The 114627-nt window shown below is 55.6% G+C and carries 111 protein-coding genes, 2 tRNA genes, 1 other RNA gene and 1 riboswitch (2 of these 115 only partly in view); of the genes, 42 read left to right on the top strand and 72 right to left on the bottom strand.

Annotated elements, in window-relative coordinates:
• From ACQY4Z_RS15400 to fliI, 3 genes are all read right to left on the bottom strand, one after another.
• Positions 1-400: the 5' portion of a paraquat-inducible protein A gene (locus ACQY4Z_RS15400; protein ID WP_428522634.1), read on the bottom strand. The gene continues 44 nt to the left of window position 1, outside the view; the window shows 400 of its 444 coding nt (coding positions 1-400); the start codon lies at positions 398-400; its stop codon lies beyond the left edge, outside the window.
• Between the two features lie 170 nt (positions 401-570).
• The gene (fliJ, locus tag ACQY4Z_RS15395; RefSeq protein WP_428522632.1) at positions 571-981 is read right to left on the bottom strand and encodes a flagellar export protein FliJ; all 411 of its coding nucleotides are present in this window, start codon (positions 979-981) and stop codon (positions 571-573) included.
• Positions 982-1009: 28 nt separating this feature from the next.
• Positions 1010-2335 carry a flagellar protein export ATPase FliI gene (gene fliI, locus ACQY4Z_RS15390; protein ID WP_428522630.1) on the bottom strand — a complete coding sequence of 442 codons (1326 nt, stop codon included), beginning with the start codon at positions 2333-2335 and terminating at the stop codon, positions 1010-1012.
• Positions 2336-2708: 373 nt separating this feature from the next.
• On the opposite strand from fliI, the gene ctrA reads away from it, so the two are divergent.
• Complete coding sequence (ctrA, locus tag ACQY4Z_RS15385; RefSeq protein WP_008194123.1) at positions 2709-3401, top strand: response regulator transcription factor CtrA; 693 nt, start codon at positions 2709-2711, stop codon at positions 3399-3401.
• Between the two features lie 129 nt (positions 3402-3530).
• Here ctrA and ACQY4Z_RS15380 read toward each other — a convergent pair whose 3' ends face one another.
• Complete coding sequence (locus ACQY4Z_RS15380; RefSeq protein ID WP_428522627.1) at positions 3531-4502, bottom strand: MBL fold metallo-hydrolase; 972 nt, start codon at positions 4500-4502, stop codon at positions 3531-3533.
• A gap of 255 nt (positions 4503-4757) precedes the next feature.
• Between ACQY4Z_RS15380 and ACQY4Z_RS15375 the strand changes: the two genes are divergently transcribed.
• Positions 4758-5654: a LytTR family DNA-binding domain-containing protein gene (locus ACQY4Z_RS15375; protein ID WP_428522625.1), complete on the top strand. Its 897-nt coding sequence runs from the start codon at positions 4758-4760 to the stop codon at positions 5652-5654.
• 127 nt (positions 5655-5781) lie between these two features.
• On the opposite strand, the gene ACQY4Z_RS15370 is transcribed toward ACQY4Z_RS15375, so the two are convergent.
• The 7 genes from ACQY4Z_RS15370 to ACQY4Z_RS15340 form a co-directional block, all read right to left on the bottom strand.
• Positions 5782-6669, bottom strand: coding sequence for a CheR family methyltransferase (locus ACQY4Z_RS15370; protein WP_133951493.1), 888 nt, complete (start codon positions 6667-6669; stop codon positions 5782-5784).
• Positions 6666-7895 carry a protein-glutamate methylesterase/protein-glutamine glutaminase gene (locus ACQY4Z_RS15365; RefSeq protein WP_428529574.1) on the bottom strand — a complete coding sequence of 410 codons (1230 nt, stop codon included), beginning with the start codon at positions 7893-7895 and terminating at the stop codon, positions 6666-6668. Before ACQY4Z_RS15365 ends, ACQY4Z_RS15370 begins: the two co-directional genes overlap by 4 nt.
• Positions 7896-7910: 15 nt before the next feature.
• Positions 7911-8276: a response regulator gene (locus tag ACQY4Z_RS15360; protein WP_428522623.1), complete on the bottom strand. Its 366-nt coding sequence runs from the start codon at positions 8274-8276 to the stop codon at positions 7911-7913.
• A gap of 38 nt (positions 8277-8314) precedes the next feature.
• Complete coding sequence (locus tag ACQY4Z_RS15355) at positions 8315-8806, bottom strand: chemotaxis protein CheW (protein ID WP_133951487.1); 492 nt, start codon at positions 8804-8806, stop codon at positions 8315-8317.
• The gene (locus ACQY4Z_RS15350) at positions 8803-11607 is read right to left on the bottom strand and encodes a chemotaxis protein CheW (protein ID WP_428522620.1); all 2805 of its coding nucleotides are present in this window, start codon (positions 11605-11607) and stop codon (positions 8803-8805) included. Before ACQY4Z_RS15350 ends, ACQY4Z_RS15355 begins: the two co-directional genes overlap by 4 nt.
• A gap of 132 nt (positions 11608-11739) precedes the next feature.
• Entirely contained in the window at positions 11740-12384 is a 645-nt protein-coding gene (chpT, locus tag ACQY4Z_RS15345; RefSeq protein WP_428522618.1) for a histidine phosphotransferase ChpT, read from the bottom strand.
• A 199-nt stretch (positions 12385-12583) separates the two neighbouring features.
• Entirely contained in the window at positions 12584-13066 is a 483-nt protein-coding gene (locus tag ACQY4Z_RS15340; protein ID WP_428522616.1) for a YHS domain-containing (seleno)protein, read from the bottom strand.
• A 126-nt stretch (positions 13067-13192) separates the two neighbouring features.
• Between ACQY4Z_RS15340 and ACQY4Z_RS15335 the strand changes: the two genes are divergently transcribed.
• The 3 genes from ACQY4Z_RS15335 to ACQY4Z_RS15325 all read left to right on the top strand — a co-directional run bounded on the left by ACQY4Z_RS15335 (position 13193) and on the right by ACQY4Z_RS15325 (position 16080).
• Entirely contained in the window at positions 13193-13798 is a 606-nt protein-coding gene (locus ACQY4Z_RS15335) for a DUF1134 domain-containing protein (RefSeq protein ID WP_428522614.1), read from the top strand.
• A 119-nt stretch (positions 13799-13917) separates the two neighbouring features.
• The gene (locus ACQY4Z_RS15330) at positions 13918-15225 is read left to right on the top strand and encodes a hypothetical protein (RefSeq protein WP_428522612.1); all 1308 of its coding nucleotides are present in this window, start codon (positions 13918-13920) and stop codon (positions 15223-15225) included.
• An 81-nt stretch (positions 15226-15306) separates the two neighbouring features.
• Complete coding sequence (locus tag ACQY4Z_RS15325; RefSeq protein ID WP_428522610.1) at positions 15307-16080, top strand: DeoR/GlpR family DNA-binding transcription regulator; 774 nt, start codon at positions 15307-15309, stop codon at positions 16078-16080.
• Between the two features lie 80 nt (positions 16081-16160).
• Here ACQY4Z_RS15325 and ACQY4Z_RS15320 read toward each other — a convergent pair.
• Both ACQY4Z_RS15320 and ACQY4Z_RS15315 read right to left on the bottom strand, forming a co-directional pair.
• A tRNA-Glu gene (locus ACQY4Z_RS15320) sits at positions 16161-16236 on the bottom strand.
• A gap of 110 nt (positions 16237-16346) precedes the next feature.
• Positions 16347-16703 carry a hypothetical protein gene (locus tag ACQY4Z_RS15315; RefSeq protein WP_428522608.1) on the bottom strand — a complete coding sequence of 119 codons (357 nt, stop codon included), beginning with the start codon at positions 16701-16703 and terminating at the stop codon, positions 16347-16349.
• Between ACQY4Z_RS15315 and ACQY4Z_RS15310 the strand changes: the two genes are divergently transcribed.
• From ACQY4Z_RS15310 to ACQY4Z_RS15300, 3 genes are all read left to right on the top strand, one after another.
• Positions 16702-17727 (top strand): RluA family pseudouridine synthase, encoded by a 1026-nt coding sequence (locus ACQY4Z_RS15310; protein ID WP_428522606.1) that lies wholly within the window; start codon positions 16702-16704, stop codon positions 17725-17727. The two genes, ACQY4Z_RS15315 and ACQY4Z_RS15310, sit on opposite strands and share 2 nt — an antisense overlap.
• Positions 17728-17894: 167 nt before the next feature.
• Complete coding sequence (gene rpoH, locus ACQY4Z_RS15305; RefSeq protein WP_040451015.1) at positions 17895-18782, top strand: RNA polymerase sigma factor RpoH; 888 nt, start codon at positions 17895-17897, stop codon at positions 18780-18782.
• A gap of 142 nt (positions 18783-18924) precedes the next feature.
• Positions 18925-21144 carry a CHASE2 domain-containing protein gene (locus ACQY4Z_RS15300; protein WP_428522604.1) on the top strand — a complete coding sequence of 740 codons (2220 nt, stop codon included), beginning with the start codon at positions 18925-18927 and terminating at the stop codon, positions 21142-21144.
• A 37-nt stretch (positions 21145-21181) separates the two neighbouring features.
• On the opposite strand, the gene ACQY4Z_RS15295 is transcribed toward ACQY4Z_RS15300, so the two are convergent.
• The 4 genes from ACQY4Z_RS15295 to ACQY4Z_RS15280 form a co-directional block, all read right to left on the bottom strand.
• Positions 21182-22123 carry an ABC transporter substrate-binding protein gene (locus ACQY4Z_RS15295; protein WP_428522602.1) on the bottom strand — a complete coding sequence of 314 codons (942 nt, stop codon included), beginning with the start codon at positions 22121-22123 and terminating at the stop codon, positions 21182-21184.
• 23 nt (positions 22124-22146) lie between these two features.
• Positions 22147-22899 carry an ABC transporter permease gene (locus ACQY4Z_RS15290; protein WP_409694327.1) on the bottom strand — a complete coding sequence of 251 codons (753 nt, stop codon included), beginning with the start codon at positions 22897-22899 and terminating at the stop codon, positions 22147-22149.
• 154 nt (positions 22900-23053) lie between these two features.
• A riboswitch (TPP riboswitch) is annotated at positions 23054-23160 on the bottom strand.
• Between the two features lie 78 nt (positions 23161-23238).
• A complete protein-coding gene (locus ACQY4Z_RS15285; protein ID WP_428522600.1) occupies positions 23239-24981 on the bottom strand; it encodes a hypothetical protein in 1743 nt (580 codons plus the stop codon).
• Positions 24982-25220: 239 nt separating this feature from the next.
• The gene (locus tag ACQY4Z_RS15280; protein ID WP_133951466.1) at positions 25221-26513 is read right to left on the bottom strand and encodes an adenylosuccinate synthase; all 1293 of its coding nucleotides are present in this window, start codon (positions 26511-26513) and stop codon (positions 25221-25223) included.
• Positions 26514-26815: 302 nt separating this feature from the next.
• Between ACQY4Z_RS15280 and ACQY4Z_RS15275 the strand changes: the two genes are divergently transcribed.
• Entirely contained in the window at positions 26816-27721 is a 906-nt protein-coding gene (locus ACQY4Z_RS15275; RefSeq protein WP_428522598.1) for a DMT family transporter, read from the top strand.
• 39 nt (positions 27722-27760) lie between these two features.
• Here the strand turns inward: ACQY4Z_RS15275 and serA are convergent, their stop codons facing one another.
• From serA to ruvC, 18 genes are all read right to left on the bottom strand, one after another.
• Positions 27761-29347 (bottom strand): phosphoglycerate dehydrogenase, encoded by a 1587-nt coding sequence (gene serA / locus ACQY4Z_RS15270; protein ID WP_133951462.1) that lies wholly within the window; start codon positions 29345-29347, stop codon positions 27761-27763.
• Positions 29348-29425: 78 nt separating this feature from the next.
• A complete protein-coding gene (locus ACQY4Z_RS15265) occupies positions 29426-30604 on the bottom strand; it encodes a phosphoserine transaminase (RefSeq protein ID WP_428522596.1) in 1179 nt (392 codons plus the stop codon).
• A 158-nt stretch (positions 30605-30762) separates the two neighbouring features.
• The gene (locus ACQY4Z_RS15260) at positions 30763-31578 is read right to left on the bottom strand and encodes an outer membrane protein (RefSeq protein WP_428522594.1); all 816 of its coding nucleotides are present in this window, start codon (positions 31576-31578) and stop codon (positions 30763-30765) included.
• Between the two features lie 232 nt (positions 31579-31810).
• Positions 31811-33154, bottom strand: coding sequence for a phosphoglucosamine mutase (gene glmM, locus ACQY4Z_RS15255; RefSeq protein WP_428522592.1), 1344 nt, complete (start codon positions 33152-33154; stop codon positions 31811-31813).
• Between the two features lie 172 nt (positions 33155-33326).
• On the bottom strand, positions 33327-35243 hold the full coding sequence (gene ftsH / locus ACQY4Z_RS15250) for an ATP-dependent zinc metalloprotease FtsH (protein ID WP_133951456.1): 1917 nt from the start codon (positions 35241-35243) through the stop codon (positions 33327-33329).
• A 181-nt stretch (positions 35244-35424) separates the two neighbouring features.
• The gene (gene tilS, locus ACQY4Z_RS15245) at positions 35425-36804 is read right to left on the bottom strand and encodes a tRNA lysidine(34) synthetase TilS (RefSeq protein WP_428522589.1); all 1380 of its coding nucleotides are present in this window, start codon (positions 36802-36804) and stop codon (positions 35425-35427) included.
• Complete coding sequence (ybgF, locus tag ACQY4Z_RS15240; protein ID WP_428522587.1) at positions 36776-37711, bottom strand: tol-pal system protein YbgF; 936 nt, start codon at positions 37709-37711, stop codon at positions 36776-36778. The genes tilS and ybgF overlap by 29 nt, the downstream gene beginning before the upstream one ends.
• A 232-nt stretch (positions 37712-37943) precedes the next feature.
• Positions 37944-38429 carry a peptidoglycan-associated lipoprotein Pal gene (gene pal / locus ACQY4Z_RS15235; protein WP_209174799.1) on the bottom strand — a complete coding sequence of 162 codons (486 nt, stop codon included), beginning with the start codon at positions 38427-38429 and terminating at the stop codon, positions 37944-37946.
• Between the two features lie 130 nt (positions 38430-38559).
• On the bottom strand, positions 38560-39909 hold the full coding sequence (gene tolB, locus ACQY4Z_RS15230) for a Tol-Pal system beta propeller repeat protein TolB (protein WP_209174800.1): 1350 nt from the start codon (positions 39907-39909) through the stop codon (positions 38560-38562).
• Between the two features lie 46 nt (positions 39910-39955).
• A complete protein-coding gene (locus ACQY4Z_RS15225; protein ID WP_428522584.1) occupies positions 39956-40897 on the bottom strand; it encodes a cell envelope biogenesis protein TolA in 942 nt (313 codons plus the stop codon).
• A 6-nt stretch (positions 40898-40903) separates the two neighbouring features.
• Positions 40904-41356 carry an ExbD/TolR family protein gene (locus ACQY4Z_RS15220; RefSeq protein WP_040451020.1) on the bottom strand — a complete coding sequence of 151 codons (453 nt, stop codon included), beginning with the start codon at positions 41354-41356 and terminating at the stop codon, positions 40904-40906.
• Positions 41357-41359: 3 nt separating this feature from the next.
• Positions 41360-42067, bottom strand: coding sequence for a protein TolQ (gene tolQ / locus ACQY4Z_RS15215; protein ID WP_133952038.1), 708 nt, complete (start codon positions 42065-42067; stop codon positions 41360-41362).
• A 270-nt stretch (positions 42068-42337) separates the two neighbouring features.
• Positions 42338-42799 (bottom strand): tol-pal system-associated acyl-CoA thioesterase, encoded by a 462-nt coding sequence (gene ybgC, locus ACQY4Z_RS15210; protein ID WP_428522582.1) that lies wholly within the window; start codon positions 42797-42799, stop codon positions 42338-42340.
• 81 nt (positions 42800-42880) lie between these two features.
• Complete coding sequence (locus tag ACQY4Z_RS15205) at positions 42881-44992, bottom strand: methyl-accepting chemotaxis protein (RefSeq protein WP_306147787.1); 2112 nt, start codon at positions 44990-44992, stop codon at positions 42881-42883.
• 154 nt (positions 44993-45146) lie between these two features.
• On the bottom strand, positions 45147-46190 hold the full coding sequence (gene ruvB / locus ACQY4Z_RS15200) for a Holliday junction branch migration DNA helicase RuvB (protein WP_428522580.1): 1044 nt from the start codon (positions 46188-46190) through the stop codon (positions 45147-45149).
• Positions 46180-46425: an endonuclease gene (locus ACQY4Z_RS15195; RefSeq protein WP_428522578.1), complete on the bottom strand. Its 246-nt coding sequence runs from the start codon at positions 46423-46425 to the stop codon at positions 46180-46182. Before ACQY4Z_RS15195 ends, ruvB begins: the two co-directional genes overlap by 11 nt.
• Positions 46422-47039, bottom strand: coding sequence for a Holliday junction branch migration protein RuvA (ruvA, locus tag ACQY4Z_RS15190; RefSeq protein ID WP_409694348.1), 618 nt, complete (start codon positions 47037-47039; stop codon positions 46422-46424). Before ruvA ends, ACQY4Z_RS15195 begins: the two co-directional genes overlap by 4 nt.
• On the bottom strand, positions 47036-47551 hold the full coding sequence (gene ruvC / locus ACQY4Z_RS15185; protein ID WP_133951439.1) for a crossover junction endodeoxyribonuclease RuvC: 516 nt from the start codon (positions 47549-47551) through the stop codon (positions 47036-47038). Before ruvC ends, ruvA begins: the two co-directional genes overlap by 4 nt.
• A gap of 95 nt (positions 47552-47646) precedes the next feature.
• On the opposite strand from ruvC, the gene ACQY4Z_RS15180 reads away from it, so the two are divergent.
• Positions 47647-48408, top strand: coding sequence for a sulfite exporter TauE/SafE family protein (locus ACQY4Z_RS15180; RefSeq protein WP_428522575.1), 762 nt, complete (start codon positions 47647-47649; stop codon positions 48406-48408).
• On the opposite strand, the gene ACQY4Z_RS15175 is transcribed toward ACQY4Z_RS15180, so the two are convergent.
• The 7 genes from ACQY4Z_RS15175 to ACQY4Z_RS15145 all read right to left on the bottom strand — a co-directional run bounded on the left by ACQY4Z_RS15175 (position 48397) and on the right by ACQY4Z_RS15145 (position 52025).
• On the bottom strand, positions 48397-48693 hold the full coding sequence (locus ACQY4Z_RS15175; protein WP_428522573.1) for a MazG-like family protein: 297 nt from the start codon (positions 48691-48693) through the stop codon (positions 48397-48399). The genes ACQY4Z_RS15180 and ACQY4Z_RS15175 overlap by 12 nt on opposite strands.
• A 79-nt stretch (positions 48694-48772) precedes the next feature.
• On the bottom strand, positions 48773-49519 hold the full coding sequence (locus tag ACQY4Z_RS15170; protein WP_409694354.1) for a YebC/PmpR family DNA-binding transcriptional regulator: 747 nt from the start codon (positions 49517-49519) through the stop codon (positions 48773-48775).
• A gap of 96 nt (positions 49520-49615) precedes the next feature.
• A complete protein-coding gene (locus tag ACQY4Z_RS15165; RefSeq protein ID WP_428522571.1) occupies positions 49616-50443 on the bottom strand; it encodes a TIGR00282 family metallophosphoesterase in 828 nt (275 codons plus the stop codon).
• 40 nt (positions 50444-50483) lie between these two features.
• Positions 50484-51062, bottom strand: a complete 579-nt coding sequence (locus ACQY4Z_RS15160) for a 5-formyltetrahydrofolate cyclo-ligase (RefSeq protein ID WP_428522569.1) — start codon at positions 51060-51062, stop codon at positions 50484-50486.
• 56 nt (positions 51063-51118) lie between these two features.
• A non-coding RNA gene (gene ssrS, locus ACQY4Z_RS15155) (6S RNA) lies at positions 51119-51273 on the bottom strand.
• A gap of 89 nt (positions 51274-51362) precedes the next feature.
• Entirely contained in the window at positions 51363-51740 is a 378-nt protein-coding gene (locus tag ACQY4Z_RS15150) for a cell division protein ZapA (protein WP_409694358.1), read from the bottom strand.
• A 6-nt stretch (positions 51741-51746) separates the two neighbouring features.
• The gene (locus ACQY4Z_RS15145; RefSeq protein WP_209174937.1) at positions 51747-52025 is read right to left on the bottom strand and encodes a DUF4164 domain-containing protein; all 279 of its coding nucleotides are present in this window, start codon (positions 52023-52025) and stop codon (positions 51747-51749) included.
• 443 nt (positions 52026-52468) lie between these two features.
• Here ACQY4Z_RS15145 and tkt point away from each other — a divergent pair, with 443 nt between their 5' ends.
• From tkt to ACQY4Z_RS15080, 13 genes are all read left to right on the top strand, one after another.
• Positions 52469-54457, top strand: a complete 1989-nt coding sequence (gene tkt, locus ACQY4Z_RS15140) for a transketolase (RefSeq protein WP_428522567.1) — start codon at positions 52469-52471, stop codon at positions 54455-54457.
• A gap of 142 nt (positions 54458-54599) precedes the next feature.
• The gene (gene gap / locus ACQY4Z_RS15135; protein WP_428522565.1) at positions 54600-55610 is read left to right on the top strand and encodes a type I glyceraldehyde-3-phosphate dehydrogenase; all 1011 of its coding nucleotides are present in this window, start codon (positions 54600-54602) and stop codon (positions 55608-55610) included.
• 103 nt (positions 55611-55713) lie between these two features.
• Positions 55714-56337 (top strand): LysE family translocator, encoded by a 624-nt coding sequence (locus ACQY4Z_RS15130; protein ID WP_428522563.1) that lies wholly within the window; start codon positions 55714-55716, stop codon positions 56335-56337.
• A 16-nt stretch (positions 56338-56353) separates the two neighbouring features.
• Complete coding sequence (locus ACQY4Z_RS15125; protein WP_428522561.1) at positions 56354-57547, top strand: phosphoglycerate kinase; 1194 nt, start codon at positions 56354-56356, stop codon at positions 57545-57547.
• Positions 57548-57571: 24 nt separating this feature from the next.
• Positions 57572-57952, top strand: coding sequence for a VOC family protein (locus ACQY4Z_RS15120; protein ID WP_428522559.1), 381 nt, complete (start codon positions 57572-57574; stop codon positions 57950-57952).
• 216 nt (positions 57953-58168) lie between these two features.
• Entirely contained in the window at positions 58169-59236 is a 1068-nt protein-coding gene (fba, locus tag ACQY4Z_RS15115; protein ID WP_428522557.1) for a class II fructose-bisphosphate aldolase, read from the top strand.
• 136 nt (positions 59237-59372) lie between these two features.
• Positions 59373-60011 (top strand): thiamine phosphate synthase, encoded by a 639-nt coding sequence (locus ACQY4Z_RS15110; RefSeq protein ID WP_428522555.1) that lies wholly within the window; start codon positions 59373-59375, stop codon positions 60009-60011.
• Positions 60012-60018: 7 nt separating this feature from the next.
• Positions 60019-61152, top strand: coding sequence for a tetratricopeptide repeat protein (locus tag ACQY4Z_RS15105; RefSeq protein WP_428522553.1), 1134 nt, complete (start codon positions 60019-60021; stop codon positions 61150-61152).
• A gap of 157 nt (positions 61153-61309) precedes the next feature.
• A complete protein-coding gene (efp, locus tag ACQY4Z_RS15100; protein WP_008196321.1) occupies positions 61310-61873 on the top strand; it encodes an elongation factor P in 564 nt (187 codons plus the stop codon).
• Between the two features lie 66 nt (positions 61874-61939).
• Positions 61940-62746, top strand: a complete 807-nt coding sequence (locus tag ACQY4Z_RS15095) for an inositol monophosphatase family protein (RefSeq protein WP_008191746.1) — start codon at positions 61940-61942, stop codon at positions 62744-62746.
• A gap of 168 nt (positions 62747-62914) precedes the next feature.
• Positions 62915-63904: a flagellar motor protein MotA gene (locus tag ACQY4Z_RS15090; RefSeq protein WP_040451027.1), complete on the top strand. Its 990-nt coding sequence runs from the start codon at positions 62915-62917 to the stop codon at positions 63902-63904.
• A 6-nt stretch (positions 63905-63910) separates the two neighbouring features.
• The gene (locus ACQY4Z_RS15085; RefSeq protein WP_428522550.1) at positions 63911-64945 is read left to right on the top strand and encodes a peptidoglycan -binding protein; all 1035 of its coding nucleotides are present in this window, start codon (positions 63911-63913) and stop codon (positions 64943-64945) included.
• A 61-nt stretch (positions 64946-65006) separates the two neighbouring features.
• On the top strand, positions 65007-65390 hold the full coding sequence (locus ACQY4Z_RS15080; protein WP_428522548.1) for a GFA family protein: 384 nt from the start codon (positions 65007-65009) through the stop codon (positions 65388-65390).
• A 139-nt stretch (positions 65391-65529) separates the two neighbouring features.
• On the opposite strand, the gene ACQY4Z_RS15075 is transcribed toward ACQY4Z_RS15080, so the two are convergent.
• Entirely contained in the window at positions 65530-66276 is a 747-nt protein-coding gene (locus ACQY4Z_RS15075; protein ID WP_420339723.1) for a DUF1013 domain-containing protein, read from the bottom strand.
• A gap of 154 nt (positions 66277-66430) precedes the next feature.
• Entirely contained in the window at positions 66431-67435 is a 1005-nt protein-coding gene (locus ACQY4Z_RS15070; protein WP_428522546.1) for an NAD(P)H-quinone oxidoreductase, read from the bottom strand.
• 139 nt (positions 67436-67574) lie between these two features.
• Here ACQY4Z_RS15070 and ACQY4Z_RS15065 point away from each other — a divergent pair, with 139 nt between their 5' ends.
• Positions 67575-67772, top strand: a complete 198-nt coding sequence (locus ACQY4Z_RS15065) for a DUF1192 domain-containing protein (RefSeq protein ID WP_428522544.1) — start codon at positions 67575-67577, stop codon at positions 67770-67772.
• Positions 67773-68175: 403 nt separating this feature from the next.
• Positions 68176-68718: a DUF1465 family protein gene (locus ACQY4Z_RS15060; protein ID WP_428522542.1), complete on the top strand. Its 543-nt coding sequence runs from the start codon at positions 68176-68178 to the stop codon at positions 68716-68718.
• A 128-nt stretch (positions 68719-68846) separates the two neighbouring features.
• Here the strand turns inward: ACQY4Z_RS15060 and rpmE are convergent, their stop codons facing one another.
• Complete coding sequence (gene rpmE / locus ACQY4Z_RS15055; protein ID WP_008196026.1) at positions 68847-69071, bottom strand: 50S ribosomal protein L31; 225 nt, start codon at positions 69069-69071, stop codon at positions 68847-68849.
• 319 nt (positions 69072-69390) lie between these two features.
• On the opposite strand from rpmE, the gene ACQY4Z_RS15050 reads away from it, so the two are divergent.
• Complete coding sequence (locus tag ACQY4Z_RS15050) at positions 69391-71178, top strand: ABC transporter transmembrane domain-containing protein (protein ID WP_428522540.1); 1788 nt, start codon at positions 69391-69393, stop codon at positions 71176-71178.
• A gap of 41 nt (positions 71179-71219) precedes the next feature.
• On the opposite strand, the gene ACQY4Z_RS15045 is transcribed toward ACQY4Z_RS15050, so the two are convergent.
• Both ACQY4Z_RS15045 and ACQY4Z_RS15040 read right to left on the bottom strand, forming a co-directional pair.
• Positions 71220-72011 carry an SDR family NAD(P)-dependent oxidoreductase gene (locus tag ACQY4Z_RS15045; RefSeq protein ID WP_428522538.1) on the bottom strand — a complete coding sequence of 264 codons (792 nt, stop codon included), beginning with the start codon at positions 72009-72011 and terminating at the stop codon, positions 71220-71222.
• A 134-nt stretch (positions 72012-72145) separates the two neighbouring features.
• On the bottom strand, positions 72146-74053 hold the full coding sequence (locus ACQY4Z_RS15040) for a propionyl-CoA synthetase (protein WP_306147809.1): 1908 nt from the start codon (positions 74051-74053) through the stop codon (positions 72146-72148).
• Between the two features lie 167 nt (positions 74054-74220).
• Between ACQY4Z_RS15040 and ACQY4Z_RS15035 the strand changes: the two genes are divergently transcribed.
• Together ACQY4Z_RS15035 and ACQY4Z_RS15030 are read left to right on the top strand one after the other, a co-directional pair.
• Positions 74221-74985: a sulfite exporter TauE/SafE family protein gene (locus ACQY4Z_RS15035; protein ID WP_428522536.1), complete on the top strand. Its 765-nt coding sequence runs from the start codon at positions 74221-74223 to the stop codon at positions 74983-74985.
• Between the two features lie 87 nt (positions 74986-75072).
• A complete protein-coding gene (locus ACQY4Z_RS15030) occupies positions 75073-76704 on the top strand; it encodes an acyl-CoA synthetase (RefSeq protein ID WP_428522534.1) in 1632 nt (543 codons plus the stop codon).
• A gap of 70 nt (positions 76705-76774) precedes the next feature.
• On the opposite strand, the gene ACQY4Z_RS15025 is transcribed toward ACQY4Z_RS15030, so the two are convergent.
• A complete protein-coding gene (locus ACQY4Z_RS15025; RefSeq protein ID WP_133951387.1) occupies positions 76775-76954 on the bottom strand; it encodes a YdcH family protein in 180 nt (59 codons plus the stop codon).
• 348 nt (positions 76955-77302) lie between these two features.
• Here ACQY4Z_RS15025 and ACQY4Z_RS15020 point away from each other — a divergent pair, with 348 nt between their 5' ends.
• From ACQY4Z_RS15020 to ACQY4Z_RS15010, 3 genes are all read left to right on the top strand, one after another.
• A complete protein-coding gene (locus tag ACQY4Z_RS15020; protein WP_428522531.1) occupies positions 77303-77500 on the top strand; it encodes a YdcH family protein in 198 nt (65 codons plus the stop codon).
• Between the two features lie 135 nt (positions 77501-77635).
• A complete protein-coding gene (gene purE / locus ACQY4Z_RS15015) occupies positions 77636-78130 on the top strand; it encodes a 5-(carboxyamino)imidazole ribonucleotide mutase (protein WP_209179864.1) in 495 nt (164 codons plus the stop codon).
• 24 nt (positions 78131-78154) lie between these two features.
• A complete protein-coding gene (locus ACQY4Z_RS15010; RefSeq protein WP_428522529.1) occupies positions 78155-79249 on the top strand; it encodes a 5-(carboxyamino)imidazole ribonucleotide synthase in 1095 nt (364 codons plus the stop codon).
• On the opposite strand, the gene ACQY4Z_RS15005 is transcribed toward ACQY4Z_RS15010, so the two are convergent.
• Positions 79250-80650 carry an MATE family efflux transporter gene (locus ACQY4Z_RS15005; RefSeq protein WP_428522527.1) on the bottom strand — a complete coding sequence of 467 codons (1401 nt, stop codon included), beginning with the start codon at positions 80648-80650 and terminating at the stop codon, positions 79250-79252. It lies immediately after the preceding gene.
• A gap of 353 nt (positions 80651-81003) precedes the next feature.
• Here ACQY4Z_RS15005 and rpsU point away from each other — a divergent pair, with 353 nt between their 5' ends.
• From rpsU to ACQY4Z_RS14990, 3 genes are all read left to right on the top strand, one after another.
• The gene (gene rpsU / locus ACQY4Z_RS15000) at positions 81004-81231 is read left to right on the top strand and encodes a 30S ribosomal protein S21 (RefSeq protein WP_008188883.1); all 228 of its coding nucleotides are present in this window, start codon (positions 81004-81006) and stop codon (positions 81229-81231) included.
• Positions 81232-81401: 170 nt separating this feature from the next.
• Positions 81402-82256: a tetratricopeptide repeat protein gene (locus ACQY4Z_RS14995; RefSeq protein ID WP_409694397.1), complete on the top strand. Its 855-nt coding sequence runs from the start codon at positions 81402-81404 to the stop codon at positions 82254-82256.
• 102 nt (positions 82257-82358) lie between these two features.
• Entirely contained in the window at positions 82359-82952 is a 594-nt protein-coding gene (locus tag ACQY4Z_RS14990) for an NAD(P)H-dependent oxidoreductase (protein ID WP_428522524.1), read from the top strand.
• Positions 82953-82965: 13 nt separating this feature from the next.
• On the opposite strand, the gene ACQY4Z_RS14985 is transcribed toward ACQY4Z_RS14990, so the two are convergent.
• From ACQY4Z_RS14985 to ACQY4Z_RS14950, 8 genes are all read right to left on the bottom strand, one after another.
• The gene (locus ACQY4Z_RS14985) at positions 82966-83637 is read right to left on the bottom strand and encodes an RluA family pseudouridine synthase (protein ID WP_420339712.1); all 672 of its coding nucleotides are present in this window, start codon (positions 83635-83637) and stop codon (positions 82966-82968) included.
• A gap of 82 nt (positions 83638-83719) precedes the next feature.
• Positions 83720-85114 carry an NAD(P)(+) transhydrogenase (Re/Si-specific) subunit beta gene (locus ACQY4Z_RS14980; protein WP_133951373.1) on the bottom strand — a complete coding sequence of 465 codons (1395 nt, stop codon included), beginning with the start codon at positions 85112-85114 and terminating at the stop codon, positions 83720-83722.
• 12 nt (positions 85115-85126) lie between these two features.
• The gene (locus ACQY4Z_RS14975; RefSeq protein ID WP_008188999.1) at positions 85127-85597 is read right to left on the bottom strand and encodes a proton-translocating transhydrogenase family protein; all 471 of its coding nucleotides are present in this window, start codon (positions 85595-85597) and stop codon (positions 85127-85129) included.
• An 11-nt stretch (positions 85598-85608) separates the two neighbouring features.
• On the bottom strand, positions 85609-86748 hold the full coding sequence (locus ACQY4Z_RS14970; protein ID WP_428522521.1) for a Re/Si-specific NAD(P)(+) transhydrogenase subunit alpha: 1140 nt from the start codon (positions 86746-86748) through the stop codon (positions 85609-85611).
• 61 nt (positions 86749-86809) lie between these two features.
• Positions 86810-87091 (bottom strand): aa3-type cytochrome c oxidase subunit IV, encoded by a 282-nt coding sequence (locus tag ACQY4Z_RS14965; protein WP_008190938.1) that lies wholly within the window; start codon positions 87089-87091, stop codon positions 86810-86812.
• Positions 87092-87268: 177 nt separating this feature from the next.
• The gene (locus tag ACQY4Z_RS14960; RefSeq protein ID WP_428522519.1) at positions 87269-88648 is read right to left on the bottom strand and encodes an ABC1 kinase family protein; all 1380 of its coding nucleotides are present in this window, start codon (positions 88646-88648) and stop codon (positions 87269-87271) included.
• Positions 88649-88747: 99 nt separating this feature from the next.
• Complete coding sequence (locus ACQY4Z_RS14955) at positions 88748-89662, bottom strand: heme-dependent oxidative N-demethylase family protein (protein ID WP_306147882.1); 915 nt, start codon at positions 89660-89662, stop codon at positions 88748-88750.
• A 16-nt stretch (positions 89663-89678) separates the two neighbouring features.
• Positions 89679-91505, bottom strand: a complete 1827-nt coding sequence (locus ACQY4Z_RS14950; RefSeq protein WP_428522516.1) for a M3 family oligoendopeptidase — start codon at positions 91503-91505, stop codon at positions 89679-89681.
• Between the two features lie 189 nt (positions 91506-91694).
• On the opposite strand from ACQY4Z_RS14950, the gene ACQY4Z_RS14945 reads away from it, so the two are divergent.
• Together ACQY4Z_RS14945 and ACQY4Z_RS14940 are read left to right on the top strand one after the other, a co-directional pair.
• A complete protein-coding gene (locus ACQY4Z_RS14945) occupies positions 91695-93257 on the top strand; it encodes a sigma-54-dependent transcriptional regulator (RefSeq protein WP_428522514.1) in 1563 nt (520 codons plus the stop codon).
• A 331-nt stretch (positions 93258-93588) separates the two neighbouring features.
• Positions 93589-95301, top strand: a complete 1713-nt coding sequence (locus tag ACQY4Z_RS14940) for a DUF882 domain-containing protein (RefSeq protein ID WP_428529572.1) — start codon at positions 93589-93591, stop codon at positions 95299-95301.
• Positions 95302-95376: 75 nt separating this feature from the next.
• On the opposite strand, the gene ACQY4Z_RS14935 is transcribed toward ACQY4Z_RS14940, so the two are convergent.
• From ACQY4Z_RS14935 to ACQY4Z_RS14925, 3 genes are all read right to left on the bottom strand, one after another.
• Positions 95377-95643: a DUF2312 domain-containing protein gene (locus ACQY4Z_RS14935; RefSeq protein ID WP_133951361.1), complete on the bottom strand. Its 267-nt coding sequence runs from the start codon at positions 95641-95643 to the stop codon at positions 95377-95379.
• 139 nt (positions 95644-95782) lie between these two features.
• Complete coding sequence (locus ACQY4Z_RS14930; RefSeq protein ID WP_409694411.1) at positions 95783-96079, bottom strand: DUF1244 domain-containing protein; 297 nt, start codon at positions 96077-96079, stop codon at positions 95783-95785.
• A 39-nt stretch (positions 96080-96118) separates the two neighbouring features.
• Entirely contained in the window at positions 96119-96928 is an 810-nt protein-coding gene (locus ACQY4Z_RS14925) for an N-formylglutamate amidohydrolase (protein WP_428522512.1), read from the bottom strand.
• A 464-nt stretch (positions 96929-97392) separates the two neighbouring features.
• Between ACQY4Z_RS14925 and ACQY4Z_RS14920 the strand changes: the two genes are divergently transcribed.
• Together ACQY4Z_RS14920 and pyk are read left to right on the top strand one after the other, a co-directional pair.
• Positions 97393-97836, top strand: coding sequence for a DUF1036 domain-containing protein (locus ACQY4Z_RS14920; RefSeq protein ID WP_428522510.1), 444 nt, complete (start codon positions 97393-97395; stop codon positions 97834-97836).
• Positions 97833-99269 (top strand): pyruvate kinase, encoded by a 1437-nt coding sequence (gene pyk, locus ACQY4Z_RS14915; protein WP_428522508.1) that lies wholly within the window; start codon positions 97833-97835, stop codon positions 99267-99269. Before ACQY4Z_RS14920 ends, pyk begins: the two co-directional genes overlap by 4 nt.
• A gap of 49 nt (positions 99270-99318) precedes the next feature.
• On the opposite strand, the gene ACQY4Z_RS14910 is transcribed toward pyk, so the two are convergent.
• From ACQY4Z_RS14910 to cpdR, 5 genes are all read right to left on the bottom strand, one after another.
• Positions 99319-100302, bottom strand: coding sequence for an alpha/beta fold hydrolase (locus tag ACQY4Z_RS14910; protein WP_428522506.1), 984 nt, complete (start codon positions 100300-100302; stop codon positions 99319-99321).
• Positions 100303-100376: 74 nt separating this feature from the next.
• A complete protein-coding gene (locus ACQY4Z_RS14905) occupies positions 100377-101027 on the bottom strand; it encodes a tetratricopeptide repeat protein (protein WP_428522504.1) in 651 nt (216 codons plus the stop codon).
• 166 nt (positions 101028-101193) lie between these two features.
• The gene (gene ykgO, locus ACQY4Z_RS14900; protein ID WP_008196524.1) at positions 101194-101319 is read right to left on the bottom strand and encodes a type B 50S ribosomal protein L36; all 126 of its coding nucleotides are present in this window, start codon (positions 101317-101319) and stop codon (positions 101194-101196) included.
• 152 nt (positions 101320-101471) lie between these two features.
• A tRNA-Val gene (locus ACQY4Z_RS14895) sits at positions 101472-101546 on the bottom strand.
• Between the two features lie 134 nt (positions 101547-101680).
• Complete coding sequence (gene cpdR, locus ACQY4Z_RS14890) at positions 101681-102040, bottom strand: cell cycle two-component system response regulator CpdR (RefSeq protein WP_008196017.1); 360 nt, start codon at positions 102038-102040, stop codon at positions 101681-101683.
• 247 nt (positions 102041-102287) lie between these two features.
• Here cpdR and ACQY4Z_RS14885 point away from each other — a divergent pair, with 247 nt between their 5' ends.
• Together ACQY4Z_RS14885 and hisN are read left to right on the top strand one after the other, a co-directional pair.
• On the top strand, positions 102288-103136 hold the full coding sequence (locus ACQY4Z_RS14885; RefSeq protein ID WP_428529570.1) for an N-formylglutamate amidohydrolase: 849 nt from the start codon (positions 102288-102290) through the stop codon (positions 103134-103136).
• 280 nt (positions 103137-103416) lie between these two features.
• Positions 103417-104223: a histidinol-phosphatase gene (gene hisN / locus ACQY4Z_RS14880; protein ID WP_428522501.1), complete on the top strand. Its 807-nt coding sequence runs from the start codon at positions 103417-103419 to the stop codon at positions 104221-104223.
• A 41-nt stretch (positions 104224-104264) separates the two neighbouring features.
• On the opposite strand, the gene ACQY4Z_RS14875 is transcribed toward hisN, so the two are convergent.
• Positions 104265-105344, bottom strand: a complete 1080-nt coding sequence (locus tag ACQY4Z_RS14875) for an alpha/beta fold hydrolase (RefSeq protein WP_428522499.1) — start codon at positions 105342-105344, stop codon at positions 104265-104267.
• Between the two features lie 106 nt (positions 105345-105450).
• Complete coding sequence (locus ACQY4Z_RS14870) at positions 105451-105876, bottom strand: hypothetical protein (RefSeq protein WP_420339701.1); 426 nt, start codon at positions 105874-105876, stop codon at positions 105451-105453.
• Between the two features lie 270 nt (positions 105877-106146).
• Here ACQY4Z_RS14870 and ACQY4Z_RS14865 point away from each other — a divergent pair, with 270 nt between their 5' ends.
• On the top strand, positions 106147-106593 hold the full coding sequence (locus ACQY4Z_RS14865; protein WP_133951341.1) for an Hsp20 family protein: 447 nt from the start codon (positions 106147-106149) through the stop codon (positions 106591-106593).
• A 78-nt stretch (positions 106594-106671) separates the two neighbouring features.
• Here the strand turns inward: ACQY4Z_RS14865 and ACQY4Z_RS14860 are convergent, their stop codons facing one another.
• The 5 genes from ACQY4Z_RS14860 to ACQY4Z_RS14840 all read right to left on the bottom strand — a co-directional run bounded on the left by ACQY4Z_RS14860 (position 106672) and on the right by ACQY4Z_RS14840 (position 110493).
• Positions 106672-107730, bottom strand: coding sequence for a threonine aldolase family protein (locus ACQY4Z_RS14860; RefSeq protein WP_428522496.1), 1059 nt, complete (start codon positions 107728-107730; stop codon positions 106672-106674).
• A 45-nt stretch (positions 107731-107775) separates the two neighbouring features.
• Positions 107776-108354: a DoxX family protein gene (locus ACQY4Z_RS14855; RefSeq protein WP_133951337.1), complete on the bottom strand. Its 579-nt coding sequence runs from the start codon at positions 108352-108354 to the stop codon at positions 107776-107778.
• A 42-nt stretch (positions 108355-108396) separates the two neighbouring features.
• Positions 108397-109188, bottom strand: a complete 792-nt coding sequence (locus ACQY4Z_RS14850; protein WP_428522494.1) for a DNA-binding domain-containing protein — start codon at positions 109186-109188, stop codon at positions 108397-108399.
• 1 nt (position 109189) lies between these two features.
• On the bottom strand, positions 109190-110086 hold the full coding sequence (locus tag ACQY4Z_RS14845) for a DUF692 domain-containing protein (RefSeq protein ID WP_428522492.1): 897 nt from the start codon (positions 110084-110086) through the stop codon (positions 109190-109192).
• Between the two features lie 101 nt (positions 110087-110187).
• A complete protein-coding gene (locus ACQY4Z_RS14840; RefSeq protein WP_133951331.1) occupies positions 110188-110493 on the bottom strand; it encodes a BufA1 family periplasmic bufferin-type metallophore in 306 nt (101 codons plus the stop codon).
• Positions 110494-111093: 600 nt separating this feature from the next.
• Here ACQY4Z_RS14840 and gltB point away from each other — a divergent pair.
• Positions 111094-114627 carry the 5' portion of a glutamate synthase large subunit gene (gltB, locus tag ACQY4Z_RS14835; RefSeq protein ID WP_428522490.1) on the top strand. It continues 1200 nt past the right edge of the window, so only the first 3534 of its 4734 coding nucleotides appear in the window; its start codon is at positions 111094-111096; its stop codon lies off the right edge, out of view.

Here is a 114627-nt window from a genome sequence, read left to right as displayed (position 1 = left end):
TCGCAAGAGTAGCGCTGGCATAAAACCATAGCCCCGGCAGGATCGAGGCGGCCGCCAAACCACTGGTTTTCGCCGCAAAGAGGACCAGCGCGACAAGCATCACATCCAGCATGGACCACTTACTGAGCGTCGACAGCAACGCCAGCGATCTCAGCCGTGCACCTGTTATCACGGCGACATGTACAACGATGATCTTTGCCGCAGGAAAGACGACGGAAAACAACGCGATGATTGCCGCCAGCGCACCGTCTCCCTCCAGCCACAATCCATGTATGACCTCAAGCAAGGAGGGACGCTCCTCCAGAAAATAGAGTTTTTCAAGCCGCATCAGCGGGAGGGTAATGCCGAGTGTGAACGAAAAAGTTGCGATTGGCAGGAGTAGTGCAATCATCAACCGCATACTGGTTGCTCCTGCAGAAGGTTTATTCAATTTCAAACGACGACTTCGTCCCGCAATTTATGTCGCAAGAATAGTATTCCAAATACATCTTATAAAGGCGAGTTGGTCACACAATATGCACGCCGTGGCCAAAATCGCCGCGGCGCCTGTTTCACAAACCGTTCTTGATCTCAGTACCTGGACCGTCCACGCGCAGCAACTTCATCGAGTTGATCCTGCTCGGCGGCTTCCTGAGCGGTGCGTTCGCGCTGCTGGTCCCGCTCTTCCAGCTGTTCGAACTTCTTAAGATCTTCAATAGCCTCGCTAAGCTCGTCCTGAGCGCGCTGCAACTGATCATCCAGTTCATGGGCCGAATTGCGCAAATTGTCTCTACGATCGGCAGCGGCCTTTGCGAATGTCGGGTAGGCGAAATGACTGACGTCGGTAATCCCTGTCCGCTCCTGCTCGGTGCGAATCTGATCATCGAGCTCGTCCGCCATCCGGTTGAACTCGGATATCATGCTCTCGATCTGGGCGAGCTGCCGCCGTTTTTCGTCAACCTGAAACCGCTTCAAACGGATCAAACTGTCTCGGGTTTTCATTACTCAATACTCCCCTTACACGGGTAGTCTATCCCTGAGTCATTTCCAAAAGGTTGGCAAGCTGCGCATAACCTTCAAAAATTGTTGTAGACTCGTCCTTGCCCTGATTCAGGAAATCATCAATTGGCCCGAAACGATAGATTGCCTCATCGACAGTCGGGTCCGATCCCCGTCTGTAGGCACCAAGCCGAATAAGTTCTTCCATATCTGTATAGGTGGAGAGAAGTTGCTTCGCCTTTCTCAAGACAGGTTGCTGCTCTGGAGGGACACAACGCGGCATGGTCCGCGACACCGATTTCAAGACATTGATTGCCGGGTACCGTCCCCGTTCCGCGATCCCGCGCTCCATCACAACGTGCCCGTCCAGGATACCGCGCACAGCATCAGCAACAGGTTCGTTGTGATTGTCGCCTTCCACAAGAACAGTAAAGAGCCCCGTAATCGAGCCTGATCCAGTTTTTCCGGGGCCAGCCCGCTCCAGAAGGCGCGGCAATTCGGTAAAGACCGTCGGTGTATATCCTTTTGATGTCGGCGGTTCCCCGATGGAAAGGCCGATTTCGCGTTGCGCCATGGCGAATCGGGTTACCGAATCCATCATGCACAGGACTTTGTCGCCCTCGTCCCGAAAATGTTCTGCGACCGTCATGGCAAGATAAGCTGCCTGCCGCCGCATCAACACACTCTCGTCGGAAGTCGCGACCACAACCACCGACCGGGCCAAACCTTCTTCGCCAAGATCGTCTTCAATGAACTCTTGTACTTCCCGGCCACGTTCACCGATCAACCCGATCACAGCCGTGTCGCACTGGGTGTTTCGGGCCAGCATCGACATAAGCACAGATTTACCAACGCCAGAACCGGCGAAGATACCCATACGCTGACCTTCACAGCACGTAACGAAGGTATTGAGTGCCCGAACACCTAGATCCAGCGGCGGCCCCACTCGGGCCCGTTCAGAGGCCGGCGGAGGTGCGCTTCGCAATTTGCGAGGCAGACCGCCATTTGGAAGAGGTCCTTTACCATCAATCGGTTCACCAAGAGCATTAATCACTCGGCCAAGCCAGGCATTACTCGGATGAACAACGCTCTCCCGGGAGGTGATTACGGCCTTGCATCCCATCCGCACTCCTTCAAGACCGGAGAACGGCATACACAGCGCGTGCCCTTCCCGGAAACCTACAACTTCTGCAGGAACCTGCGGGTTATCCTCACCACTGTCGATCAACAAACGGGATCCGACACTCATTTCGTGAATGGGTCCGGCAATCTCGACAAGCAGCCCCTGAACGGCGGCTACACGGCCATAAATTTCCGTAGCCATAAGCGAATCAATTTCCGCAAAAAGCGCCTTCACCTAAGAATCCTCTAACCATTAATGGTTTTGGTAACCGATCGTTTACGAGTCTGGTTAATCTTAACCTTTGAAAGGCAGACGAGCGAGGGTCATTTCTAAGTTAATCTGGCTTTGTTGAAAGGAATCTGAACGGAATCGGTTACGCCGATTTCTTAACGCACCACTTTAAGAAAGATGAATCGGGATTCTTTCCGGGGATTCAATTAGTTGGGTGTTGTTCACAGAAACGTTCCAACGAGCCTTGCCGCTATGAAAGAGAATTTGTTAACCATTAACCGATAACAAATGAGTCGGGGTTAACAGCAGTCCTTCGTAGCAGGCGCCGACACAGCCGTTGCGACTTGCCCAGGAAAGGCAGAATAAGGGGTTTGGCATGCGTGTATTGTTGATTGAGGATGATAACGCGACAGCGCAAAGCATCGAATTGATGCTGAAGTCCGAGAACTTCAACGTCTACACGACAGATCTTGGCGAGGAAGGTATCGACCTCGGCAAGCTGTACGATTACGACATCATTATGTTGGATCTGAACCTGCCGGACATGTCCGGGTACGAGGTTCTCCGCACACTTCGGGTCTCTAAAGTTAAGACACCGATCTTGATCCTGTCCGGTAACGCTGGCATCGAGGACAAGGTTCGTGGCTTGGGCTTCGGCGCCGACGACTACATGACCAAGCCGTTCCACAAGGACGAGCTTGTGGCCCGCATCCACGCGATCGTGCGCCGCTCGAAAGGTCATGCACAGTCCGTCATCGTCACTGGCGATCTAAAGGTCAATCTGGACACCAAGACCGTTGAGGTCGGGGGACAGCGTGTGCATCTGACCGGCAAAGAATATCAGATGCTTGAACTTCTCTCTCTTCGGAAGGGCACGACCCTGACCAAGGAGATGTTCCTGAACCACCTTTATGGCGGCATGGACGAGCCCGAGCTGAAGATCATCGACGTCTTTATTTGTAAGCTGCGCAAGAAATTGGCCGCTGCGACGTCTGGAAAGAACTACATCGAAACAGTTTGGGGCCGTGGATATGTTCTCCGCGAACCGGATGTTGAGGCCGCCGCATAAACCCGCGTTTCAATAAGATCGAGAAAAACCCGGCTGAAATAGCCGGGTTTTTTATTGCTCAAAATAGAAGCGGCTGGATCGAGCTCCAGCCGCTTCCGCCTCTCTAGTTTCAGGGATGGGGCCTGTGCACTAGAGGCTAAACTGATAGGACGCTGGTACGTAACGGAAGCCGTCACCGTCCGTTGCTACATATCCGACTGCTGGGAATGGCATATGGTAGCCGACAAATGGGATGCGATCGGATGCGAGCATGCCTAGGACAGATTTCCGGGTTGCTGCCGCAGCTTCCTTGTCCATATCAAACCGAACTTCCCAGTCAGGGCGCGCCAATGACCAGACATAGTGGTTTGCCAGGTCAGCAGCGAGAAGAAGCTGCTGACCGCCATCTTCCAGCATATAAAGTGTATGACCCGGTGTATGACCGTAGGCAGCCATTGCGGTGATCCCACCCGCAACGCTGCCACCTTCATCCAGGAAAGTCATCTTGTCCGCGAGCGGCTTGACGTTTTTGGTCATCAGTTTGGTGACACCGTTCGCTTCCGGATCCATTCCCGCCCAGAAATCATATTCTTTTTGAGCGATCACGTAACGCGCGTTCGGGAAAGCTGGCGCACCGCCCTCCATCAGGCCACCGATGTGGTCAGGATGCATATGGGTGATGACCACGACGTCGACCTGTTCCGGAGTGTAGCCTGCGCTTTCAAGGGCAGCACGCATGTTGCCCCGCGCTGGGCGTCCACCTTCGCCAACGCCGGTGTCAAAGAGAACCAACTCAGAGCCTGTGTTGACCAGAGTGGGTGTGAAGAACGCTTTGAAAGTATCCGCAGGGATAAAGGATTCTGACGATTTTGCCGCAAATGTGTCTGCATCGACGTTCATACCGAAGGTCTTTTGTGGCTCACCAACGGTCACGGCACCATCCAGCAACGTGTTGACCTCAAAAGAGCCGACATTGTACCGCGCGACGGGTGCAGCCATAGGGCCTTGCTTCTCGGCAGCAGCATGCACTGCTCCAGAAGACACCACTCCAGCTCCTACTACAGCAGCCCCTGCCCCGAGAAGCGCAGCGCGCCGCGTCAGTTGGACTTGGATATCACTCATGTGTATTTCCCCTGATTGATCAAACTGGGTCCAAGGCTCTTTTTAACTCGCCATACAACGAAGCCGTGAACGAACACATTCGGATAACTGGGACACAATAGCTGACGGGAAACCGCCTTGGACCAATTGAGCCCTCATTAATTCGTGAGTTCTTAAGCGAAAAAATAACTTCAATCTTTTCAGATGCTTGCTAAGGTTTTCCATTCATGCATCATCAATGGTATGCTGAAATCCGTCCGATGGAAGGAATTTTGAATGACGCGGCACGGGTCGCTAACACTGCTTGGGCTGACCCTTGCCGCAGCGGGATTGCTGGCTGCGAACCAACAGGCGCGACCGGAGGGATGGCCGGTCATCGGCGTCTATGGCTATTGGTTGGTCCGGATCGGAATTGAAGCCACACTCTTTATAGCCTTTTTGCAGCTGCTCAGCTTGTTGCCCAGGATTGCCAAGCATACCCTTTGGGCAATCTGCCTCGCCGCACTCGCAAGCTACTTTCCCTTTGTCCTTTCTGTAACCGCACTGGACATTGTTCTCGGACTCCCTGAGCTCGACGCGCCCGCATTGGGCGAAACCGGATCCGCAATTCGGCTTGGGGCATTTCTGCATGAGCTTGTCTATCTCTTGGACAACCATATCATTTTGTGCGCGTTGCTGAGCATTCCCATGGTCCTCCAGGCGTGTTGGATACCGGCACAGCTTCAACCACTGAGCGGCGCAAACTCTGGCTCAACGGAAATGCCAGCCGCCGAACCATCCGGCCCGGCAATAAAAGAACCAGAGAACACCTCGACAAAAACATCTTTTCTGGAGAGCTTGTCACCGCCGTTTACCGACCGCATTCTGCGTGCAGAAGCCCAAGAGCACTATGTGAAGTTGGTCGGCCCGAATGACACACAAATGGTGCTCTACAGGTTCAGCGATATACTCCGGGAGCTTCCGGAAAACACTGGCATGCAGGTTCACCGGAGCCATTGGATCGCCCACGAGGCCATTCAGCAGGTCCAGAAAGAGGGCAACAATACGCGGCTCGTGTTGAACGACGGAACTCAAATCCCGGTTAGCCGACGCTATGTCAGCACGGTAAGAGCTTGGGCAGAGCAAAATCTGCGACAACCGTCAGCTGATGGTGGATTTCAAATCGATAAATAGAACCTTAGGCCGTCAGGACAAACTGGAGCGGACCTCCGCCTGCACTTGTATCGTTCCGGATCAAAAGAAAAAGCCCGCTGAGTTTTCGGGAAAACCAGCGGGCTTTTCAGAAATTTGGAGCGACACCTTAACGGAGCGTTGTTGCACCAACTGCCAGCCGTGATGTTGCCCCCGCCAAAGCAGGACGTGTCGCCGTCTGAGCAGCCTGCTTTTTCTGAAAAAGGCCGCGTTTCCCAGGAACCGGTTTGAAGGCATCAGTCAAGCCAACCACCGTTTCAGCTGCGCCCAGAACTAGGAAACCATCATCTGGGAGAGCCTTGGCGATCCGCTCTAGGATCTCGGTCTTCGTCGGTTGATCAAAGTAGATCAAGACGTTCCGGCAGAAGACGATATCGAACTCCCCGATATGAGAGAACTGCTCCAGAAGATTCAGTTTCTTCCATTCGATCATGGCCCGCAATCCGGCATTAATCTGCCACATGTCGCCCTTTTGATCGAAGTATTTCAACAGAAGCTGGATCGGCAGTCCGCGTTGAACCTCGAACTGGCTATAAAGTCCAGTTTTCGCCTTTTCCAGCACTTCCTGCGAGAGGTCTGTGCCAAGGATACGAATGCGCCAACCGCCGACTTTTGCGGCCGCCTCTTTCAGGCAAATTGCGAGCGAATACGGTTCTTGGCCAGTCGATGCCGCCGCGCACCAGATTTTAATCTGCTTACGAGTTGCACGGTTTTGCAACATTGCCGGAAGCATCGTCTCTTTGAAATGCTCAAACGGGGTCTTGTCGCGGAAGAAGAACGACTCATTTGTCGTCATCGCTTCGACAACTTCCGTTTCCAAAGCCCGGTTGCCACCTTTTTGCAGTGACTGAATCAGCGCACTCAAGGTTTCCAACTTGGAACTGCGGGCGATCGGCAACAGCCGGCTTTCCACCAGATATTGCTTGTCGTTTGACAGAACGAGACCGGAGCGCGTTTTCAAGAATGTCTTGAGAAAATCAAATTCCATAGGGGTCATCGTGTGCTCCCCTTCAAGACACGGGACACTTTCGGGCCGATTGCCTTCAACGGCAGAACTTCAGAGCACATGCCGGTGCTGGCGGCTGCGCCTGGCATCCCCCAAACAACACTTGTTTCTTCATCCTGAGTGATAACGCTACCGCCTCCTGCGGCAATTGTCCGGACACCATTGGCCCCATCGGAGCCCATACCGGTCAAAATCAAACCAAGGGAGGCTGATCCATAGGCTTTCGACACACTGTCAAAAAGCGGATCAACAGCTGGCTTGCAGAAGTTGACAGGCGGTCCGTCGTTAAGCCGTATTTTTACGGCTCCCCCCTCTTTTTCCACTGTCATGTGCTTGCCACCCGGAGCGACATAGATGTTTCCGGGTTTCAATATCTCGCCGTCCTCGCCTTCCTTTGAAGGGCGCAATGCAGCCTTGCCCATATGCTCGGCCAGGATGGCAGTAAAGGTCGGCGGCATGTGCTGCGTGATAACCACAGGCACATCATTCATTGCCGTGCCGATTTCCTTCATGACCTCCTGCAAAGCCTGAGGTCCGCCAGTCGACGACCCGATTGCCAGGATCCGTGGACGCGCTGAGGAATACGGACGGAGTTTGAACTTCGGCGCTGCGGCTGCCCCTTGTGGACCAGCTCCGCGAAAGCTTGCACGCGTATCAACAGCTGGGCGAGCAGCCGGAGACGTTGGTGCAGAGGGCCGGGATGTCTGGCCAGCACGCGTCTCCGCGCGCATTGTCCGAACCGGGGTACGCATCCGGATAGCTCGAGCACCAAGCGCCTTGACCTTGTCGATAAGCTCCCGGCGGAAGTCGACGGATGTCGTAACTTCGGAGGTGGATTCCGGCTTTGGCACGTAGTCTGCGGCCCCCAGAGACAAAGCCTTAAGGCTGACTTCCGCATTCCGTCGCGTCAATGTCGATGCCATGATGACGACCAGATCGCGTTTCTTTGCCAACATCAGCGGCAAAGCAGTCATCCCATCCATTTCCGGCATTTCAATATCGAGGACCACAACGTCTGGGTTGCTTTTCTCGATATCTTCCACGGCCAACCTGCCGTTCCGGTGGGAGCTGACAACTTTGAGTGCCTTGTCTTCACCAAGCCACCTGGTCAAAAGCCCACGGATCACGACGGCGTCATCGACCACCATGACCTTAATCGGGTCAGCACCCGGCGTGACTCCTGCCGTCACATTTCGTTGAGCAAATGCCATATTGATCGACCAACTCTGTACTTAGATAAGCCCAACTTCTTGAAACTTGGCTTCCACGATCTCACGATCAAACGGCTTCATGATGTATTCGTTCGCACCCGCACGGATTGCCCGGGCGATATGCGCGACATCATTTTCCGTCGTACAAAATACGACCACAGGACTTTCGCCACCTTCCTCTGCACGGAGACTGGTCAGGAACTCCAGACCGTCCATCACTGGCATGTTCCAGTCCAGAAGGATGGCATCCGGCATTGTCTTCCGGCATTCATCAAGCGCCTGCTGACCGTCTTCTGCCTCGACAATCTCGAAGTTCATATCTTCAAGGATCCGGCGTGCGACCTTTCGAATGACGCTAGAGTCATCGACGACAAGGCACTGTTTCATCGGGCGTAACTCCACTTTCGACCTTCTTGCAGGCCTTTTTATGCTGCTGCCATGGGTTCGGTGAACATTGCGCCAAGCAAGCGGTCCACGTCCAAGATTACCATCAATTGGCCGTCAAGCCGATGCACGCCGCCGGCAATCTCCGCCCAACGGCGGTCCAGGTTGGACGGGTTCGGCTCTGCTGAACTGGATGGCAGTGTCAAGACTTCGCCAACCGTATCGATGACCAATCCATAGCTCTCATGCTTGTATTCAATGCCGACAGCCATCATTTGCTCGTCCTGTAGGGGCGGCAAATGCAAGCGGCGGCGCATGTTGATCGCGGTGACGATACGACCGCGCAGGTTTAAAACGCCCTGCACTTCCGGAGCGGACATCGGGACCCGTGTTACGCTTTCAGGGACAAACACGTCGTGAACCTGAGAGATCGGCAATCCAAACAGCTGACCGCCAATCACAACGGTCACATATTGGATCATGTCGTTGCCCGCGTTTTTGTCACCGGCAACCTTGTTCTCCAACATACTCATGCGGCAGCTCCATACTCACCGGCAAAGATATCTTTCAATGCAGCAATCAGACCCGGGCGGTCGAATTTCGCAACGTAGTCATCAAACCCAGCCTGGCGACCACGTTCTATCGACGCCGGTGTTACAAGCGATGACAGGGCCAGAATTGGCATCTGACGGAAGCGCGGATCACGCCGGATCGCTTCGCAGAACTCGAAACCGTTGATCTCCGGCATTTCGATGTCGCTTACGATCGCGTGGAACTTATCGCCATTCTCCAGCAGCTCGAAGGCTTGCGAGGCGCCCACACAAGTGGTCACGTCATAACCAGCGGCTTTCAATACCGGTGTCAGCATGTTGCGGAAGAAGGATGAGTCATCGACAAAGAGAACCTTCTTCGTCAGTGCTTCAATGTCCATTTCCTTGCGCATGAACCAGTCTTCAAAGGCCTGCGGCAGGTAGAAGCCAAGATCGATGATCTCGGTCGCACGTTCCTTGATAATCGCAGAACCAAGAACACCTGGTCGTTCGGAGCCCACTTCGATGTTCATGCGGTCCTCGACAATGTCGACGATCTCGTCGACCACAAGGCCCATAGAACGGCCCGCATCGGAGAACACAAGCATCGGCTGCGTGCCCTCGGTCTTGTGACTGTCGCCATCGTTGACATAAACCAGTGGCATGAGCGCGCCGCGGTATTGCACAAGGTCGCGGCCATTCGAACGCTCGATCTTGGAGATGTCGAATTCTTCCAGTCGCGTGACCAGTGAGAGCGGAACCGCCTTTGGTTCTGGAGCACCGGCGCGGAACAGAAGAAGCGAAATTGCGTTCTGTCCGGTCATGGCCTTTTGCTGCAAGTCCTCTTGTTCGTCCTCACCATGCTCAGCAACAGCGCTGGATGCATGGCTGGCCATGGCACCCGCGATGCCATTCGGGTCGATGATCATGATCACCGAACCATCGCCGAGGATGGTGTTGCCGGAGAACATATCCAAGTTCCGCAGCATGGTGGACATCGGTTTGACCACGATTTCTTCCGTGTGGAAGACACCGTCTACGACAACACCAAATGTTTGGCTGCCGACCTGCATGACAACGATGAAGCCGTTGTCTGCATCAATCGCCTCGTCTGCATTTTCACCTTCATAAATGCCCAAGAGCTGGGACAGGTGAACCAGTGGCAACAGCTTGTTGCGCAAACGCAGAACCGGGGTGTCCTTGATGCGTTCAATACGATGCTCGGAGTTCGTCTGAACACGAACCAATTCCACGACCGACAACTGCGGGATCGCAAACCGGTCACCGCCGGCCTCAACGATCAGCGTAGACACGATCGCAAGGGTTAGCGGGATCTTGATGATGAAGCTCGATCCCTTACCCGACACGGACCGTAGATCGACGGTACCACCGATCAATTCGATGTTGTTGCGGACAACGTCCATTCCAACACCGCGGCCAGAGACGCTGGTCACTGCGGCTGCAGTTGAGAAGCCTGCGTGGAAAATGAACTTCTGCACCTGGGCATCGGTCATCTTCTCGACTTCGGCCTCGGTCGCCAGACCACGCTCGATGATCTTGGCCTTCACCTTCTCGACGTCGATCCCCTTACCATCATCCCGTACTTCGATGATGATGTGGCCGCCTTCATGGTAAGCCGCGAGAGTGATGATGCCCTTTTCGGGCTTACCGGCCGCACGGCGGTCTTCAGGTCGCTCCAAACCATGGTCGGCGGAGTTCCGGACCATGTGCGTCAGCGGATCCTTTATCATTTCAAGGACCTGGCGATCCAGTTCGGTATCAGCACCGATCATTTCCAAGTCGATCGGTTTTTCCAGTTCCTGGCTCAGATCGCGAACGATCCGAGGCAGCTTCTGCCACGCATTGCCAATCGGCTGCATCCGGGTCGCCATCACGCCTTCTTGCAGCTCGGCTGTCACGTTCGACAGGCGCTGAAGCGGAACCTTGAATTCACTGTCTTCATGACGGCGGACAATTTCCAGAAGCTGGTTCCGGGTCAACACCAGCTCAGACACCATCGTCATAAGGTGTTCAAGCGTATCCACCGCAACACGGATGCTCTGATTTGAGACACCACCGCCGGCGGCTTTTTTCTCGCCACCTTCTGCAGCAGGCTTGGCCGTTGCTGCCGGCTTCGCCTCAGCAGGCTTTTCTGGAGTCTTTGCTACCGCTGGGGCCGGGACTTCAACTTCTTCCGGCTGCTCGTCCTGCGCTTCATCTTCAGCGCTTTCGGCAACCTCGACTTCAATCTCGGTTTCGCGGAAGGCACGCTCAAGCTCATCGAGCGACACTTCACCCGGCCGCAACGGCCGTTCAATGGTCTGCTCGGGAAGCGTAAAGTCGTCGCTGTCGGTTGCAGCTTCAGCTTCCGGCTCAGCATCTGCCGCCGGTTCATCGGCTGCGCCGCCGCCGGCCATCGCGGCATCAGCCGCTGCAGACATCTCTTCCAGCTTCCCGATGAGCTCGCTGTCATCGCCTTGCGGTTCTTCGCCTTCAGCAGCTTCCAGCTCACCCAGAATGTCCTTGATCTGATCAATGGAGATCAGGATCAAAGAGACCGCGTCTTGGGTCACTGGTGCCCCGTCGCGGAATTTGCCCATAAGGGTTTCGGCCGCGTGTGCAATTCCTTCAAGCCGGGGAAGGCCCAAGAACCCACAGGTACCCTTAATCGTATGTACCAGACGGAATATGTTGTCTAGAATTGTAGCGTTGTTCGGTTCTTGCTCGAATTTTACGAGCTCCACGTCTACAACGTCGAGACTCTCATTGGTCTCGGTAATAAATTCCCTGAGGAGGTCGTCCATGGCCTGCTCTCACCCGACTTGTTACTGGTTCCGCACCCTGAAGAGGATGTCTGGACCGGGAAGTCCATGAGAGTAGGTTGGCGTCAAAGCGTTAAGATACGCTGAAGCAAAGGGATTCTTTTCGGGCCTAAGTTATTCGACCGGAAGAGCTGTTATTTTTACGCAGTCTTCTTCTTTATCTATTGTTAACTCCATGCCGCATTCACGCGCTAGGAGCAGCGAATAAATTGGCTGAACAGAATGGGCATCGACCCGCTCGGGCTCTTCTCCGCCCAAGGTTTCCTTCATTCCGAGCGGAATGCGCGGATTGAGGCCGACGGCATTCAACTCAAAGGAAGGAGCTTGAGGTGTCCCGGACATCTCGACCTTGATTTCACCACCGCGCGGGACACATTGGTTTGCAATCAGAATTAGATTGAGAAGCAACTTCACAAAATTTTTCGGCATCAAGTGCCGTTCCAGTTGCCAATTCAGATTGGATTTTTCGTTTTCCATAAACCCGGTGGCAACCACTTGGGCATCGCCGAGATCGATCTCCGCGCCAGCAGATCCGGCAGCACCAAAAGCAAGACGTGCAAACTGCAGCTTGGCCGACGCCTGACGGGCGCTCTTACGGATGAGGTCCATGGCGAATTCGCGCATGTCCTCGGACCCTTCCTCATCCAACACTTCCAATCCATTGGTGATCGCACCAACCGGACTAATAATGTCGTGACAGACCCGGCTTGCCACCAGGGCCGCAAGATCCATGGATGAAAGCTCTTTAAGTGCGGACATAGCTCGACGCTGCTCTTTTTGAAAAACCTGTCAAAACAACCTGATTCGCAGATCGTTGAACCAGCGTTACACATCCACAAAGCTCATGCCAAGGCGACAGAATGGCCGATTTCCACGTCATCCAAGCTATTTTGGGGGGACTATGGGACCAATACGAGCAAATCTGTCGAATTCGGAGACTGCTGAAACGTCAGCAACGCTATTCGGGCAAGCATCCGACGGTATCGGCATAGGAACGGGCTTCGGACAGTCTCTGGGTTCCATTCACAATGAAGAGGAAACGATTGACCACCGAATAGAAAAACATCAACCGGCCCTCAACGACCGCATAGATGAACGGATTGCCCGCAGTCGCGAAGCCTTCCGACAACCCGTATCCGCCGCAAGCTGCAAACATCGGCGCATAAGCGTTAGGATGTAGTTTAAAGGCCTCCATGTTTCCTTTGTTGACGAAAACCCATTCCGTACCGCCCCACTTATATGTGTATTCCCTGCTTCCCTTTCGCGGATAACCGTCCACAAAATAGCTGACAGGATCGTGGCCTCCGATGGCATATCCGGTGATCGGATCGGGGACAAAGCTCCGAGGCCGAGCCTTTCCATCGACGCTCCACAAACAGAGAACCATCACAAGGATTGCGGAAAGACACATCCATGTCTTTTTTGGGGGCCAACGTTTCATTGATTCGGCCTGCGTGGTTCTCTTCAATTCAACTGCGAATCATTCGTGTATTCGTTAAGTTTAACATCGCAGAGACGCAACGCAGAGAGAAAGACGCCGCCTGAACAGCGGTAAGGAGTAAACAGGATGACTGACATGCTCAGGCGCAATTGGACCTTTCTGCCAGCGGTTGCGGTATTTATTTTAATAGCCCTCGCCACAAGTCCAGGGTTTGCTCAGAGTTCGTCCAACACACAAACGCCGCCAGTCAACACCTATGATCAGGATCAGATACTTCAGACCGGGCACCAGTTTTTCGGCTCTGTATCTGGAGGTCTTGCCTCCGTCGTGGAAAAGGCGTTTGCCAGTTATGGTGAACCCAACGGCTATATCCTCGGAGAGGAAGGGTCTGGCGCATTTGTTGCCGGTGCCCGGTATGGAGAAGGCCAGCTTTATACCCGCAATGCCGGCAATCATAAAATCTTCTGGCAAGGTCCATCTATCGGTTTTGACTTTGGTGCTGACGGCGCACGCGTCATGATGCTGATCTACAATTTGCCGAGCATTGACCGGGTTTACGACCGATTCAGCGGCGTCAATGGGTCCGCCTATCTGGTTGGCGGCGTCGGCATGACAGTCCTTGCAAAAGACTCAGTCTTTGTGGTCCCGATCAAGGCCGGGGTCGGCGCACGCCTCGGGTTGAATCTCGGTTACTTGAAATTCACAAGAGAACCGACCTGGAATCCTTTCTAGAGACCTGCAAAAACTATCAGGGTCCAGCCTCAACTGGAGCCCAGACTTGGCTATTAAACCGATGTCCTCTAATGATGATGTAACGTCTTGATGCTTTGAACGGCCACCGGGAGCCTGATGTGATAGAAGCGGCGATGTATGTGGCACTAGGGTTTTGCACGGCCGGGCTGATTTGCCTTGCGATCCTGCCAGCTTTCTATCGCCGTGCCGCGAGACTGACCGAAGAGGCTCTGCGGGCTGTCAATCCATCCAGTTACGCAGAGGTCCGAGCTGCGCAAGACCAGGCACGCGCACAACATGCCGTCGATCTGCGCCGCGTTGAACAGTCTCTGAACGCGGAGCGGGAAAAGGCGGCAAAATGGCACGTGGATGTGACACGGCTGAAAACAGAAATGGCTGCGCTGGAAAAAAGCCACGAAGGCGAGATTTCCAAACTGAAAGAAGAGCTTTCTGCAAAAGCCTCCGATGAGAAATCAGCTGACATGCTGTCCTCGGAAGTCGCACAACTAAAGCAAAAACTCGCCGAAGCTGAGAAGGCTCTGGCGGAAAGCTGGTCCCAGAAACCGGAAACCGGCGAAGACGTGACCGCAAAAGGCGCGCAAGACGAAGACACTTCCGATTGGCTGCCTGCCACAGACACGATGGCGCTTGCGACCATCACGGGGTTGGAAGCTGAAGTTGCGACCTTGAAAGCGCGCCTGGCCAAGGCGGAACCGTCTGTTGCCGGAGAACTCGACGCTGAACGATCAGAGACTGCCCGGACCCGCCTTGCAGAGCTAGAAGCTCAACTCGTGGATACAGAGGCCAAATTTATAACGGCGCAGGCGGAAGTCACCCGGCTTTCCCTGCAGCTGGACGCAGCCGACATTAAGGACAGCGATCTTCAGAAGCATTTGACCGAGCAGTTGGAAGCGCTGGCAACAGAAAACTCGCAAAGACTTTCTCAGCTAAAAAACAAGGACCGCACGGTCAATCGGCTAACCGGGGAGATCAAGAAGCTTCGGCAGGATCTCGCAGCAACATCTGCACTCACACAAGTCCGTCAGGACTTCCAGCAGCTGGTCAAACAAGTGTCCACCGAACCGGCTGAAAAAAAGAAGCCAGCTTCCAAGTCAGCACCGAAAGCAACTGGGAAATCGAGAACTGAATCAAATGCGGCTGGTGACATGAAACCGAAGAAAAGAACGCGCCGCGCTGCCGCCAGTGCCGAAAAGCCAAACACAGCGCCTCCAACAACTCCCAAAGCCGCAGAAAGCTCGTCCACCACAGAGATCGCCAACGCGGCGGAAGCCCTTGTTAGCCGGATTGTTGCGTCGACCCGAAAAAACAAAGAGCCCTCGAGTGACAACGATCAAGTGCCCCCTGAAAAGACAGATCCGCCGACTGTGAAAAAGCCGAAACAACGGCGGACCGCCGGGGCTGCCTGACAAGAGTTCTGCTGCGACAGAAGGCGTCAGTTTGTGTGCGTTTTGAATTATTGAACTAACTTCCTACCGGACCAATACCTCATGCTTATCGAACGCCATAACGCCATTCTCGAACTGGCCCGCCAGATGGGCCGTGTCAGCGTGGACGACTTGGCGAAAAGATTCGAAGTCAGTCCACAGACCATCCGTAAAGACTTGAATGAGCTGTGTGAGCGCCGACTTCTCGCACGCACGCACGGCGGAGCCTTGCTCTCATCTGGTATTGAAAACGTCGGCTATGAAGCAAGACGCATCATTTCCAGCAAGGAAAAGGCTGACATCGGCTCCAGCGTCGCCGCTCTCATTCCCGACAATGCGTCTATTTTCATCAATATCGGCACGACAACTGAGGCGGTCGCACAGGCGCTGTTACAACACCACGGACTGATGGTGATCACCAACAACCTGAATGTCGCCAGCTTGATGCGGGGTTATTCCCAGATTGAAGTTGTCGTTGCTGGCGGGGTTTTAAGGCACGCGGACGGCGGCATTGTCGGCGAAGCCGCAGTTGATTTCATGCGCCAGTTCAAGGTGGATTTTGCGGTGATAGGCGCATCCGCCATTGATCCGGACGGGTCTTTGCTCGACTACGATTATCGCGAAGTCAAAGTCACCAAAACGATCATGGAAAATGCTCGGCATGTGATCCTGGCGGCGGACAGCACCAAGTTTGAGCGCACCGCGCCCGTCCGGGTTGGCCACCTCTCGCAAGTTACGACGCTTGTAACCGACCGTTGCCCGAGCCCGGAATTCGCGACGATTGCAAAAGACTCAGATACGCAGCTTATCGAAACTGAAAACCTGCCGACCATTTAGAAGCGGGCAAGTGGTAAGGCTTTTCGAAACCAGCCACTAGTGACCAGTTTAAAAATAGGCCCTAGATCTCGAGAGAAAGTTGGCACGCCCAACGGGACTCGAACCCGTGTTTCCGCCGTGAAAGGGCGGCGTCCTAGACCGCTAGACGATGGGCGCGCGGGGCTTGAAGGTGTTTGTTTCAAGCCGAGGACCGTGCGTATAAAGGGGGTTAGAGCAACACGCAAGCCCCCTTTCTCATTTTTTTGACGTTAGCCTGTTTATATCCATTACCGGCCAATAAAAACCGTCCGGCCCAACAGCGTTCCATCTTGCGGATCAAACCGGAGCAAGGCGGTGGTGGTGCCTTCACGCACAAGAACGAGCATAATCCCTTCTGATATCGTTGCCTGCAGAACTTCGGCATCAGCACCGACATTTAGGGTTTCAACGATTGCGGCCTCAGATGGATCGGCCTCATAAGTGTTGATCTTGTATAGGATTGCTGCAAAGACAGCGATAAACCCGGCAAACATGATCAGGGACGATCCGAGCAACAGGCGCTTCAATTTTGCCTGAACGCGTTCGGTCGCAGGATCTAAAGGGGCATCTTCCGGACCTTCATCCCGGAAATCAGGTTGAGACATGACAGACAATTCCCAAGACGATCCGGCCAGCTTTGACGCGGATTTCATTTTAAAGGTTGATCCTGAGGACGCCGGGAAGCGGATAGACGCCGTCCTTGCATCGCATTTGGAAACATTGAGCCGGAACAGAGTTCAGTCACTGATCAAGGCGGGTGACGTTTCCATCGGAGGCGCGAAAATAGGGGAGCCGAAATACCGGGTCAATGAAGGGGACGAGATTACTTTGCATCTTCCTGAACCGGAGGATCCGGATCCCAAAGGCGAAGACATTCCGCTGAGTGTGATTTTCGAAGATGCACATGTCATCGTAATCGACAAACCGGCTGGGTTGGTCGTTCACCCCGGCGCCGGCAACTGGACCGGCACAATGGTCAACGCCTTGATCCATCATTGCGGTGACAGCCTGTCGGGAATAGGCGGGGTGAAACGTCCCGGCATTGTTCACCGGATCGACAAAGACACGTCAGGGCTTCTAGTCGTCGCCAAAACGGATCAGGCACATCAAGGGCTAGCAGCACAATTTGCAGATCATGGCCGCACCGGACCACTGGAGCGCGCATATTCCGCGCTTGTGTGGGGCGCGCCGTCCAGCCTCAAGGGTACGATTGATGCCAACCTGGCCCGTTCTCAGGCAAACCGGCAGAAGATGGCGGTTGTGAAAACGAGCGGACGTCATGCAATCACGCATTGGCAGGTCAAGGAACGTTTCGGCGCCGCGGACCAGCCTCCCCTTGCCTCACTCATGGAATGCAGACTCGAGACAGGCCGAACTCATCAAATCCGGGTCCACATGGCCCATATTGGCCATCCATTGCTTGGCGACGATGATTATGGCTCCGGCTTCAAGACGAAAATCAACCGGTTGGAAGAGCCATTAAAGAGCCTTGTCGGCGGTTTCACCCGGCAAGCTTTGCATGCTGGACTGTTGGCATTTGAGCATCCGGTTTCAGGCGAGACACTGCGCTTTGAGAGCCCATATCCCGATGATTTTGCAAATCTTTTATCCGGATTACAAAAATTTTAGAAAGCCAATTCGCATTGAAGCCATGCAATCGGCAAAATTCAACCTATATTAGCGGTTCGCGTGTGCCGATAGGGCACGCATTGTAACTTGGTTGCCTCAGCCAAACGCCTGCGCTCTGCGGGGCAAAGTGGGGAACCGGGTGATTTCGACGAGAGGGGGTGCATTCAATGGCCCAGAACTTACCGACACTCACTGCAGGGGAAGGCGGACTTAGCCGCTACCTTGATGAGATTCGCAAGTTTCCGATGCTTCAGCCGCAGGAGGAGTACATGCTCGCCAAGCGGTACAAGGAGCACGAAGACCCGGAAGCTGCAGAGCGCCTTGTAAATTCACACCTGCGCCTCGTTGCCAAGATCGCCATGGGTTATCGCGGATATGGTCTCCCGATTGGCGAGGTCGTGTCCGAGGGCAACGTTGGCCTCATGCAAGCCGTTAAACGTTTTGAGCCCGACAAAGGGTTCCGTTTGGCGACCTATGCCATGTGGTGGATCAAGGCTGCCATCCAGGAATACATTCTCCGTTCTTGGTCACTCGTCAAAATGGGGACGACAGCCAACCAGAAACGCCTCTTCTTCAATCTGCGCCGCCTGAAGGGCAAGATACAAGCGCTGGAAGAGGGCGATCTGAAGCCGCACCAGGTACAGGAAATCGCAACCCGTCTCGGCGTTTCGGAAGAAGAAGTCGTGTCGATGAACCGCCGCCTCGGCGGCGACGCAAGCCTGAACGCACCGATCCGAGCGGAAGCAGATGCTGGCGAGTGGCAGGATTGGCTCGTCGACGAAAGCGATAGCCAGGAAACCTTGCTTGCCAATCAGGAAGAGCTCGACATGCGTCGCAAAATGCTCAGCGACGCGATGGACGTTCTAAATGATCGGGAACGCCGGATTTTTGAGGCCCGCCGGCTGTCGGAGGACCCAATGACGCTGGAAGATCTTTCCGGAGAGTTTGGTGTCAGCCGGGAGCGTGTCCGGCAAATCGAGGTCCGTGCTTTTGAAAAGGTTCAAAAAGCGGTCCGGAACAGTGCTCGCACGCTTGACCAACAACCAGCCGCGTAAGCGTCTGGAACATGGATTTACTGAAACGCCGGGCAAAACGCCCGGCGTTTTTTGTTTGCGGGTCCGTCTGAGCTTGCTCCTTGGCGCCTTACCACCCTAGGGTCAGGAGCACTGCTGGTTAGTTTCAAGACATCAGGCACCCATGGCGTTTCGGATAGACCCTTTTTTTTCAAGGCGCGGTTTTGTTGCGCTAACCGCAACCATCGTCCTGATTCTCATGACCGGGCTTCGGATTGCCAATCCGGACTTTCTCGTTGCTGTTCGGGAGCTCACATTCGATTACTATCAACGTTTCAGTCCGCGCGAGTATATGCCCGCCCCAGTTCGGATCGTTGACATTGACGAGACCTCCATCACCGAAATCGGGCAATGGCCGTGGCCACGCACCAAAGTTGCCGAGCTGGTCGAAACCCTGACTGAAATGGGCGCAGCGGCCATTGCATTCGACGTAGTTTTCGCTGAACCAGATCGAACGTCACCAACGCAAATTCGTGCTGCCCTTCCCCCAGAGACGCCAGCGAGTGTTCAGGAAGCTCTGCAACAGCTGCCGGACAATGATGAACGTTTCGCCGCGACAATAGCCAGCGCACCGGTTGTTCTCGGCTTCGCTATCTCGGATCAGTTAACCGGCCGAACGCCGTTGAAAAAAGCCGGCATTGCCTATGGGGGAGCAGATCCAGTTACGATCCTGCCGCCCTTCCCAGCCGCAGTCCCCAGCCTCGACGCACTTCAACAAACAGCGAGCGGAATTGGATCGATTTCTGTTTCCCTCGATGATCGCGATGGCGTCATCCGCCGCATTCCGTTGATTACGAGCGACGGAACCAACGTTTATCCAGGCCTGATCACAGAGGCCCTTCGGGTGGCACAAGGAGCCAGCGGCTTGATAGTCCGAACAACCAGTGCCAGCGGCGAAGTGGACAGTGGCACTCCAGCAATAACCGACCTCAAAATTGGTGCTTTTGAAGTTCCAACAACAGCTGCAGGGGAAATGTGGGTCCATTACACATCGGACCGATCAGATCGATATGTCCGAGCAATGGACTTTTTTGACCGAGAGAGACACGGCGAACTTGCGCCTTTGATCGAAGGGCAAATTGTGATGGTCGGCACGTCTGCGGCAGGCCTCCGTGATATCCGCGCAACCGCAATCGGCGAACTGGTTCCAGGTGTGGCAGTACATGCTCAGGCACTTGAGCAAATCATCAACGGCCAGTTTCTGACCCGGCCGGACTGGGCAAGTGGCCTGGAGACACTTACGACGTTTTTGGTTGGTGCGGTTTTCATTCTCATCTTGCCAATCATTGGCAGCCTTGGAACAGCCTTGCTTGGCGGTATTGTTGCCACAGTGCTGATCGGCGGTTCTTTCTACCTCTTTTTGGAGAAAGGGCTTCTCATCGACCCGATATACCCAAGCCTGTCTGTGTTTCTTGTCTTCGCAGCAGCAACGGTCATGCTCTATTTTCTAACCGAACGTGAAAAGCGTTTTGTCCGGCAAGCATTCAGTCAATATCTCTCGCCGGATCTCGTGAATCAGCTGGAGAAGGCGCCCGAACAACTGACATTGGGCGGTGAGATACGGCCAATGACCATACTGTTCATGGACATTCGCGGCTTCACGCCAATCTCCGAGCAACTGACGCCGACAGAGCTCGTTACCTTCCTCAATACTCTGCTCTCTCCTCTGTCCGATGCCATCCAGGCCGAAGGGGGAACGATCGACAAGTATATCGGTGACAGCATCATGGCGTTCTGGAATGCCCCAATACCCGTGCCGGACCACGCAGAAAAAGCAGGCCGGGCCAGTCTCGCTATGCTTAAGATTGTCGATGAACTGAACGAGAAAGATGCATTCGGTTTCAAGGCGCGCGGATTAAAAGCACAGACGGTTCAGATCGGTATAGGTCTGAACAGCGGCGATGCCTGCGTTGGCAACATGGGCTCAGAGCACCGGTTCAATTATTCTGTGATCGGCGATGCGGTAAACGTGGCATCGAGGATTGAATCAAGTTGCAAGGCAGTGGGCGCAGATCTCCTCGTCTCGGAAGAGACAAGAAAGCAGGCACCGGAGCTGGCCTTCCTGGAAGCCGGCGAGATTTCTCTCAAAGGCAAAAGCGAAACCGTCACACTGTTTGCGCTGTTGGGCGATGAGAACTACGCAAAATCCGAGGACTTTCAGAGGCTCGCTCAAAATCACGATTCACTTATAAGTGCGATCGAAGCAGGCAATGTAACTGACGCACATAGTGCTCTCACTACCGCCCAGCAGTCCGCCCCACGGCTCAGCAGCTTTTACGCCCCGTTTGCCGCTCGGATTGCGAGCTTGCCCGTCGCGCAAGACGAAAGCAGCACGGCATCCTGAGACACCGCGCTGCCGAGTTTCGAGAAGTTAGTGGTAATCAGCGGATCTCGACCGCATAGGTATCGACAGGAACCACTTTAGAGATTAGGTCATTTTCAGCCATGAACTCCGCAAAACGCTGATAGCGGCCTTCATCAAGGGCTGCAGGACGTTTTGCGAAACGCGGGAGCGTATCGGCCCAGGCGCGTTTGTTCAGCTCGTCATTCAGGTTCGGGTAGGCTTCGATGAACGCATTCCAGGCTTCGTCCGGATGGTTTGTCAGGAAAATCGTGGCCGCTTCGATGGCCGCCATGAATTTTGCGTAGCGCGGATCATCCGTCTTGTCCTTGTGAACAACGTATATCAGCTCGTCAAAAATCGGTACACCGTTCTCTTCCGGATAGAACGCCTTGCCTTCCTTGCCTTCAATCTCGATCTGAGTAAGCCCGAAATTCCGGTAAGCACCAATGACCGCGTCGACTTGGCCGGACATCAGCGACGGTGACAAAGCAAAGTTGACGTTGATCAGCTCGACATCGTCGACACTGAGATCGACAGACCGCAGCATCTGGCCGAGCATGGCGTCTTCAAACCCGGACACAGAAAAACCGATCTTCTTTCCCTTAAGGTCTTTCAATTCCTTGATCGGACCATCTTTGAGGACAATCAGTGAGTTCAATGGTGTCTCAACAAGCGTTCCGATCCATTTGAGCGGGAGTCCTTCCTCGATCTGGGCGTGCAAGGTCGGCTGATAGGAAATCGCAATGTCGCCCTGACCTGCTGCGACCAGTTTCGGCGGCATGGCGGGGTCGGCAGGTTCTATCAATTCGACATCCAGACCCTCCGCTTCAAAGAACCCCATCGCTTGAGCGGTGATCAGCGGTGCGTGGTCGGGATTGGTGAACCAATCCATCAAGACCGTCAGCTTTTCAGCTGCTTGTACCGGTGCCGACGCAAACAGAGCGGCTGCGAAAGCGGCAGAGAGCAGTGTTTTTTTCATTCAATCCTCCAAGGAAAAGCAGATCAGTCTTCAACCTGCCAAGGAACAAGAAACCGGGTGAAATGGTCTACGGCGAACCGCAATGACAGAACCATGAGAGCCAGCAGGATCAGCGCGGCAAACATCACGTCCGTCTGCATCCGTGCGTTGCTTTGAAGCATGATGAAAGCGAGCCCGCCCTTCGCGCCGACCCACTCCCCGACAATCGCACCGATTGGCGCGAAAACAGCCGCGATCCTCAAGCCGGACGCCAAGGCAGGCATGGCAGACGGCAGCCGAAACACCCATAGTTCCTTGAGGCGGGACACACGATAAAGGCGGCTGAGGTCCGAAAGCCCGGGATCAAGGCGGCGCAGCCCATCATAGAACGTGGAGGTCACGGCAAAGAAGATCACCAAAACCGCCATGACAATCTTGGAAGCAAGGCCAAATCCGAGCCATAAAACGAGGATCGGTGCGATCGCAAAAACGGGCAGGGCCTGGGTCACGAGGATCGTCGGCATGATCGCCCGTTTGGCCACGGGAAAGACCCAAATCAGGATTGCCAAAAGGCACCCTGCCGCGACCCCAAAGACGAAGCCAAGAAGTGTCTCGGAAAAGGTGATGCTGGCGTGGTGCAGGAGAAACAGACCCTGATTCTGAAACGCAACAAAAACGCGCTCAGGGCCAGGCAGCATATACGGCGGGATTTCAAAGAAACGGACCAAGGACGCCCAAATAAAAACGGCGACCGCGACGCCGGCACAGCGTTTCAGCAAAAAAACCAAAACCGTCATATATCGCCGCTCCCTGCCGGGAGGGCGTATGGTCTTGTGATTCTGTAACGGGCAGACAGCTGTTGTACAGCGTATGCCCCGCGCATTAGCGCATAAGCAGACATAAGGATCTCCTGCCTTCGGCAAAGCCGAAAATGACACTGGAGATCCGGGAAGAGGCTAAGGTTTCCGTCCCTTCGCCGGCATGACCCGGATCAGGTTCTAAGGGTTCGGCGCGATGCCATCTCAGTTCCGGAAACCGGAACACCCCTCGGACCAAGCGGGACAATGCCCCGCCAATTTACAAATTGCAAGAGAAACTGCGGAGCACCCGCTAAAAATGCAAGATGCTGGATCTGCTTAGCCGGCTTGCCAGGCGGTGACTGCTTTTTCAACGGCATCTTCGCCGATCGGGCCCTTCTCGAGCGTAAGAATGCCGCGTTTGCCATTCTCATAAAGCATCGGGATGTCAATCCAGCCACGCTCGCGAAGAAGTGCCAAATTGCGTTGTTGCTCATTGGGCAGGCTGGAAAGGGCAATCCAGAAGAAACCAGGAGAGACCTTCACGGATGCCCCGATCAAGGCATCACCGCGCGCTTCCTCGGTCGGCTTCATGACCAAGCCGGGAACATTGACGATATCGCCACCGGAAAACCCTTCTGGTAGCTCATATTTGATTTCAACCAGGTGGCTTGCCGGCAGGGACGTATCATCGTTGGGCTTGATGCGGATATCGACTTTGATATCCCGCTCCGGAATTTCGACAGCAGCGGAGAGAACAGACTGCGCTTCACCGCCAAGGTCGGTCTCTTCGCCAAGTGTCCAGATGACGGCACCTTGAGCCGCAGTACCGGTAGAGCTGGCATCTGCCCCTTCCTCATAAAGGATGGAACGTTGCGCTCCGGAAGCCGGCACCTGAGCTGCCGGTGCCGGTTCGGATTGCTCTGGGCTCACTGCAGCAAGACTATCCGGCTGAACGCCCTGACTTACTTCGGCGCTATCCGTAGCTGGCGTATCAACATCGGCAGACGGGGTGCTTTCCACATTCGTCACTATCGACGGCTGAGCAACAGTCCCCGGTGCGGTTTCTTGCGGGTTGATGGTCGTTGTTGTCACTGCGCGCGCGTCAGGCGCAACCACATTTGCGTCGGTCTCATTCAAAAGACGATCAGTATTCTTGCTCGCCTCGTCTGCATCTTCCGAGGATGCGGCCACGGTGTCTCCGACGGGTGCCGCTGGTTCGGTAACAGCCGTTGTCTCCGGTTCTTGTGAAACAGCAGGTGCGGCGTCGGTGACAGTCTCATCAGACGGCCCAGACAAGAAGAAATAGGCAGCGGCTCCAAGAACCAGAACGGCAACCACAGCAGCAGTTACAATCGGCACTGTCCGGCTTTTTTCGTCCGAACCGCGAAGCGCCGCTGAAGCAGACGATCTTGAACGGCTGGCGCGGGACGATACTGGGGCGTCTGTTAGGCCTGCTGTTCCGGTCTGCGGCTGAACCACCTCATCTTCAAAGAGCGGTTCTGTTTGAGAGACTTGATCATCCGAGACTGGAGCCGGTTCGACTGAAACAGGGTCATAGGCCGGAGGTGTCTCAGGTGAGGATACTGGACCTTCGGGCTCAGCCAGACTTGAACCAGTCGTTCCTGATAGAGGCGCGGCTTGTGGCTGGCTGTCATATGAAGCACCGGACGAAGGAGCACTTGCTGGCTCTTCGACTGGATAGGCAGACGGCTCCGGAGATGTCACCTGCGGTGCAGGCGCCGCCGGGGTCTCAACTGGAGAAGTCGTGGTGGCCGCAGGGACAGACGGTGCCGGTTCCGGCTCGCGGACCTGCGGTGCAGCTGGGGTGGCAGGCGCCGGCGGTGCAGATGGCTGCAATCCCAGGCTTTCTCTGGCAGCTTCCGCCTCGACCTTACGGATTGCCTCTTCCAGACGAAGTTGCTCTGCTGTGATTTCCGATGGCGACAGCGGTGGCTCATAGGCCTTGAGCTGATTCACGATGGCATTGCGCGCACGGCTGTAAACGCTGCGCCGCGCTGCACCGTTGCTTTCGGGCAAGGACGCGATTGTTTTCTTTAATATCGAATAGTAATCAGCCATCTTCCTGCCTACCGGCCAACTGCACTCCTGCGTCTCCTGGATCAGATTCGCGACTTCTTCGTGACTTATACCAAGCTTTCGAAGAGATTTTCGCCTATCAGATCGCGCGAGACGCGCACAATTGTCGCTCCATCTTGCTTCTGATGCCGGAGACCCCGGACTTCAAAAGCTGCCGAGTGCGTAGCGATTCGAAACGCACTCTAAGCATCTTTGATATTGTCTTGTTTACGTCAATTCGCTCAGTCTTGGAAAGGATTCTGCACAAGAATTGTGTCATCGCGTTCCGGACTGGTCGACAAGATCGCGACCGGTGCACCGATCAGCTCTTCAACATGGCGTACGTATTTGATCGCTTGCGCCGGAAGCTCAGCCCAAGTCCGCGCACCTTCAGTGGATTCTTTCCAACCCGGCATGCTCTCATAGATCGGCTTGACCCGTTCCTGGGCGCCTTGTGACGCTGGAAGATAGTCGATGCGCTCACCGTCGAGTTCGTAGCCAACGCAAATCTTGATTTCCTCAAGACCATCCAGAACATCAAGCTTGGTCAGCGCGATCCCGTTGATACCGGACGTACAAACGGTCTGACGCACAAGAACCGCATCAAACCAGCCGCAACGGCGGCGACGGCCGGTCACCGTGCCGAACTCGTGACCACGGGTCCCGAGAAACTCACCGACTTCGTTTTCCTGCTCGGTTGGGAAAGGCCCCTCGCCCACACGTGTGGTGTAAGCCTTGGTAATACCGAGAACATAGTCAACCGACCCTGGCCCAAGGCCGCAGCCGGTCGCAGCCTGCCCGGCGACCGTGTTGGACGATGTCACGAATGGGTATGTCCCATGGTCGATGTCGAGAAGTGCGCCTTGAGCCCCTTCAAAGAGGATCCGTTTGCCTTGGCGGCGTTGCTCGTCGAGCAGGTACCAGACCTTGTCCATGTAAGGCAGAACCTGATCTGCAACGCTGGACAGCTCTTCGAAAATGACATCCGCTGAGATTTCGTCCTGCCCAAGCCCCCGGCGCAAAGCGTTGTGGTGGGTCAAGAGCCGGTCGATTTTCGCCGGAAGCGTTGTAAGGTTTTTCAGATCCATCAGACGGATCGCACGGCGGCCGACCTTATCTTCGTATGCCGGACCAATACCGCGTTTTGTTGTGCCGATTTTGGTGCCGGTGTTGGAGTTTTCACGAAGAGCGTCCAGTTCCCGGTGCAAAGACAGGATCAAGGTTGCGTTCTCAGCCACCCGCAGGCTTTCAGGAGTCACAACGACGCCTTGCTCGCCGAGCCGTTTGACCTCTTCGGCCAACGCATGTGGATCCAACACAACACCATTGCCGATCACAGACAATTTGCCTGGACGGGCCACACCGGATGGCAGCAAGGAGAGCTTGTAGCTCACACCGTCAATAACGAGTGTATGTCCAGCGTTGTGTCCGCCCTGGAACCTTACAATGACATCGGCTTGTTCCGACAACCAGTCGACAATCTTGCCTTTGCCTTCGTCACCCCATTGCGAACCGACAACAACCACATTCGCCATCTAGCTTTTGCTCTCCTAAAGCAGGTTCGTGACGTCCTTGACGCCAACACAACAAGCCCCGGACAAGGCCCCGGGGCAAACGGCGCGGACTATAGACAGGATTGGTTTGCCGCGCGAGTCTTCCCAGCCATTTAATTGAAGAATTGCGCAAGCTACCGAACAAACTCTCCCCAATTCCGGTTCTTGTTCGTTTTATCGCTGTGCAAGACAAGCCTGCGCGTCCAACATTCGCTCGGTTTTCGGGTGTCGGGAACCGAAAACACATGGTACCCGGGAGACATTCACCTGGTCGGAGCTCCCACATGAAATTGCAGCATTGGATCTTGCTGATGTGTCTCGGTGCGATTTGGGGCGGATCGTTTATCTTTGCCAAGGTTGCGGTTGCCGAGATCCCTCCGCTGACGCTGGTGTTTTTCCGCGTCGCATCCGCCTGCCTCGCCCTTTGGCTTGTGCTCTGGGCCCAAGGCACCCTGAAGCAGTTTCCTATCAAGATGGCGGCCTCGTTTCTGGCAATGGGCCTCTTGAACAACGTTATCCCGTTTTCACTGCTCTTTGCAGGACAGACTGTGATCGGAGCAGGTCTTGCGTCTATCCTCAACGCGACGACACCGGTCTTCACCGTTTTGGTAGCAGGTGTCTTGTTCCGCCAGGAAACTCTCGGCATTCACAAGATCGCCGGAATTGTTCTCGGGATCGCCGGCGTCGCAACGATGCTTTCCGGCAGTTTGTCCGGCATAGTCTCAGACCCCTTATGGGCTCAGGTTGCATGTCTTGGAGCGGCGCTGTCCTATGCCTTTGCAGCAACCTTTGCAAAACGCTTCAAAGGCCTCCCGCCCCTGATCTCGGCAACCGGTCAATTGTCCGGATCAACCCTGATCATGGCCCCGATCGCTCTGTTCGCATCCGGTTCATGGAGTGTGGCGGATCCAAGCGTCATTGCCTGGCTCAATGTTCTCGCGCTCGGGATTTTCGCGACTGCGCTTGCTTACCTGATGTACTTCCGGCTTCTGGCCGAAGCTGGCGCGACCAACGCGTCGCTGGTCACGCTTCTGGTGCCCGCCAGCGCCTTGTTTTTTGGATGGTTATTGTTGGGCGAAGAATTGTCGGCAATCCAACTTGCCGGTTTCGCACTCTTGTTAAGTGGGCTGGTCGTTATTGATGGGCGGCTCTTCGCCAGTTTCAAACCAGTATCCACATCCGCAAAATAGCAAGCGCCCGGATGACTTTTCATCCGGGCGCCCTTGGTGTCAAAAGCGAAGCGGCTTGACTTGCTTCACATGGGAGACCGTCTCCAATCTGGCCATGACCTCTTTTGAGACCGGAGCATCCACTTCGACGAGACATATCGCTTCCTCTCCCGGCGCTGTCCGGCCAAGGTTGAAAGTCGCAATATTTACCTCGTTGTTGCCCAATTCCATCCCAAGGTGACCGATAAAGCCCGGTTTGTCTTCGTTAGTGATGTAAAGCATGTGCTCGCCGAGCTCAGCTTCCATATTGATGCCCTTCACCTGGATGATCCGAGGCTTGCCGTCGGCGAACACCGTCCCGGCAACGGAGCGGCTTTGGCGCTCGGTTTCCACAGTCAGGCGGATGTAGGTCTCATACGCCCCTTGCTTGTCCCGCCGGACCTCTTCGATCTGCATGCCCCTTTCCTTCGCCAGGATGGGTGCAGAGACCATGTTGACGGTCTGCAAAAGCGGTGTCAGCAAACCAGTGAGTGCAGCAGACGTCAGTGCCTGAACGTTCATGTCGGCGACGGCACCGGCATATTCCAGGCGAACGCGCTCAATCCCGGTTTCAGTAAGCTGTCCAGCGAAAGACCCCAACTGCTCGGCCAACCGAACAAAAGGCGCCAGTTTAGGCGCTTCTTCCGCCGTGATTGACGGCATGTTGAGTGCATTCCGGACAGCACCGCTCAAGAGGTAGTCGCACATTTGCTCGGCAACCTGCAGAGCAACGTTCTCTTGGGCTTCCTCCGTTGAGGCTCCAAGATGCGGTGTGGACACGAAGTTCGGCGCACCGAAAAGCACATTCTCCTTGGCCGGTTCATCAACAAAGACGTCGAAAGCGGCGCCCGCAAGTTTCCCGCTATCAAGTGCATCACGGACAGCCTGTTCATCAGCAAGACCACCGCGGGCACAGTTGATGAGGTAAGCCCCGTCCCGCATTTGGGCGATCGCGGCTGCATCAATGATGTTCCGCGTCTTATCAGTGAGCGGTGTGTGCAACGTGATGAAGTCAGATCGGGAGAGAAGCCCTTCCAGTTCCACCTTCTCAACGCCGAGTGCAAGCGCCCGTTCCGGCGTCAGGAACGGGTCAAAAGCGATCACTTTCATCTTGAGACCGATACCCCGCTCGGCAACGATCGATCCAATGTTTCCGCAGCCGATCAGGCCCAATGTTTTGCCGGTGATCTCGCGTCCCATGAACCGGGACTTTTCCCATTTGCCGGCCTGAGTCGACGCATCTGCGGCCGGTATTTGACGGGCCACCGCCATCATCATGGAAATCGCGTGTTCGGCCGTCGTGATGGCATTACCGAACGGCGTGTTCATCACGATGATGCCGCGTGCCGTGGCCTTGGGAATGTCGACATTGTCGACGCCGATCCCTGCACGGCCGACAACTTTCAGGTTGTCCGCCGCGGCGATGATTTTTTCGGTCACCTTCGTGGCAGAGCGGATCGCCAGGCCATCATACTGACCGATGATCTCGCGCAGCTTTTCCTTGTCCTTGCCAACATCTGGCAGGAAATCCGCCTCCACACCGCGATCCTTGAAGATTTGCACGGCAGCTGGAGACAACTTGTCAGAAATCAATACTTTCGGGGCCATATGAGCCTCTCCTTGACATCAATACCTGGCCGGGCAGCGTACCGCCCGGCATTGGACTTAGCTGGTCAAAGAACAGGCTCAGGCGGCCTGAGCGTGTTTCGCTTTTTCGGTTTGGAAGGCCCAATCCAGCCAAGACGTCAGCGATTTCAGATCGCTGGCCTCAACGGTTGCCCCTGCCCAGATTCGAAGACCGGAAGGTGCATCCCGGTAAGCGCCGATGTCATAGGCAACGCCTTCACCGTCGAGCAGGGAAACCATGCCCTTCGCGAAAGCGGCCTGCTGCTCATCTGACAGGGCTAGAATGTCCGGATCAACCACGCTCAGACAAACGGACGTGTTGGACCGGTTGGCAGGATCCTTCGGCAGAAAATCGACCCAAGACGTCTGATCAACCCAGTCAGCCAGAACCTGAAGGTTGCCGTCAGCGCGCGCCACAAGACCGGCCAAACCACCGAGATCGTCAGCCCATTTCAGAGCATCGAGATAATCTTCAACGCACAGCATAGAAGGGGTATTGATCGTCTCGCCGCGGAATATCCCTTCAATCAACTTCCCGCCTTTGGTCAGGCGGAAAATCTTCGGCAAGGGCCAAGCCGGAGAATAGGTTTCCAGGCGTTCGACAGCGCGCGGGCTGAGGATCAGCATGCCATGGGCGGCTTCACCGCCAAGCACCTTTTGCCAGGAAAACGTCACCACATCGAGCTTGGCAAAATCCAGCTCCTGAGCGAATGCGGCCGAAGTCGCATCGCAGATTGTCAAACCTTCGCGGTTCGCCGGTATCCAGTCTCCGTTCGGCACACGGACGCCTGATGTAGTCCCGTTCCATGTAAAGACGACATCATTCGAAAAGTCGACCGTCGAAAGGTCTGGCAGCTCACCATAAGGCGCTTCTATCTTGCGGACATTTTGCAGCTGCAGCTGTTTGACCACATCGGTCACCCAACCGGATCCGAAGCTTTCCCACGCAAGCATGTCGACGCCCCGGGCACCAAGCAGCGACCACATGGCCATTTCAACTGCGCCGGTATCAGAGGCCGGAACAATGCCAATGCGGTAATCTTCTGGAACGCTCAGCACCTTGCGTGTCAGCTCAATGGCTTCCGCAAGTTTGGCCTTGCCCGGCTTGGCGCGGTGCGACCGTCCAAGTGGCGCATCGGAAAGCGCTTCCAGCGACCAGCCGGGGCGCTTGGAGCAGGGACCAGAAGAAAAATTGGGATTGGCCGGACGCACGTCCGGCTTGGAGATAACTATGCTCATTTCAAGTCTACCCTCACAGATAGGAGCCCCTCGTTGGGGAGGGGTGGCCCACCTATGGGGATAAAGCCGAACGGCAGTTACGTCAATTCAATTGCGAGAAAGACAAGAAAAAGGGCCGGTCGATGACCAGCCCTTTCGCCAACACGTATGTTGGGTAATCAGAAATTACTCGTGATCGGCCCGGCTGGATAATATGCCGGAGCCGCTGCGGGTGCGTTGAATGTGTAGCGCGCACCAATGCGGAATTCGTGAGCGGTCAGGTCTTCCCACACTTCACGGGATTCACCGGTGCCAACGTTGTAGAGCTTAACGGTTTTCGCCTCGCCGAGGTCCTTATACCGGTAACCAGCATCGATGCTCCAATTCGGCGTGACAGCGTATTCTGCACCTGCCATCAAGGCCCAGGCAAAATTCCAATCGCCGTTGCTGCCGTCGTAGCTGGAGGTCGTGCCGTCCGGGTTGAGGGACGTTTTGTTGCTGGCGCTCACGTATGACGCACCGATACCGGCACCGACATAAGGTGTGATACGGTTCCAGGTCGCAAGATCAACATAGCCGTTCAGCATGACGGTCCAGACGTCGATGTCAGCTTTCTCCGTCGAAAACTGGCCAGCAGTTGCGCAGCCACCGCATGGTGCGTAGCCGGTTGCAGTTGCTTTGGCTTCATAATCGACCGTGACATCACTTCTGAAGTAACGGTTGAATTGATAACCAACACCTGCGCCAATCATCCAGGTGTTGTCCAGGCTCTCACGTTCATAACGCAGATCGCCAATTGCCGCGTTGCTGAAACTGCCACTGGGGTCCCCGTAAACTTTGTAGCCGATATCACCGCGCAAGTAGAAACCGCCAACGGCCGCAGGGGCGACCGGAACGTGTTCAATGACCGGCGTCGGCAAGTCTGCTGCAAAACCCGCAGTGGACAGCACAACAGCAAAGCCGGTCAAAGACAAACGTTTAAAAAATTTATCCATGTCTTCGTCCTCTTTCGATGTAGCGTCTGCATTTCATTGCCGACACACCAATCTCGAGGCCAAAAATGACGCGTATTCATTAAGGTTGACTTAACTGTGTTCTTTAACCGAGTTTTTTTACGTAAATGATTGGTAAATCCTACGCCTCGCTTTTTACCAAACATTAAAAAAGCCAGCTGAATCAGCTGGCTTTATTGTTAAGAACGTAAGTGAATCTCAGAGGAGGCAGGCGCTACGCGGCGGAAGACGCAACAACCCCGGCAATATCGTTCACAACTTGTTTAACCAAATCCGCGTCATCGCCTTCAGCCATAACCCGAATCAAAGGTTCTGTCCCGGAAGCCCTGATCACGAGACGGCCGGATGTACCCAGACGGGCTTCGCCGTCCTCAATCGCGGATTTTACCTCGGAATGCTGGAGCGGCGCGCCGCCTTTGTAACGGACGTTTTTCAGGATTTGCGGAACAGGTTCAAACCGGCGGCAAACTTCTGACACGGGTTTATCCTGCTGCTTGATGCAAGCCATAATCTGAAGTGCCGCGATCAGCCCGTCACCCGTGGTCGCGAAGTCCGACAGAACAATATGGCCAGACTGCTCCCCGCCCACGTTGAAGCCATTGGCACGCATGTGTTCAACCACATAACGGTCGCCGACTTTCGTGCGCTCAAGACCGAGCCCCAAATCCCCCAAATACCGTTCCAGCCCAAGATTGGACATAACAGTTGCAACGATGCCATTGCCTGCTAAGCGGCCATTGGCTTGCCAGGATTGGGCAACCACCGCCATCAACTGGTCACCGTCAACGACGTTTCCGTTTTCATCTACGATAATCACCCGGTCCGCATCGCCATCAAGAGCGATGCCGATGTCGGCGCGCACTTCATGAACTTTCTTGGACAATGCATCTGTGGAGGTCGACCCGCAGTCTTTGTTGATGTTGAACCCGTCCGGAGAAACGCCCATCCGGATTACATCGGCTCCGAGCTCAAAAAGGGCATCCGGCGCAACTTTATAGGCCGCGCCATTGGCGCAATCGACGACAACCCGCAGGCCTTCAAGGCTCATCTTACGCGGCAGGGTGCGCTTGGCCGTTTCAATGTAGCGCTCTTGGGCCCCGTCAATTCGTTTGGCTCGTCCAAGCTCCTGAGCGCCTGCAAGATGCGGTGTCAGATCGCTTTCGACGAGTTCCTCAATGGACTTCTCGATTTCATCACTCAGCTTGAAACCATCAGGTCCGAAGAACTTGATGCCATTATCCTGGAAGGGATTGTGAGAGGCGGAGATCATCACGCCCAGATCCGTGCGCAGGGATCGGGTTAGCATCGCAACGGCCGGGGTTGGAAGAGGCCCGAGAAGGAAAACATCCATACCAACCGATGTGAAACCTGCCACCAGAGCGTTTTCCAGCATGTAACCGGACAGTCTCGTGTCTTTTCCGATCACAACACGATGGCGATGACCGCCATTCTTAAACACCAGGCCCGCCGCCATGCCGATCTTAAGAGCCATTTCCGCGGTCATAGGATAGGCATTCGCCTGTCCGCGAATACCGTCGGTGCCAAAGAACTTGCGCATAAACCAAACCTTGTCGTTTTCGAATCTTTGTCGTTGTAACCGAGATTACCGGCGCCGTGTGTCACATCTTATGAGCAAATGTTACCATCGGCGGCCAGTTCATATCTAACCAAACACATGAAAAATGCCCGGTGAGACACCGGGCACTTTAATTGTTCAATAGAGGAGCGTTTTAGGCCTGAGGCTGAGGCTCCATGCCACCGCTCGGCTCATCACCGCCGCGCTTTGCGCCCGCTTTCGGCACCGCAGAGGAACGACCGATCGGCTGATCGTCATCAGTGTCGCGCACCGGCGGCTTGCCATCGAGAAGATCCTTGATCTCATCGCCTGAAAGCGTTTCGTATTCGAGTAGACCTTTCGCAATGCTGTGCAACTGGTCCTCGTGATCACCAAGGATCTTCTTCGCTGTCTCATATCCCTGGTTAACGAAGGATTTGATTTCAGCGTCGACGATCTTCTGGGTCTCATCCGCTACGCTCTGGTTTTTCGCAACGGAATGGCCGAGGAAAACCTCTTCCTGGTTTTCGCCGTAGAGCAGCGGACCGAGCTTGTCGGACATGCCGAACTGGGTCGCCATCGCGCGGGCAAGTTTGGTCGCCATCTGGATGTCGCCAGACGCACCTGAGGTTACCTTCTCATATCCGAAGATCATTTCCTCGGCGACGCGTCCGCCCATCGCTACGGCCAGGTCGGCCTTACACTTGGCTCGTGTCAAGGACACCTGATCTTTTTCCGGCAACCTCATGACCATGCCAAGCGCGCGGCCGCGCGGGATGATTGTCGCCTTATGGATGGGATCAGAAGCTTCCTGATGAAGAGCCACCAGAGCATGACCAGCTTCATGGTAGGCCGTCAGCTTTTTCTCTTCCTCAGTCATCACCAAGGTGCGGCGCTCTGCACCCATCATGACCTTATCCTTGGCGTCCTCGAACTCGGCCATCGTGACCAATCGCTTGGACCGGCGTGCTGCAAGGAGGGCGGCCTCATTCACAAGGTTCATGAGATCTGCACCCGAGAAGCCCGGTGTGCCGCGTGCCAGTGTGCGTACATCGACATCTGGAGCCAGTGGTACTTTCCGCATGTGAACCTTGAGGATCTTTTCGCGGCCAGTCACATCTGGGTTCGGAACGACAATCTGGCGGTCGAAACGACCAGGGCGCAAAAGCGCAGGATCAAGAACGTCCGGACGGTTGGTTGCCGCGATGATGATAATGCCTTCGTTCGGCTCAAAGCCGTCCATCTCGACGAGAAGCTGGTTGAGCGTCTGCTCGCGCTCATCATTACCACCACCAAGGCCTGCACCGCGGTGACGGCCAACGGCGTCAATCTCATCGATAAAGATGATGCAAGGTGCGTTTTTCTTGGCTTGCTCGAACATGTCGCGGACGCGGCTTGCGCCTACGCCGACAAACATTTCCACAAAGTCAGAACCGGAGATCGTGAAGAACGGTACGTTTGCTTCACCTGCAACCGCACGCGCGGTCAGGGTTTTACCGGTACCCGGAGGACCTACCAGCAGCACGCCGCGCGGAATACGACCGCCAAGCCGCTGGAATTTTTGCGGATCGCGCAAGAATTCGACGATTTCCTGCAAATCTTCCTTAGCTTCGTCGATGCCGGCAACGTCTTCGAATGTGACCCGGCCGTGCGCTTCAGTCAGCAGTTTCGCTTTGGACTTGCCGAAGCCCATGGCTTTGCCACCAGAGCCCTGCATTTGCCGCATTACGAAAATCCATATGCCAAGAATGATCAGCATCGGAAGCCAAGAGAATAGCGCGCCGAGGAGCGGTGAACTTTCGGCCGGCGGACGCGCGTTGATCAACACGCCTTTAGTGCGAAGTTCTTCGACATATTGCGCACCTTCGGGCGCGTACGTCTGAAACGGACCTGTGGTCGAGCTGCCCGAGATCTTCTGTTCCTGAATGGTCACCGATCGCACATCGCCGCGATCGACTTTATTCATGAACTCGGAGAAAGCGATCTCGTCCGTTGCGCTGTTCTGTGTTGGGCTCTGAAACAGCTGGAACAAAGCGATCAGCAGAAGGGCGATTATCACCCAGAGCGCGAAGTTGCGAAAATGTGCGTTCATTTCTATCCCTTAACCGCCCGACGCGACTTTATTAGAATGCGCGCGGTTACATTTCTTTCAGCGAAGATAGGTCGCCCATAGCCCTATGCCAAGGTGGTGCGCCATATTGCGCATGCACACTGACTATTTTCTTAAGAGACACCCCTAACAGATGTTTGCGCCCGCGAAAACAGCGGAAATCCTAAGACCCCTCAAGATCGGTCCTATAGTTACCGGCCAATTTTGCCGGAACGGGGATCCGCTGAAGTGAAATTTCGTACCCGCCGCGCAGCACATCATGCCAAATCAAGGAGGCCGCAGAGCGAACACCCACCGGCCCGTTTCCGATCCAGAACACTGGCGCGCTTTCAAACGCCTCCTTTGGCCACCCATTTGGCCAGGAAATCTGCCGCCGATCGACCGGCGCATTGAACAGCGGGCCGAGACTGACTGACATGCCGTTTGGCGGTGCCCCCTCGGCGGCCTGAACATCGAACAGAAAGCGGGCGTCCCATTTCCCTTCTCCGCAGAGGTTCTCAAGAACCACAGGCGGTAATCGGCCGATTTCTTTCCAAACAAATAGAGTATCCCGTTTCATTTCCAGAACGGCTCCACCCAATGTTTGGCGCCCTGCCTTGTTGTTCAAAATCCAGTGATCGAGGGCTTCGATCTTCCGCAACTTCGGCTGATAATCCCGGCCGGTCACCCGCTCGATCATGAGTATGAGCAAACGCAGCCTGAATTCTTCTGACTGAGCGCGAAACATCAGCGTCGAAGTCTTGACCGGTCCTGCCGGATGTTCCTCGACATGCTGACGAAAAAGCTCCGCGAGGACCGTTTCCAGAGCCTCGCGCGCACGTCTTAGCTGCCGTGCTGTTGTGGCAATCCGGCCCGGCGACAAACCCTCTTCGGCGAGACTGCTCGAAATCGACCGCAACCGGCTGCGCTTGTACTTCAGACTCTTATTGGAAGGATCTTCACACCATTTTTGATCTCGTTCTCTTAAGGTTGCCAAAAGCCGGCTTTTGGGCACACCGAGAAATGGGCGCAGCAAACGAAGTCCGGCGGGTCCTTCAGGTTCATCTGAAGCCATGGCCGCAAGTCCGTTCAATCCACTTCCCCGGGTCAAACGATCGAGAAACGTTTCAGCCTGGTCGTCGAGATGATGCGCGAGAAGAACGGTTTCAAAACCCGACACAGCTGTCTGTTTTGCGATCAGTTGGTATCGCACGTCGCGCGCTGCCTCTTGGACACCAGTTTCCGGTTTGTCATCCGTCCATTTCAAAATGTGGCAGTGCAAACCATATTGTTCGCTCAATTCCCGAACAAAGCACGCTTCTTGAGAGCTTTCTGGACGCAGCTTGTGATCAACAACGACCACCTCGCAAGCACCTTCCCAGTTTTGTCTCGATCGCCATTCACAAAAGGCAATCAGCAGGCAAACTGAGTCTCCACCGCCAGAGACAGCAAGAGCAATCTTTGAAAAGTTGTTTAATGAATGAAATAGTTGGTCAATTTCCCGGTCAGTAAGCCCGGAATAGGGATCCGGCTGGTTACGAACACTGGGCACTTTGGCGTTCATCCCGCGCTTGTGACAAAACCGCCGGCGCAGCATTTGGAAATTTGCTCAAGAGTTCGGAAAACGTCGCGCAAGCAACATCGGTTTCACCGAGCCCGCGCAGCGAAACTCCGAGTTTCAGCAAACTGTCCGGGCTTTTTGAATTGCCGGGATGATCCCGGTAGGTTTTCAAAAACGCGTCCGCAGCCTCGCGATAGTTCTGCTGGGCCAGGAGGCTTTCGCCGAGCCAATACTGCGCATTGGCCGCAAGCTGATTGTCTGGATAACTTTCCAAGAATGTGCGAAATCCGGCCTCAGCCGCAGCATAATCTCCATTCACTGCCATGGAATATGCGCGGTCATAATCCGTCCGCGGGTCACCACTTCCAATTATACCGGCAATCTGGTCATCGTCTGTCGAAAACTCAGGGCTGGGAGTGGAGTCTGAAGCTGCTCCGGGTGGCACGACTTGACCTTGTGCCAGAGACGACAAATCAATCGGTCCGTTCGAAGGAACGCCTGCACCGGCTTCATATCCGCCCGATTGGGACCAATCACCGTCCCCAGAGCCATCGGCAGGAAGGGTTGCAAATCCACCGCCGGGCGCGACCAGGCTTCCAGACTGAGGTGTGCCATCTGGCGCCAGCCCAGGAGAAGCGTCCGACCGTTTGCCGGGGGTCCCACCTTCAAGCTGCTGAAAACGGTATTCGTTGTCTTCTTGCATCCGGCGCATTTGATCTTGCAATTCACGCATTTGAAACGCCATTTGCTCGAGTTGACCGGTCAAGACCCGAATTTGTTCTTCCAACTTACCGATACGGACACTGGAATCGTCATTCCGTTTTCCGAAAAGCTGCGCATGAGATGGCGTTGCCACTGAGATGAGCATTATGGCCAATACAGGGCATATCAGCCTGTAAAATTGTTTCATTCGTCCCTCCGCTGTGCAGCCACTTGTCATATACCAATACCGATAAATGGAAAGCCATCTGATTGGCAGGGAGAGGTTCTCACCCGTATGGCCACACGCTGAATTCTAGCGCAAATGGCGCTCCGAGTTCGGCCAAATTTTGACAAACAAACCGGGAAAGGGCGTGTTTTTGCTCCGGGCAAATAAAAACGCCGGGCTGAACCCGGCGTTTTTAGCGTTATTCGGACACTGATCAGTTGGTCGCGTTGTTCAGCACGGTCACTGCCCGCCTGTTCTGAGACCAGCAGCTGTTGTCGTTACAAACGGCAACTGGCCGTTCTTTGCCATACGAAATCGTTTTGATCCGGGAGGCAGAAACACCCTGGGATACGAGGTAATCGCGTGCGGCCTGCGCACGCCTTGCACCAAGTGCGATGTTGTATTGGCGCGTACCGCGCTCATCAGCATGGCCTTCAACGGTAATCGTGTACTGCGAGTACCGTTGAAGCCATTTTGCCTGGTTGGCAAGCGTGGCCTGCCCCTGCGAATTCAGGGTGGATTGGTCTTCTTCGAAGAACACCCGGTCCCCGACATTCACCACGAAATCCTGCCCGGTCCCCGGCTTGACGTTGGTCGCCAGCCCGTCCGGCTTGGTTTGCGCGCACGCTGCGGCAAATAGGACTGCAAAACAGACTGCAATCCACCGCGCCCCGTTGGAGGCACTCACCATATTGAACATTCCTGTCTCCTTACCCCAGCCCGCTAAACCGGCTATCCAAATGCGCCCCCACATTTTGGTAAACGCTTTCTAGCCAAAGTCGGTTAATGCGCTCTCAATAAGGCTGGTAAACACTTCGTTATTCGTTGCCTTAGTCGATCAATGGCGACCAAGACGGATCTGATGCAAATGCCGGTGTTTCCAGCCTTTGTTCATTGTAGCCAGTCAAATCGACGGTCCAGACCTGCGGACCTCCGTTTGCGCCCGGCGTATCACGGAAGAACACCAGAACCCGGCCATTCGGAGCCCAGGCTGGTCCTTCGTTGTGATATCCCTCTGTCAGAATCCGCTCGCCTTTTCCGTCAGGCCGCATCACACCGATCATGAACCGGCCCTGGTGCTGCTTGGTAAAGGCAATCAGGTCGCCCCGTGGAGACCAGACCGGTGTCGAGTAGCGCCCCGGGCCGAAGGAAATCCGCTGAGCCTGGCCGCCAGCTGCACTCATCACATAAAGCTGCTGTGAGCCGCCCCGATCGGATTCAAAAACGATACGGCCGCTATCCGGAGAGAAAGACGGGCTCGTATCAATGGCGGCTGTGTTGGTCAAGCGGGTCGTCTGCCGCGACCGCAAATCCATTTTGAAGATGTTTGCGTTGCCACCCTGCTGCAAACTCATGACCACGCTCTGTCCATCGGGTGAAAACCGCGGCGCAAAGGTCATCCCCGGAAAATTGCCCACGATCTCGCGCTGCCCGGTCTCGATGTTCAAGAGGTACACACTTGGATCCGCACCTGCATAAGACATGTAGGTGATTTCCTGGCTCGTCGGCGAAAAGCGCGGTGTCAAAACCAGATCATCGCCCCGGGTGAGGTACCGAACGTTCGCGCCGTCCTGATCCATCAGTGCCAAGCGTTTTACGCGCTTGTCTTTCGGCCCCGTCTCGTCGACAAACACGATGCGCGTGTCAAAATAGCCTTTTTCGCCGGTGAGACGTTCGTAAACGGCATCCGCAATGATATGGGCGAGCCGCCGCCAGTTTTCCGGTGTTGTATAGAACTGTTGCCCAAGCATCTGCTCTGCCGCAAAGACATCCCAAAGCCGGAATTCAGCGCGCAAGCGGCCATCCGCCTGCTTTGTCACGGTTCCCGTCACAAGCGCCTGTGCACTGATCGTACGCCAATCCCCAAAGCGCGGGGTGGAATTCACGCTCATGTTCTTCTGAATGAAGCTCGCTGGATCGAGAGGATTAAAGAGACCGGACCGTTTGAGATCCGCCGCAATCACCGCGGTCATGTCGGCGGCCAGTTTGCTGTCGCCACCTTCTGCAGAGAACTGCGGCAAGGCAATTGGCAGCGGTTCGACATTCCCTTGAGTGATGTCGATTTCAACCAGCGCAGCGGCCGGGATCGGACTGAGTACTGCTAGGAGTGCAACAAACCCACCGCGGACGCGGGCCGAGGACCCGACGAACCCTAAAAAATGTTTCCAAATCTGACGCATGAGCAATACAGCTCCTTCACCTTTGGGTTCCGACTGCGAAATCGGCTTAGCCCCCGAGCATCTCTCTCGGGTCAAAATTGATAATCACCTCCTGCCACGCATCATATTTCGCAATTGGCAGGCTGTATGGCTGGCAGCGCATCACAGCACGGACCGCACTGCTTGCTGCTGCGCGGAAGGCCGGATTTGCATTGGAATTCATGACTTCCGGACCATTGGACACTTCGCCGTTCTGCGACAGGTTGAAACGAACCCGCACATTCAGGTCTTCCGCACCCACTGCCCCAACAGGAGGGCTCCAACACATGGCAACTTGGGAGCGTAACGCATCCAACTCCGATTGGGTCATGCGGATGTTCGGCGCGCCTTGCCGTGTTCCCAGCGATGCAGGCGTATCAGGTTGTCCCCCGGCCTGACCGGCTGGCTCCACCTTGTTGAGAAGGGCCGCTACGTCGTTGACGATAGATTCATCCCGCGGCTCCTGTCGCTGCGGCCGTGGCGGTGCCGGTTTTGTCCTTGGTGCAACGCTTGTCAGAATCGGCTGTACAGCCGGTGCGGCTTCCTCCTGAGGTACAGGCTCCGGTTCAGGAGCCGGCTCTGGCTCAGCAGCTGGTACCGGTTCGGGCGCAGGTGCAGGTTCCGGGGCATCTTCAGGCTCGGCGACTGGTTCCGGTTCAGGCGGCGTCGGAGTTGGCGCTGGCGCCGGCGTGGGAGGCGAGGGCTGCTGAACTTGACTGTCACCAGGTTTGTCGGCCGGTTGCGGGGTCTCTTCAGCCGGTGTATCGCTCGGCTGCAGCGCCGCAACGTCCCGGACTTCAGCCGTTTTCTCACCTAAGCGAAGCTGCGTAAATTCCTCGATTGGAACGAGATCCACCGGCAGCGTTTCGACTTGAGGAACGGAAAAACTCTTTGCGTCCGGAAAGGCTATCAAGCCCCAGACCAAAAAAACCGAGTGACCGGTCAAAGACGCAATGAGACCTGCGCGCATTCTGCGTTACGAGTCCCGTTCTTCCAGAGTGACAAGGCCGAGCCGTTTAAAGCCAGCCGCGTTGATCCGGCCCATGAGTTTCATCATGGTGCCGTAATCAGCATCCTGATCTCCACGCACGTAGATGCGTTCTTCGTACCCATTGGCCGCAATCGCCTCCAATTTGGGAACGACCTCATCAATGAGGATCGGAGTATCCTGAATAAAAATTTCGCCTGCCGAATTGATGGAAATCGTTATCGGCTCGGTGTCCCCTTCAAGGGCCTTCGCACGTGTCTCCGGCAGGTCAATCGGCACACCGACCGTCAACAAAGGTGCTGCGACCATGAAAATGATGAGCAGCACCAGCATCACATCGACGAAGGGTGTGACGTTGATCTCACTTATCGGAAGACTGCGCCGCCGGCGCCGTCCCCGGCGGCCGCCACCTGCTTGTCCACCACCGGCCTGCATGCCCATGGATCAGGCCCTCTCGTCGATCTGCCGCGACAAGATCGCGGAGAACTCGTCAGCAAAGCCTTCCATACGAGCAACCGCCCGGCCGACATCCGAGGAGAATTTGTTGTATGCGATAACCGCAGGAATGGCGGCCAGAAGACCCAGAGCCGTCGCAAACAGAGCTTCCGCGATACCAGGAGCCACGACCGCAAGGTTCGTGCTCTCAGACGCCGCGATCGCCTGGAATGCAGTCATGATGCCCCAAACGGTTCCAAACAGTCCGATGAACGGAGCAGATGACCCAACGGTCGCCAGGATCAGCAACCGGTTTTCCAGCCGCTCCTGCTCGCGCTGGATCGTAACATCCATAACGCGGTCGATCCGTTGCTGAAGACTTCCAATCGCCGGGCGCGCGCCCTCATGACTGCGCTTCCATTCCCGCATGGCCGCAACAAACAGCGCCGCCATGGAATGGTTCACGCGATTGTGCAGCGTTCCATAAAGCTCTTCCAAGGACTGACCGGACCAGAACACGGTTTCGAACCGGTTCATTTGCCGTTTTGTCTTTCCGAATATCATGATCTTGTCGACAATGATTGCCCAGCACCAAACCGATGCAGCAAGCAGTCCCAACATTACGATCTGTACGACAATGTGCGCTTGCCAGAACAAGCCATAGAAAGAAAGGTCGCCCTTAGGCGCCGCCAATGTCGTTTCGACTAGTGTTTCCATAAACCCGATGACCTCTCGGCCGAATGATGCGTGTTGCATTCAGAGTACCGGCGCCCCGATTGCACCGATCACGGGGGAATTCGCCCCTATTCGCCGACCGCTTCTCTGACGTTTGATTTTGTCAAAACTGGGACTTATTACGCGCAATTGCGCGCTTTTCTAAAAGAATCAATTAAGGTTACTGCAAGATTAACGCGACCCGGTCGCGCCGCTTATTTTTGCCGCTGGCGCGCTCAATTATGCGTCAGCGTTTGCCCGCAAACAGCGAAGTCAGTCTTGCTCAGAAGGCTTGTGTTTTAGCAGCTTCTCCGAAAGGGCTGACGGAAGACGAGTCGGCCGACCTTCAGATGAAATGACAGCAACGGTCACTGCCGCCGAGACAAGCAGTTCATCACCTCTGTAAATGAGTTGATCAAGCTTGATCCTGGCGCCTTTGTACTCAGCCAGAGACGTCTGCACTTCCAGGACATCATCGATCTTCGCAGGTTTCTGGAAATCCAAGGTCATTGTGCGCACGGCAAAAGCCAGCGATGTGCCATCGTCCCCTTCTGCCAACTCACTGTGGTGAATACCGATCAGTCTCAAAAAGTCGGATCGGGCCCGCTCAAAGAAACGGACATAGGCACCGTGGTAGACGATCCCTGTGAAATCGGTGTCCTCATAATAGACGCGCACGGGCAGAACGTGACCGCTTTGGTCCAAGCGGCCTGCGAGATCCGGCCAATCACTCACGATAGTGTCTCCACAAATCCAAAAAGGGCTTCCCGATCAAGAGACCGAAAAGCCCATAACTCAATTGATCTAGGAAGACGGTCAGGCCGCTGCAACCTCGTTGAGGAATTTTTCGACAGATCCTCTCAAGCGATCCGCCTGTTGTTTCATCTCGATCGTCGCAGACAACATGTCATCAACCGCGCGAGAATTCTCGGTCACACCGTCGTTGAGAGACGCAACCGTGGTAGCAACAGAACGGGTCCCGTCGGCAGCTTCGGCAACGTTTCTGGAGATTTCGTTCGTCGCAGCGCCCTGTTGCTGAACCGCATCCTGGATGGTGGATGTGTACTCATTGACTTCACCAACGGACTCCGAAACACGCGCGATTTCCGCGACCGCCTCTGTGGTGGACGCCTGAATGGCTGCAATCTGCGTTGAAATCTCTTCGGTCGCCTTGGCCGTTTGCCCCGCAAGCGACTTCACTTCAGAAGCAACAACAGCAAACCCGCGGCCCGCCTCACCAGCGCGTGCGGCCTCAATCGTCGCATTGAGTGCCAGCAGATTGGTCTGTTCGGCAATCTCGGAGATCAGGGAGACAACGTCACCAATCCGGTTGGCAGCTTCAGCCAACCCAGAAATTTTACCATTAGATACCTGCGCAGCAGTGGTTGTTTGAGCCACGATACCAGCCGTGGTTTCGACCTGGCGGGAGATTTCTGAAATCGAAGCATTGAGCTCTTCTGTTGCAGAGGCAACGGCCTGCACATTTGCAGACGCGTTTTCGGACGACACCACAGCGGTTTGTCCTTCGTCTGCTGCAGCTCCAGATCGCTCGCGCAATTCTGCTGTGACGGCCTCAACCCGGCCGATATTGGCCTCCACCAACTCCAGAACGCCTTGGGCTTCTGCGCGGAAACCATTGATCAACGCATCGATATGTTTCTCGCGCTTTTCGCGAGCAATGTGGCCAACTTTCCGTTCAGCAGCCAACCTCTCCCGCTCCACCGAGTTGTCTTTGAAGACTTCAATACAGCGCGCCATCTCGCCGATCTCATCCGAGCGTTCGGTCGCATGCACAGGGACTTCAAGATCACCGTCTGCAATTTGCCGCGCTGCCGCAGATAGTCCTTGGAGCGGGGCAAACATCCGGCCTGTCACCCACCAGATGACACCAACGATTGGGACCAGGCACAAGAACCCGGAGATGACCGCGCCATAGGTAATCCGGTCGGCAGCAGCAGACAGCTTGGTCTGGAGAACAGCATCCACAATCCCGTAAGGCATATTTGCGAATGAGGCGTCAGCTTCCGCATACCGATAGTCGTTTCCATCCAAAACAAGTGTTTCATTTCCCGCATAGACCGTTTGCTTGTCGTGGACAACTTCAGCAGCCCCTGCCGCGTCCAGACCGACCAACTGCCCGGCAGTGTCAATCAGGAATACCTTTTCGCCATCTTCAAGTTCACCAGATCCGCTGACCAGGTTTGCGAAGTTTGCCATGTTCACAGAGAAGGCCGCGGCACCAAAAAAACGGTCGAGATAGAAAACCGGTGTAGCGATGATCATGGAGACTTTGCCGTCTTCGCCGGTCATGAACCCTGATGTAAAGATCTGACCCGCTTCGATCGTCTCATTCGCCACCGCATCGAACAGTGGGCTGAATGCGATTTGCACAGGGTGCCCGGAGATCTCAGCATCGCCGATGTGAAACGCGAACTCATCGCCTTTGGCATAAGTATAGGTAATTACACCATCCGGAGTTGCCAGCGCCACATCCGAGAACACGCCCTGGCTGACCAGATCCTGGAAGATCGGGTGCACCACTTTGTGGTTGTTCGTGTACTGGTTCCCTTCCGCGGGCTCAATCAGCAAGTGCCGCTCGTCCGGAGAATGCGGGTTGTTGGTGACGTAGATCCCGCGCAGGATCGCGTTCTGGCCTTCTTTGAGGTTCTTCCAGCCAACCAGCGTTTTCATCAGGCTGTTCTTGGCATCTTCGAGCGATGCAAAAAATTTGGCGCTGTCAGCTGCCTGACCCAAAGCGAGTTCGGCGACTTTCAATTTCGCCTTTGTTCCGCTTTGCAAAGCGGCATCCGCCTGACCATTTGCCACATCACGCGAGAGCGTCGATGTAACTGTGACAATCGCGATGCACATTGTGAGTGCACCGGCCAAGAACATAACAGCAAGTTTAGTTGAAAGCCGCTTACGCATAGGTCCCCCCAGAATTCGAGCGAACCCTAGGAAAGAATTGGAAATTATTGGTTAACTAGTAAAAATCCCTACCGTTAAAACTGCAGACATCTTTAGAAGCATTTGCTCCAGTGTAAATGTCTGCCGAAACCTCGAGGAACGCTCGGTTTAAGGGTCACTGATCCGGATCAAGGAACAGTCCCATTTGCGGCCCATCTGGACGGGATGGGGCGGCAAGGCCAAGATGCGAGAATGCGGTCGGCGTCAATATGCGTCCACGCGGTGTCCGCTGCAGAAATCCATTTTGAATGAGATATGGTTCCACGATTTCTTCAATGGCATCGCGCGGCTCCGACAAGGCGGCTGCAATCGTCTCAATTCCTACCGGGCCACCGCCGAAGTTGACGGCGATCTGATTGAGATAGCGCCGATCCAGGCTATCAAGCCCAGCGCCATCCACCTCCAGCTGCCGCAAGGCTTTATCTGCCAAGGCCCGGTCGACCTTCTCGGCACCTTCAAAAACAGCGAAATCCCGAACCCGGCGCAGCAGGCGTCCCGCAATCCGGGGCGTTCCGCGGGACCGTTTTGCAATCTCATGCGCGCCGTCTTCCGCCATGCCGATCCCAAGGATAGACGCACCGCGTTTGACGATGTGCTCCAGTTCCGGAACCGTATAAAACTCCAGCCGAACCGGAATACCAAACCGGTCGCGCAGAGGCGTTGTGAGAAGACCCAGACGCGTGGTTGCTGCAACCAGTGTGAATTTCGCAAGATCAATCTTCACTGACCGGGCAGCAGGCCCCTCGCCGATGATCAGATCCAGCTGATAGTCTTCCATTGCAGGATAAAGGACTTCTTCAACAGCCGGATTGAGCCTGTGGATCTCGTCAATGAAAAGAACGTCGCGCTCTTCCAAATTTGTGAGAAGAGCGGCGAGGTCACCCGCTTTCGCAATGACCGGGCCGGAAGTCGCCCGGAAGTTCACGCCAAGTTCGCGCGCCATGATCTGGGCAAGGGTTGTTTTGCCGAGCCCGGGAGGCCCGACGAACAAGACGTGGTCCAACGCTTCCCCACGCGCCTTGGCCGCACCAATGAAGACCTTCAGATTCGCACGGGCTTGCGCCTGACCGACGAAGTCATCAAGCGCTTGCGGGCGCATTGTGCTGTCGATCTCATCGCCCCGGATTTCCGGAGATACGATGCGCTGGTCATCCGACATGGCTGACCACCACGAACAACAAGACGAGTAGGAACAGAGAGTAGGCGACTCGGATGGCATAGAATTTCCGGAACTGTTTCCGGACAAAAGGATCATCTGTCTCGATCCGGCGCCCCTTGATCGCGAACGGCCGATCACCAACCGTCACAGAAAACCGGTGGTCCAGATACATGATCCCGCCGATACCGAGCACGACGAAAGAAATTGCTATAACGGCATAGGTAAAAACAATCATCCCGCGAGCTCCTTCAGCCCAAGACGTATCAAGGTTTCCGTTGTCGCATCTTCGCCCGCAGACTGCATCGCCTTGGCAACAGCGGCACTCGCTTGAGGTTGCCCATAGCCAAGATTGGTCAAGGCAGATACGGCCTCTGCAACCGGCCGGGCCGCGACATTGTCCGCCACCGTCTGAGACACAGAAATCGTGTCCTGATCAATGCTCGCAAGGCCAGGTGCCTTGTCTTTCAACTCGCTCAGGATCCGTTCTGCAACCCGTTTACCCACACCTGGCGCACGTGAGATTGTAGCCTTGTCGCCCAGCGCGATGGCATTGGCAACTTCACTCGCTTTCAAGATCCCGAGTATTCCCAGCGCAACCTTCGCGCCGACACCTTGCACCGTCATCAGGATGCGGAACCATTCCCGTTCGGCTTCCGCCCCAAATCCATAAAGTCGGATCATGTCTTCACGCACAATCGTCTCGATAAACAGGACGGCGGCTTCCCCTGCACGTGGCAGTCCTTGAAGGATCCGCGACGGGCAATGCACCTGATAGCCAACGCCATGAACATCAAGGATCACGTGATCCTCTCCATAGCTGTCGATTGTTCCCTTCAGTTTCCCGATCATGCAGCCCCCAAGGCTTTGAGTTGCGCAGCTGTGCTCGCCCGGTGCTGGGCATGACAGATGGCAATCGCAAGTGCATCTGCTGCGTCATCTGAATTGAAGGTCGCCCGTGGCATCAAGACCTTAACCATGGCCCGGATCTGTTCTTTTTCCGCGTGCCCGGTCCCGACCACGGTTTTCTTCACCAGATTCGGAGCATATTCCGCGACCGATAGCCCGGCCAGCGAAGGAACAAGAAGCGCCACGCCGCGCGCTTGACCGAGCTTCAGAGTTGCCCCTGCATCCTTGTTGACAAAGGTGTGCTCGACGGCGGCCTCTGCCGGATTGTGCTGACGCACAACAGCGGTCAACCCGTCATGCAACTCGACCAGGCGCTCTGCTAGGCTCTTCTTGTTGTCGGAAGTCACCGTCCCTGAGGCAATGAAGGAGAGCCGGTTTCCGGCCGCCTCGATCATGCCCCACCCGGTCCGCCGGAGGCCGGGGTCAATGCCCAGCAATCGAATCGCATGTGTCATGGAACAAATCGGTAACAAAACTTGCCCATTGACGCCAGCTAAAGCGCTGCTTACGAACATTTCCCACAGCGCCTTTCCGCAAATTGCGAGATTGCATGTTCGACATTCTGGCGTCTTTTTCCCCGCAGTTGCTGATTTTTCTGGCGGTGATCCTATTTGTTGCCGGGTATATCCGAGGATTTGCAGGATTTGGCGCAGGAATGATTTTCATGCCGGTTGCCGCAAGTGTGATGCTCCCTTCAACGGCGGCCGCCACGTTTCTCTTAATCGACAGCATCGTCTCCTTACCTCTGGTCCGCCGGGCGATCCATTTGTGTGACTGGTCGACGGTGCTTCCTGCAATGATTGGATCTGTCCTATTTGTCCATGCCGGAGCGTGGCTTCTGGCGACTATGGATGTATTGACCTTGCGTTGGATAATAAGTGCTGTCGTCGCAGGCACTCTGGCGCTCGTGGTGTCCGGTTGGCGCTATCAGAAACACCCAACACCTCAGGTTTCATTTGGCGTTGGAGCAGCGTCCGGAGTTCTGGGCGGTGTCTCACAGGTCTCTGCACCGCCGGTTGCTGCTTTCTGGCTTTCCGGCAGGAACGACACACCTGTCATCCGCGCCAACCTCATTATGTTTTTCCCGCTGGCAAGCATCGGAACATTTGTCGCCTACATACTGAATGGATTTTTCACGGTTGAGGTCGCCCGGCTTCTGGTCATGGCCATACCGGTATACGCAATAGCGCTTTATCTCGGCTCCAAGGGCTTCACAGGTTCAAACCAGCGGACTTACCGGTGGATCGCAAACCTACTCATCGCCATAGCAGCCATTACCAGCCTGCCCCTGCTTGATCCCTTACTCCGATAGTTTCGCCTGCCATTTGGCAGACTTTTCTCGCATCAATCGTTCTAGCTCCGCCGAGAATTCTGCGGAAGTTTCGCACGTCTGGGCCAGTACACTTAAGGCAACCAGAGCTGCATCGGCGGCCTCCTCGCGCACATCGAGAAGGGTATGCGCCTTATAGCCACTTCCCGGGGCATCAGTCACAGACAGCACAGCTTCAGCCAACTCGCCAGTCTCCTCAGACAGTTTCAAGGTCCGCTCAAGCAGTGACTTCGGATCAGCTTGGGTGAGTTCGAAAATCTGAAACATTTCTTTGCGTTTTGGCGTGTATGATCAAAAAGAAAAACCCCGGGGGAGCCCGGGGTTTAAGAAACAGTGTTCCGGCTAATTAGGAAGCCAGTTGCGCCATGGTTTCTTCATCGACATCGAAGTTGGTGTAGACGTTCTGGACGTCATCATCGTCTTCCAGCATGTCGATCAGTTTCATCAGCGTTTGGGCTTTGTCAGCATCGACTGGTGTCAGGTTCTGAGGCTTCCAGATGATTTTTGTGGAGTCTGCTTCGCCAAGCGCCTCTTCCAATGCCTTTGCGACATCGTTCAGATCTTCAAATGCTGTGTAAATCGTGTGTCCGTTTTCATCGGATTGAACGTCGTCGGCACCAGCTTCGATGGCCGCTTCAAGGACAGCATCTGCTTCACCGGCCTCTGGCTTGTAGATGATCTCGCCAACGCGGTCGAACATGAAAGACACGGAGCCAGTTTCCCCGAGAGACCCTCCACACTTGGTGAAGTAGGAGCGAATATTCGACGCAGACCGGTTGCGGTTATCCGTCAAGGCTTCAACAACGACAGCAACACCGGCCGGACCGTAGCCCTCGTAGCGGATTTCGTCATAACTTTCCGCATCGCCAGCTTGCGACTTGTTAATCGCGCGCTGAATGTTGTCTTTCGGCATGGACTGAGCTTTGGCGTTGTTAACCGCCAGGCGCAAGCGCGGGTTGGAGTCCGGATCAGGGTCTCCCATCTTCGCTGCGACAGTAATTTCCTTGGACAGTTTGGAGAACATCTTGGAACGAACGGCGTCCTGACGTCCCTTGCGGTGCATGATGTTCTTGAATTTTGAATGGCCTGCCATGGCTCTTCTCGGCTCTCAGTCGGATTTGCTTTTTACGAAAACTGCGCCGCTTATAGGCAAGTTGGCGCGGAAAATCCAGTTCCTGAAAATTTGGAACTAGCTTGCGGCCCAGAAAGGCGGCAGGACCGGCTCAAGACGCCCGCCAATTCTGACCGGCGCAATCGCTTGGGCCAGTCCGGTCCGGTCATCTGTTTCGATCGCCACACCGCAGATGGTCGCGGCACCTGTCGCCGGCGTGAATCTGGAGCCAGGGATCTTGCGCTGAAAGCGATTGACCGGCTCTTCCTTGTCCATGCCCAGAACACTGTCATAAGCACCGCACATCCCGGCATCCGACATGTAGGCCGTGCCGTTTTCCAAAATCTGATGGTCCGCGGTCGGAACATGCGTGTGGGTGCCAACCACCAGACTCACACGGCCGTCCAGAAAGTGGCCCATAGCCTGTTTTTCGCTGGTGGCTTCTGCATGAACATCAATGATGATGGCATCTGCGACATCTCCAAGCGGGCAATCGTTGACGACCTTGTCGATCGCCGCAAACGGATCATCAAGAGCATCCATGTAGACACGCCCCATGACGTTGGCGACCATGACCTGCGCCCCGTTCCGCGCCGTAAAGAGATGCGCTCCGCGGCCAGGCGTGCCGCTCGGATAGTTGACCGGACGTAGCAACCGGTCCTGACGCTCGATGTAAACCAGTGTATCCCGCTGGTCCCAGACATGGTTGCCGGTTGTCACCACATCTGCACCGGCATCAAGCACGTCTTGAAGGATCGCTTCGGTGATGCCGAAACCGGATGCTGAGTTTTCACCGTTTACGATAACAAAATCGAGTTGCTGTTCTTCTACCAGGTTAGGCAGTTTTTCAATCACTGCCGTTCGACCGACACGGCCCACCAAATCCCCCAGAAAAAGAATACGCATTAATCCTCGCAGAACACCAACTTCGCCAACGGGCCATCAATTAGCAGAACGATCGGTAGCCGTCTTCCGTTAATATCCCGGCGAGGGGTTTGTCGTGTCTTTCTGCCGGAACAAGCCCCACCTCCTGCAAGGAAAAGGCAAGGCCAATACAAAGAAGCGGTCCTGATTTCTCAAGAGCAGAAATCGTGGTGTCATAATGGCCTTTGCCGTACCCGATCCGATTGCCCTGCCGGTCAAACCCCGCAAGAGGCATCAACAGAACATCCGGCCGCAGCTCCTCTGCATCTGGACCGGGTGCCATTGTGCCAAAACCGGCATCTTCCATTGCACATCCCCGGTCCAGCTTCCGGAATATCAAATGAGGCTCTGCGACAACTGGCAAACACAGGGTATGGCCGTTTTGACGAAGACGGTCGAGCAGCGGACGCGGATCGATCTCGTCCCGGATCGGCCAAAAGCCTGCGACGATTGCCCCCTCTGGGATCGGGAGATCAGAAACGTGATCGGCAAGAGCCAAGCTTTTCTCGATCCGCAGAACCTCGGGCATGGCCTTGCGGCGCGCCAGAGCTTCCTTGCGGAGCAGGTGTTTTTCGTCTGCGAGTGAGAGATCTGTCGTCATGGGCGCTCACAATAATCTGTTTTTACCGGCCCGGCTTGAACGAGACTTGTTCAAGCTGCGCAGCCACCCGACCGTTGGATGTGCAATCCCGGAGAACCTACAAAGTAGGTGGGCGCCGTATGCAACGGACCACGGCCCAAAGCAGGGACAGCTCCCTAAGGAATGCGTAAGGCCCCGGGGATAAGTGTCCTGACAAATCGGGCAGCCACGACTACCGCATATAGAGGCAAGCTTGCGCAATTACCAGTGCGGCACCGTGTTGATCACAAACGAAGTCTTGGGCAGGGCGGATTTGGTCGCTCAGTCATTGGCCGTTCGCAGGCTCTTCGTAAGTCCGTCGGCAAGGCTTTCGATGCGCGCCGCAGCGGTATTTACGGCTCTCGAAAGATCCTGTTCATTCTGGCTCATATTATTGAGGGCAGCCACTTGCTGATCTTTGGCTGCCGCCAACTCCTGCTCAAGCCGTGTGACTTTACGTTCCAGTTCCGACAACTGATCAGTTGCCATGATGCCGGCCATCACAGTCAGTCGCTGATCACCGATCTCACCAAAGGCCGATTTGAGCTCGCCAATCCAGCCATCGAACCGCGCAGCCAACCCTTCGAGGCGCTGCTCTTCGCCATCATCACACGCCATCCGAAAGGACTTGCCATTGATGGTTACGCTAATCTGAGCCAAACCGCATCAGCCTCCGTGGGTGTCCAAAACGCTGCGGATCGTTTCCATGGCCGTTACCAACCGGCGGGAAACATCTTTGTTGGCTTCTTCAAGCCGGGACGCACGCGCTTCACTTTCGTCCAAAGAGGCAGCCAACTGGGACCTGTCTTCCCCCATACGCTGCAGGTCGTCCTGAAGGGAATTGAGAGAACGGTCTGCATCCAAACGGCGCTGAACGGCAGTCTCCAACTGGCCGAGGGCGGATTCAAGGCGCTTTACGGCATCGGACAGGCTCGTCTTTTCCATGACATCGACATCCGCCATATAAAGCGTCACCTCAATCCCTCTTGGAGCGGTTTTTGCCGCTTTGTGTTATGCCTTACCCTCAGCGTAGCTTTTCGCATAAAAAAAGCAGCGTCCGCAAACAACCAGCGGGTTTCGCGCTTTCCCTGGCAACCTGATAAATCAAAAAAGGTAAATCCGGCTCCGGCAGCTGAGATTAGGTGCACCATATTCTTCCCGTCAATGGCACCATTGTTAGTTTCCTCAATTCGATAACCCCCAAATGCGGAATTTATTCCCTCTTTCGCTATTCAGGGCTTTATTGACTCGCTGACCGTTCCTGATATTTGTCTGGCGCCTGATCGGAACTGACAACAGTTGCCTTTAAAGAAACAACGCACCTTACAACTCCACGCCAGACGGTCCACGCTGGCGGCAGGGGCTCCAACGCAAGCGACGGGACACAGATGAGCGATCTTGAAAAACACCAGCGCATGGCGAATGCAATCCGCTTTCTTGCCATTGATGCCGTGGAACAGGCCAAATCCGGACACCCCGGATTGCCAATGGGCGCGGCCGATATCGCCACTGTCCTTTTTACAGAATTTCTGAAGTTTGACCCGACCGCGCCGAACTGGGCTGACCGCGACCGGTTTGTTCTGTCGGCGGGTCACGGATCCATGCTGCTTTACAGCCTGCTGTATCTGCTCGGCTATGAAGACTTCCCGCTGGAAGAATTGAAAAACTTCCGTCAGCTGGGCGCAAAGACCGCTGGTCACCCGGAGTTCGGTCATGGTGCGGGTATCGAGACGACCACAGGCCCACTGGGTCAGGGGCTTGGCAACGCTGTCGGTATGGCGATCGCGGAGCGGTTACAAGAAGAGCGTTTCGGCAAGGATCTCGTCAATCACTATACCTACGTTCTGGCCGGCGACGGTTGCTTGATGGAAGGCATCAGTCAGGAGGCCCTGTCGCTCGCAGGTCACCTAAAACTGAACAAACTGATCGTAATCTGGGACGACAACGGCATCTCGATCGACGGCGCTGTCAGCATCACGGACTCCACGGATCAGGTTGCCCGTTTTGCTGCTTCTGGATGGAATACGCTGAATGTCGACGGGCACGACCCTGATGGCATCGCGGCTGCAATCCGGCAGGCACAGGCCAGCGACAAACCAACACTGATCGCAGCGAAAACAACCATCGGCTTCGGCGCCCCGACAAAGGCCGGTACGGCCAAGGTACACGGCGCTCCCCTCGGTGCTGAGGAAATCGCAGGTACCCGCGAAACACTGAACTGGCCGCATGAGCCGTTTGAGGTTCCAAGCGATATTCTGGACGCCTGGCGAATTGCCGGCCTTCGTTCAGCCCACGCTCACAAGGATTGGCAGAAACGCTTCAACGATGCGGACACCGAAACCCGCGCCGAATTTGAACGCCGCAATCGCGGTGATCTTCCGGCAGGATTTGAGCAGGCGGTCCTAGACTACAAGAAGAAGCTTGCTGAAGAACAGCCGACAATGGCAACGCGCAAAGCGTCCGAGGCTGTTCTTGGAGTCATCAACGGCGTTATCCCGGAAACAATCGGTGGTTCTGCCGATCTGACCGGGTCCAACAACACCAAAACGGCCCAGACTAACCCGGTCACCCCGGAGGACTTCTCAGGCCGATACATCCACTACGGCATTCGCGAACACGGCATGGCAGCCGCGATGAACGGCATGGCCCTGCATGGCGGCCTGATCCCCTATTCCGGCGGGTTCCTGATTTTCTCCGACTACTGCCGTCCGTCGATCCGCCTTGCAGCCCTGATGAACCAGCGCGTCATTCACGTCATGACGCACGATTCCATCGGTCTGGGTGAAGACGGCCCGACCCACCAGCCTGTTGAACACTTCGCAGCGCTTCGGGCGATCCCGAACCTAACGTTCTTCCGTCCGGCTGATATCACCGAGACACTGGAATGCTGGCAATTGTCGCTGGAAAACAAGGATGGACCTTCCGTTCTTGCCCTGACACGCCAAAACCTGCGGTCCCAGCGCAAGACTTTCGAAGAGAAGAACCTGAGCGCAAATGGCGCGTATGTTCTGATCGAAAGCGAAGATGACGCTGCGGTCACGATCTTTGCTTCAGGCTCTGAAGTCGAAATCGCCGTCGACGCCCACAAGGAACTGGTGGACGCAGGCATCGCGGCTCGCGTCGTTTCCGTACCGAGCTTTGAGCTCTTCGAAGCACAATCTGCAGACTACAAAGAGGCCGTCATCGGCTCCAGCCCGGTCAAGATCGCCGTCGAAGCCGGCATCCGCATGGGATGGGACCGGTTTATCGGCAATGACGGTCTGTTCATTGGCATGACCGGGTTTGGTGCCAGCGCGCCTTACAAGGAACTTTACGAGCACTTCGGCATCACGAAGGATTCCGTCGTTGCGGCGGCCAAGGAAAAGCTCAACGTTTAATGTAATGTGTCCCGGCAGTGTGCGGCGCCTCTGCACACTGCCGGGACTTTTTTGGTAATTATTTTGCCTTTTAAATCGATTAGATATAGTAACCTATTGATAGGCGCAGGGCCTAAGCTGGCCCCAAATGCGGGAGAAAACTATGGTAACCAAGGTAGCAATCAACGGCTTTGGCCGCATCGGCCGCAACGTTCTGCGTGCCATTGTCGAATCTGGCCGCACCGACATTGAGGTCGTCGGCATTAACGACCTCGGCCCGGTTGAGACAAACGCGCACCTGCTGCGCTACGATTCTGTCCACGGCAAATTTCCTGCAACGGTCACAGTTGACGGTGACACGATCTCGATCGATGACGGCAAGCCGATCAAGGTAACTGCGATCCGCGACCCAAAAGACCTGCCTTGGGGTGAACTGGGTGTCGACGTTGCCATGGAGTGCACCGGGATCTTCAATTCGAAGGATAGAGCGTCTGCGCACCTCGATGCTGGCGCAAAACGCGTCCTCGTATCTGCCCCTGCGGCTGGCGCCGACAAGACAATCGTGTACGGCGTCAACCATGACACGCTGACGGCTGATGACCTTGTCGTTTCCAACGCATCCTGCACCACCAACTGTCTGGCACCGGTCGCCAAGGTCCTACACGATTCCGTCGGCATCGAAAAAGGCATGATGACGACCATTCACTCCTACACCGGTGACCAGCCGACATTGGATACGATGCATAAGGATCTTTACCGCGCCCGCGCTGCAGCCATGTCCATGATCCCGACATCAACCGGTGCAGCGAAAGCTGTCGGTCTCGTCTTGCCAGAACTGAACGGTAAGCTGGACGGCTTCGCAATGCGCGTTCCAACCCCAAATGTTTCTGTGGTTGACCTCAAGTTCATCGCCAAACGCGACACTACTGTTGAAGAAATCAATGCTGCAGTCAAAGCGGCAGCGGGCGGAGCACTCAAAGGCGTGCTCGGCTACACTGAAGACAAGAACGTCTCCGTCGATTTCAACCACGACCCGCACTCGTCGATCTTCCATATGGATCAGACCAAGGTCATGGACGGGACAATGGTGTCGGTGCTGTCCTGGTACGACAATGAATGGGGCTTCTCCAACCGGATGGCGGACACGGCGATTGCCATGGCAAAACTGATCTAATACATGGTCTGGATGGACAGCCATCTGTTATGACATATAGGCGGATGCAGGTCTCCTGCATCCGCTTTTTGTTTGCCCGAAAACATCCAACCCGGGGGCACGCTTGCTCGAGCTTTTCACAGTAATTTCACTGACGATTGTTGTCGCCATCGTTCCAGGTCCTGACTTCGCCGTTGTCCTTCGCAACGCGCTCATCGGCGGCCGTTTGGCCGGTATTATGACCGCACTTGGCATCGGCCTCGCCCTGGGCGTTCACGTTACCTACGCCCTCGCCGGAATTGGCCTGATCGTCTCGCAATCCATTTTTCTCTTCAACGCGCTCAAGTTGATCGGCGCGGCCTATCTGGTGTTTCTGGGCGTCACCATGTACCGGACAGCTTCAAGGGAAATGCCGGCCGACAGTGCGCTCGCCGGTATGCCGCCGCTCAAGGCTCTGCGCTGGGGTTTCTTCACCAACGTGACCAATCCGAAGGCGACGATGTTTGCTCTCAGCGTCTTTCTGCAGGTCACCTCTCCGGAAACAGCACTTTGGACCAAGGTCAGCTATGGCGTGATCATGGCAAGCGGCGTATTCCTTTGGTTCGTGCTCGTCACTTTCTTCTTCACGCTGCCGCCAGTGCGCCAGCAATTCATCCGCGCAAAACTCTGGATGGAACGGTCCTTCGGCGTTCTCTTGACCCTTTTCGGGATCGGCATCGCTGTTACAACCAGTTCAACCCGCCCCTGACAACTAGGTGGATCTTATGACTTTCAAGACACTCGACGACATCACCGATCTTACCGGCAAACGCGTTCTTGTTCGCGTTGACCTCAATGTTCCGATGGACAATTACAAGGTCACCGACACAACCCGTATCGAACGGGTTCTGCCGACAATCAAAGAACTCTCCGAAAAAGGCGCCAAGGTCATTCTGCTCGCGCATTTTGGCCGACCAAAAGGTGAAAAGGTCAAGGAAATGTCCCTTGCGCCGGTAACACGAGCCGTTTCTGACTTGCTTGGCAAGACCGTTGGCTTCGCGGAAGACTGCATCGGCCCCTCCGCGGCCGGCGCGGTTGCGGTCATGCAAAACGGCCAGGTTCTTTTGATGGAAAACACACGTTTCCACAAAGGCGAAGAAAAGAACGATCCGGAGTTTGCAAAAGCGCTCGCCGCCAATGGCGACATCTATGTGAATGATGCGTTTTCCGCTGCTCACCGGGCGCATGGTTCGACGGAAGGCATCGCCCAGCTGCTTCCGGCATATGCAGGCCGCACGATGCAGGCAGAGCTAGTAGCACTCGGCTCCGCGCTTGGTGAACCCGTCCGCCCTGTTCTGGCTGTTGTAGGCGGCGCTAAGGTGTCGTCCAAAATCGACCTTCTGGAGAACCTCGTTGCCAAAGTGGACATTCTGGTGATTGGCGGTGGCATGGCCAACACTTTCCTGGCCGCCAAAGGCGTAAATGTCGGCAAGTCGCTGTGCGAACATGACCTCGCGGACACGGCAAAGACGATTATGGCTGCTGCGGAGACCGCTGGCTGCGAAATCGTGCTGCCGATTGATGCCGTTGTCGCCAAGGAGTTCAAGGCAGGCGCGGACAACGAAACTGTGTCGGTAGACGCTATACCAGCGGATGGTATGATCCTGGATGTCGGCGCGGCGTCCGTTGAGGTGGTGAAGTCGAAAATCGACGCTGCCAAGACCCTCGTCTGGAATGGCCCCCTCGGTGCCTTTGAAATCGCCCCGTTTGATACTGCGACTGTGGCGGCTGCCAAACACGCTGCCGAGAACACCAAATCCGGCAAATTGAACTCTGTTGCCGGTGGCGGTGACACGGTGGCAGCCCTCAATCATGCAGGAGCTGCAAGCGATTTCTCTTATGTATCGACCGCAGGCGGCGCGTTCCTTGAGTGGCTTGAAGGCAAGGAACTGCCGGGCGTCAAGGCTTTGGAGAGCTGATCTACAACGCTTCGGGAGATTGAAATGCAACGCGCTTTCACAAACATCCTGACAGAAGAGGTCGCGGTCACCGCGGCCTTTTATCAGAAGCTCTTTGGTTACACGGCGAAGTTCTCTTCTGACTGGTTTGTAAACCTGGAGGCCCCTGATCAAACGGGTTTGGAGCTCGGCATCCTTCTCGCAAGCCATGAGATTGTGCCCGAGGCCGCTCGGCATCAACCCGCAGGCATCATCTTGACGTTTGTCGTTGATGATTGCGATGCGGTTCACAAAAGAGCATTGGAGTTGGGTGCAAACATCATCGAAGCGCCGCGCGACATGCAATATGGACAACGCCGGATGATCTTGAGCGATCCATCAGGAACAATGATTGATGTGAGCTCACTGATCCCGGCTGGCAGCTGAGTTCACAAAAACCACCTCAATTAATTCACAGGTCAAATTAATCACAACCGGGTAGAAACCGGCATCACCTTGAAATTAAATTGATTTAAGAAACCTCTCGCCCCTTTTCCTCTGCCGGATTCTTGATAGAACCACCGGAGATTGACGCACCGCAACACCCGGATCGTAAAACAACCCCAAAGTGGAAGCTGCGATACCGGCTCTTGGGAGACATAAATGGCCCGCATTACACTCCGCCAGCTGCTTGATCACGCTGCCGAAAACGATTACGGCGTGCCGGCATTCAACATCAACAACATGGAACAGGCGCTGGCCATCATGTCCGCCGCTGACGAGACCGATTCTCCGGTGATCATTCAGGCCTCCCGCGGTGCCCGGGCCTACGCACATGATGTTATGCTGAAGCACATGATGGACGCGGTTGTCGAAATCTACCCGCACATCCCAGTTTGCGTTCACCTGGACCACGGCAATGCGGCTCAAACCTGCATGACGGCCATTCAGGCCGGCTTTACATCCGTCATGATGGACGGCTCTCTGGAAGCAGACGGCAAAACTCCTGCGTCGTGGGATTACAACGTCGGCGTCACAAAAACCGTGACCGACATGGCGCATCTCGGCGGCATCTCAGTCGAAGGTGAATTGGGTGTCCTTGGCTCCCTTGAAACCGGCATGGGCGACAAGGAAGACGGTCACGGCGCGGAAGGCAAGCTAACAGAAGATCAGCTCCTGACCGATCCGGATGAAGCGGTAAAATTCGTCAAGGAAACTAAGGTGGACGTGCTGGCAATTGCCATGGGCACGAGCCACGGCGCCTACAAATTCACCCGCAAGCCAGATGGTGATATCCTCGCCATGCATGTGATCGAAGAGATCCACCGTCGCCTGCCGGACACACATCTTGTGATGCACGGGTCATCGTCCGTGCCTCAGGATCTGCAGGACATCATCAACCAGTACGGCGGAGAAATGCCGCAAACCTGGGGTGTGCCGGTTGAAGAAATCCTGCGTGGGATCAAAAACGGCGTGCGCAAGGTCAACATCGATACCGACAACCGCATGGCAATGACGGGCCAGATCCGCAAGATCTTGCAGGAAAACCATGGCGAATTCGATCCGCGCAAATATCTGAAGCCGGCACGTGAGGCTATGCAAAAGCTCTGTGTGGCCCGTCTGGAAGCGTTCAACACCGCAGGCCAAGCATCCAAGATCAAGAAAATCGTTACGCTGTCCGACATGGCAGCCCGCTACGAGAACGGCAGCCTGGATCCGAAGATCGCCTAAGAACTGGCAGCATCTGGCAAGCTGGTCAGATCAAAATCTTGAAAGAGGGACCTTGCGTCCCTCTTTCGCCGTCTTTAGGGACAAGAAACAGTGGCAATGAGTTGCCAGATTTAAAGATACATCAGGACAGACATTCGTGAACCGACCCCGCCTTTTCCTTGTGACACCGCCTGCATTTGATACGGTAAAGGTCGCAGATCAGCTCAAACAGGCTTTCACGGGCGGTGATATTGCGTGTGTGATGATCTACATGCCGGATGCATCAACAAAGGACATTCAAGCGGCAGCAGAAGTCCTTGTTCCGATCATTCAGGAAGGCGGCGCAGCCGCATTGGTCTACGGCGACACGCAGGCAGCTGGCCGCTCCGGCGCCGACGGTGTCCATGTCGACAAGTCCCTTGAGGATGTGAAACTCGCCGTGGAGAGCTTCCAGCCAGACCGCGTCGTCGGGACAGGCGGAACCAAAACGAAACATGATGCCATGGAATGGGCAGAGACCGGCGTCGACTACCTGTTCTTCGGCAAGCTGGATCTGACGGAAAAAGAAACTGCCCACGACAAGACCCTGTCAGGTGCCAATTGGTGGGCGGAACTTTTCGAGACACCCTGTGTCGCCCTAGCAGGCAACACACTTGAAACACTTGCCGAGGTGGCAGCCACTGGCGCCGATTTCGTTGCCCTGAAGGATGCTGTCTGGCATTCTGAAGACATCGCCAAGACAATTTCAGATGCCAACACGGTGCTTGAAGCGCATCCGTTCCCGGAGGTTGACTGACAGCCGTATGAGAGGTCTCAAACCGGCCATGGTTATACTGATCACCACACCCGTGGTTCGGCAAACTGCAGCGGCAGCATTCGTGTCTGCAGCTTTGATTGGATTGCCCTTAGCCGCATCCGGACAAACGGAAACACCGGCGGCTAATATCTCGGCAGTTGAAGCTCCAGGCACTGCGAAACTTCCTGCACTTGTCGATGTCACGACGCGGGACAAAACCATTGCCAGCCTGATCGATTCCGGCCCCCCGTCTCTGGCCGACGGGGAAACCGCTTCCTCGGACACAGCATACAGCGCCTTCCAGCGCGGCTGGCATTTGACCGCTTTGGCCTTGGCAACGCCGCTAGCGGAGAACGGCGACCGATCCGCGCAAGCGTTGTTGGGTGTTCTCCATGAGGCAGGGCTTGGCATCAAACAGGACAAGGCAAAAGCTGCGGACTGGTATGGTCTTGCAGCGGCACAAGGCGACAATGGGTCTGCACTTCAGCTCGCGCAACTATACCTGCTCGGCGATGCCATACCGCAGGACAAGGCCAAGGCAGCCGAACTCTTCGAACAAGCTGCCGAAGCGGACAACCCTTCCGCGCTCTATAATCTTGCGATCCTTTACAAGGAGGGCGAGGGGCGGCCTTACAACGAGGAAAAGGCACGGGAACTTCTCGAAGAAGCTGCTCAACTGAACGATCCTGAAGCGCAATACACACTCGCCTTGGCATATCTTGAATCCGGTGACGGCCTCAATGATCCTGGCAAAGGTGCCTTCTGGATGGGGCGCGCCGCCCGCAGAGGTCATACCTTTGCGCAAGTCTACTACGGCATTCTCCGGTTTCAGGGTCGCGGCGTAGATCCCGACGAAAGCGAAGCTGCAGATTGGTTTGAACGCGCAGCAACTGCTGGAAACCCTGTCGCTATGAACCGGCTTGCCCGGATCTATGCGTATGGCCGCGGGCGCGAGCATGACAATGCTGCGGCTGCCGGATGGCATCTTATTGCCCGGACACTTGGAGTTTCCGACCCGACACTGGACGGCATATTCGGAACGCTGGACGACGAGACACTTGCTGCCGCAAGAAAGCTGGCTGAGCAGTATTCCGCGACCTTGATGGCACCATCGGACGAATCGTACCTGAACTCTCCGTAATCCTGGCAATTGCCCGACTGTTTGTAGCCGGAGCTCGCTTTTTTCCTTGAAAGAAGCGAGCATTTATGGTGGACAGGCGCAATCCATTGTTGGCGCGGTCTGTTGAACTGATTTTTGCGCCGTACAAGATCCAGACAAATCAAAAATCGGTCGTTCCATGAAAATCAACGGTAACGAAATCAAGCCGGGCAACGTGCTTCAGCATCAGGAAACCCTGTGGGCCGTCGTCAAGGTTCAACACGTAAAGCCTGGCAAGGGCGGTGCGTTTGCGCAGGTCGAAATGAAAAACCTGCTCGACGGCCGCAAGCTCAATGAGCGCTTCCGGTCTGAAGATAAAGTCGAGCGCGTCCGTCTTGAGCAGAAGGACTTCCAGTACCTTTACACGCAAGACGACATGCTGATCTTCATGGACACAGAGACCTACGAACAGCTGGAATTGCAAACAGAGTTTGTTGGCGATCGTGCCGCCTTCCTGCAGGACGGCATGATGGTGACCGTGGAACTTCATGAAGAGCGCCCGATCGGTATCACTCTGCCGCAACACGTCACGCTGGAAATCAGCGAAGCCGATGCGGTCGTGAAAGGCCAGACCCAGTCTTCATCCTACAAGCCGGCGCTCATGGAAAATGGCGTTCGCGTGATGGTGCCGCCGTTCATCACCGCTGGCGAAAAAATTATCGTCGACACCGGTACGCTGGAATACGTGAAGCGCGCAGACTGACGCCTCAACCAGCTGAACATCTGGCGCAGCGGATCTGCCGTTGCGCCCAACAACAAGTGAAACAACATGGCCCGCACAGCAATCCTCAACGTCATGGTTCAAGCCGCGACCAAAGCCGGTCGCAGCCTCGTCCGTGACTTCGGTGAAGTTGAAAACCTGCAGGTATCCCGAAAAGGTCCTGGAGATTTTGTCTCGGCTGCCGACCGGAAAGCTGAGGAAATCGTGCGGTCCGAGCTGACCAAGGCCCGTCCGACTTTTGGCCTCGTTATGGAAGAAAGCGGTGAAGTTGAGGGAACGGACGGTCAGCATCGCTGGCACATTGACCCTCTCGACGGCACGACCAACTTTCTGCATGGCATTCCGATTTTCGCTACATCCATTGCGCTCGAGCGGAACGGCGAGATCGTTGCCGGTGTGATCTACAATCCGGTCATGGACGAGCTGTACACCGCCGAACGTGGCCGCGGCGCTTTTCTCAACGACCGCAGACTTCGTGTTGCGGGACGGACAGAGCTGCCGGAGATGGTGTTCGGGACCGGCCTGCCATTCATCGGACGCGGTGATCATGGCCGCACGTTGCGCGAGCTGCGCCACATCATGCCGGAAGTCGCTGGCATTCGCCGGGCTGGCGCCGCAGCGCTCGATCTGGCCTGGACAGCATCCGGCCGGCTCGACGGCTATTGGGAGCGCGACCTTAATTCCTGGGACATTGCAGCAGGCCTTTTGATGGTCCGCGAAGCGGGCGGCTTCGTCAGCGATCTGGACGGCAAATCCAAGATGCTGGAGACGGGCGATGTTGTGGTCGGCAATGAGGATGCCCACAAGCACCTCCTGCGCTTGCTTAAGAAAGCAGCGGCCCCGCAACAAGCATAACACCCCACATTCACCCGCAAATGTCATTTACCGGCAGCCTCATCAGGCCTGCTGGTTTTTGTGCTTTCCAAATATAATTGGGGTTCCCGGGCCGATTCACGGTTTTCAAGAGGTTAAAAATCACGCTATCAATCAATGACCTCTGCAGAACGGTGATTGACAGCAAACATGGCACGTGAATTTGACCCCTACAGCTTGTCGAGCCCGAGGGCCTATCTGACGTTCATGATCATCTTTCTGGTGATCGTCGCTTTCATTGCCTTCATCCTGTTTCCCCAAGTCTCAACAGCTTTCATGAGCAACCCGGGCCTCAACGGCCTAATTGTGTTTGTTGGTGCCTTTGGAGTTCTCCTCCTATTTGGCCGTGTCATTCGTTTGTTTCCGGAAATTGCATGGGTCAACAGCTTCCGTATCGGAGATCCTGCGCTCGACACCCGGTCTCCCGTTCTGCTCGCACCAATGGCTGCCCTCCTCGGCAACAAATCCGGCGACATGGCGCTGACCCCGACGATTGCTCGTTCCATTCTCGATTCCATTGGCATGCGCCTTGAAGAATCCCGGGAAATATCCCGTTACCTAACCGGGCTGCTGGTTTTTCTCGGGCTGCTCGGGACGTTTTGGGGCCTCTTGCAAACAGTGAGTTCGGTTGGCGCGACGATCCAGTCCTTGGATGTCGGCTCTGGCGATGCGAATGTCATCTTTGAGGACCTAAAAGCCGGCTTGGAAGCCCCATTGTCCGGCATGGGCACTGCGTTTTCATCATCCCTCTTCGGTCTGACAGGGTCTTTGATCCTCGGGTTTTTAGATCTGCAAGCAGGTCAGGCGCAAAACCGGTTCTACAACGAACTGGAAGACTGGCTATCAACCGTCACGGACATAGATCCGGAAGACGGTATGTTTGCCTCCGGAGATTCCCCGGGCGTCGAACAGATCCAGGCTTCGATCTCAGCCTTGCAAAAAAGCGTTGAAGAAGGCGGCAGTAAAACCGCCTCCCAGGCCATGGCAAACCTCGCTGAAGGTATTCAGGGACTGGTCAAACATGTGCGCTCCGAACAGCAGATGATGCGCGACTGGGCGGAATCACAAGGCGAACAGCAAAAGCGGATCGAGGGTCTACTTGCCTCGATCTCCGCCGCATTCGACCGGGCGAAGGAGTAATCGCGGATGGCTGGCAGCCTCAGGTCGCGCCGCCGCGCCCAACAGACCGACTACTGGCCCGGCTTCGTCGATGCGATGGCCACACTCCTGTTGGTTATTATCTTCCTGTTGTCGATCTTCATGATCGCGCAGTTTTTTCTCTCGCAGCAACTGTCCGGACGCGACACGGTTCTGAACCGGCTGAACGCTCAAATCAGTGAACTGACTGAGTTGCTTGCACTGGAAAGGGCCTCCTCTGGCGAACTGGAAGACACCATTCTTGGACTTCAGGCCAGCCTCAGCAGCGCTGAAGCTGAACAGTCTCGCCTGTTGGGCCTTTTGGAAAGCAGCTCGGGAGATGCCGAGGCAGCCGGCGGCAGAGCAGCACAACTTGAGAATCTCCTCGATGATGAGCGTCAGGTCAGCCAGGAGGCCTTGGCCCAGGTCGAACTGCTCAACCAGCAGATTGCGGCTCTTCGCCGCCAAATTGCAGCAGCCAATGCCGCGCTTGAGGCCTCTGAAGCCAAGGAAGCCGAAAGCCAGGCAAAGATCGCGAGCCTTGGCAGACGGCTGAACGCCGCTCTGGTACAGCGGGTTCAAGAGCTCTCGCGCTACAGGTCTGACTTCTTCGGACGACTGCGAGAAATCCTTTCCCAACGCTCCGACATTTCGGTAGTCGGCGACCGCTTTGTCTTCCAGTCGGAGGTGCTCTTTGATTCAGGCTCTGAGGACATCAACCCGGAAGGCCAGCAGGAACTGGACAAGCTTGCGGAGGCAATCCTCGAACTAAGCGGACAGATCCCGGATGAGATCAACTGGGTCTTGCGTGTGGATGGTCATACCGATGCCCGACCGCTTTCCGGCACTGGGCGCCTGCGCAACAACTGGGAACTGTCGGCAGCCCGTGCCATCTCGGTTGTCCGGTATCTCATTGAGAAGGGTGTCGACCCAAAACGGCTTGTAGCTGCGGGCTTTGGCGAGTTCCAACCTCTGGAAGAAGGTGAAACGCTGGATGCTTTGGCGAAAAACCGCCGGATCGAGCTGAAATTAACCGAGCGCTAAACCGCCGGACCCATCTCGATCTATGAAATCCGTTCTTTAAGGATAATTTCAGGAGGCAGTATTGCTCAAAGGTCGCTGCGATTGCGGAAAAGTCCGGTTTGAAGTCCCGGAGGTTAGAAAAACAGTCACGATCTGCCATTGCGGGCAATGCCGCCGCTCAAGTGGGCACAATTGGGCGTCGACCCACGCCCCTTTCAAGGAATTGCAGTTTACAACTGACGAAGGCCTGACTTGGTATGAGTCTTCTGATTTTGCCAAACGCGGCTTTTGCAAATTCTGCGGATCCAGCCTGTTTTACCGCATGAACACCGAAGAAGGCATCGGAATAGCTGCCGGTTGCCTGGAGAGCCCGACGGGGCTGGAGATTGGCAAACACATCTTTGTCAAAGACAAAGGTGACTACTATGACATCACCGACGATGCCCTACAGATCCAGAAATTTTAGCCGGCGCCTCCACCTCTACGAAGGTTAGGAAGAGAGACAGACTCCAGGCCGGATTGGTGCCCGCTATTGACATGTGAAACAAAAAACCACCGGATGACACGTCATCCGGTGGCTCCAGAACTGTTACTGTGACAGGCGTTTAGAGCTTAGTTGAGCTGTCGTCGTCTGTTTCGTCGTCGCCATCTGCGTCTTTCGGAGAGTTCAGATTGGCGAACACGGCGTCGACATCGATCTCTTCTTCTTCCTCGCGCTTCGGCGCGGTGTTCGGATCGAGCGAGAACGCTGCAGCAATTGCATCTTCGCTGGTGCTGTCATCAACCGACATCAGCGTTTCTGCTGGTTCGCCTGCCATCGGCTGCGGTGCATTCTTCGCAGCCTTTTCGACTTCAATGTCGAGCTCAAGCTGGCTGCAGAGACCGAGCGTTACCGGATCGGATGGTGTCAGGTTCGCCGAGTTCCAGTGGGTCCGGTCGCGAATGGCGGCAATCGTCGGCTTGGTGGTTCCAACGAGACGCATGATCTGCGCGTCTTTCAACTCCGGGTGATTGCGCACCAGCCAGAGGATTGCATTCGGGCGGTCCTGACGGCGCGAAACCGGCGTGTAGCGTGGGCCTTTGCGTTTGGTTTCCGGGACAACAACCTTTGAGCCTTGCAGCTTGAGTTGGTAGTTCGGATCGTTCTGAGCACGTTCGACTTCTTCACGCGTCAACTGGCCGGTCAGAACTGGATCCAAACCCTTGATGCCCTGGGCCGCTTCACCATCTGCAATGGCTTTCACTTCAAGCGGATGCAGCTTGCAGAATGTCGCGATCTGCGTGAAGCTCAGCGCAGTGTTGTCCACGAGCCAGACGGCAGTTGCTTTCGGCATAAGCGGCGTGTTCGCCATCGGTCAAATTCCTCTTGTCTGCTCCCCCGGCCGGCAGGTCGGAAGAGCGGTGTTCCATTTCAATTTAATGGGAATTGGCGCAAATATAGGCTGAACGCGGCGGAAACGCAAATGATCTTGCGAACCACCACAGCGCCCAGGTCCGGTCGGTCTTCTAGGATCCGACCGACATGACGATTTTACCAATGTGGCCAGAGCTTTCCATGCGCCGATGAGCTTCGGCAGCCTCACTCAACGGAAAGGTGGAATCGATCAAAGGTTTGATCTGGCCTGATTCGATCAATGGCCAAACCTTGGATCGGAGGCTATCGGCAATGGCAGTCTTAAACGCATCATCTCTCGGCCGTAGCGTTGTACCGGTGTGCGTCAGCCGTTTCACCATGAGGCGCGAGAAATTCACATCATGGGACACACCGTTCAGGGTCGCGATCTGACATATCCGGCCTTCAATGGCCGCAGCTTTCCAGTTCCGCTCAACATAATCTCCGCCAACCATATCCAGGATGACATCAACACCCTGTCCGCCAGTGACCTCAAGGATGACCTTTTCGAACGCCTGTTCCCGATAATTGATGACGTGATCCGCACCAAGGGCTTTCACCGCTTCGATCTTCTCTGATGAACCGACCGTGGTGAACACCTCAGCACCGAAGGCCTTGGCCAACTGAATGGCACATGTGCCAATTCCGGACGCCCCACCATGAACCAGAAAGCGCTCGCCCTCCCGTAGACCGCAACGGTCGAAAACGTTGGTCCATACAGTGAAGAATGTTTCCGGCAGCGCAGCCGCTTCCGGCACAGTCATACCAGCCGGCACCGGCAAGGCATGACCCGCTGGCACCTTACAATACTCCGCATAGCCCCCGCCCGGGCAAAGAGCTGTCACCTTGTCACCGACAGAGTGCCCATGAACGGCTGCCCCGACAGCAACCACTTCTCCGGCAACCTCAAGGCCTGGAAGGTCCGATGCGCCCTTCGGAGGCGGATAAGCGCCCATTCGCTGAAGGACATCGGGGCGGTTCACACCAGCAGCCTCAACACGGATCAGGATATCTCCGTCGCCCACGTCCGGCAGGGCGCGCTGTTCCAAAATGAGAACCTCAGGTCCACCTGGTTCTGAAATCGCAACAACTGTCATGGTGTCCGGCAAATTCTGCATATGGAACTGTCCTTATGATCCAAATTGGGACATACGGCTGCGCTTGTCCCGGTTCTATGGTAAATAATGGCCGAGTTTATGAGGATCAAACACGGGTGAGCAAGATTGCCATTCGCGTAGATCCGGCAGGAGATATGACATGGGCCTCTTTGACGATGATATCCCCAAAAAGCAGGAACCGAATGTGGTTACCGTTGGCGAAGATCTAAGCCGCTTGTCAGAGGACGAACTCCGGGACCGGATCGAGGCATTAACCGCGGAAGTTAACCGTACAAGAGAGGCGCTTGAGCAACGCAGCACTATTCGCAATGCTGCAGACGCATTCTTTCAGAAGTAACCTTGTAACTATCTGCAAAAGTTGTGAATTTATTCGAAATCGACAGCCTTTATCCTTAACGTCTTTAATAGATTTTTATTCATTTACCAATCATTAATCTTTCCAAATTATAAATTTATGCATCCAGTCATCTGGATAGGAGTGGTTCAGACCACTCTGTTTGACGCCTCCCTGTTAAAGACTTAGAGCCGCAACCGTGCGGCTCTTTTTTTTGCCGTTCGAGCGTAGTACTCTGCGGTAGTTCTGGTTAACGCGGCTCAAGTGACTGCATCTGGCACACGGATTGCTGTGTAAAAGGCACAAGGGCTCGCACTGTTCCAAATGTGCACACCTGACCAAAGGTGACACAAACGGGACAACAACCGCGGGCAACCAGAATAAGTAACCGAGGCGTAGTAAGCTCATGACGGAAGATATCAAGACAACGGACCGCTCTTCTGATGCCGTACACATCGCGCATCACCTGGCCAGCTCCGACAACTTCCAGACGCTTTTTCAGGAAGGCATGTCTCTGGTCGAAGAGACAGCGCTTTATCTTGATGGCGATGGGCGCGAAGAAGCCAAGAAGCTACCACGCCCAGCCTCGCTGGCTTATGCAACTGAATCCATGCGCCTGACAACGCGCCTTATGCAGCTGGCTTCCTGGCTGCTGCTACAACGCGCCGTCAACGAAGGCGAGATGTCCCGCGAACAAGCCGGTAGCGACAAGAACAAGGTCCGCCTAGACAAACTCAGCAGCGCAATGGGCGGCCCGGCCTGGGACGACCTGCCGGAAAGCTTACGCAATCTTGTAGAACGTTCGACCCGGCTGCAGGAGCGCGTCGTTCATCTCGACAAGATGCTCTACAGAGCCGAAGAAGCCGCACCGCAGGAAGAAGCGAACAACGACAACCCTGTGGCATCTCAGATCAACCAGCTGCACGCCGCCTTCGGCAAAATCGGCTGATAGATCGTCTTCAGGTTTCTCTTCTTTTAAGCCGCCCTCCGGGCGGCTTTTTTTGTAACCAGAACACAAGGCAACAAAAAACCCGGCCTTCCGGCCGGGTCTTAAACAGTCTCGCTGTTGGCTTGGATTTAAGAACCCAGGAACCCAGCAAACTTGTTCTTGAAGCGGGACACGCGGCCGCCGCGGTCCATCAACTGACGGTCACCACCGGTCCAAGCCGGGTGAGACGTCGGGTCGATGTCGAGCTGCAGGGTGTCGCCTTCCGCGCCATAAGTGGAGCGGGTGGTGAATTCGGTACCATCGGTCATTACGACCTTGATGGTGTGGTAGTCGGGATGGATATCCGCTTTCATGACCGGTCCTTTCTAGCGCCTTCAAGCTATCTTTGGTCAGAATGCTATGGAGCGCAAACTAAATAAAGGGCCGCCGATCCAGTTGCGGATGCCGCCCTTAGAAACATGAGGCGGGGATATACCCCAAGGCAGCGGACAAGACAAGACCGAATTTCCCGCAATTCCGGACATTTCCGGGAATCAAATCCACTACAGCATTTCAGCGCATAACTGGCTTTAGAAACCTCCGGTTAGACCAATACGGGATTGGCATACTGCACCCGTCCAATTAAGTAGGCGGAGACATAGTTTTGGAAGACCGGTTTTCGCAAGGCAACACATGACAACAAATGCCCCCTCTGACACCAGAAGGTCTTTGCGCCCATTGACCCGGTTGCTCCCGTACCTGTTGAAGCACAAAGGCATGGTACTAGCCGCACTCGCTGCTCTCTTCTCCGCCGCGATCATCACATTGGTTCTGCCCGCCGCCGTCCGGCGCATGATCGACTTTGGCTTTGGCGCTGATGATCCGGCGCTGGTCAACTCCTACTTCGCTGTGCTGATCGGGGTCGTGTGCGCCCTCGCCTGCGCCAGTTCTGTCCGGTACTTTCTTGTCATGTGGCTGGGAGAACGGGTCGTGGCCGAGGTCAGGGCCGATGTGTTTGCTCACATGACCCGGCTCAGCCCTTCATTTTACGACAGCGCAAAGTCGGGCGAAATCCTGTCCCGGCTGACTGCAGACACAACCCAGATCAAAGCAGCCTTTGGCGCAAGCGCATCCCTGGCAATGCGGAACACAATCATGTTCACCGGCGCCTCGGTGATGATGGTGGTAACCAGTCCGCGCTTGTCGGTCATTGTGCTCGCGGCGATCCCGGTCATCCTCATCCCGATCATCGGGTTTGGCCGGAAGGTCAGAAAGCGCTCCCGTTTTGCGCAAGATATGCTGGCAGACGCCTCAGCCTATGCCGGGGAGATGCTCGGATCAGTTAGGACATTGCAAGCTTTTACGCACGAAAGCCGCAGCTCCGGAATTTACCGCTCTGCCGTGGAAATGGCGTTTACTGCAGCCCGCCAGGCCATCACCGCCCGCGCCGCATTGACGGGATTTGCCATCCTCGTCATTGGCTCTTCCATCGTTGCCGTTCTCTGGATTGGCGCGAGTGACGTATTTGCCGGACGCATGACCGGCGGTGAACTTAGCCAGTTCCTTCTGTATTCAATTCTTGCTGCGGGCTCATTGGCCGCATTGTCCGAAGTCTGGGGCGAGCTGTCACAGGCAGCTGGTGCTGCCGAACGTCTCTCCGAACTTCTGGAGATCAGCCCGGAAATCCGGGCCCCGCTCAATCCCGTTCCCCTTCCCGATACGTTACGGGGTGAAATACGCTTTGAAGATGTGTCGTTTGCTTATCAGGCGGCGGACAATCTCCCAGTGGTGCAGGATTTAGCCTTGACCATTGCTCCGGGTGAGAAAGTTGCGGTTGTTGGCCCCTCGGGCGCCGGCAAAAGCACGCTTTTTAGTCTGCTGATGCGCTTTTATGACCCGACATCTGGTGCCATTCGAATGAATGGCGTGGAGCTGCGTGACCTCGATCCGGACGAACTTCGGCGCAATATTGCGCTAGTGCCTCAAGACACCGCAGTATTCGGCGCCAGCATTGCGGAGAACATTGCCTATGGCCTTCCAGATGCAACACGTGAGGACATCATCAAAGCGGCCACAGCCGCCCTTGCCTCCCCTTTCATCGAAACGATGACAAATGGCTACGACACACTGGTTGGCGAACGTGGCATCACTTTGTCGGGCGGACAACGCCAACGAATTGCCATTGCCCGTGCCGTATTGAAACAGGCACCAGTATTGTTGCTGGACGAAGCAACCAGCGCCCTGGACGCTGAAAGCGAACAACTTGTCCAACAGGCATTGGATCAGTTGATGGAAGGGCGGACAACCCTGATCATCGCACACCGGCTGGCTACGGTGCTGAAAGCAGACCGGATCGTTGTGATGGACGAAGGACGGATCGTTGAGACAGGCACCCATCAACAGTTGAGTGCAGCCGGAGGTCTTTACGCCAAACTTGCGGACTTGCAGTTTGGAAATGGAAAAGAGGCGGAAGCCGTCTAGCTTCCACCCCTTTTCATTCTGATCCAGTCAACGGGGTATAATCAGTCGTCTTCTGGAACGGTCACGGTGTAATTCAACGGCATCCGGCCACCGTCAGCAAAAATTGTCTGACCCGTGACGTAACCGGCATCTTCAGAAGCAAGGAAGGCCGCCACACCTGCAATTTCTGATGGCTCCCCGATACGCAGCATCGGCGTGCGGGACATGATCCGGTTTTTCGCAGCCGGGTCGCTGTTCACAGAGGCAAGCATCTCGGTCATGATCGAGCCGGGCCCGATCGCATTGACGCGGATGCCATACTTCGCAAGAGACAGAGCCGTCGTTTTGGTCAGCTGTGTCATCCCGCCTTTGGAGACGCAATATGGGATCTGGTTCGGGATCGCGACCACAGAGTTGATCGATGACATGTTGATTATACAGCCTGGATCACCGCCATTGTCGACCTTTTCAACCATGTGCCGGGCAACAGCCTGCGAACACAGGAAGGCCCCTTTCAGGTTGATCGACAGGACCTTGTCAAAGTCGTCTTCTTCCAGGTCAAGGAATTCGGCGCCGACAACAATGCCGGCATTGTTGACCAGAACATCAATGTCGCCATAGGCGTTCAGCGTTTCGGCAACCATGTTGCGGACGTCCAGCCGCTCCGCAACATTGCAATGGATGTACATGGCAGTGCCGAGGCCACTGAGATCTTCAACAGCCGCTTCGCCAGCCTCATCATCAACGTCGGCAATCACAACCTTTGCGCCGTCCATGACAAAACGCTTGGCAACAGCAAAACCGATACCTCGGGCTGCGCCAGTTACGATGGCGACTTTATTTTCTAAAGACACGGAAAACCTCACGGCTGTGCTAACAAAACACCGCCGCAAATGCGACGGGCCGCTTCGCGGCGGCCCGACCATAAGTCCGAAAATGACGTCTGTCGATGCCTCTGGCACACCTCCAGTTGCGTCACCTTTCCCGCTTATGCGGAAATCCCATGCGATTTCAGCGCATCGGTGATTTCATCAAGGATCGCCGGGTCATCAATCGTCGCCGGCATCTTGTACTCTTCGCCGTCGGCGATCTGACGCATCGTCCCGCGCAGGATCTTGCCAGACCGCGTCTTTGGCAATCGGTCAACCGTGATGGCGATCTTGAAGGCCGCAACAGGGCCGATTTTTTCGCGCACCAGCTTGATCAGTTCTTTTTCGATATCCGCATGCTCGCGATCGACACCGGCTTTCAGAACAACAAAGCCGCACGGCAACTGACCTTTCAGTTTGTCGGCTATCCCGATCACCGCACATTCAGCAACATCCTGATGGGTGGCAAGCACTTCTTCCATGCCGCCAGTCGATAAGCGGTGCCCAGCAACGTTGATGATGTCGTCAGTCCGCGCCATGATTGACAGATACCCGTCATCATCAATCACACCAGCATCCGCAGTCTTGTAGTACCCTGGGAATTCGGCCAGATACGCATCAAAGAAACGCTTGTCCGCATTCCAAAGGGTTGGCAGAGCGCCCGGAGGCAACGGCAGCTTTACAACGATGTTGCCGAGGGTGTTTGCTTCCAGAGGGTGTCCCGCATCATCCAGGATCTGGACGTCATATCCGGGCATGGGAACGGTGGGTGAGCCCGGCTTGACCGGAAGCGCCCCGAGCCCGAGCGGGTTGCCAACGATGCACCAACCCGTCTCTGTCTGCCACCAGTGGTCAATGACAGGCACCTGCAACTGATCAATCGCCCAGTTCACCGTCTCCGGATCGGCGCGCTCTCCTGCAAGGAACAAAGAGCGGTAGGTCGACAGATCGTATTTCTTGATCAGCTCACCGTTCGGGTCTTCCTTACGAATCGCGCGGAACGCAGTTGGTGCTGTGAAAAGTGACGCGACGCTGTGTTCAGAGATCACACGCCAGAAGGTACCTGCATCCGGCGTTCCCACAGGTTTGCCTTCAAAAACAATCGTGGTGCAGCCGTGAAGAAGCGGTGCGTACGCGATGTAACTGTGGCCGACGACCCACCCCACGTCTGACGCTGCCCAGAAAACTTCGCCGGGCTGAATGTCATAGAGGTTCGACATGGACCACTTGAGCGCGACCATATGACCGCCATTGTCACGGACGACACCCTTCGGCTGCCCGGTGGTGCCTGAAGTGTAGAGAATATAGAGCGGATCGGTCGCCTTGACCGGCACCGGCGGCACACGGCGGCCAGCGGCAACCGCATCTTCCATCAGCTTGCCAAGATCATGGTCCCTGCCCTCTACCAGCGAAGCAATCTCTGCCTCACGTTGATAAACGAACACACTGTCCGGCTTGTGTGTGGACAGCCCGATAGCGTCGTCGATCAGCGGCTTGTAGGAAATGACCCTTCCCGGCTCGATCCCGCAGGACGCTGCGATAATCGTTTTCGGGGTCGCATCATTGATCCGGGTGGCAAGTTCATTGGCCGCAAAGCCACCAAACACCACAGAGTGGATCACGCCGAGACGCGCGCACGCCAGCATCGCCATGACAGCTTGCGGGATCATCGGCATGTAGATGATTGCCCGATCTCCCTTCTCTAGTCCGTTGTCCTGAAGAACAGCCGCCAACGCCTCGACCTCTTCGAGCAGCTCAGCGTAGGTGTAGGTTGCTTTAGCTCCAGTGATCGGGCTGTCGTAGATCAGCGCCGGCTGGCCGGGTCGGCCGCGCTCTACATGACGGTCCAGGCAATTGTAGCAGGTGTTGCATTCCCAATCCGGAAACCAGCGGCCAAATTGACCTTGATCGGGATCGAAGACCTTGTCTGTCGTGCTAATCCAGTCAATCTCGGAAGCGGCATTTTTCCAAAACCCCATCGGATCGGAATGCCAGCCTTGATAAACGTCATGATACCGGCTTGCCATCGTCTTCCTCCCAAACAGCAGCACTCATCGATTTTCGCGAGTGTGTTGCAAGTATGGTTTGAAAAGCAAGTGTCACTGACTTAGCAATTCGATGAGCGGACCTTTACGTAATCCCTCCGTCGTGCTTGTTTGCAGCGCCTTTTCCCACGTCATAACAGTGATTTTTGATGCTTCTCATCACCGACCCCTGGTTCTATGCAGCTGCTGTCCCTGCCGTCATCTGCGTTGGCTTGTCAAAGGGAGGGTTCGGTGGAACGTTCGCCATGCTTGGGGTTCCCATCATGTCGTTGGTGATTTCGCCGCTTCAGGCAGCCGGGATCATGTTGCCGATCCTGCTGGTGATGGATGCCGTTGCGTTGATGGCATACAAAGGCAAAGCAGATCGGCGCAGCCTGGCTATTTTGCTTCCGGCAGCAATGGTCGGGATCGGGATCGGCTGGGGCACGGCTGCCTACGTGAATGATACATTCGTCACGCTGATGATCGGGGTGATCTCGCTGGCGTTTGTCGCCGACTATGTTTTCAAACGCAGAAAAGAGGCCGCAGCCCTTGGCCACAACATACCGAAAGGGTCTTTCTGGGGAGCAGTCGCGGGATTTACCAGTTTCATCAGTCACACCGGTGGCCCGCCATTTCAGATGTATACGCTGCCTCTGAAACTCGCACCGATGCTGTTTGCAGGGACGGCAGTGATCTTCTTTGCCACCGTGAACGCGGTAAAGGTCATTCCCTATTTCTTTCTGGGGCAATTTGATACGACGAACCTCACGACATCGGCGGTGCTGTTCCCGGTTGCACTTGTTGCCACGCTGGCCGGTGTGCGGCTTGTCCGCATCATCAAGGCAGAAACGTTCTACACCATCATCTATGTCGTCATGGGCCTAATCGGCGCAAAACTGACCTACGATGGTCTCACCGGACTGCTTGCCTGACCGAAGTACCACAAACGTCCTTTGTTGCATTGCTCCCAAAGACTTTTCCGGCTTTGATACCGGGCAAAGACGATTGGGAGGAAAATCATGGACGCGACAGTTAGCCCCTTTGCCAAAGGACTGGACAAGACTGACGCTAACTATGCAGCGCTGAGCCCGCTAAGCTTCTTGGCGCGGGCCGCAGATGTGTTTCCAGATCACACCGCGATCATTCATGGCAAACAGCGGACAGATTATCGGACATTCTACAAGCGCTCGAAACAACTGGCATCCGCACTGAGCAAACACGGCATTGGTAAGGAAGACACCGTCAGCGTAATGCTATCGAATGTCCCGCCAATGCTTGAGGCTCACTATGGTGTGCCGATGACGAAAGCTGTCTTGCACTCCCTCAACACACGGCTTGATGCAGCGATCATTGCGTTCCAGCTCGATCACGCCAACTGCAAGGTGCTGATTACGGATCGCGAATATGCGCCCGTGATCAAGGAAGCCCTCCAACTGGCCACCGTCAAACCGACCGTGATCGATTATTCAGACCCCGAATTCCCGCAGGATGGCGAGCGTTTGGGGTCACTGGATTATGAAGATTTCCTTCAATCCGGGGATCCGGATTTCAGCTGGTCCCTCCCCGATGATGAATGGGATGCCATCACGCTGAACTACACATCCGGCACCACAGGAAATCCCAAAGGTGTCGTGTACCACCACCGCGGCGCTTATCTGCTGGCCCAAGCAAACGTGATCACCGCTTCGATGGCCAAGCATCCTGTCTATCTTTGGACATTGCCCATGTTCCATTGCAATGGCTGGTGCTTTCCCTGGTCCCTATCCGTTGTCGCCGGAACGCATGTGTGTTTGCGCTGGGTCCGGCCAAAAGCCATGTGGGATCTGATCGCAGATGAAGGCGTGACCCACCTGTGCGGTGCACCGATTATCATGTCGACACTGCTCAATGCTGGCGATGACAAGCGGGATCTGGACCGGGAGGTCGAGTTCTTCACCGCCGCAGCGCCGCCGCCGGAAAGCGTTCTGGCAGCGATGAAAACCGCTGGGTTCAACGTGACCCATCTCTATGGATTGACCGAGGTCTACGGCCCAGCGGTGGTCAATGACTGGAAGGGTGAATGGGATTCGCTGCCTCTGGAACAACAAGCTCAAAAGAAAGCGCGGCAAGGTGTTCGCTACGTTGCGCTGGAAGATCTGACGGTTCTCAACCCGGAGACCATGGAATCGGTTCCCGCCGATGGGCAGACCATTGGGGAGGTAATGTTCCGCGGCAATGTCGTGATGAAAGGGTATCTGAAAAACCCGGAGGCGACGGATGAAGCCTTTAAGGGGGGCTGGTTCCATTCCGGCGATCTCGGTGTGATGCACCCGGACGGCTATATTCAATTGAAGGACCGGTCCAAGGACATCATTATTTCAGGCGGGGAAAACATCTCCTCCATCGAGGTCGAAGATGTCCTTTACAAACACCCGGACGTTCAGGCCGCGGCAGTCGTTGCCCGTCCGGACGAAAAATGGGGCGAGACCCCTTGCGCCTTCGTTGAGCTGAAGCCTGGTTCGGATACAACGGAGACCGAGCTGATGGCCTTCTGCAAAGAACATCTGGCAAGCTTCAAATCTCCGAAGACGATTGTCTTCTGCGACCTGCCTAAAACATCGACCGGGAAAATCCAGAAGTTTGCCCTCCGGGAACAAGCCAAAGCCCTCTAAGAAGTTCATCTCCATGAATAAAAAACGCCGCGCAGATGGCGCGGCGTTGAATTTCCCAAAGTCCGTGCGATCAGTGGATCGTCACATCTTTTCGTATTCGCTCAATCTCATCCTTGATCTTGAGTTTTTGCCGTTTCATGTCAGCCAATTTCAGGGAGTCCGTACTCGGATGTAACAGAGCGTCTTCGATCTTGCGTTCCATTTCCGCATGGCGGCGCTCAAGTTCTGCGAGATGTGACTGCATTGACATGGATAAACCTCCTGTCTGTTGGCTCAACGAAAGCATCGTGCCACACATTTTCAGGCGTTGTCGATTGCAGATTCTGCATACCGGGACCATTTTGCCGTCGTAGAATGGGTTCTCGCCACTATCCTTTAGAATTCCTAAATTCCGGCACATACTTAAGACACTAAAAACTATCGGTTTTTGATCATGACAGATTTGCCATCTCATAAATTACGGCACACAGGAAAAAGTAGTTCCAAGGGCCCGGGGCCAATCCTTCGGTGAATAAACAGCAAAAACTTATGCTGTCTTGCCCGTACACCCAAAAATGGACTAGGACTAGGAACCGGTTCTGGGGGATTGAAGGCACGAATGGATACTGAGGCTTTGCGGGTGGAGCTTGCGCAGCTCCGTCAGGAACACAGGGATCTCGACGTCGCCGTAGAGGCATTGGCGGCAACGTCCAATCACGACGCTCTTCAATTGCAGCGCTTGAAGAAAAAGAAACTGTTGATCAAGGACCGGATCATGGTTTTGGAAGATCAGCTGCGCCCCGACATTATTGCGTGATCTCGACCCGTCAGTGCCAAACAGCCCTGCGTGACAGAGCTCCCTGATGTTTCGTCTGCATTGATGCTTGCGAAGCAGCGCTCCGTGCCTATACTCCGCGGCTCTTCCGGCCTCCCACAACACTTGGAGTAGAGAATGGCGCAGGCAGACGTTGCAATTATTATGGGCAGTCAGTCCGACTGGCCGACCATGAAACACGCTGCCGATACGCTTGCCGAGCTTGGCATCTCCTTCGAAGCGCGCATTGTTTCCGCGCACCGGACGCCAGACCGCATGTATGAGTTTGCCAAGGGCGCCAAGGCCGAAGGTTTCAAGGTTATCATCGCTGGCGCCGGCGGTGCGGCTCACCTGCCCGGCATGACCGCAGCTTTAACACCTCTGCCCGTTTTCGGTGTTCCGGTTGAAAGCCGCGCGCTTTCCGGGGAGGATAGCCTCCTGTCGATCGTACAGATGCCCGGCGGCATCCCGGTTGGCACATTGGCAATCGGCAAGGCCGGAGCGACCAACGCAGCATTGTTGGCAGGCGCGGTCCTGGCCCTCAACAATTCTGATATCGAAGAAGCTCTCGACACGTACCGGGCCGGGCGTACTGCCGCAGTCGCAGAATACCCAGTCGACGACACCAATTAATCACCAGACGCAGGATAGGCCGCCATGAGCGCTTCCATTCGCCTTCAACCCGGTGACACGATCGGAATTCTTGGCGGCGGCCAGTTGGGCCGCATGCTGGCTCAGTCGGCTGCCAGCATGGGCCTCAAAACACACATTTTCTGTCCTGACCAGAACAGCCCTGCGTTTGATGTCAGCGCCCAACACACGATCGCAGCTTATGAGGACACAGCTGCGCTGGAAGCATTTGCGAACGCCGTGTCCGTTGTGACCTATGAGTTTGAAAATGTCCCCGGCCCAACCGCGCAGTATCTTACAAGCAAGGTCCCGGTTCGCCCTGGCGTGCGTGCTCTTGAAGTTTCCCAGGATCGCCTGTTTGAGAAAGAGTTTCTGAAAAATTCAGGTGTGGCGATTGCTGACTTTGCAGAAATCACCTCGCAAGCGGATGTCGAAACAGCCGTTCAAGACTTTGGCGGCCAAGGCGTCTTGAAAACCAGGCGGTTCGGATATGACGGTAAAGGCCAGACCATGATCCGTTTGCCTCAGGACATTGGCGGTGCATTCGAACGGATCGGCAACGCTCCTGCGGTTCTAGAAGCCCTCATTGGCTTTGACTGTGAAGTCTCGGTGATCGTCGCACGAGACTTGGACGGCAACAGTGCAAGTTATGACATTGCCCGAAACCATCACGAAAACCACATTCTGAAGACATCAACGGTTCCGGCTGGCGTTTCTAAGCAAACGCTGACGGCAGCCCGGCAAATGGCCGAACGGATCGTTTCAAGTCTCGACTATGTTGGCGTGATGGGGGTTGAGATGTTCCTTGTTCGCAACGGCGATACCGAAGAGCTTTTGGTCAACGAGATCGCGCCGCGCGTTCACAATTCGGGTCATTGGACCCAGGACGCGTGTTTGACGTCCCAGTTTGATCAACACATTCGTGCGGTTGCCGGTTGGCCGCTCGGTCCGGCAGACCGGCATTCTGATGCCGTCATGGAAAATCTTATCGGGCGCGATGCAGAAGACTGGCACGCCATCCTGAAAGATCCGGCGGCTCAACTGCACCTTTATGGCAAGGCCGAAATCAGGGATGGCCGCAAGATGGGGCATGTGAACCGGATCTCTCCAAAGACCCGCTGATCAATTGCGCTGAAGCAATCCGAGTCTTTCCCTGTGGGCAAAGCGGACGTTGGACAAGATCGCGACCGACAAGAGACCGCCAGCAAGACCGCACCAGACGCCGACACCGCCCCAGCCGGCCAAAAATCCGAGGCCAAGCGAGAGGCTGATCCCGACGATCCAGTAGCCGAAAAGGGCATAAAATAGCGGGATCGTGGTGTCGCCCAGGCCACGCAGGTTGTTGACGCCTATGATCTGACCGCCGTCGGCCAGCTGGAAGAGTGCCGCAACGAGAAGGAACGACACGCCGTAGGCAAGCACCTCTTGCGACTGCGGGTCGCTGAGGTCCAGATAAAACCCGACAAGCGTCTCCGGCACGGTCCAGAACAATACCGCAAACGCCCCCATAAAGGTCATCGTCACGCCGAGCGCCGTCCACCCGGCACGGCCAACACCTTCTTTGTCGCCGCGCCCATCAGCCAAGCTCACCCGGGTCATTGCAGCAACAGACAAGCCAACTGGGACCATGAACGTCAGGGAAGCGATCTGCAACGCGATGCCATGACCGGCAAGCGGTATTGTACCCAGCCATCCGATCATGATTGCAGATGCAGTGAACAATGATCCTTCAGCCACAATCGTGACCGCGATTGGCGTTCCCAACCGAACGATCTGGAAGAAAACGGGCCAGTCCGACCGCCAAATTCGGCCGAGGATGTGATACCGCCGCAGCCTCGGATGATAGAGCGCGTAAAAGAGTAGAAACAGGAACGTTGTCGTTGCGCTGAAAACGGAGGCAATACCCGCACCTATCAATTCCAAACGCGGAAAGCCGAACTCTCCAAAGATCAGAACATAATCAAGGGCCGCATTGACCAAGGCTCCGGCAATCGTTGCCCACAGGACGACTTGTGTACGTTCCATCACGGTCAAGAAGCCGCGAACAGCCATGATCAGAAGCGCCGGCAACATGGTCCATTGCAAGACGCCCATATAAATGCCAGCGAGCCGGGCAAGTTCCGGATCCTGACCGAAGAGCAGGAGCAATTCTTCAGTAAAAAAAAGAAGCACCCAGATCGGCAGGCAGTACAAAACCGAAACCCAAAATCCCATCCGGACCGCGCGGCGAAGATCCCGCGGTTGCCTCCGCCCCCGGGCACGGGCTGCGAGGGGAATCACCGCCTGAAGGAGCCCCATGCCGAAAAACCAGAGCAGCATGTAAATATTGAATGCCAATACCGACGCGGCCAGCTCTTCGGCGCCCAAACGGCCGATCATCAATACATCGGTTGTGTTGATAGCCATTTGCGCCAACTGCGCACCGGCCAAGGGCAACCCAAGCGAAAGGGTTGGCAGAATATCGCTCTGCCACAAGGATTGTTTTGTCGTCGAATCAGGAGCCCCTGCAGCGCGCTGCGCCATTCGTCACTCCAAAGTATGGGCGGGAATTGAAAAACCACCTCTACTCGTCTAACTCACCGGTGTCCACCACGTTTCCGCCCTTGCCGGGGCGCTTGGAAATGACCAAATCACGGATTTGAGCCATTTCTTTTTCAAATCACTGTGGACTCAATCCCCGGCCTCTGGTAAACACCCGGCTCAAAGTGAGCGACGCGTCAGCGGCGATCCGGTTTCTGTACACTAGTGGATGCACTCTTGCGTTGACTGCATGTTGTTCAGAGCAGTCTCAAGATCGTTTGACGAAACCTCGCTTCAATCATGGTCTTAATTCGCTGCGGAATTGACCGTAGCATATTAAAAACGGGAAAAAACGCGTGCAGGTTCTGGTTCGCGACAACAATGTCGATCAAGCGCTGAAGGCGCTCAAGAAAAAGATGCAGCGCGAAGGCATCTTCCGTGAAATGAAGCTTCGCGGTCACTTCGAAAAGCCGTCTGAGAAAAAAGCGCGCGAGAAAGCTGAAGCTATCCGCCGCGCACGCAAGCTGGCTCGCAAGCGGGCGCAGCGCGAAGGTCTTCTGCCGGGCAAATCCGCTCGCCGCTAATACCGGCTTGAGCGTGCTGCTGGCAGCAAGCTTTCTGCACATGATATCTGCCGAGAGGCCGGCCGTGAGATCGGTCGGCTTTTTGGCGTTTGTCGGGGATACCCGCTCCGCCGTGGATGGCAGCGGACTTAAAAGCCATATTACCGCCTAATTGGAGGCAGATTAACGGCATGTCCATTGGCTTCACTGAAATGAGTTCCATGCGCCGGATCAGAAGATTTCTGCCACACGCCGCCCTTTTGGGGATGGTTACGCTCTTGGGCGCCTGCCAGGGCAGTGGAGTGTATCAAGGCGTGCCGGTGAACTCGTCTGCCGGGTCTTCGACGAACATTGCCTCCCTGACATCTGTGATTGAAGCCAATCCGTCCGATGCCAACGCTTACAGCACACGTGGCATTGCCTACGGCCAGGCGGGGAAACTCGATAACGCGATCGAAGATTTCAATCGCGCCCTACAGCTTAATCCGCAGTCCTACCAGACCTATGCCAACCGCGCTCTGGTGTACCGCCGGATGGGCCAGAACGATCTGGCCATTTCCGACTACACGCGGGCGATCAACATCAAGCCGGACTATGACGTCGCTTATGTCGGCCGCGGGAACATCTACCGTCAGCAGGGCAACTTTACAGCGGCTTTGAACGACTTCAACTCCGTGATTTCACGAGACAGCAGTGATGCTCGAGCGTTCTATAACCGCGGGCTAATCTATCAGGCACAGAACCAGAACCCGCGCGCCATCGAAGATTTCGCAACAGCGATCGGCCTTAACCCGAAAGCCAGCGCGCCTTACATTGCCCGGGGCATTTCCTATCTCGCTGTCAACGATCCGAATGCAGCGTTCTCTGACTTGTCCATGGCGGTCAATCTGGACCGCGATTCGTCCGTTGCCTGGGCAAACCGGGGGCTTGCCTTGGAGATGCTTGATAAGCCAAAGGATGCGCGGCGCAATTTCACCCGGGCCATGACCCTTGACAATTCGAACCAGGTCGCGCGGGACGGACTCCGTCGGGTTGGCGGCGCATAACCGGCCGACGCATCTTAGCTCCTATCTGATTGACCGGTCTCAAGGCGATCAATTGCAGAAACAATAGAGTGCCACCGTCTCCAATAGAATTCGGAGCGGTCAATGGCTATCGCAAAACGTATCGTGATTCTGGACGGGCACCCGGACCCTGCCCCCAACCATCTGTGCCACGCCCTTTCGGAAAGCTATCGAAACGGCGCTGTCGAAGCTGGTCACGATGCAACGTTAATTCGGATCGCCGATCTGGATTTCCCGATCCTCCAGACACCGTCCGACTTTCAAAAACAGCCGACACCAGTCCCCTTGCATCCTGCTAGAGACCTCCTCCTGGCTGCGGACCATGTTGTGCTGGTTTATCCCCTGTGGCTCGGCACGTTGCCAGCCTACACGAAAGCCTTCCTGGAGCAGATATTCCATTACGACACCGCCTTTGAGAGCGGTGCGGATGACGCTTGGCCTAAAGGGAAAATGAAAGGAAAGTCGGCACGAATTGTCGTGACGATGGGGATGCCCTCGCTCTTCTACCGCCTGTGGTACCGGGCCCATAGTTTGAAAAGCCTGGAGCGTAATATCTTTCGCTTCATCGGATTTTCGCACGTCAGGTCAACGCTATTCGGAATGGTTGAAGCTGCAGACGACACCAAAATCTCGAGCTGGAAACGAAAAATGAGGACCCTCGGACAAAAAGCTGCCTAGGGTATTTTGGAGTTCAAAACTCGCAGAAAGCGTCGAACGTGACACGCTCTCCGCCGGTTGGGTGATGCAAGGTCAAACTTTCTGCATGCAAGCGCAAACGCGGCGAAACTGAAAGCGCATCGCCAGTCGCATAAAACCGGTCACCAACAATCGGATGGCCGAGTGACAGCATGTGAACACGCAGCTGATGAGATCGGCCTGTAAACGGGAAAAGCCGAACACGCGTGGTCCGCTCGTTCCGCGCAATCACCTGCCATCTGGTCAAAGCCGGCTTGCCGTGTTCAAAGCTCACCATTTGCTTTGGGCGGTTCGGCCAGTCACAGATAAGCGGCAGATCGATTTCTCCAGCATCCTTCTCAATCTGACCCCAGACCTCTGCCACGTAGGTCTTTTCCGTTTTTCGCCGCTCAAACTGAAGACCAAGGTGTCGGTGAGCCTGAGCATTCATGGCCAGCACCATGACACCGGAGGTATCCATATCCAGCCGATGGACGATCCGCGCCTCTGCATAGGTTTGCTGCGCGCGGGCCTCGATGCAATCAGAATGCTCCAGGGCCTTACCTGGGACACTCAGCAGTCCGCTTGGCTTATCAACCACCAAAAGATCCGCATCCACGTGGAGAACGGTCAAAAACGGCTCTCTCGGCGGATCGTAGACAAAAGAAGCTGGGGCGGATTGGTTCATGCCCGGCTTATAACGGGTTTTGCCAAAAACAAAAGGCGCGGCAAGTGCCGCGCCTTTCAGACCCCAAACCAGGTGGAACCGATCAAAGTGCTTTGACGATTTCCTCGGTCATTTTCTTGGCATCGCCGAACAGCATCATCGTGCGGTCGTTGAAGAAGAGCTCGTTCTGAATGCCCGCATAACCGGAGGCCATGCCGCGCTTGACGAAGAGGACGGTGCCCGCCTTGTCAACATCCAGGATCGGCATGCCGTAAATCGGCGATTGCGGATCATCGCGAGCAGCCGGGTTGGTCACATCGTTCGCCCCGATCACATAGACAACATCTGCCTGCGCAAATTCGGAGTTGATGTCTTCCAACTCGAACACTTCATCATACGGAACGTTCGCTTCGGCAAGAAGGACGTTCATGTGACCTGGCATGCGGCCCGCGACAGGGTGGATGGCGTATTTGACTTCAACGCCCTCCTCCTTGAGCTGATCCGCCAACTCGCGCAGCGAGTGCTGCGCCTGAGCCACGGCCATACCGTAACCTGGAACAATGATCACCTTGGACGCGTTCTTCATGATGAAGGCTGCATCGTCCGCAGCACCCTGCTTGACAGGACGCTCTTCGCCGCCATCACCGCCAGCGGCAGCTGTTTCGCCGCCGAAGCCGCCAAGAATAACGGAGATGAACGACCGGTTCATGCCCTTACACATGATGTAGGACAGGATCGCACCTGAAGATCCGACCAACGCACCGGTGATGATCAGCGCCATGTTCGACACTGTGAAACCAATGCCGGCTGCGGCCCATCCGGAATAGGAGTTCAGCATGGACACCACCACTGGCATGTCCGCACCGCCGATCGGGATAATGATCAGGACACCGAAGATGAACGCTACGATCACCAAGGCCCAGAAGACCGTCATGCTTTCCGAGCCGACCAGAATGATCGTCAGAACCACCATTCCAACTGCCAGCGCGATGTTGATGGCATGGCGCATCGGCAGCATGATCGGCTTGCCGGACATGCGGCCGTCGAGCTTCAAGAAGGCGATCACCGAGCCGGTGAAGGTGATCGCACCGATTGCAGCGCCAATGGACGCTTCAACCATGGCCGAGGTGTAGATCTGACCCGGCGCGCCGATCCCGAATGCGCCGGGCGCATAGAGCGCACTGGCCGCAACGAACACCGCCGCAAGACCAACCAGCGAGTGAAAGGCTGCCACAAGCTGCGGCATGGCCGTCATCGGGATACGCTGCGCGATGTAGGCACCGAGGCCGCCACCGACACCGACACCGATCACGATCAGGAAGAACGATCCAGCGGTCAGGCCCGTTGCGAACAACGTCGTCAGAACCGCGATGGCCATCCCGACCATGCCGTAAGTGTTGCCCTGACGGGAGGTCTCCGGGCTGGACAGGCCGCGAAGGGCCATGATGAACAAGACTGCGGATATGAGGTAGAGAACCGCCGTAAGATTAGCTGACATGGGTTCGGCCTCCTATCGCTGCTTTTTCTTGTACATAGCGAGCATTCGGCTGGTCACGAGGAACCCGCCAAATATGTTCACGCTAGCAAGGACAAGGGCCAGGAACCCAAAGACCCGCGCCATGTAGGCGCCATCGCTTTGGGTCAAGTCAACACCAACTGCCAGCAATGCACCGACGACGATAACCGATGAAATCGCGTTGGTTACCGCCATAAGCGGCGTGTGCAGAGCCGGTGTCACCGACCAAACCACATAATATCCGACAAAGATCGCCAGGACGAATACCGAAAACAGAAACACAAACGGTTCGATTGCACTCGTTGATGCTGCTTGAACGGCAACATCGGCAGCTCCGCCTGCGATCTGGTCCACATAACTTTGCGCTGCCGTTGCAGCTTCCTGCGCATTGGACGCGGCTTCCCTGGCTGCTTCCGCGGCCGCTTCTGCGCGTTCCAAGGCTTCGGTTTGAGACAAGTCGCTCATCACTCTCCCCCTTAGCTTTCCGCAGGAGCGAAGGCGGGATGAACCACCTTGCCATCGCGGGTCAATACGGTCGCCTGCAGCAGCTCGTCCTCGAAATCAGGTTTCAAGGCCTTGGCTTCCTTGTCGATCATGGTCTCAAGGAATGCGATCAGGTTCTTGGCGTAAAGGGCGGAGGCGGACGCACCGATGCGACCTGCCATGTTCAGGTGACCGACCACCTTCACGCCCGCGACCGTTGCCACCTTGCCGGGTTTGGCGCCTTCCACGTTACCGCCGCGCTCAACAGCAAGATCAACGACGACAGCGCCAGGACGCATGCTCTCCAGCATCGCCTTGCTGACCAACTGCGGCGCCGGACGCCCAGGGATCAACGCTGTGGTGATCACGATGTCCTGCTTGGCGATATGAGACGCAACGAGTTCAGCCTGCTTCTTCTGGTACTCTTCGGACATCTGCTTCGCATATCCGCCAGCAGTTTCCGCCTGCTTGAACTCTTCGTCTTCAACGGCAACAAACTTTGCGCCGAGAGATTCAACTTGTTCCTTGGCAGCTGGCCGCACATCTGTTGCAGTGACGACCGCACCCAGGCGCCGCGCGGTCGCAATCGCCTGAAGACCAGCAACGCCAGCACCCATGACGAAGACACGCGCCGCTGGAACAGTTCCTGCTGCGGTCATCATCATCGGCATGGCGCGATCATACTCGGCCGCTCCTTCAACGACGGCTTGATAACCTGCCAGGTTGGCTTGGGAGGAAAGGACGTCCATGACCTGCGCACGGGTTATGCGTGGCATGAATTCCATTGCGAAGGCGGTGATACCGGCTTTCGCCATGGCCTCCACATCCTTCTCGTTGCCATAAGGATCCATCGACGCCAGAACGAGCGCGCCTTTCTTCATGGCTCCGAGCTCATCTGCGGAAGGGCGGCGGACTTTCAACACCACGTCGGCGTCGCCAACCGTTGATGCATAGTCGGCCGCGACTTCCGCGCCAGCGTCTTTGTAATCCTGGTCGGGAATACGCGAAAGCTTGCCGGCGTCCTTCTCAACAACCACGGTTGCGCCGAAGCCGATCAGTTTCTTGATCGTGTCAGGCGTGGCGGACACACGTGTTTCAACCGCGTCGGTTTCGCGCGGTACAGCAATTTTCATATACCCCTCCCCAGGATTTGCGGCCCCGGGATCCGGGGCCAGAGCGTATGTCAGGTAAGGCTTAGACCAGCAGGATGCACAGAACGCCGGTCAGAGCAAATACGACTGTTGGCGGGACCCATCCCTTTTCGCCCAGCGCCATGCCGATGCCAGAGGCCACAAGCGTCGCGATGAGCATCAACCAACCGAAGACAACAGCAGAGGTGCCACCGAAGGCAAACAGGATCAGGCAAAGAACAATGTTCAAAACCGCGACGGTGCCGATCTTGGAGAAGTTGATGAACCCCTCGTAAGTGCTCTCGTGCGTTTCGTAGTCCATTGCCGGTGCAGTTTCGTCAGACATAAAGTCCCCCAAATAAATTCCTCATTCAGTGGTCTTCCTTACAATAAACCCTTGCCGCTCGGCAATCTTTTGCATTGCAAATTCGAAGGAAGCATAGCAGCAATTCCGTTTACGTAAACGGGATATATATCCGACTTTCGAGTTAAACCTGCCGGCTAAAGGTGATAGGGACCACGCCTAAGCAGCCCGTCCAGGCTCAAGAAGGCCCGCAGCTTCAAGCGCAGTTTCCTGCCGATTGCGAACTGTACTCGCTTCAAATCCGTCAATTTGCTCATTGAACAGTTGAAAGAAATTCAACTCTGCCCGCAGGTGCAAAAAGACACCACCCAGGCCGATTGCGGCCCTATCCATGAAAACGAACTCCTGCGGCACTGTGACAGGGCCGAGTTCTTTCAGCGCAGAGTGCACCCTGAACGCTTCCTTCCGGCCGTATTCAGCCGCCGAAACGCCATCTGCGATCGACCGGACACGATCCGTGAGAAGCGGACCGTAAATAAAGCGGGCCCAGATGTTCAGGACCTCAATGACTTCCTTCTTCAGGTTTTGAAATCCCCAGCGTTCGTATGCGGCAACCACACGGTCATTATCCTCTTCCAAAAGCCCTTTGTAGAGTTCAACAACGCCCTCGACAAAAGCTTCAGGGAAGATCCGGATGCAGCCATAGTCCAGAAGGTTGATCCCGGAGGGCACGCCCTCTTCCTCAAACACCGTGTAATTGCCCAAATGTGGATCACCATGGATCACACCGTAATGGCTGAAAGGATGCCACCATGCGTGAAACATCGTCTTTGCCAACCGATTTCGATCCTCTTGATCATGCTCTTTGAAATCAAGTAATGGCCGCCCGTGCAGCCAGTTCATCGTCAAGAGCCGCTTAGTCGACAGATCCGGTACGACGTCGGGAACACGGATATGCGGCGCATCCTCGAGGATCTGCTTATATAGCCCGATGTGGCCGGCCTCGCGGCCATAGTCGAGCTCCTCGCGAACGCGGGCACTGATTTCTTTCGCTATCTCACTGGTATCAATTGCCGGCTTCATACGCCGGTGTAGTGAAAACAGCATTTGCAGTTGCTTGAGATCAGCCTCCACTGCGGATGCCATATCCGGATACTGAAGTTTACAGGCCAGAACACGGCCGTCGTGTCCAGCAGCGCGATGCACTTGCCCAAGCGATGCGGCCGCAGCCGGTTCGCGCTCAAAACTTTCAAAACGTTTTTCCCAGCCAGCACCAAGCTCAGCCCGCATGCGCCGTTTGACAAACGCCCATCCCATAGGGGGCGCACTGGCCTGGAGCTTGGCAAGTTCGGTGGTGTATTCCGGTGGCAGTGCATCGGGTATAGTCGATAGAAGTTGCGCCACCTTCATCAGCGGACCTTTGAGCCCTCCCAAGGCAGCAGCCAGCTCGGAAGCGTTCTTCCCATTGTCGAGATCCATGCCCAGCAGTTTCGCGCCGGCAACTTTGGCAGCAATGCCGCCAACGTTCGTGCCCACACGTGCATATCGGCCCATACGTGCGCTAAAGCGGTTGCTTTCCCGATCCTTGTCCTGAGGCATGTGCCCAGATGCTCCTTACCGAACGAAACGTTTCTATTGACCGGTACATATAAAATTGCCCGCCAACTTCCAGTCCAGAGGCTCAGAAACGACGATCTGTCACATCACTCCAGCTTCAGAAGTGGAGAGTTCGGACAGCGCGCGCGCCAGTTCATCCCGCGCATTGGCCAAACCTTTGTATTGCAGCTGGTCCGGATCCAGCGCCATCAACTGCGTTCTGAGTTGCCCGGCCAACTGCCCCCGCTCTGGATGTCCCTCCAATGCGCGCAACGGATCATGATGGATTTTGATCGTGAAGATAATGTCCCCACTTCCCGGCAAACGGCGCAGAGTTTGCCGTTCAACTCTCAGGAAGAGGCGCGACAGGGCCGGCTCGCCATCCCGCATATCGATGCGATGGGGCTTTGGATTGTAGAGCTCATCATCCGGGTAAATCGACCAGTTGAAGCGGCACACAAATTGGCCCACCTTCAGGTTCTCGAAGAGGCGAGCGACCATTAGGCCCATGCGCGCGCCGTTAAAACCCGGGACCGTCTCGTGAATTGCACTCATGGATTTCGAGAACTTCTCGGCCAATGACCAGGAAGATGGAAAACTCAGGCTGGCCGCCGCCAACCTGTAGCCGTCTGGCCCCTGACGCATCAGAACCAAGTCTTCTTGGACAAGGCGCGCGGCTGTCAGAAGGGCTGGCTCGTTGGAAAGGTCGACGACCGGCCCCCGATCCGCAATCACCACACGACCAGCCTCAAACTTGTGGGTCTTGCCGTGATACTGCTTCAGGTTTTCAACTATAAGCGCAAGCACTTCCCGCTGCGCCTCTTCCGTGCCGTCCTCAGCGCGGAAAACAGCATCATGGCGCTCGGATACCAAACGGTCCTTCTCAGCCAGATGCGGAACAAGGAAAGCATCCGGCTCGAGCCATTCCCCTTCGTCGATCGGCTTTAGACCGACCGTGAATGGATGGCTGGAGCCGTCATAGGGAGTATGCTGAAACCGGAAATCTTCCTTGGACATCAAAGCAGACCGTTGCTCAGGCCTGATCCAGAGTTTCCAGCTCATCGATCAAACGTTCGATGACGGACAGACCTTTCTTCCAGAAATCAGGATCGGTTGCATCGAGACCAAATGGCTTCAACAGTTCGGAATGATGCTTGGTGCCTCCAGCTTTCAGGAGATCAAAATACTTCTCCTGAAACCCAGTCTCAGCTTCCTCGTAAACCGCATAAAGCGAGTTCACGAGGCAATCCCCGAAGGCGTAGGCATAGACATAAAACGGTGAGTGAATGAAATGCGGGATATAAGTCCAGAAAGTCTCATACCCTTCATTGAGCTTGATGGCCGGGCCAAGGCTCTCACCCTGCACTGACAGCCAGAGTTCTCCGATCTTGTCCGCGGTCAACTCACCATTGCGCCGCTCCGTGTGAACCTTCCGCTCAAAAGTGTAAAATGCGATTTGCCGGACGACCGTGTTGATCATGTCCTCTGCCTTAGAGGCAAGCATGACTTTTTTTGTTTTCGGGTCTTCCGCTTTCGCGAGGAGAGATTTGAAAGTCAGCATCTCTCCAAAAACACTCGCGGTTTCCGCAAGTGTCAGGGGCGTCGGCGCCATGAGCGGACCATTCGGACCGGCCAGCACCTGGTGAACGCCATGCCCGAGTTCATGAGCCAAGGTCATCACGTCCCGAACTTTGCCCTGGTAATTGACAAGAACATAGGGATGCGCGCTCGGCACCGTTGGATGGGCGAATGCACCTGGCGCCTTGCCGGACCGCGCAGGGGCATCGATCCAGCCTTTGTCGAAGAAGCGGCTCGCAATCTCCGCCATGTCCGGGGAGAAGGTGTTATAGGCAGAAAGCACGGTGTCCTTGGCTTCAACCCAAGGAATGATCCGCGTATCGGCATCGGGAAGCGGAGCGTTTCGATCCCAAGTGTTGAGTTGATCAACACCTAGCCATTGGGCCTTGAGTTTGTAGTACCGGTGCGAAAGGCGCGGATAAGCATCCCGGACCGAGGAGACCATTGCGTCGACCACTTCACGCTCGACACGATTGGCCAGGTGCCGGCTATCGGCGATATCTGAGAAGTTCCGCCACCGGTCGGAAATCTCCTTGTCCTTGGCCAAGGTGTTTGTGATCAGTGCGAAGGTGCTAAGGTTCTTGGAAAATGTTTCGGTGAGCGCCTTTGACGCTTCTTCCCGCTTTTCAGGTGAAGGGTCGGTCAACAGATTGAGCGTCTGCTCGACCGGAAGCTCTTCACCTGCAACGTTGAAGGTCAACCGCGCCATCGTCTCGTCGAACAGACGGTTCCAGGCACTGCTGCCGGTGACCGACTTTTCATGAAACAGCTGCTCGACCCGGTCTTCCAGCTGGTACGGCTTGTCCTTACGAAGATCTTCGATCCAAGGCCGGTAATGGGCGAGATGCGCATCCTCCAACGCAGCATCGACCGCAGCATCCTCAATCCGGTTCAGTTCCAGGCTGAAAAACAGCAAATGCGAGCTTGCCGTCGTGATTTGCTCTTGAACATCGCCATAGAACTTTTGCGCAGCCGCGTCTGTTGTGTTGCCTGCATAGACCAATCCGGCAAAAGAGATCAGGCGGCCCATGAGGTCTTCCAGATCTTCATATGCGCGGATGGCCGTCACCAAAGCCGCAACATTGTTTGCCGCCAAATCGGCAAGCCGCCCCTTGTAGGACGCCTCGAAAGTCTTTGCGCGATCGAGCGCTTCCTTTAGATCAGAGGTGACTTTGGGTGCGTCGACGGACGGATAGAGGTCCGTCAGATCCCAGACGGGGAGTTCGCCAAGCTCTGCTGTTCCTGAGGCGGCAGGCGCAAAATTTGGGCTCAAAAAGGGCATTTCATACTCCGGAAAACGGCGGAACGATTGGTTGCTCCGATGGGATACTTAGAGAATTTGTAGGCCCTAGCCACCTGTAGCTGCAATCGAAAAACAGCATCTTTTTTCAATTGGGCTGGAGAATTTGTTTACCGCTTTACGACCAGAATGGCCCGAAACGAGACACCTTGACGAGTTCGAAGGCACCTGATGCAAGCACTCAGCGGCAAAATTCTCATTGTTGACGACGATCCAATTCAGCGCCGGCTCCTGCAGGAAGCCGTGCACAAATTTGGTTACAGATCCAAAACTGCCGAAAACGGCGCGGAAGCTGTGCGGATCATGACCGGCCCAGAAGCCAGCGAAATCGATCTGATCATCCTCGATATGGTGATGCCGGAACTTGACGGCCTCGGCGTACTGGAGCGCCTTCGCACGGACAAGATTTCCACCCCCGTGATCGTTCAAACAGCTCATGGCGGCATCGACACGGTTGTTTCGGTGATGAATGCTGGAGCACAGGACTTTGCGGTAAAGCCGGTCGCACCTGAGCGGCTGAATGTCTCGATCCGCAACCTCCTGAAAACGTCCGCCCTGGAAGGTGAAATCACCCGAATCCAGAAGAAGGCTTCCGGGACCCTGACCTTTGCCGACATCATCACCCATTCGCCGGCAATGGAGAGGGTGATTAATCTGGGCAAGCGGGCTGCAGCCTCCAACATTCCCATCCTAATCGAAGGCGAGAGCGGTGTTGGCAAGGAAATGATCGCAAGCGCGATCCAAGGATCCAGTGACCGCAAGTCAAAACCGTTGATCACGGTCAACTGCGGTGCCATCCCCGACAATCTGGTGGAATCAATCCTTTTCGGCCACGAGAAAGGCGCTTTCACGGGCGCGGTCGACAAGCATGTCGGCAAATTCCAGGAAGCACATGGCGGCACCCTTTTTCTAGATGAAGTGGGTGAATTGCCACAAGATGTGCAGGTCAAGCTGCTCCGCGCCATACAGGAAAACGAGATTGATCCGATCGGCTCCCGCCGGCCGGTCAAAGTGGATTTCAGGCTTATCTCTGCAACGAATCGCAGGCTCATTGACCAAGTCAAAGACGGCGCGTTCCGTGAAGACCTTTATTACCGCCTGAACGTTTTCCCCATTTGGATCCCGCCATTGCGAGACCGTCGGGAAGACATCCCAGCCCTCGTCCGGCATTTCCTGGCACGCTTTGCGGCTGAAGAAGGTAAGCCCCAGGTGTCTGGTGTTGCCCAAGACGCATTGGCCATGCTGCAGGAGTACGCTTGGCACGGCAACATTCGGCAATTACAGAACACCGTCTTCCGGGCCGTTGTTCTGTGTGATGGAGCCCAGCTGACCATCGACGATTTTCCGCAAGTTGCGGCCGCAATCGAGCACCCTGGCAGCCAGTCCGGCGTTGTCCACCCAAGCGCTTCAGCCCCATTTGCCGCAGTTCTGCAAGAAACGGCTGCTAGTGCGCCGCCGCCACCTGCCCAACAAGGTGCGCCGACAGCAACGACCACCTCAACACCGGCCGGATTTGAAGGCTCAGCACCCTTTGGCTTCATGCGGAACCTCGACCCGGAAGGACATGTCAGAAAACTGACTGATATTGAGGAAGAGCTGATCAGGGCCGCCATCAAACACTATTCCGGGCGTATGACAGAAGTTGCCAAGCGGCTGGGCATTGGCCGCTCCACCCTCTATCGCAAGCTCAAAGAATACGGTTTGGACGATGGTGGCACGGATGCAGCTGCCTAATTTCCGGACACTTTAAGGCGCCCACTCGGATTTGGCCGATTTTTGGACACATTCGGGCGGTACGGGATCCCCTTGGGTTATTGCGCGCAATCCGTTGCGGATAACCGCCCAACAAGTTGCAATTTTACCACGATTTCTGCAGAACTGAGATTAGGGTAAAAACTTCTTAACCTGCGGCATGTAAAACTCGGGTTCTGCTGGGGAGCACGGGATGGGTGCAAGCCACCACAAAACGGCGGGATAGAAATTGCGTAAACGGTCTGTTGGTTTCGACGCCGTCGCCTGGATGAAACGCGCCGCGATTTCAGCGGCAGCGATCGTGGCGTTTGCCATGACATTTGCAGGCACGGTTCAAGCAGAAACCAGAACCTTGAAACTATATAACACGCATACCAAAGAGCGTGTTTCGATCACTTTCAAGAAGAACGGCCGGTATATTCCGTCCGGTCTGCGGGAAGCCAATCGGTTTCTGCGCGACTGGCGGCGCAACGAAATCACAAAAATTGATCCGGAACTGCTCGACCTTGTTTGGGAAGTCTACCAAAAGGTACGGGCCAGAGATTACATTCACGTTGTATCCAGCTACCGGTCGCCTGCAACGAACAACATGTTGCGCAAGCGCTCCAAGGGCGTTGCAAGAAACAGCCAGCACACGCTCGGCAAAGCCATGGATTTCTATATTCCTGGCGTGAACATCAGAAAGCTGCGTGAAACCGGCTTGCGCAAGCAAGTTGGCGGTGTCGGGTATTATCCGCGCTCGGGATCGCCATTTGTCCATCTGGATACAGGCAGCGTTCGCCATTGGCCGAAGATGAGCCGATCGCAGCTTGCCCGGGTGTTCCCGAACGGCAAGACTTTGCATATCCCCTCCGACGGCAAGCCGATGAAGGGCTACAAGATCGCCCTTGCAGAATCCAAATCAGGCCGGCGGAGTTCAACACGGCCGACCATTGTCGCATCAAACGACACATCTGCTGCTCGGAACATCAATGATCGGGACCAAGGCGCACGGACGCTTACGACCCGGAACCAGAGTGCCCGCAGCACACCAGCACCAACGCCTCCGGCAAATGTTACGCGTGAAGCGCCTGAGGGCGGTGGTAATTTGTTTGCCAGCCTGTTTGGTGGCGGCGAGCGCACTGGAAACTCCGATGCAACCCGGCCCGGCGCGGTTGGCGGTCGCCAGACGGCATCACAGGCTGAGACAGTCTCTCCGGTCATAGCCAATCCTCCTGTGCCTACTCGCAAGATCGTCGACGCGCCTGAGGAGGCTCCAGTCATTGCAGTGGCAAGTGCAGCTCCAGAGTTGAAGCCAATCGACGAACAGCCGATTCAAATTGCAAGCGCGGCATCTGTTCCTACACCCGCGCCCAACACACTCGATGGTCAGCGGGCAGCTTTGAATGCCGGCCAGCCTTCAGTTGCAAGCGAACCGCTCGACGCACGGTTCCATATTGCAAGGGCGCCGGCACAAAAGCCGGCAGCGAGCCTCCAAGCAGCTGCACAAGCCGCAGCAGAGAGAATTGGTGGCTCTGAGGGAACAACGGTTGACGATCCGGTGGCGGCAATTGCTGCTGCAACGGGAACTGCAATCCCGTCACCAGCCCCTGCCCCCCGCTCAGATACCACACTTGCCTATGCATCGGCGGCACCGACACCGCCCGAGTTGACACGGTCACTGCGGCCTGGCACCGCCACGAACCAACAAGCTGCAGCGCCACGTCCAACGGCTGCACCGGCAGCGGCCGCCGCGCGGCCATCGGTATCCGGGCGCATTCCGAAAGACCAGATTGTTGATCCGCTTGCCGGATTCGCGAGCCTTCCGGACCGGTCCGAACCACTTCTGCTGACTGGCGCAGGCACAGCCCGCCACCAAACATTTGCGTGGCTGAGCCATCCCAATCAGCGGCAACTGAACAATGTCATGAAGCCGGGCAACAGGTTCGTAGCTGCAAGTTTCCAGCAAGATCCTTATGGCAATCTGCGCACCGACCGATTTGACGGACCCGCTATCGTGGTGCTGCCTGTCCGGTTTGCCAGATAGCGACATTTCAGAACGCAGTGACATCAAAGAAAACGCCGGGCCAAATACCCGGCGTTTTTAGTCTCGGTAGTCAGCTCAGCCCTCGGAAGGCCCAGGCCCTGCCATGCCGAGCGCATGCAGGTAGAGGTCGAGCACAGCTTCCTCTTCCTCGCGCTCATGCGGCTGCTTCTTGCGAAGAGAGACAACCTTGCGCAGGATTTTGACGTCGTAGCCATTGCCCTTGGCTTCGGCGTAAACGTCCTTGATGTCATCCGAGATGACCTTCTTTTCTTCTTCCAGACGTTCAATACGTTCAATGAAGGCGCGCAGCTGGTCTGCGGCCACTCCACCCGGATCGGACATTCGAGTGTTTCTCCTTGGCTAGTTGTGTTTTTCTTCTGCGTTCACGTCACGGATGATGTCACAACACCAGTCCGCGTTAATTCCGGCCGGTGCCGTGCCAGACTTCAAGACGCACGTCAAGCGGACCAGACCAAAGCCCTCAATGCTCAGGCTTGTTTTTGTCAAAAGCGGCTTTCTGCTCAGCTGTGGCCTCGGTTTGATACTTTGCCTTCCAGTCACCGTAGGGCATGCCGTAAACGATCTCGCGAGCTGCGTCCTTGCCCAGGTTCATGTCCTTTTCGGCAGCCGCATCCGCATACCAATTGGACAGGCAATTGCGGCAAAAGCCTGCAAGGTTCATCATGTCAATGTTCTGAACATCGGTCCGGCCACGCAGGTGCTCGACCAACCGACGGAAAACGGCAGCCTCCAGCTCAATTTTCGTTTGATCATCCATCAACTCATCTCCCTCAAGTCTGCTCCTGAAACCGAGCGGTCATTTGTTGTCACATCGCGAAACATAGTGCCGAACCTGGCGGCATTCCGGTGATTGTGCGAGTTCTTTCAGTATAGGCTCCAACCGATCGGCCCACTCCAACGCCCCCCGGGTATCTCCGATAAGGTCTTGCCGGATCTCTAGAAGAGCCTGAGACAGGCCCCGCTTGGTTGCGTGCCGATACATCGTGTCGTTTTCAAGGGCACCATCGTAAGGCTCGTTGTCTCCGACAACCAGATCGGCTTGTGCCCTCAAACCTGCCAGCATGGGATCGACAGCGCGCGGGTCGCTGTCCCAGAGCACCGTAACATGCCAAGGTCTCGGGACACCCCGCCAGACTGGCGTGAAACTATGGATCGAAATGATCACAGGCGCCGACGCAACCGCCATCATCCGATCCAGCGTTGCATCGATCAGGTCATGATATGGCTTGTGAAAAAGATCAATCCGCCGCCGCCTCTCGGTCGCATCAACTGCCGCATTCCCAGGGATAATGGCACCGTCCGACAAGCGCATGATTAGGGTCGGGTCATCTTCGCCCCGATTGGGATCAATCAACAATCTTGAGAATGTCGACAAGCAAGCCGGAGCATTGAGACGCCGCGCCAGCTCCAACGTCACCGCCCGAGCTCCGATATCGTACCCAATATGCCGCTCGAACTGAGCGGCAGGGACCCCAAGATCACCATATTCATCTGGGACCGTGTTCCGCGCATGGTCACACAAGAGCAGGAAGCCTGCGGTCTCGTCACCATGAACATATTCATACGGCTGAAAAGACGTGTCCGGCATCGGGACAGGATCGGTCATCGTGGTCTTCTTGATTTCTAATGCAGCTGAGGAGGCAGGGCGCCAGATTTACGACAAAGGCTCAGCGGAACCAAGCCCAATTCCAATGACAGCCGCTTATATGGGCCCGAATCGTGAAAAATCAGCCCGCTAGAGGATCGCAGCCGCCAGCAATCAACAACCTAGGTTTTTGATGTGGATGAAAGTGTTTGGTTACCCTTTTTTGACGGCTAACGGCTACCCACGGAGGTACGGTCATGTTCCCGCCCCAATTATAACTTCATAGGGTAGCTTGGTTTCATCTGGGTGGGCCCAAGAGATGGAAGCGATGGATGTCAAGGGGTTTTCCTCCCGCACATATCTTGTTAACGACGTTGACAAGACACTTCTGTCCACGCAAAAAGCCAATGTCTGTAAAGCAGCAAAGTGAACGACTGCGTATGTTAGAGGTAGGGGAACGGCACCGGGGCTGGTCGCAAACGTGGATGCGTGCATCCATCCAGATCTTCTGCGCCTTAAGTCTGGCCGTCTTCCTGAACACCATTTTCAGCGACAACGCACACGCTGATCTCCGTCTATGCAACAAGACGGACAGCCAGGTTGGTGTAGCTATTGGATACAAGGACAAGTCCGACTGGATCACTGAAGGTTGGTGGAACCTTGCGTCCAACAGCTGTGAAACACTCGTGCCGGGCGCTTTGGTGTCACGCTACTATTACATCTATGCGGTGGATTACGATCAGTTCGGCGAATGGGGCGGTCGCGCATTCATGTGCACCCGGGAAAAAGAATTCACTATTCGCGGAATTGAAGATTGTGTTGCTCGGGGATTCGAGCGGACAGGCTTTTTTGAAATCGACACGGGAGAACAAAGCAGCTGGACAGTCCAGCTCACAGAACCCGTGCAACAAGGGACAGGTGGGCGATGAGGCGAAACCGACGAGTTAAAATTCTCGCAACTCTCGGACCCTCCTCCTCAGAACAAGACATCATCGAAAAATTGTATGTAGCCGGTGCTGATGTGTTTCGCATCAACATGAGCCATACCGATCATGATCGTCTCAAGATGCTGGTCAGCCGCATCCGTGCTGTGGAGGAAGTAACAGGAAGACCGATTGGGATTCTTGCCGACTTACAGGGACCAAAACTGCGCGTAGGCACATTCGGCGATGGCCCGGTGATGCTTGAAAACGGCGCAATCTTTACTTTGGATGCAGACACATCGGCAGGCGATGTCAATCGTGTCCACCTTCCTCACCCCGAAATCCTGAAGGCTCTGGAACCCGGCCACCGGCTGCTTCTTGACGATGGCAAGATCCAGCTGCGCGTGACAGAATCGTCTCCGACGAAAGCTCAGACCGAAGTTATCGTCGGCGGTAAGCTCTCTGACCGGAAAGGCGTTAGCGTCCCAGACTCTGAAATCGCGACCAGCGCGATGACGGAAAAGGACCATAAGGATCTGATTGCCGCGCTTGAGCAGAATGTAGACTGGGTTGCCCTGTCCTTCGTTCAACGCCCGGACGATCTTGCAGAAGTTCGCAAAATCACCCGCGGCCGCGCCGGTGTACTTGCAAAGATTGAAAAGCCGCAAGCGATCGGTCGCCTTGATGAAATCATAGAGCTGTCAGACGCGATCATGGTGGCTCGTGGCGATCTTGGCGTTGAAATGCCGCTGGAACAGGTTCCGGGTCTGCAAAAGCGGATCACACGCGCCTGCCGGCGTGCAGGAAAGCCGGTGGTTATCGCAACTCAAATGCTTGAATCCATGATCACCGCACCGGTGCCAACCCGTGCAGAGGTTTCTGACGTGGCGACCGCCGTCTTTGAAGGCGCTGACGCAGTCATGCTCTCCGCGGAATCGGCTGCTGGCGACTTTCCGATCGAGGCCGTGTCCACAATGGACCGGATCGCTCAACAGGTGGAACAGGATCCGAACTACCGGACCATCATCTACGCCCAGCGTACCGAACCGGAAGCGACCGGTTCCGATGCGATCTCTGCGGCGGCACGCCAAATTGCGGAAACGCTTAATCTGGCTGCAGTGGTTTGCTACACGACATCCGGCGCCACGGGTTTGCGCGCTTCGCGGGAACGCCCGTCCAGCCCGATCATCGTATTGTCACCCGTCATGGCAACGGCCCGTCGGCTGTCGCTCGGTTGGGGTCTCCACTGTGTGGTCAGCGAAGACGCTGCCAACGAAGAGGATATGATCGATCGCGCCTGCCGGATTTCTCATTCTGAAGGATGGGCAAAACCGGGTCAGCGGATCATCATCACGGCCGGCGTCCCGTTCGGCACACCAGGATCCACCAATATGTTGCGGATTGCGTTTGTTGGCACAGACGGCCAGGGCGGCATTTGACGATCTAATCGGTTGAAATTTCCAGAAGGGCGGCAACTGGCCGCCCTTTTTATGCGCTGCTCCGGCAATCCAATACGCTTGCCTTACCGACCCGGAGAACAAGCTGGTCCAAAGCCTCGACAATCGCATCAGTTCGGGTGTGATGCGGCATGTGCCCCGCCCCCTCCAAAACCACAAGCTCGGCATTTGGAAGATCGCGCAGCAAACCTTCGCTGTGAATAGATGGCCACACGACCGTGTCTTCCGTGCCGGTTAAGATAACAGTGGGCTGCTCGAGATCACCATAGTCCTTGGACTGCGCTATCACGTGAGGCTTCAAGCGAGCGATATCCGTGGCATTTGAGCGGAAAGCCTCCGGCAAAAAGAGTAATGGCAACCGTGTTGCCTGATTATAGTTCTCTGGCTGCGGCTCTGGATGAAAAACGTGCCGGATGGACCGTGGCGCCAAATACTCGGCAACGGGAAGCGTCAAGATCCGGCAGAACAACCACCCGATTACCGGCGCCGCTGCCACATGATTGTACCATGCGACACCGCCGGGCCAAGGATGTGTTGCAGGCGCCAAAAACGCCAAACCGCATATCCGGTCCGGAGCCCTCAGACCAAGTGCAGCGGTAACAGACGCGCCGAGTGAGTGACCGATGGCAATACACCGATCAATGCCCAATTTACGAAGCAGTCCGTCAATCAGCTCGGCCTGACGAGCTGGCGAGTTCTTTCCATCCGGGATCGTACCGGAAAAACCCAAACCGGGCCGGTCCACAAAAAGCAGCGGATAACGCCCTTTCAGGGGCTTTAGAAACGCGAGTTGAGAATCATAGGCATTTCCGCTCGCACCATGCAGGAAGACCAAGGTCGGCGTATCCGGACACGCGTTTTCCGCTGAGTAAAAATGATAGTGGAGTTGGACACCGTCCACGGTGCGCATTTCTCCATCAGGTCGGATCGAGCGTCTGATCTGGTAAAACCGCAAGGCCGAGTAACCGGCGAGCGATGCGAGTACAACAAGGATTGCGAGCAGAACTGAGAGCATGTTGAAGGACTGAAACCGTATTATAGTTGGAACGCGTCATACGGGTTAACTGGCGCAGGATTTGCGCGTTTCCATCAAACGGGTTCGCCCTCCGCTTCCTTTTCCAGAGATTCGACTGCTTCACTTGCGTTTTCAAGACCTGGATGGATTTCCAATGCCCGCCGGAACGTGGACAGCGCTTGTTCTTCAAATCCCAATCGGCGTTGGATGATCGCAAGGCCTGATAATGCACCCCAATGCCGGGGTTCCAAGGCCAGGGTTCGCTCAATATCGACAAGTGACTTGCCGAAGTCTTCCTTCATGTAATGCACGGTCGCCCTGCGGTTCCACCCTTCAGCAAAGGACGGCTCAAGGACGACAACGACGTCGAGAAGATCAAGCGCAAGTCCGTGATCCTCGGCCTGGATGGCGCGCCCAGCGCGCGCCATTAACAGATCGACAGTATCAGAGCCCGAGTCCATCCAAATGCGCCGGATGTCGCGTGCAACGCGTTGGCGCACAGCCGGATCTTCGGCACCTGCGAGATCTTCATAAAGACTATCGAGCTTGGATAGAGTTTCGCCAGGGTCGGTTTCTTCCACAACCACCTGCCCGCCTTCGTCCGGCTCTGCATCCGGCAAGGCATCAAAATCATCAATAGAGGGCGTGTCTGTCTCAGGCCCGAGATCAGGCACCGGTTGGGCAAGACCCACGACCGGAAACAGAAAAAGAAAGGTGGCAAACACAAAAATCCGCATACAACGATTATGGGTCGTTGAATGCGGCGGTCAATCCCGAAAACTCACACGTTCACACAAACGCGAATTGGGTACATTGTGGCCCACCGCCTTTCCAAGGCGCGCACCTGACAATGCCTGTTGCGCGACGCTGCCAAAAGCAGCGTCAGAACGCTTAGCCCTGACGTGCCTTGAAGCGCGGGTTTTTCTTGTTGATGATGTAAACACGGCCCTTACGGCGGACCATGCGGTTTTCCCGGTGACGGGTCATCAACGCTTTGAGCGAATTCTTGATCTTCATGTCATTGTCCCCGTGGGGTCGTCTGTTTAGCTTCAAACCAAATGAGCGCCCAAGGCGCCCATTCTTCTCATTCATTTTTGCCGGAAGTCGCTGCAGATATCTGCGCCAGTCTTCCAAGCTAGAGCGCGTCACGAATTTGATCTGCGCAATAATGGTGGGCGTGACAGGGATTGAACCTGTGACCCCTTCGATGTCAACGAAGTGCTCTCCCGCTGAGCTACACGCCCGAATTTCTTCGGCCATCGGCGTCCCAACGCCGTGGTGGGGTGCGATATAGCGGGGATCCAAAGTCTGTGCAACCCCCTTTTCACCGAACTGTCAAAAATTCCTTTTTCGCTCTTCAGCCTGTTGAAAGTGACGATCAGGCAGCGAGCATTCGCTCCACTTCCTGCACCAAGTCCTTGAGGTGGAAGGGCTTTGAAAGAACCTTTGCATCCTTCGGCGCATCCGATTCTGGATTAAGCGCAACAGCTGCAAATCCGGTAATGAACATCACCTTCAGATCAGGGTCGAGCTGCGTTGCACGCCGCGCGAGCTCAATGCCATCCATCTCCGGCATCACAATATCGGTCAGGAGCAGGGAAAACGGTTCTTCGCGCAGTCTCTCATACGCGCTTTTGCCGTTATCAAATGACACTACGTCATACCCGGCATTTTCCAGAGCCTTCGCCAGGAACCGGCGCATGTCGTTATCGTCTTCGGCAAGCAGGATACGCGGCATAGTTTGCAACCAATTTCCTTCGCATTACGGAGCGTTCAAGTCTTTCGCCGGTTATAGCTCGAAATCAACAGAAAGATAGGGTGAATTGGTTCTCCTAAGCTTTTGCGCGCTCGACTGTGGACTGCGTGTTGATTCCTTGGCACGATAGGCAATCGCCGCAAACGGGACACACATATTGACAAGTTCAACGCCCAGCGCCCCAAACAGCCAGTTCGAAGTCGACTTCAACGGCTTTCCTGCATTTGATGTGTTATCCCCTGCTGATCAACGGCTGCCATTTGTTTTCAACTCTCCTCATTCGGGCCGTCAGTATCCAGAGAGTTTCCTGGCTGCCTCACGGCTTGATGCGCGCTCGATCCGGCGGTCCGAAGATGCTTATGTGGACGAGCTCTTTTCGCATGTGGTGCCACTTGGTGCCCCCATGCTGCGGGCACACTTTCCGCGCGCTTATCTGGATGTAAACCGGGAACCTTATGAGCTCGATCCGAAGATGTATGATGGCCGGCTGCCGTCTTACGCAAACATCCGCTCGATCCGTGTAGCTGGTGGCCTTGGAACCGTCGCGCGCATTGTAAGCGAAAACCACGAGATCTATCGGCACAGGCTGCCTGTTGAAGAAGCGCTCAACCGCATCGAGACGATCTATAAGCCCTACCACTCGACACTGAGGCGTCTGCTGGCGCAAACGCACGTGACATTTGGGCATGCAGTCTTGATTGACTGCCACTCAATGCCATCAACCGTAAAATGTCAGACCACAGATACACGGCCCGATTTCATTCTGGGTGATCGCTACGGCACCAGCTGCAACAGCGACCTTACCGACTTTGCGTTCGAAACACTGCGGAGCAAGGGATACAGCGTGAGCCGCAATAAGCCGTATGCAGGCGGCTTCATAACGGAGCATTACGGCCGGCCGTCAAGCGGACTGCATGCTCTTCAAATTGAAATCAATCGCGGCCTTTACATGGACGAAGCGACTCATGAGCCAACTGCCCATTTCGGACAATTGTTCCACGATCTGAAAGACTTCGTCCGGGAGTTGACCGCAATGCCGGACGCCGGTCTCGTCGCGGATTCTATCGCGGCCGAATAATCCCTGAATTAAATCGAATTAAAAAAAAAGGCCGCACTCAAACGAGGCGGCCGAAGTCTAGGGAGGAAACGCCCAAGGAGGGCGGTACGACAGAAAGCTCTATCGCACCGCAATAAGATCGCACTGCACCGCACAAAATGCAACCCCAGCAGCGATTGTTTCATGCTCAAAATATGAGCATCAATTCAGGTATTCCGAATTCTTTTTTTGCAAATCAGGTTATAAGACAGCCACCTGCGGTCGTTCTGACCGAAAAGTGACACATCCGACTGGAGGCCATATGTCCATGCCGCTCGCTGCCAGTGCAAACCCGCTGGCTCCATTTCTCGATCGCCTGGCGGACGCTTCCAGCGCTGCAATCATGCCGCACTTCCGGCAAGGCTTCTCGGTCGACAACAAGTTGGAAAGCGGTTTCGACCCAGTCACAATCGCCGACAAGAACGGCGAAACAGCCATGCGGGCTCTGATCAACGAACATTACCCCGACCACGGCATCCTGGGTGAAGAACATGGACCAGAGAACCTTGATTCTGATCATGTTTGGGTCTTGGACCCGATTGATGGCACGCGAGCCTTTATTACCGGCCTTCCAACTTGGGGATCGCTGATCGGTCTCCGGTCAAATGGCAAACCCAGTCTTGGCATGATGGTCCAGCCTTATATTGGCGAGCGCTACAGCGGGGATTGTGAACGCGCCTGGTATCATGGGCCTCTCGGCCAAAAAGATCTGAAAACGCGGGCCTGCGCTTCGCTCGACAGCGCGACCCTATTTACGACAACACCCGCGCTTTTTAACGCCAGCGAACGGCCGGTCTTTGATCGACTGGAGGCAGAGGCACAGCTTACGAGATACGGAACGGATTGTTACGCCTATTGCATGGTCGCAGCGGGCCATGGCGACGCCGTGATAGAGTCCGGGTTGCAGCCCTATGACATCGTCGCATTGGTCCCGATTATTGAAGGTGCCGGCGGCGTTGTAACGACATGGACAGGCGGCTCACCGGCAGATGGCGGCCAGATCGTTGCATCCGGCGATAAACGCCTCCACGACATCTTGCTGACCGAACTGGCGAAAGCTGCCGTCTGATACTCGTCTGCAAGATCAACCATGCGGCGTATCACTGAAGATCAATCAGCACCCGCCTGGTCCATCACCAAATCTGCTTCCAAACCCGGAATAAAGGCGTCAAATGCCGCCCAGACCTGGTCCCGGTATCTGTCGGCTTCCATAAGCAGCTCGTGTTCCGCGCCCGAGATCTCGATATACGATGCATTTTTTGTACGGGAGACAAACTCTTCAATTGCGGGCGTGGAAACAATTCTGTCCCGACCAGCGCCAAGTATAAGGCATGGCAAGCGCATTTCAGGTCCGGCGCGGCGCTGACGCATCGACTTCATGGCCGTGGCGGCTGCGTTCAGCCAACTCATTGTCGGCGATCCGATACCGATTTCCGGGTGCTCTTCCAGAACCTTGGAAAACCTGCGATAGCGCTGACGGTCAGTTGTCTGGCGGTTTTCTTCGAATGGGAGTGTGAGCTTCCCATTTCCGCCGGGAACATAAAGCCGTCCCAAAAAGGTCCAGGCGCAAACACGGGCGAGACCGAAACCGAGTGTCTCGGTCAACCGGGAAGTGGAGGGGCGGGTCGCCCTGAGTTGAGGTCTTCCAAACAGCCCCAAAGTCAAAATACGGAGCAGCTTTCGCAAACCCGCCGTCAGATCGCTCTCCCAATCCCTTGGTGCGATCGCCAGAAGCGGCGCAGTAATCACAGCACGGTCAAGCATTGTTCGCAGCCGCTGTGAACATGACATGAGAATCAGCCCACCAGTCGAGTGCGCCAGCGCAAAATGCGGCCCCGGGTAGGTTGCAAGGGAAACGTTCTTCAAGATCGCCAGCAAATCCTGCTGATATCTTTTGAAGTTCGTGACGTGTCCCCGCGCCGGGCTTCGGGTCAAACGCGTCGAACCGCCCTGCCCGCGCCAATCGAACGCAACAACAGCATATCCTCGCGAACGCAGGTCGGAGACAACTTCATAGTATTTTTCGATAAACTCAGCGCGTCCCTGGAGGATGGTCACAGTGCCCCGACACGACTTGCCTGGCGCAGCAGGCCAATGCGCATAGCGCAGCTTGACCCGGCCATTCATCTCCAAAAACCCGGAAACGGCCCCATCCGGGATCGGATTATCCTTGGTGTCAATCAGGCTCATCTTGATCCGATTCGCTTGTCGCAGCGATCAGTGATAGCCGCCTGAGCTCCAGCTCTCAACATACTTTGAGCCGGCCCCGCAGGACCGGCTCCAAAAGTGACCAGAATTACCACCGGCTGTGCCAGTTGTACCGTGGGCCCAGTGGGCGGCTGCGCACGATATCTGCATTGCGGGAATCGACGACGAGTCTGACAGGAAAACCACGCCAGCCACGTGCTTTGATGATGTACATCGGGCCGCGGCGATCAATGATTTTGATCCGGTGAAACCCGCGATGGCGTAAGCTGCGGCGAATTTGCCTCGGCCCCAACTCGTATTGATGCCGACCGTGCCCACGGTCCCAACCGCGTCCTGGCCCTCCGCGGTGATCAACTGTCATCGTCATGCCGCTGACTACCGGTGCTTTTGCCCCCAAACCTGAGACAGGAACAGCCTGCGCTTGCGTTGCTGCACCAGCGGCCAAGAGCAAAACCGCTCCTGCAATCGGGGCAGACGCTTTCGTGGAAATGCGCTTCATGAGTGACATCGACATTGTGTGATCTCCTTGTTCCGCCAGCACCGTGCTGGCGATACCCGGAGAATGCCGAAGAGCGTTTGAACGGGACCGGAAGGCCCTATTCATCTTCAGTTCATCGCCGATGTTTCCGCTTGCCCACGACCTCTTGAATTCAAAATTCAGAATTCCCATCTCGATCAGTGCAGGCGCCAAAACGGGTCTGCGCAGCGTTCCAGTCTCGCCAATGATGGGGGACAGGAGATCGCAAAAATCAGAAGTAACAGTTGCTCAAAGAGAGGACAGACTATGCGTCACTTCGACTTTACCCCACTTCACCGTTCCACAATCGGTTTTGACCGCCTTTTTTCCATGCTGGATGCAGCTGGCAATGAAGCTCCCAGCTATCCGCCGTACAACATCGAGCGGACCGGCGAAAACTCCTACAGGATCACCATGGCTGTTGCAGGCTTCAGCGATGCGGAACTCTCCGTTGAAGCAAAAGAACACGTTCTGACGATCAAGGGTGAAAAAGCAGAAGAAGCTGCCGATCGCGAAATCCTGTATCGCGGCATCGCATCCCGGACGTTCGAACGTCGCTTCCAGATCGCGGAATACGTCCGCGTTGACGGTGCGAGCCTCGAAAATGGCCTCCTTCACGTCGACTTGGTCCGTGAACTGCCCGAGGCCATGAAACCCCGCAAGATCGAGATCACATCCGGCGGGACCAAACAGATTGAAAGCACCGCTCACTAACCGGCAGCTTCTCCCCTGAGCTGAAGCGGTGCGGAGGCGCCTGTCAAACAGGCGCCTCTCTTCGTATCTACGGCAGAATCAGCACGCCTCGGAAAGCGCGTTCAAGAACGCCGCAACGTCGTCTTCGGTCGTTGCGAAGCTGCAGACCATGCGCACGCAAACTTCGTCTGCCTCCGGCGCGTGGCCCTCTGGCAGATCTTTCGCCGGCCATTCGTAAATCTTTGCACCCTTCGCTTCCAATTGCTCGAACTGCCGACGCTTCAGGATTGGAAACAGCTCATTGGCTTCGACCGGCCACGCCGTTCTTCCACCAGCGGACCGGATGCCTTCAGCAAGCTTCAGCGCCATCCCATTGGCGTGTGCTGCTGTATCCAGCCAGCTGTCTTCACTGAGATATCCATCAAACTGGGCGGCCACAAACCGGCTTTTGGAAAAAAGATGCCCGCCGCGCTTACGGAAGTACTCAAAGCCCTTGGAAGTTTCCAGGTCGAAAAAGACGACCGCTTCCGCACACCAGCATCCGTTTTTTGTTGCACCGAAGGACAGCACATCCACGCCGGACTTCCACGTCATGTCGGCAGGTGAACATCCGAGCGTTACGAGTGCATTTGCGAAGCGAGCGCCGTCCATGTGCAAAGGAACAGACCGGGAAGCCGCAGCCTCCTTAATCGCGGCAATCTCTTCCAACGTGTAGACTGTGCCGCTTTCCGTCGCCTGACTGATGGAGACACTTGCAACCTGACCATGATGCACCACACCATCGGGGAAAGCGGACATGGCCTCGGCCAAGCCTCCTGCGGTAAACTTCCCATTCGCCCCAGGAACACTGACCAGCTTGCCGCCGCTTGTCATGAATTCCGGACAATTGCACTCATCGACCTGAATGTGCGAATCGCGGTGGCAGAAAATGGCACCACCCGGTTTGCCGTAAGCCGCAAGCGCGAGAGAGTTTGCAGCCGTCCCTGTTGCCACAAAAAAAACGGCCACCTCCCGTTCAAACAGCTCGTTGAACTTGTTGGAGACGCTTTCGGTGAGAGGGTCACCGCCGTAGGCCGGCGCATGACCACTATTATGGCGGGTCAGAGCCGACATCACCGCCGGAGCTGCACCCGCCCAATTGTCACTGGCAAAATTCATGGGGCCGTTAAATCACCACGGCCCCAACCGGGCAACCGCTATTTCCTAGTAGTACATTTCCCGCTTGCGGTACTGCACGCCAAGTAGAGCGTCGAGCGAAATCAGTCCCGGCCCTTTCAAAGTCGGCACCAGAAGCAGGAAGATCCACAGCAGCCGGTCATCTGCAATAATCGCATAAGGATCTCCGTCAAAGAGCGCTCCAATCGTCTTGGCATCGGCTCCATGGCCGGTGATGTCGACGTAAGTCATCACTATAATGAAGACAATCATGCCAAGGCTGGCCGCGCGGGTGAAAAGACCAACAACAACAAGCACTGGCAGGATGAACTCGCCCCAAGTTCCGAGGAGAACAATCAGGCCATATGGAAAAAAGGCGATCTGGCTGGTGTCATAGCTGACCTGCTCCATCATGGCCGGCAGCATTTGGGCATATGCACCAGCCGTCGGCGTAAAGATGTTCATGATATTGCCGCCGATCTTTGTGAGCGCCGAGTTCCAGAAAAACTGGAACAGCACAGCAGCAAAAATAAGCCGGGAGGCAAGACCCAAAAACCAGCCTTCAGTCAGCCGCTCAATTGCGCCGAACACCAACGTGTAAAGCCTTACAAAAAAACCAATAACCATCCGCTTCATAGCCTCTTTTGTTGTTTCTAGCCGGATCCCCGCTTAAGCGGGTTCTTTGATCTGCAGACCGGCAAGAGCCCCATTTGAAAGAAAGTTCGACAAACAATCAGCCAGTGTAAATCCGCTGTCTACTTCAAGTGCCGTTTCAGCCGCTTCCCCCAACGACGCTCCGGAAAAAATTGCGCCCCCGAAGGCTGCATGGCTTGGTTCCAAAACCCGGACATCGACATCGAACTCTGGCCGGACGATCAGCACGGGCTGGGCAACAGAGAGATCGATCTGCGATTGCTCTCCATCTTTGAACCGATTGACCTTCACGAGATCCCAGATTGGCCACTCTGAAGCTATGATCGTTGCCGCTGGATGACGCCGAAATCTGACGCCTCCAAGATCTGTGGGCGGGATCGTCGCAAGCGTGGCCGGATCAAAAACTTGACAGTCTTTCGCGTGGTAGGATTGAAGCCAAGCCCATTCCAGGCGCGCCACATCTTCCAGATAAGGATAGGCCTTCAGCGGCGGGAATGCGGCAAGAAAACTTGGAAACTCTTCTCCATACCAGATCAGGACAGGGTTTGACGGTTGATGCTCTGCGACAAACGCACGGGCCAAAGCCGCAAAATATTCGTCACCGAGGAGCGCTTTGATAGACGGATAGGTCTCGCCCAGCGCCTCACAAAGACTGACGATGACATTGTTCCTGTAAACATTGAAGCGTTTAACGTCCGGAAGACCGTCCGGTCCGACAGCGCCTTCGGGCGTCCCAAGCTCCGGATTCATGAGAGCGTCGCCAAAGTCAGCTGAGGAGAGCCTTGGCAGTGCAAACACTTGTGCCATGTCAGCTGACCGCCTTCAGGTCTGCGTCTTCGGCACGACGCAGGATTTCCTGCGCAGCATCTGCTTCACGAAGCAAAACGGGCCATGCTGGAACATCATTGTCCCATTCAATCAATGTCGGCAGGGCGCCGTGCATTCCAATCACGTCTTTGTAGAGAGCCCAAACAGCATCATCGACGGCGCGGTCATGCGCATCAATCAACAGCGGACGTCCCGCCTCGTCCATATCCGGAGCATGGCCTCCAAGATGTATCTCACCGACATATTGCATGGGAAATTCGGCCAGGTAAGCGGCCGGCGACTGTTCCTGGTTAGTACAGGACACGTAGATGTTGTTGACGTCGAGAAGCAAACCACACCCTGTCCGGCGAGTGATCTCTTTTAGGAAATCCAACTCACTGAAGGTGCTCTGAGCATAGGCAATGTAAGTGGACGGGTTCTCCAAAAGCATCTGCCGCCCCATCACATCTTGAACTTCATCGATGTGATCGCACACGCGTATAAGAGTTGCCTGGTCGTATGGAACCGGCAAGAGGTCATTATAGTAGGTCGTCTCGTGTGTAGACCAGGCCAGGTGTTCAGAGAACAGACCGGGCTCATAGCGTTTGTTCAACTCCGCGAGCCGAGCCAGGTGATCTTTGTCGAGCGGGCTTTCGCCGCCAATGGACAGACCAACACCGTGAAGCGATAGCGGATAGATGTCGCGAATTGCCGTGAGCTGTTGATGCGGCCGCCCTCCGGCGCCCATATAGTTTTCCGCGTGAACTTCGAAAAAACCGATGTCCGGGTGGCTTTGAAGAATGTCGGCGACATGCTCCGCTTTCAAACCAGCGCCGGGCCGGTTCGGAACGGCCGCCTGAGTGCCAAAAGCAGAAACGGGTTGCTCGTCGGACCGCATGGCAAGCTCCAGACCTTGAACTACGGTGTGAGGCGGGCGGCGCAAACCGCCAGCCTGAGTTCGTATGATCGCCCGTTATAGGCCGATTCGAGTTCTTCCAATTACGCTTCCGGAAGGTCGCGAGACAATTCCGTCAAGGACCCCTTCCGGCCGTCCGGCAGTTCCATGGACACGCATGTGCCTTTCGGAACCAGCGTCCAAGCGTTGCCTTGGTAATCAACGGTTGACGAACCGGCACACGTCGTTCCCGGACCGGCTTTACAATCGTTTTGGCCTTTCAGGGAAACACCATAGCATTTCTCTTTGGCTTGAGCATGGGCCGGTGTCGAAGTGGTCGCCGAAAGACCTGCAATTGCTGTGGCAACGGCGCCAGCAACAACTGCTGCAGACATAGCCTTGTTTTTCATATCAAACTCCTCTGGTCAAAAAATCAGCGCAGCAACCACGATGCCGGATAAGTGCTGCTACACCCGTTACATGGCCGGATTGGCGTTCAATGGGAAATCAAACGCCTGTGACACTGCTGCGAGCTGTCACCTACCTTAGACTATTAAACGAAAGATTCTTACTCAAACCCAACTCAACGCGACGTTTCCGGACGATTGGCACTTTACGTACGAAACAATTATAATAGCGACAAAGAAACACACTTGCTCCTTGCAATGAAATCTGTCATGTTCCGCCCGCTTGGAATAGGACAGGCATACTGTCCTTTTGAGGTAAGGGAAACACCACCGGACCGCCGGTCGTGATAAATGTAAGATCCAAGCAGCCGCTTGCTCGGTCCGGGGAGGGCCTCCAGCAAGATGAGGCAATTGTGTTTCAACAGCGCTAACTGGCGCTGCGGCAATGCGACGGTTTGCTAGAACAAGCCGCTGCAGTAAGTACATCGACAGAGCCGGGGCAAAAGCCAGGGTTCACCGAGCCGCACTCTTGATGGAATGCGACCCGAACGGAACCCGACGCTCCAAACCACGGCTAACACTGGGGTAACAGTGAGGGCGCACATGACGAAGACAGAGCTGACGACCAGCACAGCCATGCAAGCAGGCCAGACGGAGACAAACACCGTGACAGCCACAACACTTGCCGATCGACTGGGCACGGCCGCCGACAAAGGGCTCTACAATCCGTCGCGCGAACACGATGCCTGCGGTGTTGGCTTTGTTGCGCATATGAAGGGCGCAAAATCCCACAAGATCGTTGCAGATGGACTGCAGGTTCTGGAGAACCTCACACACCGCGGCGCAGTTGGTGCAGATCCGCTCATGGGCGACGGCGCCGGCATGTTGGTGCAAATCCCCCACGGGTTCTTCGAAGCCGAGATGTCCGCGGCTGGCACACCGCTTCCGGAATTCGGTGGCTATGGCGTAGGCTTTATATTCTTGCCACAGGACGATGTCCTGCGTGCCAAGTGCGAAGAAATCGTAGAGCGGGTCATCAAAGCCGAAGGGCAAGAGTTGATTGGCTGGCGCGATGTGCCGGTCGACAACGCGTCCCTTTCCAAAGCTCCAGACATTGCAGCCACTGAGCCGGTATCGCGTCAGGTCTTCATCAAACGCTCGAATGGCGACGATCAGGATGCGTTCGAGCGCCGGCTTTATGTTCTGCGCAAGGTGATCTCCAATACCGTTCGCGCGGAAACAGATGCGGTCACGAAAGGCTTCTACATCGTCTCGCTGTCGAGCCAGACCATTGTCTACAAGGGCATGTTCCTCGCCTATCAGCTTGGGGCTTACTACAGCGACCTGAAGGATGAGCGGTTCACCTCTGCTCTCGCACTGGTGCACCAGCGCTTCTCGACCAACACGTTCCCGTCCTGGGACCTCTCCCACCCCTACCGGATGGTCGCCCATAACGGCGAAATCAACACGCTCCGCGGCAACGTCAACTGGATGGCGGCCCGCCAGGCATCTGTTTCATCCGCGCTGCTCGGAGACGACATTTCGAAGCTCTGGCCGATTTCCTATGAAGGACAATCAGACACCGCCTGTTTCGACAATGCGCTCGAATTCCTGGTGATGGGCGGTTACTCGCTCGCCCATGCTGCAATGATGCTGATCCCGGAAGCCTGGGCTGGCAACCCGCTGATGGACGACAATCGCCGTGCCTTTTACGAGTACCACGCGGCACTGATGGAGCCGTGGGACGGCCCGGCCGCCGTTGCCTTCACCGATGGCCGTCAGATCGGTGCGACGCTTGACCGGAACGGTCTGCGCCCGGCCCGCTACATCGTGACTGAAGACGACTTCGTCATCATGTCTTCCGAAGTTGGCGTTCTGCCTGTTGAAGAAGGAAAGATCGTTCAGAAATGGCGCCTGCAACCCGGCAAGATGCTGCTTATCGACCTGGAAGAAGGCCGGATCGTTTCTGACGATGAAATCAAGCGCCAGTTGTCTACGGCCAACCCATATAAAGACTGGCTGCACAAGACACAGATCGTTCTGGAAGACTTGCCGGGCGTTCGCCAGATGGCTCCGGTCGCAGGAGAAAGTTTGCTCGACCGCCAGCAAGCCTTTGGCTACACCCAGGAAGACATCAAACTTTTGATGACCCCGATGGCAACCGTCGGTCAGGAAGCCATTGGTTCCATGGGCACCGACACGCCAATCTCGGCGCTGTCTGACAAATCGAAGCTGCTTTACACCTATTTCAAACAGAACTTCGCTCAGGTCACCAACCCGCCGATCGACCCCATCCGCGAGGAACTGGTGATGAGCCTGGTCTCCTTCATCGGACCGCGCCCGAACCTGTTTGATCTGAAAGGTCTGTCGACGTCCAAACGCCTGGAAGTCCGTCAACCGATCCTAACCAACGAAGATCTGGAAAAAATACGGGTTATCGGCGACATCGCCGACAATCAGTTCTCTGCGAAAACGCTGGACATCACCTACAACGCCGACAAAGACGCTGAAGGTATGGAAGGCGCATTGGCCGAACTCTGCGAGCGTGCAGAAAAAGCAGTGCTCGACGGCTACAACATCATCATCTTGTCGGATCGCATGATCAACCGCTCGCGGATTGCGATTCCTGCCCTTTTGGCAACGGCTGCCGTCCATCACCACCTGATCCGCAAGGGCCTTCGCACATCTGTCGGCTTGGTGGTTGAAACCGGTGAAGCCCGTGAAGTGCACCATTTCTGTGTTCTTGCCGGTTTTGGTGCCGAAGCGATCAACCCGTATCTTGCCTTCGAAACCCTTCTTTCCATGCACATGGAGATGGACTTCCCGGAAGAAGTTGATCAGTACGAAGTCGTCGAGCGCTACATCAAGTCGATCGACAAGGGCATCTTGAAGGTCATGTCCAAGATGGGCATCTCGACCTACCAGTCCTACTGCGGTGCCCAGATTTTTGACGCCGTTGGTTTATCTTCTGAATTTGTCGAGAAGTACTTCTTCGGCACAGCGACCATGATCGAAGGCATTGGCCTGAGTGAAGTCGCCAAAGAGACCGTTCAGCGCCATTCCGAAGCTTTCGGAGACGTTGCTATCCTGCGCCGTTCTCTGGATGTCGGCGGCGAATACGCCTACCGGATCCGCGGCGAAAGCCACATGTGGACACCGGACTCCATCGCCAACTTGCAGCACGCTGTCCGCTCCAAGCTTCCTGATATGTACCGGACATTTGCGAAGGAAGTGAACGAAGAAAGCGGGCGCTTTGCAATCCGTGGTCATTTCCGCATTAAAAATGCAGACGAAATCGGCCACTCCGAAATCGATATCTCCAAGGTTGAACCTGCTGAGAACATCGTCAAGCGGTTCGTCACCGGGGCAATGTCGTTCGGATCGATTTCGAAAGAAGCCCATTCCAGTCTTGCCATCGCCATGAACAAGATTGGAGGCAAGTCGAACACCGGTGAAGGTGGCGAAGAGCCAGAACGCTTCAATCCGCTCCCCGATGGCACCATGAACCCGCAACGGTCTGCCATCAAGCAGGTCGCCTCGGGACGTTTCGGCGTGACCACCGAATATCTGGTCAACTCCGACATGATCCAGATTAAGGTTGCTCAGGGTGCAAAACCTGGCGAAGGCGGTCAGTTGCCGGGCCACAAGGTTGACGCGGTCATCGCAAAGGTCCGCCACTCGACCCCGGGCGTTGGCCTCATCTCGCCTCCCCCGCACCACGATATCTATTCCATCGAAGATCTGGCACAACTGATCTACGACCTGAAAAACGTAAATCCGGTCGCGGACATCTCGGTCAAGCTGGTGTCAGAAGTCGGTGTTGGGACTGTCGCCGCAGGCGTTGCCAAGGCACGGGCGGACCACATCACGATTTCAGGCTTTGACGGCGGCACCGGCGCATCACCGCTGACCTCGCTCAAGCATGCCGGTTCTCCGTGGGAAATCGGTCTTGCAGAGACCCAGCAAACCCTCGTTCTGAACGGCTTGCGCTCACGCGTTGCCCTGCAAGTTGATGGCGGGCTTCGCACGGGCCGTGACGTGATCATCGGCGCTCTGCTGGGCGCGGACGAATTCGGCTTCTCAACTGCCCCTCTGATCGCGGCCGGCTGTCTGATGATGCGCAAATGCCACCTGAAC

It is taken from the genome of Roseibium sp., assembly GCF_965276855.1.
GTDB lineage: Bacteria > Pseudomonadota > Alphaproteobacteria > Rhizobiales > Stappiaceae > Roseibium.
Note: the sequence above shows the minus strand (reverse complement) of the source record. Positions and strands in the feature narration are given on the sequence as shown.

Excerpts from the sequence above, each read along its gene's own strand:
- fliJ (WP_428522632.1), bottom strand. The coding sequence starts at position 981 with ATGAAAACCCGAGACAGTTTGATCCGTTTGAAGCGGTTTCAGGTTGAC.
- ctrA (WP_008194123.1), top strand. The coding sequence starts at position 2,709 with ATGCGTGTATTGTTGATTGAGGATGATAACGCGACAGCGCAAAGCATC.
- ACQY4Z_RS15380 (WP_428522627.1), bottom strand. The coding sequence starts at position 4,502 with ATGAGTGATATCCAAGTCCAACTGACGCGGCGCGCTGCGCTTCTCGGG.
- ACQY4Z_RS15375 (WP_428522625.1), top strand. The coding sequence starts at position 4,758 with ATGACGCGGCACGGGTCGCTAACACTGCTTGGGCTGACCCTTGCCGCA.
- ACQY4Z_RS15370 (WP_133951493.1), bottom strand. The coding sequence starts at position 6,669 with ATGACCCCTATGGAATTTGATTTTCTCAAGACATTCTTGAAAACGCGC.
- ACQY4Z_RS15360 (WP_428522623.1), bottom strand. The coding sequence starts at position 8,276 with ATGAAACAGTGCCTTGTCGTCGATGACTCTAGCGTCATTCGAAAGGTC.
- ACQY4Z_RS15355 (WP_133951487.1), bottom strand. The coding sequence starts at position 8,806 with ATGAGTATGTTGGAGAACAAGGTTGCCGGTGACAAAAACGCGGGCAAC.
- ACQY4Z_RS15350 (WP_428522620.1), bottom strand. The coding sequence starts at position 11,607 with ATGGACGACCTCCTCAGGGAATTTATTACCGAGACCAATGAGAGTCTC.
- chpT (WP_428522618.1), bottom strand. The coding sequence starts at position 12,384 with ATGTCCGCACTTAAAGAGCTTTCATCCATGGATCTTGCGGCCCTGGTG.
- ACQY4Z_RS15340 (WP_428522616.1), bottom strand. The coding sequence starts at position 13,066 with ATGAAACGTTGGCCCCCAAAAAAGACATGGATGTGTCTTTCCGCAATC.
- ACQY4Z_RS15335 (WP_428522614.1), top strand. The coding sequence starts at position 13,193 with ATGACTGACATGCTCAGGCGCAATTGGACCTTTCTGCCAGCGGTTGCG.
- ACQY4Z_RS15325 (WP_428522610.1), top strand. The coding sequence starts at position 15,307 with ATGCTTATCGAACGCCATAACGCCATTCTCGAACTGGCCCGCCAGATG.
- ACQY4Z_RS15310 (WP_428522606.1), top strand. The coding sequence starts at position 16,702 with ATGACAGACAATTCCCAAGACGATCCGGCCAGCTTTGACGCGGATTTC.
- ACQY4Z_RS15315 (WP_428522608.1), bottom strand. The coding sequence starts at position 16,703 with ATGTCTCAACCTGATTTCCGGGATGAAGGTCCGGAAGATGCCCCTTTA.
- rpoH (WP_040451015.1), top strand. The coding sequence starts at position 17,895 with ATGGCCCAGAACTTACCGACACTCACTGCAGGGGAAGGCGGACTTAGC.
- ACQY4Z_RS15300 (WP_428522604.1), top strand. The coding sequence starts at position 18,925 with ATGGCGTTTCGGATAGACCCTTTTTTTTCAAGGCGCGGTTTTGTTGCG.
- ACQY4Z_RS15295 (WP_428522602.1), bottom strand. The coding sequence starts at position 22,123 with ATGAAAAAAACACTGCTCTCTGCCGCTTTCGCAGCCGCTCTGTTTGCG.
- ACQY4Z_RS15290 (WP_409694327.1), bottom strand. The coding sequence starts at position 22,899 with ATGACGGTTTTGGTTTTTTTGCTGAAACGCTGTGCCGGCGTCGCGGTC.
- ACQY4Z_RS15285 (WP_428522600.1), bottom strand. The coding sequence starts at position 24,981 with ATGGCTGATTACTATTCGATATTAAAGAAAACAATCGCGTCCTTGCCC.
- ACQY4Z_RS15280 (WP_133951466.1), bottom strand. The coding sequence starts at position 26,513 with ATGGCGAATGTGGTTGTTGTCGGTTCGCAATGGGGTGACGAAGGCAAA.
- ACQY4Z_RS15275 (WP_428522598.1), top strand. The coding sequence starts at position 26,816 with ATGAAATTGCAGCATTGGATCTTGCTGATGTGTCTCGGTGCGATTTGG.
- serA (WP_133951462.1), bottom strand. The coding sequence starts at position 29,347 with ATGGCCCCGAAAGTATTGATTTCTGACAAGTTGTCTCCAGCTGCCGTG.
- ACQY4Z_RS15265 (WP_428522596.1), bottom strand. The coding sequence starts at position 30,604 with ATGAGCATAGTTATCTCCAAGCCGGACGTGCGTCCGGCCAATCCCAAT.
- ACQY4Z_RS15260 (WP_428522594.1), bottom strand. The coding sequence starts at position 31,578 with ATGGATAAATTTTTTAAACGTTTGTCTTTGACCGGCTTTGCTGTTGTG.
- glmM (WP_428522592.1), bottom strand. The coding sequence starts at position 33,154 with ATGCGCAAGTTCTTTGGCACCGACGGTATTCGCGGACAGGCGAATGCC.
- ftsH (WP_133951456.1), bottom strand. The coding sequence starts at position 35,243 with ATGAACGCACATTTTCGCAACTTCGCGCTCTGGGTGATAATCGCCCTT.
- tilS (WP_428522589.1), bottom strand. The coding sequence starts at position 36,804 with ATGAACGCCAAAGTGCCCAGTGTTCGTAACCAGCCGGATCCCTATTCC.
- ybgF (WP_428522587.1), bottom strand. The coding sequence starts at position 37,711 with ATGAAACAATTTTACAGGCTGATATGCCCTGTATTGGCCATAATGCTC.
- pal (WP_209174799.1), bottom strand. The coding sequence starts at position 38,429 with ATGTTCAATATGGTGAGTGCCTCCAACGGGGCGCGGTGGATTGCAGTC.
- tolB (WP_209174800.1), bottom strand. The coding sequence starts at position 39,909 with ATGCGTCAGATTTGGAAACATTTTTTAGGGTTCGTCGGGTCCTCGGCC.
- ACQY4Z_RS15225 (WP_428522584.1), bottom strand. The coding sequence starts at position 40,897 with ATGCGCGCAGGTCTCATTGCGTCTTTGACCGGTCACTCGGTTTTTTTG.
- ACQY4Z_RS15220 (WP_040451020.1), bottom strand. The coding sequence starts at position 41,356 with ATGGGCATGCAGGCCGGTGGTGGACAAGCAGGTGGCGGCCGCCGGGGA.
- tolQ (WP_133952038.1), bottom strand. The coding sequence starts at position 42,067 with ATGGAAACACTAGTCGAAACGACATTGGCGGCGCCTAAGGGCGACCTT.
- ACQY4Z_RS15205 (WP_306147787.1), bottom strand. The coding sequence starts at position 44,992 with ATGCGTAAGCGGCTTTCAACTAAACTTGCTGTTATGTTCTTGGCCGGT.
- ruvB (WP_428522580.1), bottom strand. The coding sequence starts at position 46,190 with ATGTCGGATGACCAGCGCATCGTATCTCCGGAAATCCGGGGCGATGAG.
- ACQY4Z_RS15195 (WP_428522578.1), bottom strand. The coding sequence starts at position 46,425 with ATGATTGTTTTTACCTATGCCGTTATAGCAATTTCTTTCGTCGTGCTC.
- ruvA (WP_409694348.1), bottom strand. The coding sequence starts at position 47,039 with ATGATCGGGAAACTGAAGGGAACAATCGACAGCTATGGAGAGGATCAC.
- ruvC (WP_133951439.1), bottom strand. The coding sequence starts at position 47,551 with ATGACACATGCGATTCGATTGCTGGGCATTGACCCCGGCCTCCGGCGG.
- ACQY4Z_RS15180 (WP_428522575.1), top strand. The coding sequence starts at position 47,647 with ATGTTCGACATTCTGGCGTCTTTTTCCCCGCAGTTGCTGATTTTTCTG.
- ACQY4Z_RS15175 (WP_428522573.1), bottom strand. The coding sequence starts at position 48,693 with ATGTTTCAGATTTTCGAACTCACCCAAGCTGATCCGAAGTCACTGCTT.
- ACQY4Z_RS15170 (WP_409694354.1), bottom strand. The coding sequence starts at position 49,519 with ATGGCAGGCCATTCAAAATTCAAGAACATCATGCACCGCAAGGGACGT.
- ACQY4Z_RS15165 (WP_428522571.1), bottom strand. The coding sequence starts at position 50,443 with ATGCGTATTCTTTTTCTGGGGGATTTGGTGGGCCGTGTCGGTCGAACG.
- ACQY4Z_RS15160 (WP_428522569.1), bottom strand. The coding sequence starts at position 51,062 with ATGACGACAGATCTCTCACTCGCAGACGAAAAACACCTGCTCCGCAAG.
- ACQY4Z_RS15145 (WP_209174937.1), bottom strand. The coding sequence starts at position 52,025 with ATGGAAAAGACGAGCCTGTCCGATGCCGTAAAGCGCCTTGAATCCGCC.
- tkt (WP_428522567.1), top strand. The coding sequence starts at position 52,469 with ATGAGCGATCTTGAAAAACACCAGCGCATGGCGAATGCAATCCGCTTT.
- gap (WP_428522565.1), top strand. The coding sequence starts at position 54,600 with ATGGTAACCAAGGTAGCAATCAACGGCTTTGGCCGCATCGGCCGCAAC.
- ACQY4Z_RS15125 (WP_428522561.1), top strand. The coding sequence starts at position 56,354 with ATGACTTTCAAGACACTCGACGACATCACCGATCTTACCGGCAAACGC.
- ACQY4Z_RS15120 (WP_428522559.1), top strand. The coding sequence starts at position 57,572 with ATGCAACGCGCTTTCACAAACATCCTGACAGAAGAGGTCGCGGTCACC.
- fba (WP_428522557.1), top strand. The coding sequence starts at position 58,169 with ATGGCCCGCATTACACTCCGCCAGCTGCTTGATCACGCTGCCGAAAAC.
- ACQY4Z_RS15105 (WP_428522553.1), top strand. The coding sequence starts at position 60,019 with ATGAGAGGTCTCAAACCGGCCATGGTTATACTGATCACCACACCCGTG.
- efp (WP_008196321.1), top strand. The coding sequence starts at position 61,310 with ATGAAAATCAACGGTAACGAAATCAAGCCGGGCAACGTGCTTCAGCAT.
- ACQY4Z_RS15095 (WP_008191746.1), top strand. The coding sequence starts at position 61,940 with ATGGCCCGCACAGCAATCCTCAACGTCATGGTTCAAGCCGCGACCAAA.
- ACQY4Z_RS15090 (WP_040451027.1), top strand. The coding sequence starts at position 62,915 with ATGGCACGTGAATTTGACCCCTACAGCTTGTCGAGCCCGAGGGCCTAT.
- ACQY4Z_RS15085 (WP_428522550.1), top strand. The coding sequence starts at position 63,911 with ATGGCTGGCAGCCTCAGGTCGCGCCGCCGCGCCCAACAGACCGACTAC.
- ACQY4Z_RS15075 (WP_420339723.1), bottom strand. The coding sequence starts at position 66,276 with ATGGCGAACACGCCGCTTATGCCGAAAGCAACTGCCGTCTGGCTCGTG.
- ACQY4Z_RS15070 (WP_428522546.1), bottom strand. The coding sequence starts at position 67,435 with ATGCAGAATTTGCCGGACACCATGACAGTTGTTGCGATTTCAGAACCA.
- ACQY4Z_RS15065 (WP_428522544.1), top strand. The coding sequence starts at position 67,575 with ATGGGCCTCTTTGACGATGATATCCCCAAAAAGCAGGAACCGAATGTG.
- ACQY4Z_RS15060 (WP_428522542.1), top strand. The coding sequence starts at position 68,176 with ATGACGGAAGATATCAAGACAACGGACCGCTCTTCTGATGCCGTACAC.
- rpmE (WP_008196026.1), bottom strand. The coding sequence starts at position 69,071 with ATGAAAGCGGATATCCATCCCGACTACCACACCATCAAGGTCGTAATG.
- ACQY4Z_RS15050 (WP_428522540.1), top strand. The coding sequence starts at position 69,391 with ATGACAACAAATGCCCCCTCTGACACCAGAAGGTCTTTGCGCCCATTG.
- ACQY4Z_RS15040 (WP_306147809.1), bottom strand. The coding sequence starts at position 74,053 with ATGGCAAGCCGGTATCATGACGTTTATCAAGGCTGGCATTCCGATCCG.
- ACQY4Z_RS15035 (WP_428522536.1), top strand. The coding sequence starts at position 74,221 with ATGCTTCTCATCACCGACCCCTGGTTCTATGCAGCTGCTGTCCCTGCC.
- ACQY4Z_RS15030 (WP_428522534.1), top strand. The coding sequence starts at position 75,073 with ATGGACGCGACAGTTAGCCCCTTTGCCAAAGGACTGGACAAGACTGAC.
- ACQY4Z_RS15025 (WP_133951387.1), bottom strand. The coding sequence starts at position 76,954 with ATGTCAATGCAGTCACATCTCGCAGAACTTGAGCGCCGCCATGCGGAA.
- ACQY4Z_RS15020 (WP_428522531.1), top strand. The coding sequence starts at position 77,303 with ATGGATACTGAGGCTTTGCGGGTGGAGCTTGCGCAGCTCCGTCAGGAA.
- purE (WP_209179864.1), top strand. The coding sequence starts at position 77,636 with ATGGCGCAGGCAGACGTTGCAATTATTATGGGCAGTCAGTCCGACTGG.
- ACQY4Z_RS15010 (WP_428522529.1), top strand. The coding sequence starts at position 78,155 with ATGAGCGCTTCCATTCGCCTTCAACCCGGTGACACGATCGGAATTCTT.
- ACQY4Z_RS15005 (WP_428522527.1), bottom strand. The coding sequence starts at position 80,650 with ATGGCGCAGCGCGCTGCAGGGGCTCCTGATTCGACGACAAAACAATCC.
- ACQY4Z_RS14995 (WP_409694397.1), top strand. The coding sequence starts at position 81,402 with ATGTCCATTGGCTTCACTGAAATGAGTTCCATGCGCCGGATCAGAAGA.
- ACQY4Z_RS14990 (WP_428522524.1), top strand. The coding sequence starts at position 82,359 with ATGGCTATCGCAAAACGTATCGTGATTCTGGACGGGCACCCGGACCCT.
- ACQY4Z_RS14985 (WP_420339712.1), bottom strand. The coding sequence starts at position 83,637 with ATGAACCAATCCGCCCCAGCTTCTTTTGTCTACGATCCGCCGAGAGAG.
- ACQY4Z_RS14980 (WP_133951373.1), bottom strand. The coding sequence starts at position 85,114 with ATGTCAGCTAATCTTACGGCGGTTCTCTACCTCATATCCGCAGTCTTG.
- ACQY4Z_RS14975 (WP_008188999.1), bottom strand. The coding sequence starts at position 85,597 with ATGAGCGACTTGTCTCAAACCGAAGCCTTGGAACGCGCAGAAGCGGCC.
- ACQY4Z_RS14970 (WP_428522521.1), bottom strand. The coding sequence starts at position 86,748 with ATGAAAATTGCTGTACCGCGCGAAACCGACGCGGTTGAAACACGTGTG.
- ACQY4Z_RS14965 (WP_008190938.1), bottom strand. The coding sequence starts at position 87,091 with ATGTCTGACGAAACTGCACCGGCAATGGACTACGAAACGCACGAGAGC.
- ACQY4Z_RS14960 (WP_428522519.1), bottom strand. The coding sequence starts at position 88,648 with ATGCCTCAGGACAAGGATCGGGAAAGCAACCGCTTTAGCGCACGTATG.
- ACQY4Z_RS14955 (WP_306147882.1), bottom strand. The coding sequence starts at position 89,662 with ATGTCCAAGGAAGATTTCCGGTTTCAGCATACTCCCTATGACGGCTCC.
- ACQY4Z_RS14950 (WP_428522516.1), bottom strand. The coding sequence starts at position 91,505 with ATGCCCTTTTTGAGCCCAAATTTTGCGCCTGCCGCCTCAGGAACAGCA.
- ACQY4Z_RS14945 (WP_428522514.1), top strand. The coding sequence starts at position 91,695 with ATGCAAGCACTCAGCGGCAAAATTCTCATTGTTGACGACGATCCAATT.
- ACQY4Z_RS14940 (WP_428529572.1), top strand. The coding sequence starts at position 93,589 with ATGACATTTGCAGGCACGGTTCAAGCAGAAACCAGAACCTTGAAACTA.
- ACQY4Z_RS14935 (WP_133951361.1), bottom strand. The coding sequence starts at position 95,643 with ATGTCCGATCCGGGTGGAGTGGCCGCAGACCAGCTGCGCGCCTTCATT.
- ACQY4Z_RS14930 (WP_409694411.1), bottom strand. The coding sequence starts at position 96,079 with ATGGATGATCAAACGAAAATTGAGCTGGAGGCTGCCGTTTTCCGTCGG.
- ACQY4Z_RS14925 (WP_428522512.1), bottom strand. The coding sequence starts at position 96,928 with ATGACCGATCCTGTCCCGATGCCGGACACGTCTTTTCAGCCGTATGAA.
- ACQY4Z_RS14920 (WP_428522510.1), top strand. The coding sequence starts at position 97,393 with ATGCGTGCATCCATCCAGATCTTCTGCGCCTTAAGTCTGGCCGTCTTC.
- pyk (WP_428522508.1), top strand. The coding sequence starts at position 97,833 with ATGAGGCGAAACCGACGAGTTAAAATTCTCGCAACTCTCGGACCCTCC.
- ACQY4Z_RS14910 (WP_428522506.1), bottom strand. The coding sequence starts at position 100,302 with ATGCTCTCAGTTCTGCTCGCAATCCTTGTTGTACTCGCATCGCTCGCC.
- ykgO (WP_008196524.1), bottom strand. The coding sequence starts at position 101,319 with ATGAAGATCAAGAATTCGCTCAAAGCGTTGATGACCCGTCACCGGGAA.
- cpdR (WP_008196017.1), bottom strand. The coding sequence starts at position 102,040 with ATGCCGCGTATCCTGCTTGCCGAAGACGATAACGACATGCGCCGGTTC.
- hisN (WP_428522501.1), top strand. The coding sequence starts at position 103,417 with ATGTCCATGCCGCTCGCTGCCAGTGCAAACCCGCTGGCTCCATTTCTC.
- ACQY4Z_RS14875 (WP_428522499.1), bottom strand. The coding sequence starts at position 105,344 with ATGAGCCTGATTGACACCAAGGATAATCCGATCCCGGATGGGGCCGTT.
- ACQY4Z_RS14870 (WP_420339701.1), bottom strand. The coding sequence starts at position 105,876 with ATGTCGATGTCACTCATGAAGCGCATTTCCACGAAAGCGTCTGCCCCG.
- ACQY4Z_RS14865 (WP_133951341.1), top strand. The coding sequence starts at position 106,147 with ATGCGTCACTTCGACTTTACCCCACTTCACCGTTCCACAATCGGTTTT.
- ACQY4Z_RS14860 (WP_428522496.1), bottom strand. The coding sequence starts at position 107,730 with ATGAATTTTGCCAGTGACAATTGGGCGGGTGCAGCTCCGGCGGTGATG.
- ACQY4Z_RS14855 (WP_133951337.1), bottom strand. The coding sequence starts at position 108,354 with ATGGTTATTGGTTTTTTTGTAAGGCTTTACACGTTGGTGTTCGGCGCA.
- ACQY4Z_RS14850 (WP_428522494.1), bottom strand. The coding sequence starts at position 109,188 with ATGGCACAAGTGTTTGCACTGCCAAGGCTCTCCTCAGCTGACTTTGGC.
- ACQY4Z_RS14845 (WP_428522492.1), bottom strand. The coding sequence starts at position 110,086 with ATGCGGTCCGACGAGCAACCCGTTTCTGCTTTTGGCACTCAGGCGGCC.
- ACQY4Z_RS14840 (WP_133951331.1), bottom strand. The coding sequence starts at position 110,493 with ATGAAAAACAAGGCTATGTCTGCAGCAGTTGTTGCTGGCGCCGTTGCC.